The organism is Nocardioides sp. NPDC000445 (assembly GCF_040300245.1).
Classification (GTDB): domain Bacteria; phylum Actinomycetota; class Actinomycetes; order Propionibacteriales; family Nocardioidaceae; genus Nocardioides.
This window is the reverse complement of record NZ_JBEPDH010000024.1, coordinates 1-105,118: the sequence shown is the minus strand read 5'-3', so window position 1 is coordinate 105,118 and position 105,118 is coordinate 1. Positions and strand designations below refer to the sequence as shown.

The 105,118-nt window shown below is 69.6% G+C and carries 89 protein-coding genes and 1 riboswitch; of the genes, 41 read left to right on the top strand and 48 right to left on the bottom strand.

Annotated features, from left to right (window positions below):
- The coding region (locus tag ABT304_RS26505) for an acyl-CoA carboxylase biotin carboxyl carrier protein subunit (protein ID WP_350719802.1) at positions 1 to 183 on the top strand (183 nt) is incomplete at its 5' end.
- A 150-nt stretch (positions 184 to 333) separates the two neighbouring features.
- Here ABT304_RS26505 and ABT304_RS26500 read toward each other — a convergent pair.
- From ABT304_RS26500 to ABT304_RS26490, 3 genes are all read right to left on the bottom strand, one after another.
- On the bottom strand, positions 334 to 708 hold the full coding sequence (locus ABT304_RS26500; protein WP_350719800.1) for a HepT-like ribonuclease domain-containing protein: 375 nt from the start codon (positions 706 to 708) through the stop codon (positions 334 to 336).
- Positions 708 to 1,163 (bottom strand): helix-turn-helix domain-containing protein, encoded by a 456-nt coding sequence (locus ABT304_RS26495; protein ID WP_350719798.1) that lies wholly within the window; start codon positions 1,161 to 1,163, stop codon positions 708 to 710. Before ABT304_RS26495 ends, ABT304_RS26500 begins: the two co-directional genes overlap by 1 nt.
- 85 nt (positions 1,164 to 1,248) lie before the next feature.
- Positions 1,249 to 1,944: a TetR/AcrR family transcriptional regulator gene (locus ABT304_RS26490; RefSeq protein ID WP_350719796.1), complete on the bottom strand. Its 696-nt coding sequence runs from the start codon at positions 1,942 to 1,944 to the stop codon at positions 1,249 to 1,251.
- A 149-nt stretch (positions 1,945 to 2,093) separates the two neighbouring features.
- Here ABT304_RS26490 and ABT304_RS26485 point away from each other — a divergent pair, with 149 nt between their 5' ends.
- Positions 2,094 to 3,023: an NAD-dependent epimerase/dehydratase family protein gene (locus tag ABT304_RS26485; protein ID WP_350719795.1), complete on the top strand. Its 930-nt coding sequence runs from the start codon at positions 2,094 to 2,096 to the stop codon at positions 3,021 to 3,023.
- 11 nt (positions 3,024 to 3,034) lie between these two features.
- Here the strand turns inward: ABT304_RS26485 and ABT304_RS26480 are convergent, their stop codons facing one another.
- Positions 3,035 to 3,823 (bottom strand): 3-hydroxybutyrate dehydrogenase, encoded by a 789-nt coding sequence (locus tag ABT304_RS26480; RefSeq protein WP_350719793.1) that lies wholly within the window; start codon positions 3,821 to 3,823, stop codon positions 3,035 to 3,037.
- Positions 3,820 to 5,202, bottom strand: a complete 1,383-nt coding sequence (locus ABT304_RS26475; RefSeq protein WP_350719792.1) for an MFS transporter — start codon at positions 5,200 to 5,202, stop codon at positions 3,820 to 3,822. Before ABT304_RS26475 ends, ABT304_RS26480 begins: the two co-directional genes overlap by 4 nt.
- A gap of 93 nt (positions 5,203 to 5,295) precedes the next feature.
- Here ABT304_RS26475 and ABT304_RS26470 point away from each other — a divergent pair, with 93 nt between their 5' ends.
- The 3 genes from ABT304_RS26470 to ABT304_RS26460 are packed head-to-tail and all read left to right on the top strand — an operon-like array spanning position 5,296 to position 8,085.
- Entirely contained in the window at positions 5,296 to 6,204 is a 909-nt protein-coding gene (locus ABT304_RS26470) for a LysR family transcriptional regulator (RefSeq protein WP_350719790.1), read from the top strand.
- A gap of 34 nt (positions 6,205 to 6,238) precedes the next feature.
- Positions 6,239 to 7,405 (top strand): sensor histidine kinase, encoded by a 1,167-nt coding sequence (locus tag ABT304_RS26465; RefSeq protein ID WP_350719788.1) that lies wholly within the window; start codon positions 6,239 to 6,241, stop codon positions 7,403 to 7,405.
- On the top strand, positions 7,405 to 8,085 hold the full coding sequence (locus tag ABT304_RS26460) for a response regulator transcription factor (RefSeq protein WP_350719786.1): 681 nt from the start codon (positions 7,405 to 7,407) through the stop codon (positions 8,083 to 8,085). Before ABT304_RS26465 ends, ABT304_RS26460 begins: the two co-directional genes overlap by 1 nt.
- On the opposite strand, the gene ABT304_RS26455 is transcribed toward ABT304_RS26460, so the two are convergent.
- The gene (locus ABT304_RS26455) at positions 8,082 to 9,002 is read right to left on the bottom strand and encodes a hypothetical protein (RefSeq protein WP_350719785.1); all 921 of its coding nucleotides are present in this window, start codon (positions 9,000 to 9,002) and stop codon (positions 8,082 to 8,084) included. The two genes, ABT304_RS26460 and ABT304_RS26455, sit on opposite strands and share 4 nt — an antisense overlap.
- A 138-nt stretch (positions 9,003 to 9,140) precedes the next feature.
- Here ABT304_RS26455 and ABT304_RS26450 point away from each other — a divergent pair, with 138 nt between their 5' ends.
- Positions 9,141 to 12,518: a pyruvate carboxylase gene (locus tag ABT304_RS26450; RefSeq protein WP_350719803.1), complete on the top strand. Its 3,378-nt coding sequence runs from the start codon at positions 9,141 to 9,143 to the stop codon at positions 12,516 to 12,518.
- Positions 12,519 to 12,614: 96 nt separating this feature from the next.
- On the opposite strand, the gene erm is transcribed toward ABT304_RS26450, so the two are convergent.
- The 3 genes from erm to ABT304_RS26435 all read right to left on the bottom strand — a co-directional run bounded on the left by erm (position 12,615) and on the right by ABT304_RS26435 (position 15,610).
- Positions 12,615 to 13,373 (bottom strand): 23S ribosomal RNA methyltransferase Erm, encoded by a 759-nt coding sequence (gene erm / locus ABT304_RS26445; protein WP_350719783.1) that lies wholly within the window; start codon positions 13,371 to 13,373, stop codon positions 12,615 to 12,617.
- Between the two features lie 258 nt (positions 13,374 to 13,631).
- The gene (locus ABT304_RS26440; protein WP_350719781.1) at positions 13,632 to 15,032 is read right to left on the bottom strand and encodes an NAD(P)H-quinone dehydrogenase; all 1,401 of its coding nucleotides are present in this window, start codon (positions 15,030 to 15,032) and stop codon (positions 13,632 to 13,634) included.
- A gap of 35 nt (positions 15,033 to 15,067) precedes the next feature.
- Entirely contained in the window at positions 15,068 to 15,610 is a 543-nt protein-coding gene (locus ABT304_RS26435) for a DinB family protein (RefSeq protein ID WP_160025210.1), read from the bottom strand.
- A gap of 121 nt (positions 15,611 to 15,731) precedes the next feature.
- On the opposite strand from ABT304_RS26435, the gene ABT304_RS26430 reads away from it, so the two are divergent.
- Complete coding sequence (locus ABT304_RS26430) at positions 15,732 to 16,265, top strand: TetR/AcrR family transcriptional regulator (RefSeq protein ID WP_350719779.1); 534 nt, start codon at positions 15,732 to 15,734, stop codon at positions 16,263 to 16,265.
- Positions 16,266 to 16,332: 67 nt separating this feature from the next.
- Here the strand turns inward: ABT304_RS26430 and lpdA are convergent, their stop codons facing one another.
- A complete protein-coding gene (gene lpdA / locus ABT304_RS26425; RefSeq protein WP_350719777.1) occupies positions 16,333 to 17,733 on the bottom strand; it encodes a dihydrolipoyl dehydrogenase in 1,401 nt (466 codons plus the stop codon).
- A gap of 72 nt (positions 17,734 to 17,805) precedes the next feature.
- Here lpdA and ABT304_RS26420 point away from each other — a divergent pair, with 72 nt between their 5' ends.
- From ABT304_RS26420 to ABT304_RS26410, 3 genes are all read left to right on the top strand, one after another.
- Positions 17,806 to 18,258: a gamma-glutamylcyclotransferase gene (locus tag ABT304_RS26420; RefSeq protein ID WP_350719775.1), complete on the top strand. Its 453-nt coding sequence runs from the start codon at positions 17,806 to 17,808 to the stop codon at positions 18,256 to 18,258.
- A gap of 31 nt (positions 18,259 to 18,289) precedes the next feature.
- Positions 18,290 to 19,087 carry a purine-nucleoside phosphorylase gene (locus tag ABT304_RS26415; protein WP_350719773.1) on the top strand — a complete coding sequence of 266 codons (798 nt, stop codon included), beginning with the start codon at positions 18,290 to 18,292 and terminating at the stop codon, positions 19,085 to 19,087.
- 641 nt (positions 19,088 to 19,728) lie between these two features.
- A complete protein-coding gene (locus ABT304_RS26410; protein ID WP_350719771.1) occupies positions 19,729 to 21,378 on the top strand; it encodes a phospho-sugar mutase in 1,650 nt (549 codons plus the stop codon).
- Between the two features lie 139 nt (positions 21,379 to 21,517).
- On the opposite strand, the gene ABT304_RS26405 is transcribed toward ABT304_RS26410, so the two are convergent.
- Positions 21,518 to 22,087, bottom strand: a complete 570-nt coding sequence (locus ABT304_RS26405) for a hypothetical protein (RefSeq protein WP_350719769.1) — start codon at positions 22,085 to 22,087, stop codon at positions 21,518 to 21,520.
- Between the two features lie 45 nt (positions 22,088 to 22,132).
- On the opposite strand from ABT304_RS26405, the gene deoC reads away from it, so the two are divergent.
- Both deoC and ABT304_RS26395 read left to right on the top strand, forming a co-directional pair.
- Complete coding sequence (deoC, locus tag ABT304_RS26400) at positions 22,133 to 22,801, top strand: deoxyribose-phosphate aldolase (protein ID WP_350719767.1); 669 nt, start codon at positions 22,133 to 22,135, stop codon at positions 22,799 to 22,801.
- A gap of 30 nt (positions 22,802 to 22,831) precedes the next feature.
- On the top strand, positions 22,832 to 23,443 hold the full coding sequence (locus tag ABT304_RS26395; protein ID WP_350719765.1) for a uridine kinase family protein: 612 nt from the start codon (positions 22,832 to 22,834) through the stop codon (positions 23,441 to 23,443).
- On the opposite strand, the gene ABT304_RS26390 is transcribed toward ABT304_RS26395, so the two are convergent.
- Entirely contained in the window at positions 23,418 to 24,497 is a 1,080-nt protein-coding gene (locus ABT304_RS26390) for an adenosine deaminase (RefSeq protein ID WP_350719763.1), read from the bottom strand. The two genes, ABT304_RS26395 and ABT304_RS26390, sit on opposite strands and share 26 nt — an antisense overlap.
- Before the next feature lie 35 nt (positions 24,498 to 24,532).
- Here ABT304_RS26390 and ABT304_RS26385 point away from each other — a divergent pair, with 35 nt between their 5' ends.
- Positions 24,533 to 24,988, top strand: coding sequence for a MaoC family dehydratase (locus ABT304_RS26385; RefSeq protein WP_350719761.1), 456 nt, complete (start codon positions 24,533 to 24,535; stop codon positions 24,986 to 24,988).
- Between the two features lie 7 nt (positions 24,989 to 24,995).
- On the opposite strand, the gene ABT304_RS26380 is transcribed toward ABT304_RS26385, so the two are convergent.
- Genes ABT304_RS26380 through ABT304_RS26370 form a run of 3 tightly spaced genes read right to left on the bottom strand, consistent with a single transcriptional unit; the run spans position 24,996 to position 27,850 of the window.
- Positions 24,996 to 26,039 (bottom strand): S66 family peptidase, encoded by a 1,044-nt coding sequence (locus ABT304_RS26380; RefSeq protein WP_350719760.1) that lies wholly within the window; start codon positions 26,037 to 26,039, stop codon positions 24,996 to 24,998.
- 60 nt (positions 26,040 to 26,099) lie between these two features.
- Positions 26,100 to 27,383: a thymidine phosphorylase gene (locus tag ABT304_RS26375; RefSeq protein ID WP_350719758.1), complete on the bottom strand. Its 1,284-nt coding sequence runs from the start codon at positions 27,381 to 27,383 to the stop codon at positions 26,100 to 26,102.
- A 53-nt stretch (positions 27,384 to 27,436) separates the two neighbouring features.
- Entirely contained in the window at positions 27,437 to 27,850 is a 414-nt protein-coding gene (locus ABT304_RS26370) for a cytidine deaminase (RefSeq protein ID WP_350719756.1), read from the bottom strand.
- A 179-nt stretch (positions 27,851 to 28,029) separates the two neighbouring features.
- Between ABT304_RS26370 and ABT304_RS26365 the strand changes: the two genes are divergently transcribed.
- The 4 genes from ABT304_RS26365 (at position 28,030) to ABT304_RS26350 (ending at position 33,304) form a co-directional block, all read left to right on the top strand.
- A complete protein-coding gene (locus ABT304_RS26365; protein WP_350719754.1) occupies positions 28,030 to 29,118 on the top strand; it encodes a BMP family lipoprotein in 1,089 nt (362 codons plus the stop codon).
- 114 nt (positions 29,119 to 29,232) lie between these two features.
- Entirely contained in the window at positions 29,233 to 30,747 is a 1,515-nt protein-coding gene (locus tag ABT304_RS26360) for an ABC transporter ATP-binding protein (RefSeq protein WP_350719752.1), read from the top strand.
- Positions 30,744 to 32,015, top strand: coding sequence for an ABC transporter permease (locus ABT304_RS26355; RefSeq protein WP_350719750.1), 1,272 nt, complete (start codon positions 30,744 to 30,746; stop codon positions 32,013 to 32,015). The genes ABT304_RS26360 and ABT304_RS26355 overlap by 4 nt, the downstream gene beginning before the upstream one ends.
- Positions 32,016 to 32,020: 5 nt before the next feature.
- A complete protein-coding gene (locus tag ABT304_RS26350; protein WP_350719748.1) occupies positions 32,021 to 33,304 on the top strand; it encodes an ABC transporter permease in 1,284 nt (427 codons plus the stop codon).
- Between the two features lie 7 nt (positions 33,305 to 33,311).
- Here ABT304_RS26350 and ABT304_RS26345 read toward each other — a convergent pair whose 3' ends face one another.
- The 5 genes from ABT304_RS26345 to ABT304_RS26325 are packed head-to-tail and all read right to left on the bottom strand — an operon-like array spanning position 33,312 to position 41,230.
- Complete coding sequence (locus ABT304_RS26345) at positions 33,312 to 34,496, bottom strand: amidohydrolase (protein WP_350719746.1); 1,185 nt, start codon at positions 34,494 to 34,496, stop codon at positions 33,312 to 33,314.
- Positions 34,497 to 34,508: 12 nt separating this feature from the next.
- Positions 34,509 to 35,507, bottom strand: a complete 999-nt coding sequence (meaB, locus tag ABT304_RS26340) for a methylmalonyl Co-A mutase-associated GTPase MeaB (RefSeq protein ID WP_457165465.1) — start codon at positions 35,505 to 35,507, stop codon at positions 34,509 to 34,511.
- 12 nt (positions 35,508 to 35,519) lie between these two features.
- Positions 35,520 to 37,205, bottom strand: a complete 1,686-nt coding sequence (locus tag ABT304_RS26335; RefSeq protein WP_350719742.1) for a serine/threonine protein kinase — start codon at positions 37,203 to 37,205, stop codon at positions 35,520 to 35,522.
- Between the two features lie 60 nt (positions 37,206 to 37,265).
- A complete protein-coding gene (scpA, locus tag ABT304_RS26330; RefSeq protein WP_350719740.1) occupies positions 37,266 to 39,443 on the bottom strand; it encodes a methylmalonyl-CoA mutase in 2,178 nt (725 codons plus the stop codon).
- Positions 39,440 to 41,230, bottom strand: coding sequence for a methylmalonyl-CoA mutase family protein (locus ABT304_RS26325; protein ID WP_350719738.1), 1,791 nt, complete (start codon positions 41,228 to 41,230; stop codon positions 39,440 to 39,442). Before ABT304_RS26325 ends, scpA begins: the two co-directional genes overlap by 4 nt.
- Before the next feature lie 89 nt (positions 41,231 to 41,319).
- Between ABT304_RS26325 and ABT304_RS26320 the strand changes: the two genes are divergently transcribed.
- Entirely contained in the window at positions 41,320 to 41,763 is a 444-nt protein-coding gene (locus tag ABT304_RS26320) for a hypothetical protein (protein ID WP_350719736.1), read from the top strand.
- Here ABT304_RS26320 and ABT304_RS26315 read toward each other — a convergent pair.
- The 6 genes from ABT304_RS26315 to ABT304_RS26290 form a co-directional block, all read right to left on the bottom strand.
- Positions 41,760 to 42,098, bottom strand: a complete 339-nt coding sequence (locus ABT304_RS26315) for a DUF1707 SHOCT-like domain-containing protein (RefSeq protein ID WP_350719734.1) — start codon at positions 42,096 to 42,098, stop codon at positions 41,760 to 41,762. The two genes, ABT304_RS26320 and ABT304_RS26315, sit on opposite strands and share 4 nt — an antisense overlap.
- Complete coding sequence (locus ABT304_RS26310) at positions 42,095 to 43,639, bottom strand: sulfatase-like hydrolase/transferase (RefSeq protein WP_350719732.1); 1,545 nt, start codon at positions 43,637 to 43,639, stop codon at positions 42,095 to 42,097. The genes ABT304_RS26315 and ABT304_RS26310 overlap by 4 nt, the downstream gene beginning before the upstream one ends.
- Positions 43,640 to 43,669: 30 nt before the next feature.
- Complete coding sequence (locus tag ABT304_RS26305; protein WP_350719730.1) at positions 43,670 to 44,458, bottom strand: GntR family transcriptional regulator; 789 nt, start codon at positions 44,456 to 44,458, stop codon at positions 43,670 to 43,672.
- Positions 44,459 to 44,462: 4 nt separating this feature from the next.
- Positions 44,463 to 45,791, bottom strand: a complete 1,329-nt coding sequence (locus tag ABT304_RS26300) for a HupE/UreJ family protein (protein ID WP_350719728.1) — start codon at positions 45,789 to 45,791, stop codon at positions 44,463 to 44,465.
- A 67-nt stretch (positions 45,792 to 45,858) separates the two neighbouring features.
- Complete coding sequence (locus ABT304_RS26295) at positions 45,859 to 48,204, bottom strand: hypothetical protein (protein ID WP_350719727.1); 2,346 nt, start codon at positions 48,202 to 48,204, stop codon at positions 45,859 to 45,861.
- Positions 48,205 to 48,434: 230 nt separating this feature from the next.
- The gene (locus ABT304_RS26290) at positions 48,435 to 49,952 is read right to left on the bottom strand and encodes a sulfatase-like hydrolase/transferase (RefSeq protein ID WP_350719725.1); all 1,518 of its coding nucleotides are present in this window, start codon (positions 49,950 to 49,952) and stop codon (positions 48,435 to 48,437) included.
- A gap of 170 nt (positions 49,953 to 50,122) precedes the next feature.
- Here ABT304_RS26290 and ABT304_RS26285 point away from each other — a divergent pair, with 170 nt between their 5' ends.
- The 4 genes from ABT304_RS26285 (at position 50,123) to ABT304_RS26270 (ending at position 54,859) form a co-directional block, all read left to right on the top strand.
- A complete protein-coding gene (locus ABT304_RS26285) occupies positions 50,123 to 51,226 on the top strand; it encodes a glycosyltransferase (protein ID WP_350719723.1) in 1,104 nt (367 codons plus the stop codon).
- Positions 51,227 to 51,334: 108 nt separating this feature from the next.
- Positions 51,335 to 52,054, top strand: a complete 720-nt coding sequence (locus ABT304_RS26280) for a succinate dehydrogenase cytochrome b subunit (protein WP_350719721.1) — start codon at positions 51,335 to 51,337, stop codon at positions 52,052 to 52,054.
- 13 nt (positions 52,055 to 52,067) lie between these two features.
- Positions 52,068 to 54,122, top strand: a complete 2,055-nt coding sequence (locus ABT304_RS26275) for a fumarate reductase/succinate dehydrogenase flavoprotein subunit (protein WP_160025236.1) — start codon at positions 52,068 to 52,070, stop codon at positions 54,120 to 54,122.
- Positions 54,119 to 54,859, top strand: coding sequence for a succinate dehydrogenase/fumarate reductase iron-sulfur subunit (locus tag ABT304_RS26270; RefSeq protein ID WP_160025237.1), 741 nt, complete (start codon positions 54,119 to 54,121; stop codon positions 54,857 to 54,859). The genes ABT304_RS26275 and ABT304_RS26270 overlap by 4 nt, the downstream gene beginning before the upstream one ends.
- A gap of 137 nt (positions 54,860 to 54,996) precedes the next feature.
- Here the strand turns inward: ABT304_RS26270 and ABT304_RS26265 are convergent, their stop codons facing one another.
- The gene (locus tag ABT304_RS26265) at positions 54,997 to 55,413 is read right to left on the bottom strand and encodes an organic hydroperoxide resistance protein (protein WP_350719719.1); all 417 of its coding nucleotides are present in this window, start codon (positions 55,411 to 55,413) and stop codon (positions 54,997 to 54,999) included.
- Positions 55,414 to 55,461: 48 nt separating this feature from the next.
- Here ABT304_RS26265 and ABT304_RS26260 point away from each other — a divergent pair, with 48 nt between their 5' ends.
- The gene (locus tag ABT304_RS26260) at positions 55,462 to 55,923 is read left to right on the top strand and encodes a MarR family winged helix-turn-helix transcriptional regulator (protein WP_160025239.1); all 462 of its coding nucleotides are present in this window, start codon (positions 55,462 to 55,464) and stop codon (positions 55,921 to 55,923) included.
- 3 nt (positions 55,924 to 55,926) lie between these two features.
- Here ABT304_RS26260 and ABT304_RS26255 read toward each other — a convergent pair whose 3' ends face one another.
- The 5 genes from ABT304_RS26255 to trpS form a co-directional block, all read right to left on the bottom strand.
- A complete protein-coding gene (locus tag ABT304_RS26255; RefSeq protein WP_091052819.1) occupies positions 55,927 to 56,151 on the bottom strand; it encodes an SCO4848 family membrane protein in 225 nt (74 codons plus the stop codon).
- 125 nt (positions 56,152 to 56,276) lie between these two features.
- A complete protein-coding gene (locus ABT304_RS26250) occupies positions 56,277 to 57,164 on the bottom strand; it encodes a putative endonuclease domain-containing protein (RefSeq protein ID WP_350719717.1) in 888 nt (295 codons plus the stop codon).
- Between the two features lie 269 nt (positions 57,165 to 57,433).
- Positions 57,434 to 58,351 (bottom strand): YihY/virulence factor BrkB family protein, encoded by a 918-nt coding sequence (locus ABT304_RS26245; protein WP_350719715.1) that lies wholly within the window; start codon positions 58,349 to 58,351, stop codon positions 57,434 to 57,436.
- A gap of 44 nt (positions 58,352 to 58,395) precedes the next feature.
- The gene (locus ABT304_RS26240) at positions 58,396 to 58,920 is read right to left on the bottom strand and encodes a 2'-5' RNA ligase family protein (RefSeq protein ID WP_350665729.1); all 525 of its coding nucleotides are present in this window, start codon (positions 58,918 to 58,920) and stop codon (positions 58,396 to 58,398) included.
- Between the two features lie 12 nt (positions 58,921 to 58,932).
- Entirely contained in the window at positions 58,933 to 59,970 is a 1,038-nt protein-coding gene (gene trpS / locus ABT304_RS26235; protein WP_350719713.1) for a tryptophan--tRNA ligase, read from the bottom strand.
- A 440-nt stretch (positions 59,971 to 60,410) separates the two neighbouring features.
- Between trpS and ggpS the strand changes: the two genes are divergently transcribed.
- A complete protein-coding gene (gene ggpS, locus ABT304_RS26230; protein ID WP_350719712.1) occupies positions 60,411 to 62,693 on the top strand; it encodes a glucosylglycerol-phosphate synthase in 2,283 nt (760 codons plus the stop codon).
- Here ggpS and ABT304_RS26225 read toward each other — a convergent pair.
- Positions 62,690 to 63,892, bottom strand: coding sequence for an MFS transporter (locus tag ABT304_RS26225; RefSeq protein ID WP_350719710.1), 1,203 nt, complete (start codon positions 63,890 to 63,892; stop codon positions 62,690 to 62,692). The genes ggpS and ABT304_RS26225 overlap by 4 nt on opposite strands.
- Before the next feature lie 122 nt (positions 63,893 to 64,014).
- On the opposite strand from ABT304_RS26225, the gene ABT304_RS26220 reads away from it, so the two are divergent.
- Positions 64,015 to 64,227 (top strand): helix-turn-helix domain-containing protein, encoded by a 213-nt coding sequence (locus ABT304_RS26220; protein WP_141802873.1) that lies wholly within the window; start codon positions 64,015 to 64,017, stop codon positions 64,225 to 64,227.
- Positions 64,227 to 64,766 carry a Clp protease N-terminal domain-containing protein gene (locus ABT304_RS30880; protein WP_502890438.1) on the top strand — a complete coding sequence of 180 codons (540 nt, stop codon included), beginning with the start codon at positions 64,227 to 64,229 and terminating at the stop codon, positions 64,764 to 64,766. The genes ABT304_RS26220 and ABT304_RS30880 overlap by 1 nt, the downstream gene beginning before the upstream one ends.
- A gap of 99 nt (positions 64,767 to 64,865) precedes the next feature.
- Here ABT304_RS30880 and ABT304_RS26205 read toward each other — a convergent pair whose 3' ends face one another.
- Positions 64,866 to 68,399: an ATP-binding cassette domain-containing protein gene (locus ABT304_RS26205; RefSeq protein ID WP_350719708.1), complete on the bottom strand. Its 3,534-nt coding sequence runs from the start codon at positions 68,397 to 68,399 to the stop codon at positions 64,866 to 64,868.
- 225 nt (positions 68,400 to 68,624) lie between these two features.
- Entirely contained in the window at positions 68,625 to 70,817 is a 2,193-nt protein-coding gene (locus tag ABT304_RS26200; protein ID WP_350719706.1) for an NADP-dependent isocitrate dehydrogenase, read from the bottom strand.
- Positions 70,818 to 71,071: 254 nt separating this feature from the next.
- Here ABT304_RS26200 and ABT304_RS26195 point away from each other — a divergent pair, with 254 nt between their 5' ends.
- The gene (locus ABT304_RS26195; protein WP_350719704.1) at positions 71,072 to 72,148 is read left to right on the top strand and encodes an MIP/aquaporin family protein; all 1,077 of its coding nucleotides are present in this window, start codon (positions 71,072 to 71,074) and stop codon (positions 72,146 to 72,148) included.
- 57 nt (positions 72,149 to 72,205) lie between these two features.
- Here ABT304_RS26195 and ABT304_RS26190 read toward each other — a convergent pair whose 3' ends face one another.
- The 5 genes from ABT304_RS26190 to ABT304_RS26170 form a co-directional block, all read right to left on the bottom strand.
- Entirely contained in the window at positions 72,206 to 72,568 is a 363-nt protein-coding gene (locus ABT304_RS26190) for a DUF3017 domain-containing protein (RefSeq protein WP_350719702.1), read from the bottom strand.
- A 5-nt stretch (positions 72,569 to 72,573) separates the two neighbouring features.
- On the bottom strand, positions 72,574 to 73,425 hold the full coding sequence (locus ABT304_RS26185) for a bifunctional methylenetetrahydrofolate dehydrogenase/methenyltetrahydrofolate cyclohydrolase (protein ID WP_160025248.1): 852 nt from the start codon (positions 73,423 to 73,425) through the stop codon (positions 72,574 to 72,576).
- A 231-nt stretch (positions 73,426 to 73,656) separates the two neighbouring features.
- Positions 73,657 to 75,249, bottom strand: a complete 1,593-nt coding sequence (gene purH, locus ABT304_RS26180; RefSeq protein ID WP_350719700.1) for a bifunctional phosphoribosylaminoimidazolecarboxamide formyltransferase/IMP cyclohydrolase — start codon at positions 75,247 to 75,249, stop codon at positions 73,657 to 73,659.
- Between the two features lie 17 nt (positions 75,250 to 75,266).
- Positions 75,267 to 75,344, bottom strand: a riboswitch (ZMP/ZTP riboswitch).
- A 10-nt stretch (positions 75,345 to 75,354) separates the two neighbouring features.
- Positions 75,355 to 75,996, bottom strand: coding sequence for a phosphoribosylglycinamide formyltransferase (gene purN / locus ABT304_RS26175; RefSeq protein ID WP_350719698.1), 642 nt, complete (start codon positions 75,994 to 75,996; stop codon positions 75,355 to 75,357).
- Between the two features lie 10 nt (positions 75,997 to 76,006).
- Entirely contained in the window at positions 76,007 to 77,269 is a 1,263-nt protein-coding gene (locus ABT304_RS26170) for a cell division protein PerM (RefSeq protein WP_350719696.1), read from the bottom strand.
- Between the two features lie 150 nt (positions 77,270 to 77,419).
- Here ABT304_RS26170 and ABT304_RS26165 point away from each other — a divergent pair, with 150 nt between their 5' ends.
- The 6 genes from ABT304_RS26165 (at position 77,420) to ABT304_RS26140 (ending at position 85,037) form a co-directional block, all read left to right on the top strand.
- The gene (locus tag ABT304_RS26165) at positions 77,420 to 79,258 is read left to right on the top strand and encodes a SigE family RNA polymerase sigma factor (RefSeq protein ID WP_350719695.1); all 1,839 of its coding nucleotides are present in this window, start codon (positions 77,420 to 77,422) and stop codon (positions 79,256 to 79,258) included.
- Positions 79,259 to 79,391: 133 nt separating this feature from the next.
- Positions 79,392 to 79,895 carry a SigE family RNA polymerase sigma factor gene (locus tag ABT304_RS26160; protein ID WP_350719693.1) on the top strand — a complete coding sequence of 168 codons (504 nt, stop codon included), beginning with the start codon at positions 79,392 to 79,394 and terminating at the stop codon, positions 79,893 to 79,895.
- A gap of 1 nt (position 79,896) precedes the next feature.
- On the top strand, positions 79,897 to 81,435 hold the full coding sequence (locus tag ABT304_RS26155) for a hypothetical protein (protein ID WP_350719691.1): 1,539 nt from the start codon (positions 79,897 to 79,899) through the stop codon (positions 81,433 to 81,435).
- Positions 81,436 to 81,532: 97 nt separating this feature from the next.
- Positions 81,533 to 82,036, top strand: coding sequence for a SigE family RNA polymerase sigma factor (locus ABT304_RS26150; protein ID WP_350719689.1), 504 nt, complete (start codon positions 81,533 to 81,535; stop codon positions 82,034 to 82,036).
- A 1-nt stretch (position 82,037) separates the two neighbouring features.
- Complete coding sequence (locus ABT304_RS26145; protein ID WP_350719688.1) at positions 82,038 to 83,540, top strand: hypothetical protein; 1,503 nt, start codon at positions 82,038 to 82,040, stop codon at positions 83,538 to 83,540.
- 114 nt (positions 83,541 to 83,654) lie between these two features.
- Positions 83,655 to 85,037, top strand: a complete 1,383-nt coding sequence (locus tag ABT304_RS26140; RefSeq protein ID WP_350719686.1) for a dicarboxylate/amino acid:cation symporter — start codon at positions 83,655 to 83,657, stop codon at positions 85,035 to 85,037.
- A 4-nt stretch (positions 85,038 to 85,041) separates the two neighbouring features.
- On the opposite strand, the gene ABT304_RS26135 is transcribed toward ABT304_RS26140, so the two are convergent.
- Positions 85,042 to 85,638 (bottom strand): NADPH-dependent FMN reductase, encoded by a 597-nt coding sequence (locus ABT304_RS26135; RefSeq protein ID WP_350719684.1) that lies wholly within the window; start codon positions 85,636 to 85,638, stop codon positions 85,042 to 85,044.
- Between the two features lie 102 nt (positions 85,639 to 85,740).
- Here ABT304_RS26135 and ABT304_RS26130 point away from each other — a divergent pair, with 102 nt between their 5' ends.
- The 3 genes from ABT304_RS26130 (at position 85,741) to ABT304_RS26120 (ending at position 88,066) form a co-directional block, all read left to right on the top strand.
- The gene (locus ABT304_RS26130; protein WP_350719682.1) at positions 85,741 to 86,577 is read left to right on the top strand and encodes a helix-turn-helix domain-containing protein; all 837 of its coding nucleotides are present in this window, start codon (positions 85,741 to 85,743) and stop codon (positions 86,575 to 86,577) included.
- An 84-nt stretch (positions 86,578 to 86,661) separates the two neighbouring features.
- Positions 86,662 to 87,171: a SigE family RNA polymerase sigma factor gene (locus ABT304_RS26125; RefSeq protein WP_350719680.1), complete on the top strand. Its 510-nt coding sequence runs from the start codon at positions 86,662 to 86,664 to the stop codon at positions 87,169 to 87,171.
- Positions 87,164 to 88,066 carry a hypothetical protein gene (locus ABT304_RS26120; RefSeq protein WP_350719678.1) on the top strand — a complete coding sequence of 301 codons (903 nt, stop codon included), beginning with the start codon at positions 87,164 to 87,166 and terminating at the stop codon, positions 88,064 to 88,066. The genes ABT304_RS26125 and ABT304_RS26120 overlap by 8 nt, the downstream gene beginning before the upstream one ends.
- 50 nt (positions 88,067 to 88,116) lie before the next feature.
- Here the strand turns inward: ABT304_RS26120 and ABT304_RS26115 are convergent, their stop codons facing one another.
- The 3 genes from ABT304_RS26115 to sucC all read right to left on the bottom strand — a co-directional run bounded on the left by ABT304_RS26115 (position 88,117) and on the right by sucC (position 91,111).
- Positions 88,117 to 88,878 carry a LysM peptidoglycan-binding domain-containing protein gene (locus ABT304_RS26115; RefSeq protein WP_350719676.1) on the bottom strand — a complete coding sequence of 254 codons (762 nt, stop codon included), beginning with the start codon at positions 88,876 to 88,878 and terminating at the stop codon, positions 88,117 to 88,119.
- Between the two features lie 155 nt (positions 88,879 to 89,033).
- Positions 89,034 to 89,930, bottom strand: coding sequence for a succinate--CoA ligase subunit alpha (sucD, locus tag ABT304_RS26110; RefSeq protein ID WP_008364062.1), 897 nt, complete (start codon positions 89,928 to 89,930; stop codon positions 89,034 to 89,036).
- A gap of 17 nt (positions 89,931 to 89,947) precedes the next feature.
- Positions 89,948 to 91,111: an ADP-forming succinate--CoA ligase subunit beta gene (gene sucC, locus ABT304_RS26105; RefSeq protein WP_091052902.1), complete on the bottom strand. Its 1,164-nt coding sequence runs from the start codon at positions 91,109 to 91,111 to the stop codon at positions 89,948 to 89,950.
- 511 nt (positions 91,112 to 91,622) lie between these two features.
- Between sucC and ABT304_RS26100 the strand changes: the two genes are divergently transcribed.
- The gene (locus ABT304_RS26100) at positions 91,623 to 93,647 is read left to right on the top strand and encodes a M23 family metallopeptidase (RefSeq protein WP_350719674.1); all 2,025 of its coding nucleotides are present in this window, start codon (positions 91,623 to 91,625) and stop codon (positions 93,645 to 93,647) included.
- A gap of 217 nt (positions 93,648 to 93,864) precedes the next feature.
- On the opposite strand, the gene pcrA is transcribed toward ABT304_RS26100, so the two are convergent.
- Together pcrA and ABT304_RS26090 are read right to left on the bottom strand one after the other, a co-directional pair.
- On the bottom strand, positions 93,865 to 96,324 hold the full coding sequence (gene pcrA / locus ABT304_RS26095) for a DNA helicase PcrA (RefSeq protein WP_350719672.1): 2,460 nt from the start codon (positions 96,322 to 96,324) through the stop codon (positions 93,865 to 93,867).
- A gap of 62 nt (positions 96,325 to 96,386) precedes the next feature.
- Positions 96,387 to 96,749, bottom strand: a complete 363-nt coding sequence (locus ABT304_RS26090; RefSeq protein ID WP_350719670.1) for a hypothetical protein — start codon at positions 96,747 to 96,749, stop codon at positions 96,387 to 96,389.
- A 170-nt stretch (positions 96,750 to 96,919) separates the two neighbouring features.
- Here ABT304_RS26090 and ABT304_RS26085 point away from each other — a divergent pair, with 170 nt between their 5' ends.
- On the top strand, positions 96,920 to 99,190 hold the full coding sequence (locus ABT304_RS26085) for a SulP family inorganic anion transporter (RefSeq protein WP_350719668.1): 2,271 nt from the start codon (positions 96,920 to 96,922) through the stop codon (positions 99,188 to 99,190).
- A 2-nt stretch (positions 99,191 to 99,192) separates the two neighbouring features.
- On the opposite strand, the gene ABT304_RS26080 is transcribed toward ABT304_RS26085, so the two are convergent.
- Both ABT304_RS26080 and ABT304_RS26075 read right to left on the bottom strand, forming a co-directional pair.
- On the bottom strand, positions 99,193 to 99,840 hold the full coding sequence (locus ABT304_RS26080) for a LuxR C-terminal-related transcriptional regulator (RefSeq protein ID WP_350719667.1): 648 nt from the start codon (positions 99,838 to 99,840) through the stop codon (positions 99,193 to 99,195).
- A complete protein-coding gene (locus tag ABT304_RS26075; protein ID WP_350719665.1) occupies positions 99,833 to 101,158 on the bottom strand; it encodes a PspC domain-containing protein in 1,326 nt (441 codons plus the stop codon). Before ABT304_RS26075 ends, ABT304_RS26080 begins: the two co-directional genes overlap by 8 nt.
- A gap of 124 nt (positions 101,159 to 101,282) precedes the next feature.
- On the opposite strand from ABT304_RS26075, the gene ABT304_RS26070 reads away from it, so the two are divergent.
- From ABT304_RS26070 to ABT304_RS26060, 3 genes are all read left to right on the top strand, one after another.
- Complete coding sequence (locus ABT304_RS26070; protein WP_350719663.1) at positions 101,283 to 102,581, top strand: PspC domain-containing protein; 1,299 nt, start codon at positions 101,283 to 101,285, stop codon at positions 102,579 to 102,581.
- Entirely contained in the window at positions 102,578 to 102,832 is a 255-nt protein-coding gene (locus ABT304_RS26065; RefSeq protein WP_160025267.1) for a hypothetical protein, read from the top strand. Before ABT304_RS26070 ends, ABT304_RS26065 begins: the two co-directional genes overlap by 4 nt.
- A gap of 407 nt (positions 102,833 to 103,239) precedes the next feature.
- A complete protein-coding gene (locus ABT304_RS26060) occupies positions 103,240 to 104,514 on the top strand; it encodes an HNH endonuclease signature motif containing protein (protein ID WP_350719661.1) in 1,275 nt (424 codons plus the stop codon).
- Positions 104,515 to 105,118: the final 604 nt, after the last annotated feature.

Sequence of the window (105,118 nt, the reverse complement as noted above, 5' to 3'; positions counted from 1 at the left end):
ACCATCGTCAAGATCGCCGTCGAAGAAGGCCAAGAGGTCGCCGAAGGCGACGTCGTCATCGTCATCGAAGCCATGAAGATGGAACAACCCCTCAAAGCCCACAAGACCGGCACCATCACCGGCCTCAACGCCACCATCGGCGAGACCGTCACCAACGGCGCCGTCATCGCCGAGATCAAGTAGCTGGGCTGTTCCTTCGTCAAGGTATGCAGCCGAAGGCGCGCATCCCTCGTGGAGCTCCGCGAGGGATGCGCGCCTTTTCCTGCATACCTTGCTGAAGGGTCACCGAGGCGATGTCCTGAGCTTGCCGAGGGGTCTCGGTGAACGGCCGCGTCAACCGCCGAGAAGCTCCTCGGCGATGAACCGGCGGAACCGTGGAACGTCGCGGATCATGTCCTGCCAGATCCGGCGGGGGTCGACGCGGTGGTAGTGGTGCGCAAGAAATACCCGCCAGTCGACCCACTCGGACCAGGCGTCCACACCGAGATGGTCCTTCTGCAGTTGCACCGGAATCTTGTTGCGGATCGTGTCGCCGATCCGATTCGCCGAGCCCTCGACCGCTCGCTGGAGCAGTACGTCGTCGGCATAGGCCTCCCAGCCGCGCTGGATCACCAGCTCGATCTCATCGAGAGTACGCAGCAGAAACTCGATCTCGTCGACAACCCGATCCCCATAGAGCTCGGTGAGCCGCTCCCGCCCGACCGCCATCACAGCCCGACCGCGTCGGCAAGGACCATACGGTCGCGCTGACTGTGCTCAGCATCCAGCGCATCCCTGTCGACGAGGTCGACCGCGGTGCCGAGCAGCCGCTCGAGGTCTCGTTGCATCCGGACCAGGTCGAGGACTCCCGCCTCGTCATCGAGCGTGATGAGCAGGTCGATGTCAGAGTCCCAACGGTCATCACCGCGGGCCGCGGATCCGAAGACCTCTACCGAGACACCGTGGTGCCGCAGAACGATCGCCCTGATCTCATCGGCGTTCGCCGCGACGATCTCCGACGGACGACGCCGGCAGGCAGCACGGATCCGTTCGAGAGTCTCTGGTGACGGCGTACGCCTCCCGGACTCATAAGCCGAGAGGTTCGGCCGGGCGATTCCCGTGCGCGCACACACCTCGGTCTGGGTCAGGCCGGCCTCAACTCGTAGCCGCTTGGTCTCGGTCACACCCCCAGTGTATACACGCATACGATGCTCGACCGACACTTCTTCGAGCGCCGCCGGCGACCACGACGGAATCCGGCGGATGGCGTCACAGTCCGAGCTCATCGGCCAGCGTGGCCAGATGGAGCTCGAAGAGCGCGGCGGGGTCGCCGAAGGCGTCGGGGCCGAACTGGCCGAAGACCTCGAAGCTGACGCGGCCGAAGAGGCTCGTCCAGACGAGTACGCCGCGGGTGAGGCAGGCGTCGGGCAGGTCGAGGCCGAGCTGGTCACGGATGCCCTGGAGCCCCGTGGCGAGGGCGGGTGAGATCTCCCCCGGCTCCTCGGGCACGCTCAGTCGACCGGCTGCCATAGCGCCGGCGGTCAGGCGCAGCATCGCGGTCGGGACGCGGGTGCCGGGCACGCTGGTGCGCTCGTCCGGCGCGGCGTAGCCGGGGACGGGCGACCCGAAGAGCAGGGCGTACGTCGCCGGCTCGGCGAGCGCCCAGGTCCTGACCGCGCGGCCGAGCGCCACGAACTGGGCGCGATAGTCGTCCTCAGGGGCTGCAGCGACGGCGGCGTCGGCAGCGTCGCCCAGCTCGTCGTACCCGGAGACGAGGAGCAGGGTCAGCAGCTCGTCGCGGTTCTTCACGTAGCGGTAGACCGCCGAGGAGACCACCCCGAGATCGCGGGCGACCGCGCGCAGCGACAGCGCGGCGGCACCGTGGATCGCCAGGTGCTCGCGGCCGATCCGGACGATCTCGTCCATGGTCTGCGCCCGCGCCCGTTCGCGTGGAGTGCCTGTCATGACGTCATCGTGCCCGTCTCCAGAGAGCGATGTCAACAAAAGTGAGCACTGCTCTTGCTTTCTGAGCAACAGCACGCCACACTCATTCCGAGAGCAGTGCTCTCCTTTCTGAGTCAACCGGCTCGCCCACCGAATCAACGGAGACAGTCATGAACAACACCTACCTCGTCATCGGCGCCGGCCCCGTCGGCGCGACCATCGCCCAGCAGCTCGCCGCCCGCGGGGATCGCGTACGCCTCCTCACCCGCTCCGGCAGCGGCCCGGTGCACGCGAGCATCGAGCGGCTCCGCGGCGACGCCACGGATCTCGACACCGTCACCCAGGCGGCCGCGGGCGTGAGCGCCGTCTTCCACTGCATGCACGGCAGCGCGTACGCCGCCGACACCTGGCGCGCCGAGCTCCCGCGAGCCGAGAAGGTCGTGCTCAAGGCCGCCGGACGGGCCGGTGCCGTGGTCGTCTTCCCGGAGAGCCTCTACGCCTACGGCCACGTCACCGGGCCGATGACCGAGCAGACGCCGAGGAACGCCGACTTCGGCAAGCCCGCGGTGCGGGTCGAGCTGCTCCGGGCCCGGGACGCCTCACCGACACCGACGGTCAGCGTCGCGGCCTCGGACTTCTACGGTCCGCTGGTGCGTACCGCCCACGCCGGCGAGCGGATGGTGCCGACGGTCCTCGCCGGCCGCACCATGCGCGTCCTCGGCGACCCGGACGCGCCCCACTCCTGGACGTACGTTCCGGACCTGGGCGCCGCGATGATCCGGGCGGCCGACGAGGAGAGCCTGTGGAACTCCTTCCTGCACGCGCCCACCGCACCTGCCATCTCCCAGCGTGCGCTCGTCCGGCTCTATGCCGACGTGGCCGGGGTCGCCGCGCCCCGCGTCGGCCGCATCCCCACCTGGACGATGAAGGCGATCGGCACGCTGCACGCCGGCACCCGGGAGCTGGCCGAGATGGTCTACCAGTTCGACAAGCCGTTCGTGCTCGACTCCTCGGCCAGCGAGGCCCTGCTCGGCCTGGCCCCCACCCCGCTCGAGACCGGGGCCAAGGCGACGGTGGACTGGTGGCGTACCCAGGCCTGAGCGGGGTGGGGCTACCGGGCGCTCCAGCCGCCGTCGATGGCCCAGGAGGCGCCGGAGACCATCGAGGCGTCCGGGCCGGTGAGCCAGCCGACCAGCGAGCCGACCTCGTCCGGCTCGACCAGCCGCTTCACCGCCGCGTCCTGCAGAAGCACCTGCTCGACCACCTCGGAGGCCGGGATGCCGTGCACCTCGGCCTGGTCGGCGATCTGCTTCTCCACCAGCGGCGTACGCACGTAGCCCGGGTTGATGCAGACGCTGGTCACCCCGTGCGGGCCGCCTTCGAGGGCGGTCACCTTCGAGAGTCCCTCCAAGCCGTGCTTGGCCGAGACGTAGGCGCTCTTGAAGGGGGAGGCGACCAGGCCGTGCACGGAGGAGATGTTGACGATGCGACCCCAGCCGTTGGCGTACATGTGCGGCAAAGCGGCCCTGACCAGCAGGAACGGAGCCACGAGCATGATCGCGTGGATCCTGCGGAAGTCGTCGGGGTCGAACTTCTCGATCGGGCTGACCCGCTGGATGCCGGCGTTGTTGACCAGGATGTCGACCTCCAGGGTGAGGTCGTCCAGCTCCTCGGTGGCGGTCAGGTCCACCACCCACGCCTCGCCGCCGATCTCCTCAGCGAGGGCACGGGCGGCGTCGCCGGCCACGTCGGCGACGACGACCCGCGCACCACGGGCGGCGAGCTCGCGGGCCACCGCCGCACCGATCCCCGAGGCGCCGCCGGTGACCAGCGCGCGGCGGCCCCGCAGCGTACGTCCGGAATCGACCGACGCAGACGGGGCCGTCGTCGCTGAGCTCACGCCGGGCTCACCTCGCGCTCAGCACGCTCGGCGTCGGCACGGTCCAGGGCCCGCAGCGAGGCGCCCTTGGTCTCCTTGAGGGTGAGCACGACCAGGCCGGTGATGATGCCGGCCACGGCGAGGTAGATCGCGGTGTTGGTCCAGGTGCCGGTGTCCTTGAGCCAGGCAATGGCCAGCAGCGGCGCGAGCGAACCGGCGAAGATCGAGGTCACCTGGTAGGAGATCGAGATGCCGGAGTAGCGCATCCGGGTCGGGAACATCTCGGCCATGATCGCGGGCTGCGTGGAGTACATCAGCGCGTGGATGGCCAGGCCGGCGATCAGCGCCGCCACGATCGCGAGGTTGTCCTTGGTGTCGAGCATCGGGAACGCCCAGAAGCCCCACGTCGCGCCGAGCACCGCACCCACCAGGTAGACCGGCTTGCGGCCCACGCCGTCGGCGATCCGGCCGACGGCGAGGATGAAGAAGAAGTGGCAGGCGTGCGCGACCGCGATCAGGCCGAGCAGCGCGCCCTGGTCCATCTTCTGGTCCTCGACCAGGTAGACGATCGAGAAGGACACCACCAGGTAGTACATGATGTTCTCCGCGAATCGCAGGCCCATGCCCTTCAGCACGCCCAGCGGGTAGCGGCGGAGCACCTCGAAGACGCCGTAGCCGGTCGAGGCGGACTCGGTCTGCTCCGCCTTCGCCTCCTCGAAGATCGGCGAGTCGGTCACCGAGCGGCGGATGAAGTAGCCGACGACGACCACCACGGCCGAGAGCCAGAACGCGACTCGCCAGCCCCACGCCAGGAAGGCGGCGTCGGAGAGCGCGAGGGTCATCACGGTGAGCACCAGCGTGGCGAGCAGGTTGCCCACCGGCACCGCGGCCTGCGGCCAGGCTGCCCAGGTCGCGCGCCTGTCGTCGGGGGCGTGCTCGGCGACCAGCAGGACGGCACCGCCCCACTCACCGCCCAGGGCGAGCCCCTGCACGAACCGCAGCATCACCAGCGCGATCGGCGCGGCGAGGCCGATCTGGTTGTACGTCGGCAGGCAGCCCATCAGCACGGTGGCGACACCGATCAGCATGATGGTGAGCTGCAGGGTGTACTTGCGGCCGAGGCGGTCGCCGATGTGGCCGAAGACGACGCCGCCCAGCGGGCGGGCGACGAACCCGATGGCGTACGTCACGAAGGCGGCGATGATCGCGTCGTAGGCGTTGCCGGTGGCCGGCATGATCACCTTGGCGAAGACCAGCGCCGAGGCGGTGGCGTAGAGGAAGAAGTCGTACCACTCCACGACCGTGCCGGCCATGGAGGCCGCCACGGTCCTGCGGAGCAGGCTCTGCTCGTCGACTGGGTCGTTGGGGGCGGCGGTGGCGCCCGGCTGTGTCGAGGTCATGGTTGGGAGTGTGACAGCGGTCATAATGTGCTTGCAACGCGCATGTTGGCACACGGTGTGAACGAAAATGCACATCGTCGGTAGTCTGGCCCGATGGCCACCTCCCCATCGACACCGCCGTCCGCCGACCAGCTGCTGGTGCTGCTGGAGGTGGCTCGCAGCGGCCGTTTCACCACCGCCGCCCGCTCGCTGGGCCTGACTCACACGACGGTCAGCCGCAACATCTCCGCCCTCGAGCGTGCCCTCGGCGGCCGGGTCCTGGTGCGCGGCTCCGACGGCTGGGCGCTGACCGCTCTCGGTGAGCGCGCGGCGCGTGCCGCCGAGGGGGTCGCCGAGTCGCTGGCCCGGCTGGCCGCCGACGAGCCGGCCGACCCGGTGGCCGGCGTGGTGCGGATGTCGACGACCGACGGGTTCGCTGCGTACATCGCCTCGCCGGCGGTCGCCGCGCTGCGGCAGGACCATCCCGAGCTCTCGGTCGAGATCGTCACCGTGACCCGGCAGGCGGCGCAGCACCGCTCCGGTGTCGACATCGAGGTGGTGGTCGGCGAGCCGGCGGTGAACCGCGGCCGGGCGATGCACCTGGGTGAGTACGAGCTCGGCCTCTACGCCTCTCCCGGCTATCTGGAGCGTCACGGTGCTCCCGCCACGATCGAGGAGGCCGTACGCCACCGCCTGGTCTACTTCGTCGACTCGATGCTCCAGGTCGATGACCTCGACCTCCCCCGGCGCCTGCTGCCCGGTATCCGCGACGCGGTCACCTCGACGAACGTCTTCGTGCACGTCGAGGCGACCCGGGCCGGGGCCGGTCTGGGCCTGCTGCCCTGCTTCATGGCCGACCGGCACCCCGACCTCGTCCGGATGCTGCACGAGGACATCCACCAGCGGCTGCCCTACTGGGCGGTCGTGCATCCCGAGTCCTGGCGGCGGCCCGCCGTGGCCGCCGTCGTGGGGGGCCTGCGGGACCAGATGGCCGAACAGCGAGACGCGCTGATCGGCCGGTGACGCCCGCGGATCGACCATCAGCGACAATTCACGGGTGCCACACTCGACTCGGGCAGCCGCCGTGCGTCTGGTGGCTTTCTTCGTGGCCGGGATGCGACTGGCGACCCTCGCGCAGATGGCGCCGTCGCTGCTCGCGGCGATGCCCGCGCTGTCCCGTGCCGACCACCCCTGGTTGACCGGCGCGAGCTGGATCCTCGCGGCCGTCATGCTCGTCGGCATCGCCGCAGTCACGCTGGTGACGCGGAGACCGCCGGGAGTGCCGTACGCCGTGCTCGACGTCGCCGTGGCCGTGGCGCTGCTGATCGTGGGGCTGTGGACGGTCCCGGTGGAGCTGCGTACGGGCACCTGGGTGGGGTTCCAGCTGGGCTATGCGCTGTGCGTGTCCTGCGGGCTCTCGGCCGTACGTTCGCGGTGGCTGTGGATGTTCCTGCTCGCCTCGCTGGCGGTGGCCGAGGTCGTCTACATCGCGCCGACCGTGAACGGGCCGGCCGACCTCACCCTCGCGGTGAGCACCTGCCTGACGCTGCTGGTGCTCGGGCCGCTGGCCTGGTTCGGCTGTCAGACGATCGTGCGGATCGGGACGGAGGCCGATGAGGCGCGGCGCTATGCCGCCGAGGCCGCCAAGGCCGAGGAGGAGCGTCGTGCCCGGCTCGCCATCCACAACGGCACCGCGATGATGCGGCTGCTCGTGGAGACCGACACCGCCGACGGCAACGGCGCGCTGCGGTCGCAGGCCGAGGTCGAGCTCAACCGGATGCGGGCCTATCTGAGCGGCCAGACCCCGCCGCCGGTGAGCGAGGCGACCAACCTGGCCGCGTTGGTCACCGCCGTCGGCGCGGAGTTCGACGACCTCCCGATCACGGTGGTCGCCGACCTCGCCCAGGACGTCGCGCTCCCGCGCAGTCTCGCCGACGACCTGGCCGCGGCGCTGCGCAGCCTGCTCCTCAACGTACGTCAGCACGCTCGGGCGGGCCGGGTCGTCCTGCACGCCGCCGAGGACGAGGACGGCGCCGGCTGGGAGGTCACGCTGCACGACGACGGCATCGGCTTCGACACCGCCGCGACCGACTACGGGGTCGGGCTGCGGGAGGTGGTCGTCGAGCAGCTCGCGCGCTCGAGCGTCGACGTCCAGATCAGCAGCATCCGCGACCTCGGCACCACGGTCACGCTGGCGCAGACGACCGCCGCGGAGGTGCCGTGATGTCTGCCGTGACCTCCGGGCCGCGCTTCAGCCACGTGGACGACGCGACGGCGATGCGCGCCTCGCTGAGTCTGCTCCTGCCCGATCTCACCTTCGTGTCCAGCCACGGATCCGTCGAGGACCTGCTGACGACGATGCCGGAGGCCGACGTGGTGATCCTCGACCTCCACCTCGCCAACACCGGCCAGCCCGACGCCTCGCAGGGCACCGCGGCCATCCGGCGCATCGTCGAGGCCGGCTACCGGGTCTGCGTCTACTCCCAGGAAGAGCGCCGGTTCGTGCTCGCTGCCTGCCTCGCCGCCGGTGCGACCGGCGTGGTCTCGAAGGCGGCCTCGCTGGCCGAGGCGGAGGCGGCGTTCCGCGCGGTCGCCGCCGATGAGCCGGTGATCCCCCCGGATATCACCGGACTCATCGAGGTCCTCGTCCGCCGCCGCAGCATCACCGTCCTCACGCCGAGGCAACGCGAGGTCCTCGCCCACCGCGCCCGCGGGCTGACGTACGCCGAGATGAGCCGGTCGATGTACCTGTCCGAGTCGACCTTGCGCGGCTACTGGATGGAGCTGGCCCAGCTGGTCTCGCAGTATCTGCGCGAGACCTCGCCCGGCGACATCGAGCACGCCCTCGGGCTGCGCCCGGGGGACCTGCTCGACCTCTGGCCGGGACGAGGGCCCATCAGCTAGCTGCTGATCCCGCTCCACTTCCACGAGCCGTCGGTGCCGACCCGGGTCGCGGCCGAGAAGGTCGTGCTGTGCCCGATCCCGCTGCTCTGACGGATGCGCACCGCGTTGCCGGTCGTCGGGTTGATCAGGACGATGTCCTTGGCCGCGACCGCGCCGTCGGCGTCGTAGCAGTTGTGCACCGACAGGTAGCGCCAGCCGGTGCCGAGGCTGCGGACGACGTACTTCTTCGCCTCCGCCGGGCGGTCGGGACGTACGACGATCTGCTCGAGCTTGTTGGTGCTCGGGTTGATCGAGTAGAGGAGGTTGTACATCACCCCGTTGTGGCTCGTCCACACGCCTGCGACGGTCGTCGTGCTCGGCAGGGTGACCGGCAGGTTCGTGACCGTGCCGAGGCGGGTGCCTGCGCTGGAGTACGAGAGCGCGGTCTGCTGAACGACACCGGAGGTGGTGACGCTGTAGACCGCGGTAGTCGGGCCGTTCACGACCTTCTTGGGGCTCCAGCCGGTCACCGCGGAGCCATTGGTGCGGTAGAGCTGCGCGGACTTCGTCTCGGTCAGCACGGACTGCCCGATGGTCCCACCGATGGTCACGGTCCGGCCGGTGCCGTCGGTGCCGGGCACGATGTAGCTGGTCTTCCAGGTGGTCTCGTCACCGGCGCCGCCGATCTCGATCCAGGCCCGCGGCGACCAGGTGACGGTGCCCGCGCTGCGGTAGTCCCCGGTCACCGTGCTGTTCTTGATGGAGCGCTTGCGGATGTAGCCACCGGCCTTGCCGTTGATCGAGCCGGAGCAGTTCACGGTGCCGGCCGCGGCGGCCGGCGAGCTCGCCGCGCCGAGCGCGGTGAGCGATCCGGCCAGCAGGGCTGAGCCCGCGAGGGCGACGAGAGCTGAGCGACGCCGACGAATCATGGTTTTCATTCCGCCGACGGTATCGACGCGAGCCGTCGCACGGTCCCAACGAATCCGCACACTTCCCGCGGGCCCCGATGTCCACCAACTGAAAGGAAACGTCCCATAACCTGGGACGACCCGCTTCGGATGGGTAGCGTGACCGCCATGTTCAAGAAGGTGTTGGTTGCCAACCGCGGCGAGATCGCGATCCGAGCTTTCCGTGCGGGCTTCGAGCTCGGGGCGAAAACAGTCGCCGTATTCCCCTACGAGGACCGGGGCTCAGAGCACCGGCTGAAGGCCGACGAGGCCTACCAGATCGGAGAGCTCGGTCACCCGATCCGGGCCTATCTCGATCCAGACGCGATCGTCGAGGTCGCCAAGCAGAGCGGCGCGGACGCGATCTACCCCGGCTACGGGTTCCTCTCCGAGAACCCGGCGCTGGCCGAGGCCTGCGCCCGGGCGGGGATCACGTTCATCGGGCCCTCGGCGGAGGTCCTCACGCTCACCGGCAACAAGGCCACCGCCATCGCGGCGGCCAAGGCTGCCGGCGTACCGACCCTGCAGTCGGTCGAGCCGTCCACCGATGTCGACGCGCTCGTCTCCGCCGCCTCCGCTCTTCCCTACCCGCTCTTCGTGAAGGCGGTCGCCGGTGGTGGCGGCCGCGGGATGCGGCGGGTCGACGACCCCGACAAGCTGCGCGAGGCGGTCGAGACCTGCATGCGCGAGGGCGAGGCGGCCTTCGGCGACCCGACCGTCTTCATCGAGCAGGCCGTGGTCGAGCCGCGACACATCGAGGTGCAGATCCTCGCCGACGGCGAGGGCAACGTCATCCACCTCTTCGAGCGTGACTGCTCGGTGCAGCGCCGCCACCAGAAGGTCGTGGAGATCGCTCCCGCCCCCAATCTCGACCCTGAGCTGCGCGAACGCATCTGCGCGGACGCGGTGCGGTTCGCCAAGGAGATCGGCTACTCCTGTGCCGGCACCGTCGAGTTCCTGCTCGACCCCGCGGGCAACTACGTCTTCATCGAGATGAACCCGCGAATCCAGGTCGAGCACACCGTGACCGAGGAGGTCACCGACGTCGACCTGGTCCGCTCGCAGATGCGGATCGCTTCCGGCGAGACGCTGGCCGACCTGGGGCTGACCCAGGACTCCGTACAGCTGCGCGGCGCGGCGATGCAGTGCCGGATCACCACCGAGGACCCCGCCAACAACTTCCGTCCCGACACGGGCATGATCACCACCTACCGCTCCCCCGGCGGTGCCGGGATCCGGGTCGACGGCGGCACGACGTACGCCGGGGCCGAGGTCTCGCCCCACTTCGACTCGATGCTCGCCAAGCTCACCTGTCGCGGGCGCACCTTCTCCGACGCTGTGACGCGGGCCCGCCGGGCGGTGGCGGAGTTCCGCATCCGCGGGGTGGCGACGAACATCCCGTTCCTGCAGGCGCTGCTCGACGACCCCGACTTCATCTCGGGCTCGATCACGACCTCGTTCATCGAGACCCACCCGCAGCTGCTGACCGCGCGGGCCTCCGGTGACCGTGGGACCAAGCTGCTCACCTACCTGGCCGACGTGACGGTCAACCAGCCGCACGGCGCCGCACCGGTCTCGCTCCACCCGGTCGAGAAGCTGCCGAAGCTCGATCTGTCGGTGGCTCCGCCGGCGGGCTCTCGCGACCTGCTTCGCGAGCTCGGGCCGGAGGGCTTCGCCGCCGCGCTGCGCTCCCAGGAGCCGGTCGCGGTCACCGACACCACCTTCCGCGACGCCCACCAGTCGCTGCTGGCGACCCGGGTCCGCACCACCGACCTCCTCGGCGTCGCCGGTCACGTCGCCCGGCTGACACCGCAGCTGTGGTCGATGGAGGCCTGGGGCGGGGCGACGTACGACGTGGCTCTCCGCTTCCTCTCCGAGGACCCGTGGGAGCGGCTGGCGCGGCTGCGCGAGGCGATCCCGAACATCAACCTGCAGATGCTGCTGCGCGGTCGGAACACCGTGGGCTACACGCCCTACCCGACCGAGGTCACCGACGCGTTCGTCTCGGAGGCGGCCTCGACGGGGATCGATGTGTTCCGGATCTTCGACGCGCTCAACGACGTGTCCCAGATGCGGCCGGCGATCGAGGCGGTGCGCGCGACCGAGACCTCCGTCGCCGAGGTGGCGCTCTGCTACACCGGTGACCTCTCCTCGCCCGACGAGAAGCTCTACACGCTCGACTACTACCTGCGGCTGGCCGAGGAGATCGTCTCGGCCGGGGCGCACGTACTGGCGATCAAGGACATGGCCGGGCTACTGCGAGCACCCGCCGCGCGCACCCTGGTCACCGCGCTCCGCGAGCGGTTCGACCTGCCGGTGCACCTGCACACCCACGACACCGCGGGTGGCCAGCTGGCCACGCTGACCGCCGCGATCGAGGCCGGGGTCGACGCCGTCGACGCCGCGACCGCGTCGATGGCCGGCACCACCTCCCAGCCGCCGCTCTCCTCGCTGGTGGCGGCGACCGACCACACCCCGCGTGCCACCGGCCTGTCGCTGGCGGCGGTCAACTCGCTCGAGCCCTACTGGGAGGCCGTACGCCGCGTCTACGCGCCCTTCGAGTCCGGGCTGCCCGCGCCCACCGGCCGGGTCTACCGCCACGAGATCCCGGGCGGCCAGCTCTCCAACCTGCGCCAGCAGGCGATCGCGCTCGGGCTGGGCGAGAAGTTCGAGCAGATCGAGGACATGTACGCCGCGGCCAACCAGATCCTCGGTCGCGTCCCCAAGGTCACGCCTTCGTCCAAGGTCATCGGCGACCTGGCGCTGTCGCTGGTCGCCGCTGGTGCCGACCCGGCTGCGTTCGAGGCCGACCCGGCTGCGTACGACATCCCGGCCTCGGTCATCGGGTTCCTCAACGGAGAGCTCGGTGACCCGCCGGGCGGCTGGCCCGAGCCGTTCCGCAGCAAGGCGACCGCGGGACGCACCTGGCAGGCGCCGTCGCCGACGCTGTCTGCCGAGGACGCCGCCGGGCTCGCCTCCGACCGCCGCGGGACGCTCAACCGCCTGCTCTTCCCCGGACCGACGAAGGACTTCACCGAGGCCCGCTCGAAGTGGGGCGACGTGTCGGTGATCTCGACGCTCGACTACCTCTACGGCCTGCGCGAGGGCGAGGAGCACATCGTCGAGCTCTCCGAGGGCAAGACGGTCATCTTCGGGCTCACCGCCGTCTCCGAACCCGACGAGCGCGGCATCCGCACCGTGATGGCCACGATCAACGGCCACCTGCGTCCGATCGGCGTACGTGACCGTTCCGTCGCCGCCGAGGTCGCCGCCGCCGAGAAGGCCGACCCCGCCGTTCCCGGTCAGGTCGCAGCGCCGTTCCAGGGCGTCGTCACCATCTCGGTCGCGGCCGGTGAGTCGGTCAAGGCCGGCGACACCGTCGCCACCATCGAGGCCATGAAGATGGAGGCCGCCATCACCGCCCCCGTCGACGGCACCGTCTCCCGTCTCGCCTTCTCCGGCACCCAGGCCGTCGACGGCGGCGACCTGGTGCTCGTCCTCGGCTGAGCCGAGACGTCAGCCCCGTCGGCCGAAGCGTCGCTGCGGAAGGCCGAGATGGCACCTAGGTGCCATCTCGGCCTGCGGGAGTGACGTCTCGGCAGGTCAGACCGCTGCGTACGCCTCGACCCAGTCCTCCGCACGCAGGTCCCGCGGCAGCACTGGGGCCTGAGAGCGTCGGCGTCGCTGAGCGATCTGATTCGCGAGACGAGCCGGGACGCCGTTGCGGCGCAGGATCTCGGCGACCCCGCGGCCTCGGCTGCTGAAGACCTTCGCCACCCACGACTGGAAGTCGCGGACGTCCGTGTCGGGGAGCAGCGGCTTGGGGCGGCGGTCGATGAGCAGCAGGCCGCCGTCGACGTTCGGCCGCGGACGGAACGCGGTCGACGGGACGCGGCGGTCGAGAGTGAAGGTGAACCACGGCCACCACTGTGCGGTGAGCTGGGTCGTACCGCCGACGCCCGCGCGCTTGCGGGCGACCTCCCACTGGGTGAGGAGTACGGCATGGCGCCACGTCGTCGAGGCGAGCAGGTGGCGCAGGATCGGTGTGGTCAGGTGGAACGGGACGTTGGAGACGACGACCGCGTCCTGCGGTGGCGCATGCCGCAGGATGTCGCCCTCGGCGATGCACACGTGCGGGCCGATCCGTCGTCGCAGCTCGGCCGCTCGGCGGGAGTCGATCTCGACCCCCTCCAGCGGACGACCCAGCTCGGCCAGCGCCAGGGTGACGGCACCGTTGCCGGTGCCCCACTCCACCAGCGGACCCTGCCGCTGCGAGACGAGATGGACGATGCGGTCGAGTACCGACCTGTCGGTGAGAAAGTTCTGGCCGAGCTCGTGCCGGCCAGGGCGTACGTCGGGCATGGATGCTCCTCGAGACAGAAGGAGCCGGGCGGCCTGCGGGTAGCACTCGGAGCCGCCCGGCAGGGTTGCCAGGTGGCGGCGCGAATGCGACGAGTGCTTCGGTGGGATCCGCGCCGTCAGCGGCGGCGGATCCGGACGAACATCGTCATGCAGCAGTTACCCATGGCGCTCACGCTAGCGAAGCCGTGGCGCTGCTCGCACACCGTTTTCGGGTGCCTTCTCGGCCGACGCAAGTGACGTCTCGGCCGACGTAAGTGACTACTCGACGTGGTGGAGGCGGCGGGCGACCTCGGCGGTGGAGCCGGAGATCGAGGGGTAGACGGTGAAGGTGTTCGCGATCTGGTCGACGGTGAGCCCGGTGGAGACGGCGAGCGCGATGGGGTGGATGAGCTCCGAGGCGCGCGGGCCGACGACGACGCCGCCGATGACGACGCCGGTGCCGGGGCGGGAGATGAGCTTGACGAAGCCGTCGGAGATGCCCTGCATCTTGGCGCGCGCGTTGCCCTTGAGGTCGAGGCGCAGGGTGTCGGCGACGACCTCGCCCGAGTCGACCTGGGCCTGCGAGTAGCCGACCGTGGCGATCTCCGGGGAGGTGAAGACGTTGGCCGCGACCTCCTTGAGGTCCATCGGGATGACCGCGTCGCCGAGGAAGTGGCGCATCGCGATCCGGCCGGCCATCGCGGCCGTCGAGGCGAGCATGAAGCCGCCGGTGCAGTCGCCGGCTGCGTACACGCCGTAGGCGGAGGTACGCGACACCTTGTCGGTGCGGATGAACCCGCCTTCGTCGAGCTCGATGCCGGCCTCCTCCAGGCCGAGGTCCTCGGTGTTGGGGATCGATCCCAGCGCGAGGATGCAGTGGCTGCCGGTGACCTCGCGGCCGTCGGTCAGCTTGACCGTGACGACGTCGCCGGAGCGGGTCACCGACTCCATCCGCGACTTGCTGAGGATGTTCATCCCCTGCCGCTCGAGTACGTCCTGTAGGACCGTCGCCGCATCCGCGTCCTCACCCGGGAGAACCCGATCGCGCGAGGAGACCAGGGTGACCTGGGAGCCGAGGTTGAGGTAGGCGTTGGCGAACTCCACACCCGTGACACCCGAGCCGACGACGATCATGTGCGACGGCAGGTCGTCCAGGTCGTAGACCTGCTCCCAGGTCAGGATCCGCTCGCCGTCGGGCTGGGCGGTGGGCAGCACCCGCGGCCGGGCGCCGGTGGCGATGAGGACCGCGTCGTTCTCGATCGCCTCCTCGGTTCCGTCCTCGGCCCGGGTCGCGACCACCTGACGCTTGTCGGCGTCGATGCGCCCGGTGCCCTTGACGATCCGGATCCCGCGGCGGGTCAGCCGGCTCTCGATGTCGCCCGACTGCGCGAGCGCGAGCGACTTGACCCGCTTGTTGACCAGCTCGAGGTCGGCGTAGAGCTCGGTGGCCGGGTCGCCGTGGTGGTCGCGGAAGTTGATGCCGAGGTCGCGGGCGAGCGTCATGTCCGACATCAGCTCGGAGGTGGCGATCAGGGTCTTGCTCGGCACGCAGTCGGTGAGCACCGCGCTGCCGCCGAGGCCGTCACGGTCGACGACCGTGACCTCCGCCCCGAGCTGCTGCGCGACCAGCGCCGCCTCGTATCCGCCTGGACCCCCACCAATGATCGTCACCCGCGCCATGGGCCGCATTCTTCCACGCGCCCGGAGCGGCAGAGTCAGCCCATCGTCTTCTGACCGTCGATGGTCTCCCGGATGATGTCGGCGTGCCCGGCGTGCTGGGCGGTCTCGGCCAGGATGTGGGTGAGGACGCGACGGTTGGACCAGCGGCCACCCGGCTCGAACCACGGCGCCTCGGGAAGCGCGTGGTCCGCGTCCAGATCGACCGTGCGGATCAGCTCGTCGGTGGCCGCGGCCACGTCCTCGTACGCCTCGAGCACGCCAGCCAGCGTCTCGTGCTCGGCGAGCACGAAGTCGGCGGCGAACTCGGCGTACTTCTCCGGGGTGAGCTCCTGCGCCACCGCGCCACGGACGATGAAGTCGGCCCAGCCCCGCTCACAGGCTGACACGTGCTTGACCAGGCCGCCGAGGCTGAGCGCGGAGGCGGTCGGGGTGAGCCGGGCCTGCTCGTCGGTCAGGTTGCGGACGGCGTAGCGCAGGAAGCCGCGGTGCTTGGCCAGGGTCTCCAGCAGGTCGGTCCGCTCACGGGACAGGGTGGCGGTGGCGCTGGTCTTCACGGCGCTGGCGGCGGTGGCGGTCATGACATGGACTCCTTGGTGGTGTTTCCCTCTGACACCAGCAACGCTATGAGGCGTTCAGGTCAGTTTCTGTCCGCATTGGTCGGAGGGCCGAAAAAGACCCTCCGGCCATTACCCTGCTGGGATGACAAGCCCTGCCAGCCCGACCCGAAGCGACGCGGTCCGCAACCGGGACCTCCTGGTCGCCGCCGCCCGCGAGGTGCTCGCCGAGCAGGGTCTGGACGCGCCGATGTCGGCGGTCGCCAAGCGCGCCGGCGTCGGCCAGGGCACCCTCTACCGGCACTTCCCCGACCGGCTCACCTTGGCGACCGCGGTGCTGGAGGAGAACGTACGCGACATCGAGCAGGTCGCCGCCCGCCCCGATGCGACGCTGGCCGACGTGCTCGGCGTGGTCACCTGGCAGATGATCCGCTCGACTGCGTTCGTCGGCATCATCCGGCTCACCGACGAGGAGAGCTCCCGCTTCCTGGCCGACCGGGTACGCACCGCCATCGACGGGCTCCCGAGGGAGACCTACAGCACCGACGACCTGATGCTCGCCGTCGCGATGGTCTCTGGCGGGGTGCACGGGCCGACTCCGGAGGCACGCGAGACCGCCGCCCGCCGGGCGTGGGACCTGCTCGGCATCGAGATCGGCCCGGTCACGGCGGGCGTGTAGAGGGCACCGCAGACGCGACGAGGCCCGGATCCGCGGATCCGGGCCTCGATGCGAGAGATCGGTCTGATCAGAGGTTGATCATGTGACCGGCGATGCCTTCGATGGCTTCCTTCATCGCCTCCGAGAGCGTCGGGTGGGCGAAGACGTTGCGGGCGACCTCGTCGGCGGTCAGGTCCCACTGCTGGGCGAGCGTCAGCGCGGGCAGCAGCTCGGTGACCTCGGGGCCGATCATGTGGGCGCCGAGGATCTCGTTGTGCTCGGCGTCGGCGACGATCTTCACGAAGCCGACACCCTCGGCCATGCCACGAGCCTTGCCGTTGGCGGAGAACGGGAAGGACGAGGTCTTGACGTCGTAGCCCTTCTCCTTGGCCTGGGCCTCGGAGTAGCCGAACGAGGCGATCTGCGGCTGGCAGAACGTCGCGCGCGGGATCATGTCGAAGTTGATCTCCATGGTCTCGGCGTCGGCGATGGTCTCGGCGGCGACGACACCCATGGCCTCGGCGGTGTGGGCGAGCATCAGCTTGCCGGTGCAGTCACCAATGGCGTAGATGCCCTCGACGTTGGTGCGGCCACGGGCGTCGACCGCGATCGCGCCCCGGTCGGTGAGCTCGACGCCGGCGTTCTCGAGGCCGAAGCCCTCGACCCGCGGCGCGAACCCGAAGGCCGCCAGGAACTTGTCGGCCTCGAGGATCTGCTCCTCGCCACCGGCGGCCGGAGCCACGGTGACCTTCACGCCCGAGCCCGTGTCCTCGGCGCCCTTGACGGCGGTCGAGAGCAGCACGTTGACGCCGAGCTTCTTGTACTGGCGCAGCAGCTCCTTGGACACGTCGGCGTCCTCGGTCGGCACCATCCGGTCGAGGAACTCCACGATCGTGACGTCCACGCCGAAGTTCTTCAGCACGTAGGCGAACTCGACGCCGATCGCGCCCGAGCCGCCGATGATGATCGAGCTCGGCAGCTCCTCGGTGAGGATGTGCTCCTCGTAGGTCACGATGTTGCGCCCGTTGGGCACTACGCCCGGGACCGAGCGGACGGTCGCACCGGTGCCGATGATGAGGTTGTCGAAGGTGTAGGAGCTCTTCGCGCCGTCGTTGCCCTCGACGTCGATCGCCTTCGGGCCGGTGAGGGTGCCCCAGCCGTCGATCTCGGTGATCTTGTTCTTCTTCATCAGGTAGTGCACGCCCTTGGCGCTCGCGTCGGCCACACTGCGGCTGCGCTTCCACGTCGCGCCGAAGTCCATGGTCGCGTCCCCCGAGATCCCGAAGGTCTTCTTCTCGTGGGTGATGATGTGCGCGATCTCAGCGTTGCGGAGCAGCGCCTTGGAGGGGATGCAGCCGACGTTGAGGCAGACACCACCCCAGTACTGCTTCTCGACGACGGCGACGGACTTGCCGAGCTGAGCGGCACGGATGGCGGCGACGTAGCCACCGGGGCCAGCGCCGAGGACGAGAACATCAAAGTGGGTCACGTACCCAAGGGTAGACCGCCAATAACAGATAGATCCCAAGCGGGTGAGGACTGGGCGGTAACCTCGTGACCCGTGACTCTCTATGCGGCCTATGGCGTCAATCTCGACCCGGCGCTGATGAGTGAGCGGTGCCCGCATTCGCCGTTGCGCACGACCGGGTGGCTGGGTGGCTGGCGGCTCACCTTCGGGGGCGAGGACAACGTGCTCGGCGACGGGCCGACGGCCACGATCGTCCAGGACCCGTTCGAGCAGGTCTTCGTCGCGGTCTACGACGTCGTGGACCAGGACATGGAAGCCCTGGAGAAATGGGAGCTGGCCGACATCGGCCTCTACTTCAAGACCAAGGTGCGGATCTCGGCACTCGCCGAGGACCTGCTCTGCGAGACCTATGTCCTGGACACCTACGAGGGTGGCATCCCCTACGCCCGGCACCTGGGCGCGCTGGCCGATGCCGCCGAGGCGGGCGGGGCACCGGCCGACTACGTGCACGCGCTGCGTACGCGCCCGTGCCGGTCCAACGACTGAGTCGGTCTGGGCGCGGGTCTAAACTCGGCGAGTGACCACGCCTTACGAACTCGCCAAGGAAGCCGCCTCCGCGCTCGCGGAGAAGACCGGCATCGAGAAGCACGACATCGCGTTGGTGCTGGGCTCGGGCTGGCTGCCCGCCGTCGACGCGCTCGGCGAGGACTACACCGAGATCGCCACCACCGAGCTGCCCGGCTTCAGCGCCGCCGCGGTCCAGGGGCACAGCGGCAAGATCCGCTCCATCCGGTCGGCGAGCGGTCGCAACCTGCTGGTCTTCCTCAGCCGCACCCACTACTACGAAGGCAAGGGCGTCGACGCGGTCGTGCACCCGGTACGCACCGCCGCGGCCGCGGGCTGCTCGACGATCGTGCTCACCAACGGCTGCGGCGGACTCAACCCCTCCTGGTCCCCCGGCACCCCGGTGCTGATCAAGGACCACATCAACCTCACCGCCACCTCTCCGCTGGTCGGCGCCAACTTCGTCGACCTCACCGACCTCTACTCCTCGCGCCTGCGCAGGCTGGCGAAGCAGGTCGACCCCTCGCTCGACGAGGGTGTGTACGTCCAGTTCCCCGGCCCCCACTACGAGACCCCGGCCGAGGTGAAGATGGCCGGCATCATCGGTGGTGACCTGGTCGGCATGTCGACCACCCTCGAGGCGATCGCGGCTCGCGAGGCGGGCATGGAGATCCTCGGGATCTCGCTGGTCACCAACCTCGCCGCCGGCATCTCCGACCAGCCGCTCGACCATGCCGAGGTTCTCGAGGCTGGGCGCAATGCGGCTGCTCGGATGGGCGGGCTACTTGGGGATCTGTTGCCGAAGGTCTGAGGTCGTCATCCTGGTCCGCTTGTCACGGATCGTTCTTCGGGGTTGGGCTGGGCCGCCGACCCGTTCTTTGAGGGTGTTCTCGACCTGGCCCGGAGTCAAGGACGGCCTGCGGCCGCCGGCTGCGCCGGCCGCTTTCGCGGTCCTTGACACCGGACCATGTCGAGAAAAAACATGGCTGGCTATCGGGGCGGCGGCCCTGGTGTGGCCACGGCACACGCACCCACGGCAGGTGACCGCTCCACGCCTAGACCAGACATGGGGTCTTCGCGTGGAAGAAAATTTTCTTCCACCCGCCACCCCCACCCCAGACAGGCGGTCTCTGAGGCGAACGAAAATTCGTTCGCCTCACCGGAAGGAAAATTCCTTCCGGCAGTCGGTCGGCCCACCCCAGCTCCCAAGCCCCTACCCAACCCAAACCGCTGCGCCACACCCCTGCCGCCGACCCGATAGCCAGCCAAAATTCTCAGCGACGGCCGGTGTCAAGGACCGCGAAGCGGCCGGCGGCAGCCGGCGGCCGAAGGCCGTCCTTTACTCCGGACGCCGCTGAGAACACCCTCCAAGAACGGGTCGGCGGCAAACCCAGCCACAAAACGACAGAAGCCCTTCCATCTTCCGCCACCCGATGACCTAGGGTCAGATCCATGGTCCCCACAGATCAATCTGCGCTCGTCGTCCAAGCCCGGGAATGGCTTGCCGATGACCCAGATGCACAGACCCGAGCAGAGCTCGAGAGCCTCCTCACGTCCACCGCCCCGGGCGCCGCGGCCGAGCTGGCCGACAGGTTCTCGGGCATGCTGCAGTTCGGCACCGCTGGGCTGCGGGGCGCGCTCGGGGCCGGGCCCAACCGGATGAACCGGGTTGTCGTGATCAAGGCCGCCGCGGGGCTGGCCCGCTACCTGCTCGCGACCGGCGCGCAGGGGCCGGTGGTGATCGGCTACGACGCGCGGCACAACTCCGACGTCTTCGCCCAGGACACTGCCGAGGTGATGACCGGAGCGGGCCTCCACGCGCTGGTGATGCCGCGCTCGCTGCCGACGCCGGTGCTGGCGTACGCCGTCAAGGCCCTGGGCGCGAGCGCCGGGGTGATGGTGACGGCCAGCCACAACCCGCCGCAGGACAACGGCTACAAGGTCTACCTCGGTGACGGTTCGCAGATCGTGCCGCCGGCCGACATCGAGATCGCGAAGCGGATCGCGGCGGTCGACAAGGTGAGCTCGGTCCCGCAGGGGCCGGCCGGCCAGGTGATCAGCGAGGACCTGGTCGACAGCTATCTCGACACCGTTGTTGGGCTCCTCACCGAAGGTGGCCCGCGTGACCTCAAGACGGTCTACACGCCGCTGCACGGCGTCGGCGGCGATCTGGTGAACCTGGCGATGAAGTTCGCCGGCTTCCCCGAGCCGCTCGTGGTCAAGGAGCAGGAGCGGCCCGACCCCGACTTCCCGACCGTCGCCTTCCCCAACCCCGAGGAGCCCGGGGCGATGGATCGGGCGATGGCGCTGGCGAGCAAGAAGGGCGCCGACCTGGTCATCGCCAACGACCCCGACGCCGACCGCTGCGCCGCGGCTATCCCCGTCGGCAAGAAGTGGCGGATGCTGACCGGCGACGAGGTCGGCGCGCTGCTGGCGACCCACCTGATCCGCAAGGGCGTGACCGGGACGTACGCGGCCTCGATCGTCTCCTCCTCGCTGCTCGGCAAGATCGCCGCGGCCGCCGGCCAGGCCTACGCCGAGACGCTGACCGGCTTCAAGTGGATCTCGCGCGCGCCGGGGCTCGCCTTCGGCTACGAGGAGGCGCTGGGCTACTGCGTCGACCCCGAGCACGTACGCGACAAGGACGGCATCTCGGCGCTGCTGCTCCTGTGCGAGCTGGCTGCGTCGTTGAAGGCGGAGGGTCGCGGCCTGGCCGACCTGCTCGACGAGCTCGCGGTCGAGCACGGCCTGCACGCCACCACCCAGCTCTCCGTCCGGCTCGAGGACCCGGCCCAGATCGCGGCCGCGATGCAGCGCCTCCGCGACCGACCGGTGACCGCGTTGGCCGGGGCCACCGTGCAGCAGCTCGACGACCTCACCACCGGAATCGGTGGCCTGCCGCCGACCGACGGGATCCGTTACCAGCTGGCCGGCGGGTCACGGGTGATCGTGCGGCCCAGCGGCACCGAGCCCAAGATCAAGTGCTACCTCGAGGTCGTCGAGCCGGTCGACTCACCGGAGGCTCTGGCACAGGCCCGCACGGACGCCGAGATCGCTCTCGGCGCGCTCAAGGTCGACATCCGCGCCGCCCTCGGCGTCTAGCATCCCGCTGGTCGAGCCGGGAGGCCGCCTGCGGCCGAGCGTGTCGAGACCAACACAGTCCCTTCGGCGCTCGATCTGACCGTGTTGGTCTCGACACACCTCCGCCTAGCGGCTCCGGCGGCTCGACCGGCGGGGCGGCTCAGACGACGAGCAGGACCACGAAGACGACCGCCACGACCCCGGTGGCGGCGATCAGCGGCCAGTCCCAGCTGCGGCGTACGTCCTCGGCGAGGGCGAACTGCTCGTCGGAGTCGCGCTTGATCCGGCGCCGGTCGCGGGCGTCCTGGGCGAGCGCGTTGAGCCGGTCCTCGATGAAGTCGGCGTGGTTGCTCAGCGGCTTGTGGTCGCGCTTGGCGCCCTTGATCGCCTCCCGCATCGGACGCCCGACGGCACCGCTGACGTAGGTGCGTCCGCCGGCGTAGGCGCCGAGGGTGCGGCCGACCGAGACGCTCTCCAGGGCGGCCATCGGGAAGCGCACCGTCGAGTAGAGGTGATGGAGCACGAAATCACCCTCGCTGACGCCGACCTTGGTGCGGACGAACGCGGCGTACGCGACCAGCGCGAAGAGCACCCCACCGGCTGTCGTCTCGGGGTGCCAGCCGGTGACCGCGTCGATCACCACGACCGCGATCGCGGCCCCTGCCGAGAGGAATCCCCACGTGGTGCTGCTGGAGTTGCGGAACCACTCCTCGGGCTGATCGTCATTCACGGCGCAAACCTTAGCCCTCCGGGCGTAGATGCATATGCTGAGCCCGTGCCTACCCCCGCTGACATCGCGAAGCTGATCGACCACACCCTTCTCAAGCCCGAGGCGACCCACGCCGACGTCGAGGCGCTGATCCTCGAGGCCGCCGAGCTCGGCACCTACTCGGTGTGCGTCTCTCCCTCGATGCTCCCGGTCAACGCGCCGGCCGAGCTGAAGATCGCGGTCGTGTGCGGATTCCCGAGTGGCAAGCACCTCTCCTCGATCAAGGCCGCCGAGGCCAGCGCCGCGGTCGACGCCGGTGCGGACGAGGTCGACATGGTCATCGACGTCGGCGCCGCGAAGGAGAAGCGGTACGCCGACGTGGAGGCCGACATCGCCGCCGTCCGTGCGGCCGTCCCCGCTCCCACCGTGCTGAAGGTGATCATCGAGTCCGCGGCGCTCGAGGACGACGAGATCGTCGGCGTGTGCCAGGCGGCCGTCCGTGCCGGCGCGGACTTCGTGAAAACCTCCACCGGCTTCCACCCCGCCGGCGGCGCCAGCGTCCACGCCGTGAAGCTGATGCGCCAGACCGTCGGCCCCGACCTCGGCGTCAAGGCCTCGGGCGGCGTACGGACCATGGAGCAGGCCGAGCAGATGATCGCCGCAGGGGCGACCAGGCTCGGGGTCTCGGGCTCGCGCGCGCTGCTGGCGGGATCGGCTCCCGGCGCCGGCTACTGACTTCGGCCTGCCACAGGCGAGAATGCTCCGGTGCGCGCTCAGGTCATCGTCCTCGCCGGCCCCTCGGGCGCCGGCAAGTCCCGCCTCGCCGAGCGGCTCGGGCTGCCGGTCCTGAGGCTGGACGACTTCTACAAGGACGGCTCCGACCCCTCGCTCCCCCGGATCACCGAGGGCCCCAACGCGGGCCTGGTCGACTGGGATCACCCCGACTCCTGGCATCCCGTTGACGCGGTGAGGGCGATCACGGCGCTCTGCGAGACGGGCACCGCCGACGTACCCGTCTACGACATCGCCCACGACGGCCGCACCGGCTGGCAGTCATTGACCCTCGGCGACGAGCCGTTCTTCGTCGCCGAGGGGATCTTCGCCCAGGACATCGTCGCCGAGTGCCGCGACGCGGGGCTGCTGGCCGCCGCCTACTGCGTCACCCACTCACCGACGGTGACCTTCTGGCGCCGGCTCACCCGCGATCTCCGCGAGCGCCGCAAACCACCGTTCGTGCTGGTCAAGCGGGGCCTGGCGCTGATGCGCGCGCAGCCGCAGGTCGTCGCCGACGCGGTCACGAAGGGCTGCACGGCGGTCTACCCGAAGCACGGCTTCATCGCCATCCAGCGACTCACAGGGCCGCGTACGCGTCCTTGATCTCGTGGATCAGGTCGACCCGCTCGTCGTAGGGCAGGAACGCGGACTTCATCGCGTTGGTCGTGAGCCGCTGGAGCTCGGGCAGTCCCCAGCCGAAGGCTTCCACGATGCCGGCCATCTCCGCCGACATCGAGGTGCGTGACATCAGCCGGTTGTCGGTGTTGATCGTGACCCGGAAACCCAGGTCGTAGAGCAGCCCGATCGGGTGCTCGGCGATCGACTTCGCCGCGCCGGTCTGCACGTTGGAGCGCGGGCAGAGCTCGAGGGGGATCCGCCGGTCCCGGACGTACGCAGCGAGCCGGCCGAGCCGCGGCGCCTCGCCCTCCTCGAGGGTGATGTCGTCGACGATGCGTACGCCGTGACCGAGCCGGTCGCAGCCGCAGGGGTGCACCGCCTCCCAGATCGAGGGCAGCCCGAAGCCCTCGCCGGCGTGGATGGTGAAGCGCATGTTCTCGGCGGCGAGGTGCTCGAACGCCGCCAGGAACCGGCTCGGCGGGAAGCCCTTCTCCGGACCGGCGATGTCGAACCCGGCGACGCCGCGGTCGCGCCAGGTCACCGCGAGCTCGGCGATCTCGGCGGCGCGAGCGGCCTGCCGCATGGCGGTGAGCAGCTGGCGTACGACGATCTTCCGGCCGGTCGCCGCAACGGCCGCCATACCCTCGTCGAACCCGGTCTGGACGGCCGCGACGACCTCGTCCAGCTCGAGACCGTTGGCCAGGTGGAGCTCCGGCGCCCAGCGGACCTCGGCGTAGACGACGCCGTCTTCGGCCAGGTCTTCGACGCACTCCCGAGCCACCCTGGTCAGCGCGGGCAGCGTCTGCATGACCGCCAGCGTGTGCGCGAAGGTGTCGAGGTAGCGCTCCAGTGACCCCGAGTCCGCGCTGGTCACGAACCACTCCTCCAGCGCGACCGGATCGTCCTGAGTCCCCTCCGGCAGCTGGTGACCCACTTCAGCGGCGAGCTCGACGAGGGTCGAGGGACGTACGCCACCGTCGAGGTGGTCGTGGAGCAGCACCTTCGGGGCGGCCTTGATCTGCATGTCGGACGGTTCCATGGGCCCATCATTCCGTATGCCGCTAGATTCCGGGGGTGCGCACATTCACCACTCTCCAAGAAGTCTCCGACGCCGCAGGCACTGAGATCGGCACCGGCGAATGGCTCGAGGTCGACCAGGACCGCGTCAACGCCTTCGCTGACGCCACTGGCGACCACCAGTGGATCCACGTCGACGAGGAGCGGGCCAAGGAGGGTCCCTTCGGGGGCACCATCGCCCACGGCTACTTGACGCTGTCGCTGATCCCCTACCTCGGCATGAGCGTCTACTCGCTGGAGACCCCCGGCGCGAAGCTCAACTACGGCCTCAACAAGGTCCGGTTCCCGATGCCGGTCCTGGTCGGCTCCCGCATCCGCCCGGTCATCACCTTCGGCGAGATCACCGAGCTCCCCACCGGCCTCCAGCTCGTCGTGAGGACGACGGTCGAGATCGAGGGCTCCGCCAAGCCCGCATGCGTCGCGGAGTCGGTCGTCCTGCTCCTGGCGGACTGAGCCCCGCTCAGGAGTAGTCGGCCCACAGACGCTGGGTCGTGCCGTCGACGGTCATCTCGCCGCCGTAGGGCACGATCCACTGCGGCCGGGTGTGCCCGAACGGCGGGCCGACGACGACCACCGCGTCGGGGTTGTAGCGGGCGACGGTCTCGATCGCCGCGTCGCGCTGCTCGGCGCGCTTCGCGGCACGCTCCTCGGCGCTGGGCCGCCGCTCGAAGTCGGAGGTCGGTGGGCGGGCGACGACCACCGCGTCGATCGCCTCGAGCAGCCCGCGCTCTCCCAGCGAGCGCGCGATCCAGCCGAACTCCTGCGCCGGGATGAGCTCCTCGGAGGTCTCCAGGAGGAGTACGCCGCCCGCCAGCACCCCCGGGTCGGCCGGGAAGCGTCCGGCGGTCAACGCCCACTGGAGGATCTCGATGCAGCCTCCCCAGGTGCGGCCGGTGACCTTCCGTTCGGGCCCCGTCCACGTCCAGGGCTCGGTCGCCTCCCGCTCGCCGTACTCGGTCAGCGCGCGTGGGTCGTTCCAGTCGCGGCCGATGTCCTCGGACTCGCCTGGCTCGGTGATCTCGAGGGTCTCGCCCGTGAGGAGCGCGGCCTTGAGCGAAGCCTCGTGGATCGGATCGACTCCCGGTCCCGGACCGAGGTGGACCTGGGTCGACCCACCGTGAAATGCGGCCACGCCGTTGGTCCACAGCCAGTTGAGCAGGTTGGTGTTGTCGCTGTAGCCGAGGAACGGCTTGGGGTCGGCCCGCACCAGCTCGGCGTCGAGGTGCGGGATCACGGTGATCTGGTCCTCGCCCCCGATGGTTGCCAGCACCGCCCGGATCTCCGGATCGCCGAACGCGGCGTTCAGGTCGGCCGCCCGCTGCTGCGGCGTCGCACCGACCTTCCTCGTCGTCGGATACTCCACCGGCACCAGCCCGGTCACCTCAGTCAGCCGCCTCAGCGCCTGCTCGTGGATCGCCGGAGCCACCCCGGGTGCCGCGAACGAGGGTGACAGCACGGCGACCTTGTCGCCCGCGACGGCCTTGGGTGGCTTGACGATCTCCATGGATGAAGTCTGGCGGTACGCCGACCGGTGAAGCGAACGGTTATCGCCGCGCTGGTCGAGTCAGCCGATCCGGTCGAGGATCAGCGGGGTCGCCTCGTACGCAGCCCCATCCTCGATCTCGTAGCCACCCTCCAGCGCGGCCAACGCACGTTCGAAGCGCTCAGGCGTGTCGGTGTGGAGGGTGAACAGCGGCGCACCGGCAGCGACGGAGTCGCCCGGGCGAGCGTGCCAGGTGACCCCGGCCCCGGCCTGGACGGCGTCCTCCTTCCGCTCCCGCCCGGCGCCGAGGCGCCAGGCGGCGAGCCCGACGGCCATCGCGTCGAGCCGGGTGAGGACACCGGACGCCGGCGCGGTGACCACGTGGGTCTCGCGGGCGACCGGCAACGGCGCCGACGGATCGCCGCCCTGGGCCGAGATCATCGCGCGCCAGGCGTCCATGGCCTTGCCGGAGGCGAGTACGTCGGCGGGGTCCGGGCCGGACACACCGGCAGCGGCCAGCATCTCCCGGGCCAGCGCGACGGTGAGCTCGACGACGTCGGCGGGTCCACCGCCGGCCAGGACCTCGACGGACTCGGTGACCTCGATGGCGTTGCCGGCGGTCAGGCCGAGCGGGGTGGCCATGTCGGTCACGAGCGCGACCGTGTTGACGCCCGCGTCGGTGCCGAGGTCGACCATGGTGCGCGCCAGCTCCTGCGCGGAGGCGAGCGTCTTCATGAACGCCCCGGCACCGACCTTGACGTCGAGGACCAGCGCCCCAGTGCCCTCGGCGATCTTCTTGGACATGATCGAGGAGGCGATCAACGGAATCGACTCGACGGTGCCGGTGACGTCGCGCAGCGCGTACAGCTTGCGGTCGGCCGGAGCCAGCCCCTCACCGGCCGCGCAGATCACCGCACCGACCGACCCGAGCTGGGCCAGCATCTCCTCGTTGGAGAGCGACGCACGCCACCCGGGGATCGACTCGAGCTTGTCGAGCGTGCCGCCGGTGTGGCCGAGCCCGCGCCCGGACAGCTGCGGCACCGCCACCCCGCACGCGGCGACGAGCGGCGCCAGCGGCAGCGTGATCTTGTCGCCCACGCCTCCGGTGGAGTGCTTGTCGGCGGTCGGCCTGTCGAGGGAGGAGAACGACATCCGCTCTCCCGAGGCGATCATCGCCGCCGTCCACCTCGCGATCTCACGCCGCGACATCCCGTTGAGCAGGATCGCCATGTTGAGCGCCGACATCTGCTCCTCGGCCACCACCCCACGGGTGTACGCCGCGATCATCCAGTCGATCTGGGAGTCGCTCAGCTCGCCACCGTCGCGCTTGGCGAGGATCACCTCGACCGCATCATGTTCCGCCATGCGGACAGCGTAAGGCGCGATCGCCGCAGGTCCGCTACCGGCCGGAACGAGGCCTACCCGAGATTCTCCGGACCGAAGGCGTCCGGAAGGACCTCGGACATCGGCCGCACGCCCGAGACGGTCATCAGCAGCAGCTCCGGGCCGCCGTTCTCCCAGAGCAGCTGACGGCAGCGGCCGCAGGGCATGATGACCTCGCCGGAGCCGTCGACGCAGACGACGTGGGTGAGGCGGCCGCCGCCGGTCATGTGCAGCGAGGAGACGAGCCCGCACTCGGCACACAGGGTCACGCCGTAGGCGGCGTTCTCCACGTTGCACCCGTGGAGGAGGCGTCCGTCGTCTGCGTATCCGGCCACTCCGACGGGGTAGTTGGAGTAGGGCGCGTACGCATGTTTTGCGGCTTCAACCGCCTGTGCACGCAGGCCTTCCCAGTCAAAGCCCTCTGCGGCGTACGTCTGCTTCTCGGTCATGGTTCGACCTTAAAGCCTGTCCGGACAACCAAGCACAAGGTACGAGGCTTAGGCTTCGTCGAGATCAAAAGTTGGTAACCGTTCGCGTAATCCCTGGCAATGCTCGGTCTTTGGGGAGAACGTTCGGACATGAATGTCCTTTGCGCCGCGCTTCGCGGAGCAACGACCTGGAGGCACCAGTGAAGAACAACATCAAGAAGGCCGCCGCCGGCGGCTTCGCCGCGGTCCTGACCGCTGCCGCGCTCGCCGCGTGTGGAGAGGCGCCGGCCGAGCGCGCTGGGGAGGGGAACAGCGACTACCTTCCCTGCATCGTCTCCGACGAGGGCGGGTTCGACGACAAGTCGTTCAACCAGCTCAGCTACGAGGGTGTGAAGGAAGCCGCCGACGAGCTCGGTGCGAAGTTCAAGGACGTCGAGTCCAACAGCCCCAACGACTACACCTCCAACCTGGAGAGCCTGGTCGGGCAGGGCTGCGACACCATCGTGACCGTCGGCTTCGCCCTCTCGGCCGCGACCATCGAGTCCGCCAAGGCCAACCCCGAGACCGAGTACGTCCTGATCGACGACGCGGCCGACGCCGACTTCGACGGCAAGACCGACGCGGAGAACATCAAGCCGATCCTCTACGACACCGCCCAGGCCGCGTTCCTGGCCGGCTACGTCGCCGCCGACTACACCAAGACCGGCGTCGTCGGCACCTACGGCGGCCAGCCGTTCCCGACCGTGACGATCTTCATGGACGGGTTCAAGCAGGGCGTCGAGTACTACGCCAAGACCAAGAACAAGGACGTCAAGGTCGTCGGCTACGAGGGTGGCGAGAAGGGCTCCTTCACCGGTGAGTTCGTCGCCAACGAGAAGGCCACCAACACCGCCCGCCAGATCATCGACCAGAACGCCGACGTGATCCTGCCGGTCGGCGGCCCGATCTACCAGGGTGCGCTCACCGCGATCGACGACTCCGGCAAGGATGTCGCCCTGATCGGTGTCGACGCCGACTTCTACGAGACCGACCCGAACACCCAGGACGTCGTGCTCACCTCCATCCTGAAGAACATGAAGACCTCCACCACGGATGTCATCCTCGCCGCGGGTGAGGACGAGTTCGACGCGACTCCGTACGTCGGCACGCTCGAGAACGACGGGGTCGGCCTGGCGCCGTTCCACAACTTCGAGTCCAAGGTCTCCGAGACCCTCCCCGACGAGATCGAGGAAGTCACCGCGGGCATCAAGGACGGCTCGATCAAGGTCAACTCCTATCTGGCGAAGTGACCTAGGTGGTGGTCCCGCTCGTCGCGACCACCACGACGAGGGGGCCGGACACACCCGGCCCCCTCACCACGTACTTCCGGAATTTCTCCACCCCTGCAAGGAATGATCCGTGCCATGAGACTCGCGCTTCGCGACATCACCAAGCGCTTCGGCTCCCTGGTCGCCAACGACCACATCTCCCTGACCGTCGAGCCGGGTGAGATCCACTGCCTGCTCGGTGAGAACGGCGCGGGCAAGTCCACGCTGATGAACGTCCTCTACGGCCTCTACCAGGCCGACGAGGGCGAGATCGTCATCGACGACGTGCCGCAGCGCTTCAAGGGTCCCGGCGATGCGATGGCCGCCGGCATCGGCATGGTGCACCAGCACTTCATGCTCATCCCCGTCTTCACCGTCGCCGAGAACGTCATGCTCGGCCACGAGGCCACCGGGTTCGCCGGCAGTCTCGACCTCGACGCCGCCCGCAAGCGCGTCCGGGAGATCTCCGAGCGCTTCGGCTTCCAGGTGGACCCCGACGCGCTTGTCGAGGATCTCCCCGTCGGTGTGCAGCAGCGGGTCGAGATCATCAAGGCTCTCTCGCGTGACGCCGAGGTGCTCGTCTTCGACGAGCCGACCGCTGTGCTGACGCCGCAGGAGACCGACGAGCTGATGGCGATCATGCGCCAGCTCAAGGAGTCGGGCACGGGCATCGTGTTCATCACCCACAAGCTGCGCGAGGTGCGCGAGGTGGCCGACCGGATCACGGTCATCCGCCGCGGCGCCGTGGTCGGCGAGGCCTCCCCGGAGGCCTCCAACGCCGAGCTCGCGGCCCTGATGGTCGGGCGACCGGTCGAGCTCAAGGTGCACAAGGACCCGGCGCAGCCGGGCGAGCGCGCGCTCGTCGTCTCCGACCTCACCGTGGCCGACGAGGACGGCCGTGTCCACGTCGACTCGATCAGCTTCCACATCGACGCCGGTGAGATCCTCGCCGTCGCCGGGGTCCAGGGCAACGGCCAGACCGAGCTCACCGAGGCCATGGTGGGCCTGGCTCCGCACGTCGAGGGCTCGATCATGCTCGACGGCCGCGAGATCGTGGGCCGCTCGGTGCGCAAGGCGCTCGAGGCCGGGATCGGGTTCATCCCCGAGGACCGCCAGGTCGACGGTCTCGTCAGCAACTTCACCATCGCCGAGAACCTCATGCTCAACCGCAGTTACGACGAGCCCTTCGTCTCGCGCGGCTCGCTGAACCTGAAGAAGCTCGACACCTTCGCCAAGGAGAAGCTGGCCGAGTACGACGTACGCGCCCCCGGGGTCTCGACCCTGGCCGGGCAGCTGTCGGGCGGCAACCAGCAGAAGGTCGTCGTCGCCCGTGAACTCTCCCGTGACCTGCGACTTCTCGTCGCGGCACAGCCGACGCGCGGCGTCGATGTCGGGTCGATCGAGTTCATCCACCAGCAGATCGTGGCCGCGCGCGACTCCGGTGTACCGGTGCTCGTGGTCTCCACCGAGCTCGACGAGATCGCCGCCCTCGCCGACCGGATCATGGTCCTCTACCGCGGGCGGGTCGTGGGCATCGTGCCCGCCGACACCTCCCGCGACACCCTCGGCCTGATGATGGCCGGCGAGTCTCCTGAAGGGAGCGATTCGTGAGCGAGAAGGGGCCGGAGAACCAGCCGGCCGAGACGACAGAGCCCACCGAGCCGACTGAGCCGGCTGAGCCGGTGAAGGCGTCCGCCGACACCGACCGGGTGCCCGAGGCGAGCCGTTGGCACGTGGCGATGCGCGAGATCACCACGGGCAACGCGCTGGTCGCGGTGCTCTCGGTGGTGCTCGCGATGTTCTTCGGGTCGCTGATGATCCTCTTCACCGACGAGGACGTCCGCTACGGGCTCTCCTACTTCTTCGCCCGCCCCTCCGACACGTTCTTCTACGCGTGGGAGGCCATCTCTGGGGCGTACGTCTCGCTGTGGCGGGGCTCGGTCTACAACGATCTGGGCGGCACGTTCGCCCAGCAGATCAAGCCGATCACCGAGACGATGAAGTTCGCCGCGCCGCTGACGCTGGCCGGGCTCGGCATCGGCCTGACCTTCCGCGCCGGGCTCTTCAACATCGGCGGTCGCGGGCAGATGCTGCTCGGTGGCGCCGCGGCCGCGTTCGTGGCGGTCAGGCTCGACCTGCCGATGATCGTGCACCTGCCGCTGGCCATCCTCGTCGGAGCGCTGGCCGCCGCCCTGTGGGGCGGGATCGCCGGCCTCCTCAAGGCGCTCACCGGCGCCCACGAGGTGATCGTGACGATCATGCTCAACTACATCGGCTACTACCTGGTCTTCTACGCCCTGACCCGCAAGTCGCTGCTCCAGGCGCCCGGGTCGGGCAACCCGAAGTCCTCGCCGATGCCGGAGTCGGCGATCCTGCCCGACCTGCTCGGGCCGCAGTTCAACCTGCACGCCGGGTTCCTGCTCGCGGTGCTGGCGACGTTCCTGGTCTGGTGGATCCTCAACCGCTCCTCCCTCGGCTACCGGTTCCGGGCGGTCGGCGAGAACCCCTCGGCCGCGAAGGCTGCCGGCATCAACGTCGGGGTCGCCTACCTGAGCGCGTTCCTGATCTCCGGCGCGCTGGTCGGCCTGGCCGGTGTCAACCAGGTGCTCGGCTCGGTGACCGACGGCGCGACCAGCGGTCTCGACGCCGGGATCGGCTTCGACGCGATCACCGTCGCGCTGCTGGGACGGTCGCGTCCGTTCGGCATCCTGGCCGCCGGGATCCTGTTCGGCGCGTTCAAGTCCGGCGGCTTCTTCATGCAGGCCTCCGAAGGCATCCCGGTCGACATCGTGCTGGTCATCCAGTCCCTGATCGTGCTGTTCCTCGCCGCGCCACCTCTGGTGAAGGCGATCTTCCGACTCCCCACGAAGGAGGCCTGAGGACCGTGTCTGTTGTCGATCTTCCGGTCAACTCCGACGAACCAGTCGTCGCCGAGCGCATCCCGGGCCTGTGGAAGACGCCCATCGTCATGGCGGTGTTCACCGTGCTGGTGGCGCTGCTCGTCATCCTGGCTCCGCGCACCGGCGACTCCACCTTCAGGTGGAGCCGTGACGGTGACTGGTTCGCCATCCCCGACATCACGCTGCCGGCCAACGCCATCGTCTGGACGGCCGTGGTGCTGTGCCTGCTGTGCACGGCGTACGCCGCCTGGAACGCTCGCGCCGGCCGCAAGACTCCCCTGGTGCTGGTCGCGGCGTTCGCCGTGATCGCCGTGTCCGGGTTCCTGGCCTGGGCGGTCGCGGGCAAGACGCTGCCCGTGGTCGGTCTGCTCGCCGGCGCCCTGGCGCTGGCGGTGCCGCTGGTGTTCGGTGCGCTCGGCGGCGTACTCGGTGAGCGGGCGGGCGTCGTCAACATCGCCATCGACGGCCAGCTGCTCTTCGGCGCCTTCGGCGCCGCGATCGTCGCCTCCCTCACCGGCAGCCCGTGGGCCGGCCTGGTGTCGGCGATGGTCGCGGGGATGCTGGTCGCGCTGCTCCTGGGCCTGTTCGCGATCACCTACTGGGTCGAGCAGGTCATCGTCGGTGTCGTCCTCAACGTGCTCGTGATCGGCTTCACCAGCTTCATGTTCTCCCAGGTCCTCTCGGAGAACGCCGGGGCACTGAACAACCCGCCGCACTTCCCGCGCTTGGAGATCCCGCTGCTGTCCGGCATCCCGGTGGTCGGCCCGATCTTCTTCCGCCAGACGGTGCTGGTCTACATCATGTACGCCGCCGTCTTCCTCGTCGCATGGGCCCTCTACCGGTCCAAGTGGGGCCTGCGCGTGCGCGCGGTCGGCGAGCACCCGAAGGCGGCCGACACCGTCGGCATCAACGTGATCGCGACCCGCTACCGCACCATCGTGCTGGCCGGCGCGATCGCGGGCATCGGCGGGGCGACGTACACGCTCGTCTCGGTGCCGTCCTTCGGACGCGAGATGACCGGCGGCGCGGGCTACATCGCGCTGGCGGCGGTGATCTTCGGCAAGTGGGATCCGATCAAGGCGACGCTGGCGGCGCTGCTCTTCGGCTTCGCCTCCAACGTCGAGTCCGTGCTCTCGGTGATCGGCTCTCCGGTGCCGTCGCAGTTCATGCTGATGCTGCCGTACGTGGTGACGATCTTCGCCGTCGCCGGTCTCGTCGGGCACTCACGCGCCCCCGCCGCCGACGGCATCCCGTACCGAAAGGGCTAGCCCCGAGCTAGACCAGCGCGCGGTGGGCGGCGGCGGCCAGAACCTTGGCGCCGACGCCCACTGCGCGTTCGTCGATGCGCAGGTCGCCCTGGTGGAGGTCGTAGGTGGGGCCGCCGGGGGTGCGTACGCCGAGCCGGAACATCGAGCCGGCGACCTGCTCCTGGTACCAGCCGAAGTCCTCGCCACCGAGGCTCTGCGCGGAGACGACGGCACCCCGCTCCCCCAGAACCTCGCGGACGCTCTCCACGAGGATCTGGTGGGACTCCTCGTCGTTGCTCACCGGAGGGACACCGCGGGTGTAGTCGACGGCGGCGGTCACGCCGTAGGGGGCGATGATCTCGGCGACGACCTCGCGCACGACGTGCTCGACCTCGCTCCACGCGTCGCTGTCGAGGATCCGTACGGTTCCTCCGACCGAGCCGTGGGCGGGGATCACGTTGTGGATCTGGCCGGCGGTGACCTTGCCCCAGACCACGCTCACGCCGGCCCGGGGGTCCATCCGCCGGCTCAGGATGACCGGCAGCTCGGTGGTCACCTTGGCGAGCGCGAAGACCAGGTCGCCGGTCAGGTGCGGGCGCGAGGTGTGACCGCCGGTGCCGCTGAGGTGTACGTCGATCATGTCGGCCGCGCTGGTCAGCGCGCCGGAGCGGATCCCGACGCGGCCGACGTCCACGGTCGGGTCGCAGTGCAGCGCGAAGATCCGCTCCACGTCGTCGAGCGCGCCCAGGCTCATCAGGTGCAGCGCCCCGCCCGGCATGACCTCCTCGGCGGGCTGGAACAGCAGGCGTACGCCACCGGGCAGCGGTGACTCGCGGTGCAGGTCGGCCAGCGCGAGGCCGGCGCCGAGCAGGGCCGTGGTGTGGACGTCGTGGCCGCAGGCGTGCGCGACCCCGGGAACGGTGCTCGTCCAGATGTCGGTGGTGACGTCGTCGACGGGCAGCGCGTCCATGTCGCCGCGCAGCGCGACGATCCTCGACTCCTTGCCCCCGCCGCCCAGGTCGGCGATCAGACCCGTCGCGGACGGCCGGTCGACCTGCCAGCCCGCCTTCTCCAGTCGTTCGGCGACAAGCTCGGTGGTGCGATGCTCTTGCCAGGAGAGCTCCGGGTGCGCGTGGATGTCCCGGCGCAGGTCGATCAGCTCGGCATCGTAGGCATCGACTCGCTCGGCGAGGAAGGCAGCAGGCTCCAGCATGGTCCTGTCAGACTAATCCTTGTCGTAGGCGGCGAGGATCCTGTCCGCGGCGACGGTCGCCGGCAGCTCGCCCGAGAGCACCTCGGCGCGCACCTCGTCGCGGATCGCCTTGACGCCCGCGGAGTGCTTGAGCCGCTGGTCGAGCTCGTCGCGGACGAGCGCCCAGGTGAAGTCGAGCTGCTGCTCGGCGCGCTTGGTGCGCAGCCCGTCCTCGCCGAGGTGGGCGCGGTGAGCCATCACCTGCTCCCAGACCGAGTCGACCCCGTCGTCGTGGAGCGCCGAGGCGGTGACCACCGGTGGCGCCCACTCCTCGCGGGAGCGCACCAGCCGGAGCGCGCCGGCGAGCTCGCGGGCGGCCGCCCGGGCCTCCTGGGCGCGGTGGGGGTCGTCGGGGTCGGCCTTGTTGACCGCGATCACGTCGGAGATCTCCAGGATGCCCTTCTTGATGCCCTGCAGCTGGTCACCGGTGCGCGCGATGGTGAGGAACAGGAACGTGTCCACCATCCCCGCCACGGTCACCTCGGACTGCCCGACGCCGACGGTCTCGACCAGCACCACGTCGTAGCCGGCCGCCTCGAGCACCGCCATCGCCTGCACGGTCGCCCGGGCGACCCCGCCGAGCGTCCCGGCCGACGGGGACGGCCGGATGAAGGCGTTGGGGTCCACGGAGAGCCGCTGCATGCGCGTCTTGTCGCCCAGGACGGAGCCGCCGGTGCGTACCGACGACGGGTCGACGGCCAGCACTCCCACCTTGAGGCCGTTGGCGGTCAGCCGGCTGCCGAGCGCCTCGATGAAGGTCGACTTGCCGACCCCGGGAACGCCGGAGATCCCGACGCGCACGGTGTCCCCCGCGGGGAGCTTGGTGAGCAGCTCGCGCGCGATGTCGCGGTGCTGGGGCTTGGTCGACTCCACCAAGGTGATCGCTCGTGACACCGCCGCCCGCTTGCCGTCGCTGATGCCGTCGAGAAGGTCTTGTACGTCGGGCCCTGGCATGGCCAGCACCTTAGCCAATCGCGAACCCGGTCAGCGAGCGCGCCGTAGGACGTCGCGCACGACGCCCGGCAGCTGACCCGAACGTACGTCGTCCAGCGGCACCCACGAGACACCCATCTGCACCGCGTACCAGGCTGCGGCGGCGGCGATGATCGCCAGGCCGACGACGGCGACGACCCAGCGCTGTGACGGCGAGGACGCTGCGCGGGCGACCGGTCCGACGGTGTCACGGACCCGTTGCGAGGCGAGCCAGGCCGCGGACATGAAGACCATCGCGGCGACGTAGAGCACCGCGGTCAGCGGCAGGCCGAGGGCGAGGCAGCCGACGGCCACGGCGGCCGCGATCACGCCCGTCAGCGCGGTCAACGCCACCGTGCCGGGGACGGCGCGCACCAGGTCCCACGGTGAGCGGACGAGCGCCCATAGACCGTCGTACCACTTCCGGCCGCGCGCCTCGCGACGCTTCGAGAGATGGTCGGCAGCCAGCGAGACCGCCCGCAGCAGCCAGACTCCGAGGCCGAGCAGGGTGGCGCCCAGGAACGGGTACGCAGCCACGACCCCGGCGAGGATGGCGGCGAGCGCGACCAGGATCAGGAAGTGCATCGGCCCCGGCCAGCGCTTGAGGTTGGCGTGCTTGCTGGGTGGGCTCCAGCCAGGCTCGGGCGAGGGAGCCGGTGGCGGAGCCTGCGGGTCGAACCGGCGCACCACCACGGGCTCGGCCGGCGCGTCGGCCACGGTCACCGCGGTCGGCGGCACCTCCTCCACCTCCGTCACGGCATCGCCGGCCGCGTCCGGGTCCACCAGCGTCGGCTTCAGCCCGGCGTCCGCCGGTGCGGCGGCCAGCGGCATCGTCACCGGCAGCACCTTGGTGACCGCTTCGGCCCCCGACCACGGCACCTCGGGCTCCATCAACCACTCCCGCAGCTCCTCCAGGCCCGGCCGGTCCGCGGGATCCGTCGCCAGCGCCGCGGTCAGGACGTCCCGCATCGACCCCTCGATGCCGTCGAGGTCGTGCTGGCCGCGGCGCACGCGATCCAGGACGGCCATCGACGGACCGGTCCCGAACGGCGGCCGGCCCAGCAGCGCATAGGCCGTGGTGGCCGCCCAGGAGTGCACGTCGCTGGCCGGCGAGGAGGGCGTCCCCTCCAGGATCTCCGGCGCCAGGTATCCCGGGGTGCCGACCAGCCATCCGGTGAGGGTGATCTTGGGATCGTCGGCGACCCGGGCGAGCCCGAAGTCGATGAGCACCGGCGTACGCCCCTCCATCACCACGTTGGAGGGCTTCACGTCACGGTGCAGCACGCCGGCGTCGTGGCAGGCGGCGACGCCGCCGGCCAGGCAGCGCGCCAGCCAGAACCGGTCCTCGCCGACGACGGGTCCGTCGTCCTTGATCCGGTCGTGGAGCGTCGGCCCCGGCACGTAGCGGGTCGCGACGTAGGGAAGGTCCGCGTAGGGGTCGGCGTCGACGATCTCGGCGATCCACGGGCTGCGCACCTGCCGCAGCGACCGCACCTCGCGCTCGAGCCGGGCGCGGGTCTCCTCGTCCCCCACGACATGGGTACGCAGCACCTTCAGCGCCACCCGCTCGCCGGTCTCCTCGTGGCGGGCCAGGTGGACGACACCCATGCCGCCCTCACCGAGCTTGCTGAGGATCTCGTAGGCGCCGACCCTCATCAGCCCGTCCCCGGATGCCCGCCCGGGGCGTAGGTCCGTCACAGCTCTGAGGCTAGACGAGCCCGACGCCCCCGGCGAGGACATACTCGGAGCTACCGCTGGTCAGTGATCGAGCTGCTCCCGCAGACGACCGAGCAGGTCGATGGCGGAGTCGGCGATGACGGTGCCGGGCAGGAAGACCGCGGCGGCGCCCATCTGCTCGAGCGTGGCCACGTCGTCGGGCGGGATGACCCCGCCGATGACGATCATGATGTCCGGGCGCCCCTGCTCCTCCAGCGCCGCCTTCAGCGCGGGGAGCAGTGCGAGGTGACCGGCAGCCAGCGACGAGACCCCGACGATGTGTACGTCGGCGTCGACCGCCTGCTGCGCGACCTCCTCGGGGGTGGAGAACAGCGGGCCTACGTCGACGTCGAAGCCGAGGTCGGCGAAGGCCGAGACCACGACCTTCTGGCCACGGTCGTGGCCGTCCTGGCCCATCTTCGCGACCAGGATCCGCGGGCGGCGACCCTCGGCCTCCTCGAACTCCTTGGTCGCCTCCAGCACCTGGGTGACCTTCGAGTCACCCGACGTCGTCGCCTCGTCCCGATACACACCGGAGATGGTACGGATGACGGCCTGGTGCCGTCCCCAGGCCTTCTCCATCGCGTCGGAGATCTCGCCGACGGTCGCCTTCGCCCGGGCCGCGTCGACGGCCAGCTTGAGCAGGTTGCCGTCCAGGTTGCCGGTGCCGCTGGGCTTGCTCGTCGAGCCGGCCGCGTTGGTGATCGCCTCCAGGGCCCGGCGTACGTCCTCGTCGTTACGCTCCGCGCGCAGCCGCTCGAGCTTGGCGAGCTGCTGCTTGTAGACCTGGTCGTTGTCGACCTTGAGCACGTCGAGCGGGTCCTCGGAGGGGAGCCGGAAGGTGTTGACGCCGATCAGCTTCTGGGCACCGGAGTCGAGGCGCGCCTGGGTTCGGGCGGCCGCCTCCTCGATGCGCATCTTCGGGATGCCCTGCTCGATCGCCTTGGCCATGCCGCCGGCCGCCTCGGCCTCCTGGATGTGTGCCCAGGCGCGCTCGGCGAGGTCGTGGGTGAGCTTCTCGACGTAGTAGGAGCCGCCCCACGGGTCGATGATCTCGGTCGTGCCGCTCTCCTGCTGCAGCAGCAGCTGGGTGTTGCGGGCGATGCGGGCCGAGAAGTCGGTCGGCAGCGCGATCGCCTCGTCCAGCGCGTTCGTGTGCAGCGACTGGGTGTGGCCCTGGGTCGCGGCCATCGCCTCGATCGCGGTGCGGCCGACGTTGTTGAAGACGTCCTGGGCGGTCAGCGACCAGCCGGAGGTCTGCGAGTGGGTCCGCAGCGAGAGCGACTTGGGGTTGGACGGGTCGAACTGCGAGACCAGACGCGACCACAGCGCGCGGGCCGCGCGCATCTTGGCGACCTCCATGAAGAAGTTCATCCCGATCGCCCAGAAGAAGCTGAGCCGCGGCGCGAACGCGTCGACGTCGAGGCCCGCGGCCAGACCGGTCCGCAGGTATTCGACGCCGTCGGCCAGCGTGTAGGCGAGCTCGAGATCGGCCGTCGCCCCGGCCTCCTGCATGTGGTAGCCGGAGATCGAGATCGAGTTGAACCGGGGCATCTTCGCGGCGGTGTAGGAGAAGATGTCGCCGATGATCCGCATCGACGCCGCCGGCGGGTAGATGTAGGTGTTGCGGACCATGAACTCCTTGAGGATGTCGTTCTGGATGGTCCCGGCCAGCTTCTCGGGAGGGACACCCTGCTCCTCAGCGGCCACGATGTAGAGCGCCAGCACCGGCAGCACCGCGCCGTTCATGGTCATCGAGACCGACATCTGGTCCAGCGGGATGCCGTCGAACAGCGTCCTGGTGTCGTAGATGGAGTCGATCGCGACGCCCGCCATGCCGACGTCGCCGCGTACGCGCGGGTGGTCGGAGTCGTAGCCACGGTGGGTGGCCAGGTCGAAGGCGACGGAGAGGCCCTTCTGGCCGGCCGCCAGGTTGCGGCGGTAGAACGCGTTCGACTCCTCCGCGGTCGAGAACCCGGCGTACTGCCGGATCGTCCACGGCTGGGTCGTGTACATCGTCGGGTAGGGCCCGCGCAGGAACGGGCTCAGCCCCGGGAAGGTGTCGAGCGCGTCGAGACCCTCGAGATCCGCGGGCCCGTACGCCGGCTGGATCTCGATGCCCTCAGGGCTCAGCCAGCCCTCACCCGAGGGAGCGTCGGCGGGGTACGGCGGGGTCTCGCCCTTCAGCGGGAGGCCCTTGAAGGAGCTGGGGATGGTCATGCGAGCTTCTCCCTCGTAGCGGTCAGGAAGGCGAGCGCGTCGACGCCCATCGAGGCGGCGTCGTCCACCTCGGCGTCGACGGCGTCGGGCTTCCCGGCGATGATCACGTGTGTGGCACCGGCCTCGCGGAGGGCTGCGATCGCGGCCGCACCCCACTCGGCGTACGCCTTGTCCGAGCCGGCCAGGCAGACGACCGGCGGCGCGCCGGTATGCCCCCGAGAGATTGCGCGGTACTTCCCGGCGAGGTCCTCGGCGTCGCTGGTCGCACCCGCGACCTCGACGCCGATGCCACCGGCGGCGAGGAGGTTGGTCGCGAACGTCGCCCGGGCGGTGTGCTGGGCGACGGTGCCGAGGGTGGCGAGGAAGACCTTGGTGGTGGCGGGAGTGTCGCGCAGGGCCTCGAAGGAGGCGCCGTAGCGCACGACGCGCTCGTTGAGCGGGTCGACCGGCCGCTCCGGGAGCGTCTCGGCGAGGTTGGGGAACTCGGTGAGCCCGGTGATCGGGCGCCTACGCCGAGCGATCGCCTTCTCCCGCTCGGCGGAGACCGCGGCGATCCTGTCGCGGAAGGGCGAGAAGTCGCGTCCCTGCTCCCATTCCTCCTCGATCTGGATGAACGCCTCCCAGCCGGCCGCGGCCATGTCGGCGGTCAGCTGCTCGACGGCGAAGGAGCCACCGGCGGGGTCGGCGACGGCCGCGACGTGGGACTCGTCGATCAGCAGGTGGGACACGTTGCGGGCGATCCGTCGCCCGAACCCGTCCGGCACGCCGTTGGCGGAGTCGAACGGCAGCACGGTCACCGCGTCCGCGCCGCCGACACCGGCGGCGAAGGCCGCGACGGTGCCGCGCAGCATGTTCACGTAGGGGTCGTACTTCGACAGCATCGGTCGCGAGCTCACCGCGTGGATGCGCATCTCCACGCCCTCGGCCCCGGAGAGCTCGAGGACGCGTGCCCACAGCTGACGGGCGGCCCGCAGCTTGGCGATCGTCGGGAACTGCTCGTCGGTGGCCGCGAACCGGAACTCGATGAGGCTCGCCGCCACGGCGGGCGAGAACCCGGCTTCGGTCAGCGCACGCAGGTAGGCGACACCGACCGCGATCGACCAGCCGAGCTCCTGCACGTCGGACGCGCCGAGATCGTGCGCAGCCGTGGCGTCGACGACGATCGCGCGCACCCCGATCCCCTGGGCGAGACGGGCGAGGTCGACCAGCTCGGCGAACGCCTCGTCGGGCGCCAGCGGCAGGTCGCGCAGCAGCGCGCCCATCGGGTCGGCACCCAGGTTGGTCGCGGCGTGCAGGCCGGTGCCGCGCTCGGCGATCAGCGCGAGCAGGTTCTGGGCGACCTTGACCGCACCGATCGGCGCGTCGAGCACGACGGGCGCGAGATCGAGGAGGACCTTGTCGAGCAGCACGTGCAGGTCGGTGGTCTCGTCGGCGGCCACCCACAGTGAGGAGACCCCGCCGTCCAGGTCGACCAGCGCGGCCTCGTTGGCCGCCTTGGCGTCCAGGCCGGAGAGACCGGAGACGAGCGAGCGGATGTCCCAGGCGCCGGCGCGCGAAGGACGGGCCGCGTCGGCGAAGGACCCTCCCGGCAGGCCGAGCGGGGCGATCCGGAGTCCGTCGAGGGAGGTGCGGGTCAGCTTGTCCCAGACGAGCGAGTCGGCGTCGTCGGCGGTCAGCCGACCGCTCTTACGGAGGACGGCAGCAGTCGCCGCCTCCCACTCTGCCTGGGAATGGGCATCCGCCGGCTGGGCAAGGCGCAACGAGTCGTCGCGAGCGGCGTCGTTCATGGATCGAACCTTAGGCCGATGAAGTGGCGGTGACCACAAAGTGTGAGGTTTACAACCGCTAACTGAGACACGCCGTTAGGTTGACCGCCGTGAAGGTACGCACTCCGGGCGGACAGGTCTATCGGATCACCCGACGCTGGGTCCCGTGGCAGCGGAAGTCACGCCGCCTGAGTCTCGACGCATTGGAGATCCCTCTCGGCGCCCCTTCCGGCGACGACCCGATCAGCGCGATCCTCATGGTGCTCTGGCTCGTCATCGCGCTGCCGATCCTCGTCGTGGTCGTCGCGGTGATGCTGCTGACCGGCATCGAGCTCCTCCTCCTGCTCGCGATCCTCCCCTTCGCCGTCGGCGCCCGGGTGGTCTTCGGCCGTCACTGGACCGTCGAGGTGCGCCGCGCCTTCACCCCCATCCACGAGGAGCGCGCCGGCAGCTGGACCGCCAGCGGCGTACGCATCACCGAGCTGGCGCGAGAGATCGAGTCGGGCCGCGTCCCCGCGGACACCCTCGCCAGGCAGTCGGCCAAGCAGTCCTAGTCGCGCCACAGGCGCAGCAGCGGCAGGCCGGTGTAGACGAGCACCCATACCGGCCAGAAGAACCCCCTGCCGACGAGGTGCCAGACCAGGACGGCGATCGCGCCGCAGATCAGGAAGACCAGCAGATCGCGTACGAGACGAGGGCCCGCCCCACCCGCCGGAGCGGGCTCCTCGCCCAGGTCGTCGACCATCGCCGCGAGCTCGCCGGACCGGGCGGCACCCCACACCGCCTCCGCCCGCGCCTCCAGCTCGGGCGCGTCGATCCTCCCCGCGGCGTACGCCTCGACGAGCCGCGCCCGCGCGGCCTCGCGCTCCAGGTCACCGACCCTCGTCACAGCGCCCCCAGATCGAGCGCCCGGCCGGCTGCGTACAGGTCCTTCGGGCAGGTCGAGGCGGCGCACTCGTCGTAGCGAGAAGCCAGCCTGGCGAGCGCCTTCACGGTCTCCGCGACGGCCGGGTCCGCGGCGAGGTTGTGCTGCTCATAGGGGTCCGAGGAGCGGTCGTAGACCTCGACCTGGCCGGTGTGCAGGCGGGCGTAGGTCCAGGAGCCGACCCGGACGCCGGACCACAGCTGCCGGCTCCCGTCGGTCACCCGCCAGCCGCCGATCGGGATCGCGCGTACCTGCTCGGGCGCGCTCAGCCACGGCATGATGTCGATCCCGTCCGGTGCCCGAGGTGGCCGGGCCCCGGCCGCCGCCAGCAGGGTCGCGGCGAGATCCGGGTTGGTGACCGGGGTCCGTACCGTCCGGCCGCGCGGCACCCCGGGGCCGCTCATCAGCACCGGGATCCGGAGCGACTCGTCGTAGTGCCACAGCTTGCCGTTGAGGTTGTGGTAGCCGTTCGAGAAGCCGTTGTCGGAGGTGAACACGACCAGCGTCCGCTTCAGCTCACCGCTCTTCCTCAGCCCACCCAGAAGCGAGGCGATGTTGCGATCCAGGCTGCGGATCGCCTCGAGACGGCGCTGGTAGGCGATCCGGAGGGCGTCCTTCTTCCGCGGGTTGAACTTCCCGCGCCCGGGCGAGCCCTTCGCATAGCCGGAGGTGTCCTCGGGAAAGAGGTTCGGCCGCGCCGGGATCTGGACGTTGTCGTAGAACCCGCGGTCCTGGGCGTCGGGCACGGTCACCGACAGCGCGGCGTCGGTGCCCGGGTAGATCTTCTTCGGATCGTCGGCCCCCGAGGGCCCGCCGTGGTGCGGCGCCACGTAGTTGACCCAGGCGAACCAGGGCTTCCCGCTCGCGCGCTCGGCCGCGATCCCAGCCTTCGCGTGCTCGGTGATGACGGTCGAGGAGTAGCCCTTGGACTTGATGATCTCGCCGTTGACGTTGAACTTCGGCGAGCGGAAGTTGTACGTCGACGGGTCGACGGTCGCGCGCCACTGGTCCCAGCCGGGCGGCACGTCGCCGCGGGTCGCGCCCTCCCCGTAGCCGTTGAGGTACTTCCCCGCCAGCACCGTCGAGTAGCCCGCGTCCTGCAGCGACGTCGCGACCGTCGAGGAGTCGTCGAAGGCCTGATACCCGCCGTACGGCCCCTCGATCGTGCGAGCGCCGTGGTTGTGGGCGTACTGCCCGGTCAGCAGCGAGGCCCGCGCCGGCACGCAGATCGGCGTCGGCGCGATCCCGTCGGAGAAGGAGACGCCGGTCCGCTCGAGCAGCTTCCGCACCCGGGGCAGGTAGTCCATATCGAGTGCGGAGAGGTCGTCGACCGTGACCATCAGCAGGTTCGGCCTCTCGGCGGGCCGCTCCAGAGCAGGCGTACGCGTAGGGCCGGCCGCCACGGCGGCCGGCTCGTGCACCAGGCCGGTCACCGCGAGGGCGCTCATCGCAGCCGTCGCCACAGCAGCGCGCTTGCGACGCGTGAACAGGTTGACGACCGGCATGACCAAACACTCCCAAGTAAGACGAGTTGTTTAGTCTACTTCAACCCCTATCGGCGAAGAGCTGGTGACCAGCGAGAAGGACACCACGCCGGGGAGGTAGCGGTCGTCGCTGAACTCGAAGGTGCGGCCGTCGGCGAACCGCGCGGTGCGGACGACCCGCAGGAGCGGGCTGCCACGCCGTACGCCGAGCAGGCGGCCGTCCATGGCCGAGGCCGCGATCGCCTCGATCCGGTGCTCGGCGTGCCCGAGCGGGACGCCGAGCGCCTCCTCCACGACTTGGACGATCGAGGGAGCATCGGCCGGTAGGGACTCGATGACCCCGGCGAGCCAGCCGGGAAACACCGTGTGCTCGACCATGGCGGGCGACCCGTCGAGCGAGCGGACGCGCACCACCCGCAGCACCGGGCTTCCCGGCCGCTCGCCGAGCTCGCGCGCTTCCACGGTCGTCGCGCGACCACGCGCCACGTCGACGAACCGGCCTCCTGGTCTCAGGCCGGAGGCGACGGCCCACTGGGCGAAGGAGCGCACCCCGAGACTCTGCAGCCGCGTAGCGACGTGCGCGTACCAGCGCTGGCCGTGCAGCGAGACCAGCCGAGTGTCGTTCTCCAGCCGCGCGAGCGCCCGTTCCACGGTGCCGCGGGCGACCCCGAACTCCCGCGCCAGGCAGGAAACCGTCGGAAGCGGCCTGCCGGCCGGGTACTCGCCGGCCCGGATCCGCGCCTCCAGCGTGGCGGCGACGGCCTGGTAGCGACGCGACGACCTCCAAGCCGTGCCGGCGGACCGCTCGGGCACCGGGCCCACCTCCCGCACCTCCAGCATCAGCTCACCCGAGCCCGAGGACTCGCTGGACGAACCAGAAGAGTCCGACGACCACCACCGCTGCGGCAGCGACGATGCCGAGCCACCAGCCGATCCGTGGCTGTCGGCGCCGCAGGACCAGGAGCATCGGGAAGACCAGCGCGATGATCGCCAGCTGCACGGCCTCGATGCCCAGGTTGAAGACGAGCAGCGAGCCCAGCAACCGCCACGAGAACGGCTCGTCGATCCCGAGCGCACCCGCGAAGCCCAGGCCGTGGATCAGGCCGAACCCGAAGACCACGGCGAGCCGAGCCCGCTCCCCCGACATCCGCGACATCCTCGACACCCCCGAAGTCGCCGCCGCAAGCCCGGTGGACGTCTGCACGGGTGTCGCCACCGCGACGGCACCCCCGCCCGCCGGGGCGGCCTGGTCAGGGGAGAGACCGACGCCGCCCACCGGACGGCCGAGCGACGCCGAACCAGAGCCAGGACGTCGATCGCGCCACGAACCCCACACATGCCAAGCCGCGACCGCCGCGATCGACAGCGCGATCACGGGTTCGACGATCGCGGCCGGGACCGAGACGAGGCCGAGGCTCGCGAGGATGAAGGTCACCGAGTGGGCCGCGGTGAACGCGGTCGCGGCGAGCAGGATGTCCCGCGGACGGCGGGAGCCGACGATGAGCGCGACGAGGAAGAGGAGGTGGTCGAGCCCGAAGAGCAGGTGCTCGGCGCCCAGGACGAAGAAGTCGAGCAGGCTGGCCGGCGACGACTCGTCCGTGGAGTAGGTCGGATCCTCGGCGGAGAGGAGCGCGCTGCCCGAGGCGTCCGACAACGAGTAGTCGAGGATCGTCTCGGTGCTGCCCACGAACCCCTCCGACTCGGGGAACAGCTCGCTGGAGATCTCGTACGCGACATCGCCCGAGGCCGGGCAGGTGTAGTCGACCGCCACCACCAGGTGGGGAACCCCGTCGCGCTCGCTCGCGCGGAGCCCGTCGGTCGCAGCGGGCGTGCAGGGCCGGCCCTCGACGGCGATGCCGAACCTGTCACCAAGGTAGCCGAGCACGGCGTCCAGGTGCTCCTCGATCAGCCCGACGTCCGCCCCGGAGGTCCGGAAGGCGGCCTTGGCCCGGCTCTCCAGCTCCGGGTCGGCCTCGGCCTTCGCCACCGACCTGACGAGGAGGACGTACTCCATCTCGAGCTCGGCCCGGACCACGCCGTCGGGACGCTGGGTCAGCTCGGCATGGACCGTGGACGTGAAGCCGTGAGCCGAGGCCGGGACGGCCAGCAGGAGCGGCGCCAGCATCGCGAGCGCCGCGGCGAGGAAGCAGCGGATACGGAAGGAAACGGTCATGAGGATCCTCGATCGAGACGGGAGGGCAGGGCTCGCCCGGCAGGCGCCGGGCGAGCCCTGACCGGGTTCAGCTGATCGGCTCGGTGTCGAGTCGAACGTGGTCGATCGCCCAGTACCAGTCGTTCATCGCGTTGAAGAGCCGGAAGTTGACCTTCATGGAGGTCGCGCCGGCCGGTACGTCGACGGGGAGGTTGACCGTCTTGTTCCCCTGGCTGAGGTCGGGGGTGTTGGCCGGAGTCCAGTGGACCAGCTGCACCTTCTGACCGGTGTCGAACTCGACGGTGACCTCGGCCTCCTGCGGCTCCTCCTCGCGGTAGTGGTTGTCCCACGCGAGGTGGAGACGCGAGGCGCCCGCAGGGATCGGCGCGCTGGGCGTGGTGAGCGTCGAGTCGAAGCGGCCGCGACTCTCCGGGTCGTTGACGTCGTCCCACTCGTCGGGGTCGGCCACGGCCACGACGTTGCGGCCCAGGGTGAAGCCGCTGCGGTCCTGGTCGTCACCGTTCTGCCAGAACGCCTTGGTCATCAGCGACCAGCCGTTCATCTCCTTGGTGCCGGTGGGCATGTCCGCGGCGTTGGTGATCGTCCAGCCCGCCGGTGTCGTCTTGGTCCAGCCGAGGACGTTCGCGTTCGCCGGCATGTTGTGCTCCACGCCGTACTGGAGCTGGCCGGCCACCGACTCGAAGTCCTGGTAGATGAGGTAGTCGGCCGGGTCGACCGGAGGCGGCGGCGGAGCGGTCTTGAAGGTGGTCGAGATCGACCCACCCGCCTTGCCCCAGGTGTTGTACGGGGTCACCCGCACCTCGTACTCCGTGTCGCCCTTCAGCCCCTGGATGGCGTGGCCGCGCGAGGCCGGCAGCGGGAGGATGTAGAAGCCCGACCACTGCTTGAAGTCGGCGACGCTCGCGCCGGTGGCCTTGTCGATGACCTGGTAGCGGTAGAGGTGGACGATGTCCTGTACGTCGTTGGCCGCCGGCTTCGCCTGCGGGAAGGAGACCTGCGCGGTCTCCTCCTTGATGTCCGACACGGTCACGGCCGACCCGGCGGGCCACTTGGGCCCGGCGGTCTTCGCGGCACGGCGGTCGGTGTAGGGGAAGTTGCGCTGCGGGTTCTTGACCGCTTGCTCGACGTCCCACGTCCAGGTCTGGTCGATCCACTCACCGGCCTGCAGGTCGTAGTTCTTCACCTTGACGACGCTGCCTTTGACCTCGACGACCGAGGTCTGTGCGTTGTCGCCCGCGTCGTTCGGAGTCGTGTCGTTGTCGACGCCGCTCTCCATCTCGAAGTAGGCCAGCGGCGGGGCGTTGACGGTCGTGAAGCCGCCGTCCTGCCAGATCGAGGTCGAGATGTTGTTGGGCGTGTGGATGTGCCCGCCCCAGACGACCGCCTGGGGGAAGTTGTCGAAGACCGACTTGAAGGTGTCGCCGCAGCCCTCCGACAGGCCGGCTCCGTACCACTCGTTCGAGACGTAGTGCGTGCACCTGAGGGGGTGGTGCACGAGGACGAACACCGGGCGGTCCGGGTGCTCGGCGGTGTCGGCGGCCAGACGGGTGTGGAGCCAGTCGCGCGCGTAGGCGTAGTTGCCGGTGCTGCCCTGGGTCGGCCGGCCGGTCTCCTCGTCGAGCTCGCCGGCACCGGGCGAGACCGTGATGAAGTGGTAGCCGTTGATCAGATAGTCGGCGTTGGGCCGCTGCCCGCCGGTCGACTGGGTGAAGAGGTCGTAGCCCGTCATGCCCGAGCCGACGTCGTGGTTGCCCAGGGCGGCCACCAGGGAGATGTCGTCCTTGCCGTCAGCGTTCTCGTCGAGGCGACGGTCCAGCACCTCCTTCAGGCCGGCGTACTCGCCTGCGGTGGCGTTGTTCGTCAGGTCGCCGACGAACAGCGTCGCGTCGAGGTTCTCGGCGTGGTAGAGGTCGAACGCCTTGTCCAGGTCACCCCACTCGTTGTGGATGTCGCCGATCGAGCCGAAGGTCACCTGCGGCTGGTTGTCGTTGGCGGTGCGACGCTCAGCGGCAGCGCGGGCCTCCTCGACCTCGTTGGAGTTCCCGGCGACGACCTGGAACTCCTCGAAGTCGACGGTGCCGTTCTCACCGACGGCCGAGTAGCTGATCCGGTAGTCGCCGGCGGTCTGCGGGGTGAACTCGTAGACCGGTTCCTTCGCGGATCCGGTCGGGGAGATCTCCGCGGTGACGCCGTCGGGCGAGGTCACCGACACCACGTAGTCGCCGGTCCGGAACGTGCTGCCCTTCTCGGTCGGGACGGGCTCCGGGATGCGGAAGCTCTCACCGACCGCGGCCTTGGACTCGGGGGCGTCCTGCAGTCGCACCTGCTCCGCGAGCAGCGCGAAGGCGGGGCCATCGGCCTCGGCCCGCTCCTGGGCGACGACGGTGCCGCCGCCCGCGATCGCAACAGTCACGAGGCCGCCGGCAACAAGGCGCGCACCCCACGATCGTCTGATGGGAATCATCGGTCTCCTCGTCTCGGTCACGGTGCTCGGGCACCGGGAACTTGTCTGGACAAGTCCACCGGCACGAGGTGGCGCGAGACTGTCCGGCTGCAGCCCGAAACCACGGCAGACAGATGAAATATCCGTGACGCGATGCGGCAATCCGGCGCGGTTGCCACATCGGGCCGCCGCGGGAGCGGTCAGAGACCGTCGAGGTCGAGCGGGCGGTCGGCGGCGTACATCTTCTTGGGACAGCTGTCGCCGGCGCAGTCGCGGTACTTGTCGGTCAGGTCGGCCAGCTGCGAGACCGTCGTGGCGTGAGCCGGGTCGTCGGCGAGGTTCGTCATCTCGTACGGATCGTTGGTGCGGTCGTAGAGCTCGACCTCACCGGTCGTCAGCTCGACGTAGGTCCACCGCCCCACGCGCACCCCGGACCAGAGCCGCGAGGTGCCGTCGGAGGTCGGCCACGCCTCGATCGGTACGACACGGGTCTGCTCGGGCGCACGCAGCCACGGCAGGATGTCGATGCCGTCGGGCTCGTGCGGATCGCCGGCCCCGGCCGCCGCGAGCAGCGTCGTGGCGATGTCCGGGTTGGTCAGCGTGGTCCCGACCTCGCGCCCCTTCGGTACGCCTGGGCCGCTCATCAGCACGGGGATCCGCAGCGACTCCTCGTAGTACCAGAGCTTGCCGTTGAAGTTGTGGTAGCCGCTCGAGAAGCCGTTGTCGGAGGTGAAGACGACCAGGGTGCGCGCCAGGTCGCCGCTCTTCTTCAGCCCGCCGAGCAGGGAGGCGATGTTGCGGTCCAGGCTGCGCGCCGACTCGATCCGCCGCTGATAGGAGAGCCGGTAGGCGTCCTTCTCGATCTGCGACGGGTTCTTCCGCGACGGCGACCCCTTCGGGAACTTCTTGCGCGCCTCCGGGAACAGGTTGGGCTGCTGCGGGATCGGCTCGTCGGCGTACTTGTCGCGATCCTGCTTGTCCGGCACCGGTACGCCGATCGCGCCCTTGGTGCCCGGGAAACGCTGCTTGGGGTCACCCTTCTCCGTCGGCCCGCCGATGTGCGGGGCCACGTAGTTGACCCACTGGAACCACGGCTTCTCCGCGGCTCCGGCCTTCTTCTTGCCATCCTTCTGCACAGCCGTCAGCGCTGCCCTCGCCTGCTGGGTGATGACAGTGGTCGAGTAGCCCTTGGGCTTCACCAGACGCCCGTTGACGTTGAACTTCGCGCCCAGGTAGTTGTACGTCGATGGGTCGACGGTCGCGCGCCACTCGTCCCAGCCAGGAGGCAGGTCGCGCTCGGTCCCCGCCTCGCCGTACTCGTTGAGGTACTTCCCGGTGAACACCGTCGAGTAGCCCGCCTCCTGCAACGAGGTGGCCAGGGTCGCGGAGTCGTCGAAGGAGGGGTAGCCGCCCTCAGGACCGTGGATGGTGTGGGCACCGTGGTTGTGGGCGTACTGCCCCGACAGCAGCGAGGCGCGGGCCGGCACGCAGATCGGCGTCGGCGCGACCGCGTCGATGAAGGTGACGCCGCTGTCCCCCACGAGCTTCTTCACGCTCGGCAGGTAGTCCATGTCGAGGGCGGAGAGGTCATCGACCGTGATCATCAGCAGGTTGGGCTTCTCGACCGGCATCTCGAAGGCCGGCGTCGCGGTCGAGGGCTGCTCGGAGACGCGCTCGCCCGACGGCTGCTGGGTCGGCGCCTGGCCACAGCCCGACATCCCTACGAGCCCAGCAACCGCTAGTGCTGCTGCCGAAAGCGTCCAGACCCGTCTGGATACCGCCACTGATCGTCCTCATCACGCTGGTCGTCTACTGGTCGTGCCGATGGTTCATCCCAGGTCAACGCACACGTCGCGCTCTCGCCATCCCCGGCCAGGACGCTGGTCCCATGAAGATGGCGCTGGTCACCGAGAGCTTCTTTCCTACCATCGATGGTGTCACAACCACGGTGAAGGCCATCGCCGACCGCATGATCGAGTCGGGCCACGAGGTGCGGTTCATCGCTCCCGGCCCCGGACTCTCGGTCTACCGCAACAGCCGAGTCGTCCGCGTCTCGCCGATCGCCAAGACCGGCCGTCAGGTACGCAACGCCCTGGAGTCCTTCGAGCCGGACGTCGTGGTCACCTTCGACCCGGGCCGCCTGGGCCGCAAGGCTCTGTCGTCGCCGACGGCGGCCGACGCGACCACGCTGGTCGTCCAGCAGTCCCCGCTCTCGCCCAAGGCGGCGCTCACCTGGAGCACCTCGATCGCCGCGTACGCCGATGAGATCTTTGTCACAAGCGAGTACCTGCGCCGCACCCTCGCGGCGATCGACGTCGCCGCCGAGGTGTGGGAGCCGGGGGTCGACACGGCCGCCTTCTCGCCCAGTCTGCGCGACGACTGGCTCCACCGCCGGTGGTCCAAGGCGAAGTCCCGACCCACACCGCTGGTCGTGGTCGGCTACGCGGGCAACCTCGCCAAGAGCCATGGCGTACGCCGCCTCGCCGAGCTCACCGTGGTGCCGGGGGTCCGCCTCGTCATCATCGGCGACGGACCCCAGCGCGGATGGCTCAAGCAGCGGGTCCCGCAGGCGAAGCTGACCGGCCCGCTGGGCACCGGCGACCTGGCCATCGCACTGGCGTCGCTCGACGTTCTCGTCCACCCCGGCGAGGAGGAGGGATGCGGCCACATCCTGCGTGAGGCCGCGGCCAGCGCCCTCCCGGTGGTCGCCCCGCGCGCCGGCGCGGCGGCCGAGATCGTCCAGCACATGGAGACCGGATTGCTCTACAACCCGGCCCGTGCCCGCGAGCTCGCCGACGCGGTCGCCTCGGTGGTCTCCGACCCCCGGCGGCGCCTGCTCGGCGACCGCGGCCGGGAGCTGGTCGCGACGCGTCCGTGGACCGACGCCGTCGACGAGCTGTTGGCTCGCCTGGTGGCACTGAGCGAGGTCCGGTCCTCACGATCTCACGCCATCGCCACGGAGAATGCACACCCTGCTGTTAGGCTTGCCTAACCCATTCCCAAGATACTCGTCAGTAACCCCGCCCGCCCACGCAGCGACGAAAATGTCACATACTCCCTGCGTACAAGTTCGGGTATGAGGGGTAGTAGCGTGCGTGCCGTGGCAACCACGACTCTGATCAAAGGCGCGCGGTCGACGCGCTCGACGATCGCCCTGAAGCTCCTTATGGCGGCCAGCGGCATCGTCTTCATCCTCTTTGTGCTGGCGCACATGTACGGCAACCTCAAAGCCTTCAGCGGCGAGATGGCCTACAACGAGTACGCCGAGCACCTGCGTACGTTCGGGGAGCCGATGCTGCCGTACGGCGGGCTCCTCTGGATCCTGCGGGTAGTGCTCCTGGGCTCACTGATCGCGCACGTCGCTTCGGCGGTGGCGCTCTCCATCCGTGCCCACGCGCAGCGCCCGGTGAAGTACGCGGTGAAGAAGAACAAGGCTTCGTCGCTCTCCTCGCGCACCATGCGCTGGGGCGGCGTGGCCCTGCTCCTCTTCGTCGTCTGGCACCTGCTGCAGTTCACGATCGTGAAGATCAACGTGGGTGCGGGCGGGCAGGCCCCTGAGGTCACCGAGAACCCCTACCGGCTGCTGATCGCCGCGTTCCAGCCGGAGCAGTGGTGGATGGTCATCATCTACCTGCTCGCGATGCTCGCGCTCGCGTTCCACCTGCACCACGGCACCTTCAGCGCCATCCAGACGCTCGGGTTCACCAACACCGCTGAGTCGCGTGCCAGGGCCCGCGTCGCCGGCTGGGTCGTCGCGATCGTGGTCGCCGGCGGCTTCTCGCTGGTCCCCCTGTTCACCGTCTTCGGCGTCATCTCGTAAGGACATCTGACACATGGCTGCTGGAACCCACTACCTGTCCGGCCTCACCCCGACCAACGAGGCACCGGTCCAGAAATCCGACGACGCCGCGGGCTACTACGTGCTCGGCGACAAGCTGGTCGACCCAAAGGCTCCGACCGGCCCGATCGCGGAGCGCTGGACGACCCGCAAGTTCGAGAACCGCCTGGTCAACCCGGCCAACCGCCGCAAGCTGTCGGTCATCATCGTCGGCACCGGCCTGGCCGGTGGCGCCGCTGCCGCCACGCTCGGCGAGGCCGGCTACAACGTGAAGTCGTTCTGCTACCAGGACTCCCCGCGTCGCGCCCACTCGATCGCCGCCCAGGGCGGCATCAACGCCGCCAAGAACTACAAGGGCGACGGCGACTCGGCCTACCGGCTCTTCTACGACACGGTCAAGGGCGGCGACTACCGCGCCCGCGAGTCCAACGTCTACCGCCTCGCCGAGGAGTCGGTGAACATCATCGACCAGTGCGTGGCCCAGGGCGTGCCCTTCGCCCGCGAGTACGGCGGTCTGCTCGACAACCGCTCCTTCGGTGGCGTGCAGGTGTCGCGTACGTTCTACGCCCGCGGCCAGACGGGGCAGCAGCTCCTCATCGGCGCCTACCAGGCCATGGAGCGCCAGGTCGCCGCCGGCACCGTGGAGCAGTTCACGCGTCACGAGATGCTCGAGCTGATCGTCGCCGACGGCAAGGCCCGCGGCATCATCGCCCGCGACATGGTCACCGGCGAGATCGAGACCCACCTGGCCGACGTGGTCGTGCTCGCGACCGGCGGCTACGGCAACGTCTTCTACCTCTCGACCAACGCGATGGGGTCCAACGTCACCGCCACGTGGCGTGCGCACCGCAAGGGCGCCTACATGGCCAACCCCTGCTACACGCAGATCCACCCGACCTGCATCCCGGTGACCGGCGCCCACCAGTCGAAGCTGACCCTGATGTCGGAGTCGCTGCGTAACGACGGCCGCATCTGGGTGCCCAAGAACGCCGAGGACTGCGCCAAGGACCCGCGCGAGATCCCCGAGGAGGACCGCGACTACTTCCTGGAGCGGATCTACCCCGCCTTCGGAAACCTGGTCCCCCGCGACATCGCCTCGCGCGCCGCGAAGTACATGTGCGACGAGGGCCGCGGCGTCGGTCCGGAGGTCGACGAGACCCAGCCCGACGGCACCGTGAAGAAGTTCCGCCGCGGTGTCTACCTCGACCTGGGTGCCGCGATCGAGCGCCTCGGCAAGGCCGCGATCGAGGAGAAGTACGACAACCTCCTCGACATGTACGAGCGGATCACGGGTGAGAACCCCTACGAGCTGCCGATGCGCATCTACCCCGCCGTCCACTACGTCATGGGCGGCCTCTGGGTCGACTACGAGCTCTCGACCAACATCGAGGGTCTCTACTGCACCGGTGAGGCCAACTTCTCCGACCACGGCGCGAACCGCCTCGGTGCCTCGGCGCTGATGCAGGGTCTGGCCGACGGCTACTTCGTGCTCCCGAACACCATCCGCGAGTACCTCGCCGACGGCCCGTTCGACCCGATCTCCGAGGACCACCCGGCGGTCGTCGAGGCGAAGCAGTCGGTCCAGGAGCGGATCGACAAGTTCATGTCGATCAACGGCACCCGCTCGGTCGAGTCGATCCACAAGGAGCTCGGCCTGATCATGTGGGAGTACTGCGGCATGGAGCGGACCGAGGAGGGCCTCAAGAAGGCCATCGGGCTGATCCGCGAGCTCAAGAAGGAGTTCTGGACCAACGTCAAGGTCCTCGGCTCGGCCGACTCCCTCAACCAGGACCTCGAGAAGGCCGGCCGTGTCGCCGACTTCATCGAGCTCGGTGAGCTCATGTGCATCGACGCGCTCAACCGGCGCGAGTCCTGCGGCGGCCACTTCCGCGCCGAGTCGCAGACCGAGGACGGCGAGGCGCTGCGTCACGACGACGAGTTCGCCTACGTCGCGGCCTGGGAGTTCGGTGGCGAGGACGGCGCCCCGATCCTCCACAAGGAGGACCTGATCTACACCGCCATCGAGATGAAGCAGAGGTCGTACAAGTGAAGCTCACCCTCAAGATCTGGCGGCAGGCCAACGCGTCCGAGAAGGGTGCGCTCAAGACGTACGAGCTGGACGGGGTGTCCTCGGACATGTCGTTCCTCGAGATGCTCGACCTGCTCAACGAGCAGCTCCTGCACAACGACGAGGAGCCGATCGCGTTCGACTCCGACTGTCGCGAGGGCATCTGCGGCATGTGTTCGCTGATGATCAACGGCGAGGCGCACGGCCCGGAGGTCACCACGACCTGCCAGCTGCACATGCGCTCCTTCAACGACGGTGACACCATCACCATCGAGCCGTGGCGCGCCGCGTCGTTCCCGATCGTCAAGGACCTGATCGTCGACCGCTCCGCGTTCGACCGGATCATCCAGAACGGCGGCTACATCTCGGCCAACACCGGCTCGGCCCCCGAGGCCAACTCGGTGCCGGCCCCGCGCGACAAGGCCATGCGGGCGTTCAACACGGCCACCTGCATCGGCTGCGGCGCCTGCGTCGCCGCCTGCCCCAACGGCTCCGCCTCGCTGTTCCTCGGCGCGAAGATCACCCACCTCGGTGAGCTGCCGCAGGGCCAGCCGGAGCGCTACTCCCGCGTGCAGTCCATGGTCGGCCAGCACGACGCCGAGGGCTTCGGTGGCTGCACCAACATCGGTGAGTGCGCCTCCGCGTGCCCCAAGGAGATCCCGCTCGACGTGATCTCCCAGCTCAACAAGGACCTGCGCAAGTCGCTGATCCTCGGCTGACCATCCGGTCACCACGTGACAGAAGGGCCGCTCTCCTCGGAGAGCGGCCCTTCTTCTATGCCGAGACGTCAGGTACGTCGGCCGAGACGTCACGGTCGTGCCCACTCGGCCGACGTAGGTGACGCCTCGGCCGGTGGTCAGGCGACGGTGAGCTTGACCTCGACGTTGCCGCGGGTGGCGTTGGAATACGGGCAGACCTGGTGGGCCTGCTCGGCGAGCCGCTGGGCGGTCGTGGCGTCGGCGCCGGGGATGGTCACCTCGAGCTGTACGGCGAGGCCGAAGCCGCCCTGGCCGTTCTCACCGATGCTCACGTCGGCGACGACCTCGGAGTCGGTCATGTCGACCTTGGCCTTGCCGGCCACCAGCTTGAGCGCCGAGTGGAAGCAGGCCGCGTAGCCGGCGGCGAAGAGCTGCTCGGGGTTGGTGGCACCGCCGGCGCCACCCATCTCCTTGGGGATGCGAACGTCGGCGTCGATGAGACCGTCGGAGGACTGGACGTGGCCGTTGCGGGCGTCGCCGGTGCTGACTGCGGTGGCTGTGTAGATCGGTGTCATGTGCACAACTATATTGCGCACAACTTAATAGCGCAAGGAGGTAGACTGATGGATGTGTCCGGCCGTACCTATCCGCAGCTCTCGCTCGACCTTCAGCTCTGCTTCCCGCTGTACGCAGCGACCAGAGCCGTGACGAAGCGCTATGTGACGCTGCTCAAGGGGACCGGGCTGACCTATCCGCAGTATCTGGTGATGCTGGTGCTCTGGGAGAGCGAGGAGCCGCTCTCGGTGACCTCCCTCGGCCAGCGCCTGCGCCTCGACTCGGGCACCCTGACGCCGCTGCTCAAGCGGCTCGAGACCGCCGGGCTGGTGCGGCGCGACCGCGACCCCGGCGACGAGCGCCGGGTGCTGGTCAGCCTGACCGAGGCCGGCCAGGCGCTGGAGGAACAGGTCTCCGGCGTGCCGCAGGAGCTCGGCGCGTCGATGGGGATCACCCGTGACGAGGCCCTCGCGCTGCGCGACCAGCTCACCGAGCTGGTCGACCACCTCGACACGGCCGAGTCCTCCTGAGGGCTATCCCCTGGTCAGCAGCCGCTGTACGCCGAGCTTGATCAGCAGCCCGCCGAGCAGCACGTCGACGACCACGAGCACCGCGTGAGCGATGTAGTAGGGCTTCGGACGGGTCTGCTCCGGGTCCTTGGCGGTCTTGACGAGGTTGCGGCCGAAGTTGGTCCAGATCGCGATCGTCCAGACCCCGATGACCAGGAGGAGCGCGCCGTCAGTCTTCTCGAGCTTCATGAGTACGACTCTCTCATCTGTCATCCACGATCTCTCGTTCGGGCCCGGCCGGGTAGTCCAGGGGGTTTCCGTCGGTTACCTGCTGGTAGAACGACGGAAACTCCCTGGACTACCCCCGCTGCGACTCACGCCGACCGCAGACGAAGGAAGCGCTCACGCTGATCGGCGGTGAGGGCCCTGCGCTGCTCGACCGTCGTCGTCGGCGTCCACCAGGCCGGCGGGGTGATCGTCCATTGCCGCGGGCCGCGAATCTGGAGCGCTCGGCGCCTCGCATCCTGGGTGCGCCGCAAGAAGTCCGACGGGTCCCGACGATCATCAGCGACCATGGTGACGTACTCCAGACCCAGGCGGCGGAGGTCGCCCTCGCGCGTGATGTCCCTGGACCGCTGCCGCCCGGCGAGGTGGAGTGCACCGTCGTACTCCCCGACGACCCCTGCCTCGACGTCCAGCAGGTCCGGCGTACCGATGTGGTTACCGGCCAGGTCGAAGATCGGATGGTTGCAGACGATCGCCTTCAGCCCCAGCTCGATGTCCCACGCCAGCCGCATCTCGGATTCCATCGGCGACCAACTGTTCTCCACGGCATGTTGGATGGCTTCGCGCAGATGCGGGATGCCCGTCCAGCCGTTTAGCGATGCGGCGTACGCAGCAACCTCTGCGATCGAGACAAGATCCGTCGCCATCGCCATATCCAGCGCGACGACGGCGCTGGTCAGATCCGGCGCATAACGGACCTCGAACGCGATCGAACGCGTCGGATCAGTGCCGAGGATCCCGTCAAGCTCGCGACAGTGTCGCTTTGCAAGTCGCTCCTGCGAGATCACGTAGCCGCGCTGCGCCACTCTGCGGTGGCGGTGGAGCACGATCGGGACCGGGACCGGCCGTCCGTCGCGATCGGTGCCGTCGAACCAGCGCGCGCCCGACCAGGCGAAGGTCGCCCAGCCGGTGATGTAGCCGTCGGGAACAGCCGTCGCCGCTTCAAGCACCCGCTGCTGAACGAGGTCGGAATCCACAGCGGCAGGTACATAGAGGCCGCGACTGCTCCGCCGCCAGCGCTTCCCACGGGCCTGGGCTTCGGTCGGACCAGCCTCGCCGGAGGGATCCACTCGAACCGGTCGCACAATCTCCCCCCGCTGCCGCGAGTGCGGCAAGGGCGTGAAGTGTGGCCGGCGCCTGGTCATGCCAGGAGGGTGCGACAGGTCGAGCCGATCCGCATCCGGATATCAGGCTGCCTGTGGATAACTTTTCGGGCGCTCGGGGTAGTCCAGGGAGTTTCCGACCGTTACTCGCGGGTAGACCGACGGGAACTCTCTGGACTATCGGCCTCCGGCTCGGCAGGAGTCGCGCCGACGTGGGCGTAGGAGGCGGCGTACAGGATCACCATCGAGGTGTAGTGGATCCAGACGACCAGGATGAGGGCGATGCCGAAGGCCTGGAAGGCCGGCTGCCCCTGGGTGGCCTTGAGCAGCAGGGTCGAGGCCTGCTTGAGGATCTCGAAGCCGATGGCGCCGAGTACGGCGCCGGCCCACAGGGGGCGCTTGGGTGTGTCGCTCTGGGGAGCCAGGTGGAACATCGCGAAGAAGAGCACCGTGTTGGCCGCGAGGCCGAGCACCAGGGTGAGGAGGACGATGAGCCAGCCGAAGCCTTCGTCGAGTCCGATCCAGTCCAAGACGTTGACCGAGAAGGTGCGTACGAGGCCGGTGAACGCCACCGCGACCAGCAGGATCAGGCCGAGCCCGATGAGTGCGACCAGGTCGCGGGCCTTGGCCGCCAGGAAGCCCGGCTGCTCCTCGTCGGGCACCAGGAAGACCGCCTCGAGGGCCTTGCGAAGTCCGTCGATGAAGCCGAGGCCGGCGTAGAGCAGACCGATGACACCGATGATCCCGACCGCGCCGGCCGCACTCTCGATGTCGGAGATCTTCAGCTGCCCGGCACCGTCGCCGACCAGCCCGGGCAGGACCTGGTCGATCGCCTCGACGAGGTCGCTCTCGGCTCCGGAGTAGACCTTGGCGATCTGGCCGACGGCGAAGAACGCCAGCGCGAGGATCGGGAACGTCGACAGGAAGCCGAAGTAGGTGATCGCACCGGCCTGCTGGGCGGCCCCGACGTCACCGTAGTGCTCCTGCGTGCGAATCACCCGGTCCAGCGCAGGGAAGCGCGCACGCAGCTCGGCGATCTTTGCCTTGACCTTTTCCTTCATCCCGAGGTCCCCATCCGTCGTTCATGGGCGGACCCGAGCCCGCCTCAACCGGTCAGTGCTGCTCTCAGCGCGAACTCCCGCGTCGGGCGCCAGCCATCCGTGTCGTCGTGGACGTAGAGGTGGAACTCCTCGACCGACCACTCGCACTCGAAGTCGGCCAGCTCGCCGAAAGCCTTGTCGAGGCTAGCGTCGGGAAGGTCGTGAGCGATCGTGACATGCGGGTGATAGGGAAACGTGAGCTTCTGGTCGAGCGGTCCCTGCCGGACCGCGTTGGCCAGCTGCTCACAGCCCGAGATGCCCTGTACCACTGCCACGAACACCACCGGCGAGACCGGCCGGAAGGTGCCGGTGCCGCGCAGGTGCACGCTGAAGGGGGCGACCCGCGAAGCCGCCGATTCGAGATGGCTCTCGACGTCGGGCAGCAGGTCGTCGTGGATCTCCGTCGGGGGCACAAGAGTGATGTGCGTCGGGATCATGGTCGCCGTCGCGTCCCCGAGAGACGTCCGGTAGTCCTGGAGCTGGCTTGCCCATGGCTCCGGGATCGCGATGGCAACACCGATGGTGCGCATGCGCCGACCTTACTAGCCGAGAGGCGACGCGGGGGGCACAAAGCCGACCCGCTCGTAGACGTCGGCCAGAGTCTTGCGGGCGACCACGCCTGCCTTCTCCGCACCCTGCTGCAAGATGCCGTCGAGGTACGCCCGGTCCTCGAGAACCTCGAAGGTCTTCTCCCGGAACGGGGTGACGTAGTCGACGACGACCTCGGCGAGATCCTTCTTCAGATCGCCGTAGCCCTTGCCGGCGTACTTCCCGACCAGGGTGTCGATCTCGGAGCCGGTCAGCGCGGAGTAGATCCGGAGCAGGTTGGAGACGCCCGGCTTGGCCTCCTCGTCGAAGCGGATCTCCATCTCCGAGTCGGTGACCGCGGAGCGGATCTTCTTCGCCGAGACCTTCGGGTCGTCGAGCATGTCGATCAACCCGGTCGGCGACGAGGCCGACTTGGACATCTTGATCGTCGGGTCCTGGAGGTCGTAGATCTTCGCGACCTCCTTGAGGATGTAGGGCTCGGGCAGCCGGAACGTCTTCTTGTAGCGGCTGTTGAACCGCTGCGCGAGGTCGCGGGTCAGCTCGAGGTGCTGCCGCTGGTCCTCGCCGACCGGGACGTACGCCGGGCGGTAGAGCAGGATGTCGGCGGCCATCAGCATCGGGTAGGAGAAGAGGCCGACCGAGGCCGCGCCCTCACCACCCTTGGCGGACTTGTCCTTGAACTGGGTCATCCGCCGGGCCTCACCGAACGAGGTGATGCACTGCATCACCCAGCCGAGCTGAGCGTGCTCGGGCAGGTGGGACTGGACGAAGATCGCGGACCGCTCGGGGTCGACGCCGGCGGCCAGCAACTGGGCGGCGGCCCGCCGCGTACGCTCGCGGAGCACCTTCGGGTCCTGCTCGACCGTGATCGCGTGCAGGTCGGCGATGAAGAAGAACGGCTCGTGCTCCTCCTGCAGGTTCACCCACTGCCGGACCGCGCCGAGATAGTTGCCGAGGTGGTAGGAGTCCGCCGTCGGCTGGATGCCGGAGAGGACCCTGGGCCTAGTCGTAGGAGCAGTGCTGCCGGTCATGTGCGCATTCTGTCAGCCACCCGCCGAAAGGCTCGAAATGGTGGAAGGAAGAGGATCGATCAACGATCGGTACGAGCTGTGGACCCTGCCCGCGGCACCGACCTGCGTGCCGGCCATGGGCCTCGGCGCCCCCCGTGATCAACGTCGAGGACCGTGGTCGCCCGCGGTCTTCTTGAAGGCCGCGGGCAGGATCCGCATGACCCATCAACGACCGATTCCCGACTGAGTTATCGAACAGGTGCATCCAATTTCTTACGAGTTTGTGGACCTCCTGAGAGGCTCTGCTCAGCGCAGATTCGATGGCCCGTCAAATGCCCTTTTCCGGCCTGACACATGCCCCTGTTAGCCTGTTTGGTCGACCCGCGGATCCTCCAAGGGGTCCGCAGCCTCGGGCCAGCTGCCGAATCGGCCTCGAGGCCAGGCGACCCTCGAGGAGACTTGTGAACGACACGTCCGCTGCCAACGCACGCATGCTGCTTGCGACCGATCTGGACGGAACCTTCCTAGCCGGCGACCCCGAGGCGAAGGTCAAGCTGTACCAGACGCTGAGCCGCCGCGAGGACGTACTTCTGTCCTTCGTCACCGGTCGTGGGCTGGAGTCGGTGCTGCCGCTGCTCGCCGACCCGACCATCCCGACGCCCGACTTCATCATCTGCGACGTCGGCGCCACCATCGTGACCGGACACGACCTGCTCGCCGTCGAGCCCATCCAGCAGGAGATCGCCGCCAAGTGGCCGGGCGAGCTCACCGTGCTCGAGAAGATCGGCGACCGCCCCGGACTGGTCCGGCAGAACGTGCCCCAGGACCGCCGGGTCTCCTACTTCTGCGACCCCGAGGCCGTCACCGACGACCTCGCCCCGCTGGTCGCGCAGATCGGCTGCGACCTGCTCTACTCCGCCAGCCACTATCTCGACGTGCTGCCCGCCGGGATCAACAAGGGCCACACGGTGACGAAGCTCGTCGAGCACCTCGGCATCCCCAAGGACCGCGTGCTGGTCGCCGGTGACACCCTCAACGACCTGTCGATGTACGACATCGGGTTCCCGGGCGTCTGCGTCGGCGAGGCCGAGGACCTGCTGCTGGACGCGACCCGCGACAAGGACCGTACGTTCCACGCCACCTCCCCCGGCACCGGCGGGATCCTGCAGGCGATCAGGCACTTCAACCTGCTCGACGACGAGCACATCTACGACCCGGAGAACGACGCCGACGACCCTGGGAAGTCCGACCTCGTCATGGTTTACCACCGGCTCCCCTATGACGAGGTGATCGAGGACGGCGAGGTCAAGCGCCGGCGGCCGAAGTCGCCCAACGGCATCATCCCGACGCTGCTCTCGTTCTTCACCGAGCGCACCGGATCCTGGGTCGCCTGGTCCATCGACGACCCCAAACGCGGCAAGTTCGCCACCCACACGGTCGTCGACCCCAAGCTCTACCCGGGCCTGGTGGCCTCCCGGCTGCCGCTGTCGAAGAAGGACGTCGACGTCTTCTACAAACGCTTCTCCAAGGAAGCGTTCTGGCCGCTGCTGCACACCTTCTGGGAACGCGCGAAGTTCAAGGAGGACGATTGGAAGGTCTATTGCCGGGTCAACCGGGCCTTCGCCGAGCAGGCGGCGGCCGAGGCGGCGTATGGCGGCATCGTCTGGATCCACGACTACAACCTGTGGATGGTGCCTGCCTACCTGCGGGAGATGCGGCCGGACGTGAAGATCGCGTTCCTGCACCACACCCACTTCCCCGGCGCTGACGTCTTCAACGTGGTGCCGTGGCGTCGCGAGATCATCGGCTCGCTGCTGCAGTGCGACTACATCTCGTTCCACATCCCCCGCCAGGTCGAGAACTTCGTCGACGTGGCCCGCGGCGTGGCGCCGGTCGAGGTGATCGAGACCGAGGACTCGGCGCCTCGGTTCCGGACGTACGGCTTCGCACTCGGTCTGGACACCATGCCCTCGGTGATCGACGTCGGTGGACGTCGGGTGCACCTGGGCGCGAACCCGGTCAGCGTCGACACGAAGCGGATCGAGCAGACCCTGGCCTCCCCGGCGGTGCAGAGCTCGATCACTCGGGTGAAGGAGGAGTTCGAGGGTCAGCGGATCGCGCTGGCCGTATCCCGCCTCGACTACACCAAGGGCGTGCTGCAGCAGCTCGAGGCCTTCGAGCGGGCGCTGCTGGAGGACCCGTCGTTGATGGGCGAGCTGTCGCTGGTGCTGGTCTGCGTGCCTGCGGCCGGCGAGATGACCGTCTACAAGACGCTGCAGAACCAGATCGAGCAGGCCGTCGGGCGGATCAACGGCCGGTTCTCGCGGATGGGCTGGATGCCGGTCCACTTCTACTTCCGGCCGATCCCGTTCGAGGAGCTGCTGGCCTACTACGCCAACGCCGACGTCATGTGGATCACCCCGCTGCGCGACGGCCTCAACCTGGTCGCGAAGGAGTACGCCGCGGTTCACGGTCTGCTCGGCACGAGCGGCACGCTGGTGCTCTCCGAGTTCGCCGGGGCAGCCGCGGAGCTTCGCGGCGCGGTGCTGACCAACCCCCACGACGTCTCCGACATGGTCCGGGTCTTCCTGCAGGCCGTCGACATGGACGAGGCCGAGGCCAAGGACCGGATGCGCGGGCTGTGGGACACCATCCGCCACCACGACTCCAAGGCCTGGGCCGACGGGTTCCTGGCGGCGGTGGAGGCGGCCACCGCCACGGACGGCAACGAGGAAGCCTTCTAGGCCTTGCGCCGGTGGATGCTGGTGCTCCACAACAGCACCAGCATCCCGGCGGCGGCCAGGCCGGCGCCGACCAACGGCGCCTCGCGCACGCTCCAGACGTCGAGGGCCAGGCCGCCGGCGAAGGCGCCGAGGGCGTTGGCGATGTTGAGGCTCGCGTGGTTCATCGCGGCGCCGAGGGTCACCGCGTCATCGGCGACGTCCATCAGGCGCACCTGCAGGTTGATCACCAGCACCGAGGCGATCGCGGTGGTCAGAAAGGCGACCGGAGCGAGCCACCACCCGGCCGGGGCGACCAGCCAGAAGAGCGTCAGCACCGCCACCATGCCCAGGCTGCTCGCGAGCAGTGAGCCCATCACCGACCACCGGGCCAGCTCTCCCGCGACCCAGGTGCCGACGACCATCCCGGTGCCGAACGCGAAGACGAACCACGGCACCGCTCCCTCGGCCAGGCCGGCGGTGTCGGTGACGATCGGGGAGATGTAGGAGTACGCCGCGAACATGCCGCCGAACCCGATCGCACCCGCGAGCATCGTCAGCCAGACCTGCTTGTTGGTGAAGAACCGGCCGGCCTCGCTGCGGCCGGTCGCGTTCGGGTCACCCGGGAAGTGGGGCACCGAGAGCTGCACCAGGACCACGGTCAGCAGCGCGAGGCCTGCTGCGGCTGCGTACGGTGCCCGCCAGCCGGCGGTCTGACCGAGCCAGGTGGCGAACGGGACGCCGATCACGTTGGCGACCGAGAGCCCGAGCATCACCAGGGCGACCGCTCGTCCGCGGTGCTTGGGCGCGGCCATCGACGTCGCGACGATGCTCGCGACGCCGAAGTAGGCGCCGTGCGGGAGCCCGTCGAGGAATCTCGCGACCAGCAGCATCTGGTAGTCCACGGCGACGGCGCTGAGCAGGTTGAACAGCGCGTACGCCGCCATCAGCGACAGCAGCAGCCCCTTGCGCGGAAGATGGGCGACGAAGAACGAGAGGATCGGTACGCCGACCACCACTCCGACCGCATAGGCGCTGATCAGATGGCCGGCCGTGGAGGTTCCGACGCCGACGCCCTCGGCGATCTCGGGCAGCACGCCCATGGTGACGAACTCGGTCGTACCGATCGCGAACCCACCCGTCGCGAGGGCGAGCATGGCGATCACGAACCGGACGGTGGTGACCGGTCTCGCGGCGGTCTCAGGGCTGGCGATGTCAGTCACTACTGCCTAACCTTCGGCGATTTGCGCGCTATTCCGTGAATCGGTGTGACGCGTGTCCCGGCGGCGGGCCGGTTTCGTCAACCCAGGTTGACACGATGCTGATGTCAACCTATATTGACAGCGTGACGGATGCGAAGGACCTTGCCGAGTCGGCCGCGAGCGCCGACCCGAGCACCGGGTTGCGAGCCGCGCTCGCACTGCGTCGCCTCGCCGACTCCCTGGAGCGGCTGCAGGTGGCGAACGCCCGCCGACAGGGATGGGCCTGGCAGGAGATCGCCGACGCGCTGGAGGTCAGCCGACAGGCGGTCCACAAGAAGTACGCGAAGGAGATGTGATGTTCGAGAGGTTCACCAAGCCGGCCCGCGATGCGGTGACCGCTGCCCAGACGTACGCCGCCGAGCTCGGTCACGAGCGCATCGGCGACGACCACCTGCTACTGGCGATCGGCTCCAGCGCCGGCTCGTCCGCCGCCCGGGCGCTCGCCGAGGCCGGTGTCGATGCCGCTGCGCTGCGGGCGGAGATCGAGCGGGCCCACGGGCGCCTCGGCGACGACGACGCCGACGCGCTGTCCGCGCTCGGGATCGACCTGGACGCGGTGCGCTCCAAGGTGGAGGGGGTGTTCGGTGCCGGCGCCCTGGACAGCGGGAAGCCACGCCGCCGCCTCGGCGGGCACATCCCCTTCACCAAGAACGCGAAGAAGGTCCTCGAGCTCTCGCTGCGCGAGGCGATCCGGCTCAAGGACCGCTCGATCGGCACCGAGCACATCCTGCTCGCCATCCTGCGCGCGGAGGGGGAAGGACATGCTGCCCTACAGGCCCTCGACGTGGATGCTGCTGCGCTGCGCCGCGCACTCGAGCACGGCGAGGCCGCCTGAGGCCGAGGCGTCACCCCCGTCGGCCGAGGCGTCACGCCCGTCGGCCGAGTGGGCACCGCAGTGCCCAGTCGAACGACCGGAGTGACGCCTCGGCGGGGGTCAGCCGGCCAGGTGGGACCAGGAAGGTGCCAGCTCGGTCCAGGGACCTACCGCGGCGATCTCACCGTCGACCATGACGACGACCCGGTCGGCCTGAGCGAGAGCGGCTCGCTTCGAGGTGGCGCCGATGACCGTCGTGTGCCGGTCACGCAGCGCCCGCCAGAGCTCGATCTCGGTGGCCGCGTCGAGCGCGCTGGAGACGTCGTCGGCCAGGAGCAGCTCGGTGTCGGCGGCCAGCGCTCGCGCCAGGGCGAGGCGCTGGACCTGTCCCCCGGAGAGGCGTACGCCACGGTGACCGACGATCGCGTCCGCGCCGCCCGCCTCCTTGACGTCGAGCTCGAGCCGCGCGTCGGCGACCGGGCTGTCGAACGGCCGGTCGTGGCCCAGGCGGATGTTGTCGGCGAAGGTGCCGGAGAGCACCCGCGGCACCTGGGCGACGTACGCCACCTGCCCCGGCCTCAGGAAGGCCTGCGGGTCCTGGACCAACTCGTCGTTCCAACGGATCGTGCCGGTGTGCTCGATCAGGCCGGCAAGCGACGCCAGCAGCGACGACTTGCCGGAGCCGACCTGCCCCACGAGCAGGACCAGCTCGCCGCGCGAGATCGTGAGCGAGACGTCGGAGACGCCGATCGTGCCGTCGTCGTGGACCGCGGACAGGGCCGAGAGCTCGAGGGACTCGAGCGGCACCTGCTCGACCGGGCCCGGATCCGGCGCCTCACCGGTGACCAGGTCGACGCCCGGCGGCAGATCCATCAGGTCGCGACCACCGGCGAACCGGCTGGTCTCCTTCTGCCACGCGCGGGTGCCGGGAGCCTCGGTGACGACCATGCCGGCCACCCGGCCGAACCAGTCGAAGCCCGAGACCGCGTTGGCGACCAGCAGCGCGGTGGCCAGACCCCAGCCGCCGCCGAAGTAGATCCCCCAGGCAGCCACGACACCGCACTGCACCATGAGCGCGGGGACGCCGTCGAGGAACGCCTGCACCCGGTGTTCCTTCACCGCTGCCTCGACCCTCCCTGCGTCGACGTGCTGCAGGTGGGCGTGGACCTGCGGGGTGGCCGCGGCCAGCTTCACGGTGCGTACGGACTCCAGCGCAGAGACCACCGCACGGCCGAACCGCGCGCGAGCGGCGGAGGAGGCCGCTGCCGAGCGGCCGGCGATCGGCCGGCCGACCGCGGAGGCCAGCGCCGAGGCGATCATGACGACCAGGAGCACAGCGCCCGCGAGCGCGGTGCCGGCGAGCAGAGCGGTGATCGTCGCGATCACGAGACCGTTGACGAAGTCGACCCAGCGGTCGGCGTAGCGGGCGTACCGGTCCGCGTCCATCGAGCGGGCGACGACCTCGCCCGGCGGCGTACGCGTCAGGCGGTGCTGGCGGGTCTGGCCGTAGAGCACGGCCATCCGGGCACGCAGCATGACCTCGATCCACCAGCGCGGGTAGCGGTAGAAGGCGTCGGCGAGCATCAGCGGCGCGGCCAGCAGACTGACCACGAGCAGCACCGACATCACCGTCAGCCTGCCACCGTCCTGCAGCGACTCGACGATCCGGCCCCACAGCAGGCCGGTGAAGGCACCCTGCGCACCGGTCATCGAGGCGAACAGGAAGAGCAGCGCACCCGCGACGCCCCACTCGGGGCGCAGGAACAGGACGTGCAGCATCCCACGGGCCAGTGACGGCCCGGTGCCGACCTCGGGGACGTCCGGCGGAGCGCCCGAGCGGCGCTTGCCGCCCACGTTGCCCTCGGCGACGTGGTCGAGGGTGGAGTGGTCGACGGGCTTCTCCGCCGGCGAGGGTGAGTCGTGGTGATCGGTGCGGCTGGCCTCGAGCAGGTCATGGAACGGCCCCGGCGTGGTCGCCAGCGAGGCCCGCAGGCCGTGCTGGATCACCCGGCCGTGGTCGAGCACGGCCACGTGCGGCGCCCGCTCGATGGTGGAGAGCCGGTGGGCGATCAGGATGCCGGTCCGCCCGGTCAGCAGCCGGTCGGCAGCAGCGACCACCCGGCGCTCGGTGAGCGGATCCATCCGCGCCGTCGCCTCGTCGAGGACGACCACCCGTACGTCACGCACCAGCAACCGGGCGAAGGCGACCAGCTGCTCCTCCCCCGCCGACAGCGAGGTGCCGCCAGGACCGAGCAGGGTGTCGAGCCCGTCGGGCAGACCGGCGACCCACTCCGAGAGCCCGAGCCGGGCCACCGCCCGCTCGATGTCCTCGCGGGGGCGCGCGTCGTCGAAGAGCGAGATGTTCTCCGCGAGCGTGCCGGCCAGGATCTCGGTGCGCTGCGTCACCACGCCTACGGAGGCGCGCAGCTGCTGCAGGTCGAGGTCGCGTACGTCCACGCCACCCAGGAACACCGAGCCGCGCGGGGGCTCGACGGCCCGGGAGAGCAGCGACGCGAGCGTCGACTTGCCGGAGCCGGTCCGGCCGACCAGGGCGATCGTGTCGCCGGCCGGCACCGTGAGCGAGATGCCCTGGAGGGCGAAGGTGCCCTCGGCGTAGGAGAAGGTCAGGTCGCGCAGGTCGACCTCGAGGGCACCCCCGCCGGGGACGGGCTCGCCGCCTTCGGGCTCCGGCTCGGAACCCATCATCTGGCGCAGCCGGATGACCGCGCCCAGGCCCGCCTGGATGTCGGGCAGGTGGTTGGCGAGCATCGCGATCTGGCCCACGAACGTGCTCGTCACCAGGAACAGCGTCACCAGCGCGCTGATCCCGAGGCGGTCGTTCGCGGCGAGCGCCACTCCGGCCAGACCGATGCCGGCCAGCAGGGAGTGCAGGAGCACGCCTGCCCGGCGGCCGACCTTCGCCTCGACCGTGACGACCGCACGGAACTTCTCGTGGACGATCGCCGACAGCCTGGCCACCCGGGCGACCACGTGGTCCTGGCCCAGGCTCGTACGCAGGTCGTCACGGCCCGCGATGCCCTCCTCGAGCACAGCGGCGTGGTCGGTCCAGGAGGCCTCCTCGACGACCTTGAGCTCGGAGATCTTGCCCAGCAGCCGGCGGATGACGAACCAGGTCACCGCGGCGAGCAGCGGGAACAGGATCGCCGCCGGCCACCAGGTGAAGCTGGCCACGATCCACATCGGCAGCGCCGCGAAGACGGAGCGGAACAGCATCCACAGCTGCCAGCGCAGCAAGTTGCCGACCTCGTGGGAGTCGTCGTCGACCCGGTCGAGGATCTCGCCGACGGCCTGCTCGCTCAGCTCGGAGAGCGGCTGCCGCATGGCCGCCTGGAGCACGTCCTCGCGCAGCTTGCCCTCGACGCGGTCCGAGACCCCGACCCAGGCGATCTTCGCCGTCGAGTCGATCAGCGAGGCGCCGATCACGCAGAGCGCCAGCCAGCCGACCAGGCTCGCGGTCGGGTTCTCCGCCAGCCGTCCGGCCACGACGGTGCCGATCGACTGGGCCACCATGGCCACTGCCAGCGCGATCAGCGCGGCGAGCGTCACCGGCCCCTTCAGGCGTCGCCAGTCGACCTGCCGGCTCGGGTCGGCAGGGTCAGCGGAGACTCCGAGAGCCTTGCCTGAGGTGGGCACGGGCGGAGTCGAGAGCGTCGCAGTCATCAGAAGATCACGGTATGCGCGACCACCGACACCCGCCTAAAGGTTTTCCGCCCTCAACCGGCAACAAACACCACGCTGACCTGCATCTATAGGAATCAGAAGAAAGATCTGGAGAGCAAGGTCACGTACGTCGGGAAGGTGTCCCGACGAAGGACGACGGCCCGGCACGGAGTCCGTGCCGGGCCGCCGTGAGGTGACTCAGAGAGAGTCGATCGCCTCGTTGAGCGTCGCAGAAGGACGCATCACAGCGGTGACCTTCTCGGGGTCGGGCAGGTAGTAGCCGCCGATGTCGGCGGGCTTGCCCTGGACCGCGAGGAGCTCCTCGACGATCTTGGCCTCGTTGGCGGCGAGGGTCTCGGCGAGGCCCTTGAACGCGGCGGCGAGCTCGGTGTCCTCGGTCTGCGCGGCGAGCTCCTGGGCCCAGTAGAGACCCAGGTAGAAGTGCGAGCCGCGGTTGTCGGTGGTGCCGAGCTTGCGACCCGGGGAGCGGTCGTTCTCGAGGAAGGTCGCGGTCGCGCGGTCGAGCGCACCGGCGAGCACCTTCGCGGCCGGGGCGGACGCCTGCTCGGCGTACTTCTCGAACGCGGGCACCAGCGCGAAGAACTCACCCAGCGAGTCCCAGCGGAGGTAGTCCTGCTCGACCAGCTGCTGCACGTGCTTCGGCGCCGAGCCGCCCGCACCGGTCTCGAACAGACCGCCACCGGCGATCAGCGGGACGATGGAGAGCATCTTCGCCGACGTACCGACCTCGAGGATCGGGAACAGGTCGGTGTTGTAGTCACGCAGCACGTTGCCGGTGACCGAGATGGTGTCCTCACCGTTGCGCAGGCGCTCGAGGGAGTACGCCGTGGCGAGCTCGGGCGAGAGGATCTTGATCTCGAGACCCTCGGTGTCGTGCTCGGTCAGGTAGGTCGCGACCTTCTTGATCAGCTCGGCGTCGTGGGCGCGCGACTCGTCGAGCCAGAAGATGGCCGGGGTCTTCGAGTCACGGGCACGCGAGACGGCGAGCTTGACCCAGTCGCGGACCGGGATGTCCTTGGTCTGGCAGGCACGCCAGATGTCGCCGGCCTCGACGTCGTGCTCGATGAGCACGTCGCCGGCCTTGTTGAGGATCCGCACGGTGCCGGCGGCCTCGATCTGGAAGGTCTTGTCGTGGGAGCCGTACTCCTCGGCCTTCTGCGCCATCAGACCCACGTTGGGGACGGTGCCGATCGTGGCTGGGTCGAGCGGGCCGTTCTTCTTCACGTCGTCGATGACGGTCTGGTAGACGCCGGCGTAGGAGGAGTCCGGGATCACCGCGAGGGTGTCGTCCTCGCCTCCGTCGGCACCCCAGAGCTTGCCGCCGTTGCGGACCAGGGCCGGGATCGAGGCGTCGATGATGACGTCCGAGGGGACGTGCAGGTTGGTGATGCCCTTGTCGGAGTTGACGTAGGACAGGCGCGGGCCGGCCTCGATGGCGGCCTTGAAGGCGGCCTCGATCTCGGCGCCCTTCTCCAGGCCGGAAAGACCGGACAGGATCGCGCCCAGGCCGTCGTTGGCGGAGAGGCCGGCGGCCTCGAGGTCCGCGCCGTACTTCTCGAAGACGTCGGTGAAGTAGGCCTTCACGACGTGGCCGAAGATGATCGGGTCGGAGACCTTCATCATCGTGGCCTTCAGGTGCAGCGAGAAGAGCACGTCGTCGGCCTTGGCCTTGGCGAGCGCGTTCTCGAGGAAGGCGTGCAGGTTGGCCACGGACATGTACGTCGCGTCGACGATCTCGCCCTCGAGCACCGGCAGCTCGGCGAGCAGCGTCACCGTCTCGCCGTCGGCCTTCTCGAGCACGATCGAGAGCGTGTCGTCGGCCGGGAGCGTCACCGACTTCTCGTTGGACTTGAAGTCGTGCGAACCCATCGTCGCGACGGTCGTCTTGGAGTCGTCGGAGAACGGCTTGTTGGTGTGCGGGTGAGCCTTGGCGTACGCCTTGACCGAGCCCGGCGCGCGGCGGTCCGAGTTGCCCTCACGCAGGACCGGGTTCACCGCGGAGCCCTTGACCTTGTCGTACTTGGCCCGGATCTCCTCCTCCTCGGGCGTGCTGGGCGCCTCGGGGTAGTCGGGGATCTGGTAGCCCTGGGTCTGCAGCTCCTTGATCGCGGCCTTCAGCTGCGGGATGGAGGCGGAGATGTTGGGCAGCTTGACGATGTTGGCTTCCGGCGTCTTCGCCAGGTCACCGAGCTCGCCGAGCGCGTCGTCGGCCAGGCCGAACTGGGCCAGGATGCGCGAGGCCACGGAGATGTCACGCGTCTCGACCTCGACCCCCGCCTTGGCCGCGTAGGCCGAGACGATCGGAAGGAAGGAGTACGTCGCCAGCAGCGGCGCCTCGTCGGTGTGGGTGTAGATGATTCGTGCGGCCATTGCTGTGGCTACTCCTGACAAGTTGCGATCTGCGTAGATCCGGACCCGGGACGATAGAAAGTGTCTTGACATCAAGATAACAGAAAGGGTGATGAGACACCGCCCCGCCCCACCTAAGCACCACGATGTGCCGTCGCAAAAGAGTTACTGTGTGTCAACACCTCATGTTGTTCAGGTGACTGCTGATACCTGAGTGCTTCTCGGGTGTCGATGGGTCTGACCGACGTCAACAGACATTGAAGGGTTAAGGGGACATGACTGAGGAATCACTGTCGGCGGCTGAGCCGACCTTCATCCAGAAACTCGCAGCCGAGGTCATCGGGACATTCATCCTCGTGTTCATCGGGTGCGGCTCGGTCGTCGCCGTCGTCGCCGGCGCCACCCACGCCGGGCAGCCGACCTGGGGGCTCGAGGTCGCCGCCGTCGGCCTGGCATTCGGTATCGCCGTCGTGGTCGGCGCCTACACCTTCGGCCGCATCTCCGGCGGCCACTTCAACCCGGCGGTGACGCTCGGCGTGGCCACTGCCGGCCGGATCAGCTGGAAGGACGCCGGCGCCTACATCGGCGCACAGTTCGTCGGCGCCACCCTCGGCGCGATCGTGCTGTTCCTCATCGCGCTCTCCTCGGACTACAACTCGTGGAACGACGGCGGCCTCGGCGCCAACCGCTTCGGCGACGGAGCCGGCACCGGCCTCATCGGCGCGATCCTGGTCGAGCTGGTCCTCACCTTCATCTTCGTCTTCATCATCCTCGGTGTCACCGACGTTCGGGCAGGCACCAACGCCACCGCTGCGCCGCTCGCCATCGGCCTCGCGCTGGCCGCGATCCACTTCGTCGGCATCCCGCTGACCGGCACCTCGGTCAACCCCGCCCGTTCGTTCGGCCCCGCTCTCTTCTCGGGCACCGACGCACTGGCCAACCTCCCGGTCTTCCTGATCGTCCCGGCTCTCGGCGGCGCCGTCGCCGGTTTCGTCTACCCGCTGCTCCTCGGCAAGGACGGCTCCGAGATCGTGGGCGCCGGCCTCGCCTTCGGCGGCGACAACCTGAGCCAGGCTCAGAGCGTCCCGGCCTGGGACTCCCAGGCTGTCGCTCCGGCGGCACCCGCCGCTCCGGCGGCACCAGCGGCTGCGGCTCCGGCGGCACCGGCCACTCCTGCCGCCGAGCCGACACCTCCGGCTCCCGACACCGGCGACCGCACGGTCGTCTCCGGTGGCAGCCAGCCGGCCTGGCAGCAGCCGACCCCGGCCGCCGAGGGCGACCTCCCGGTCTACGAGCAGGACGGCTGGCGCTGGGACTACGCCAAGCAGGAATGGGTCCCGATCGAGCAGTAGTCTCGAGAAGCACGAAGGCCGCCCCTCGGGGCGGCCTTCGTTCTGTCTGTACGTCTTCTATTCGCCTGGAACGGTCACCGCGAGGATCCACAGCGCGCCCGCGGTCAGCGCCAGCAGGGCCACGTCGAACCAGCGGTTGCGCACCGCGAGCATCCCGGCGTCCTTCGTACGCAGCACCGCACGCCCCAGCGAAGCGGCCCCCACCCCGGCGGCGAGGACGATGATCCCCACCCGCCAGTGGCCGAAGCCGACCAGCCCGAGACCGACGATCGCCGCGGTCAGCACCCCGAGGTAGACGAACCCACCGATGGTCGAGGGGAAGCCGCGTACGTCCTGGAGGTCCGTCTTCTCGTGCTCAGGCGCCACCACCACCGGTGCGGGAGCCTCCGGAGTGGGGGTGAGCGGCGGGTGAACGGACACGATTTTCAGAGCCTTTCGAGAGCCTTCTCGGCGCTGAGGACGATATTGGAGAGCAGCATCGCGCGTGTCATCGGACCCACCCCACCGGGGTTCGGCGACACCCAGCCAGCCACGTCCCATACGTCCTCGGCCAAGTCTCCTGCGATCTTACCGTCGACCCGGGAGACACCGACGTCGAGCAGGGCCGCGCCGGGCTTGACCATGTCCTTGGTGATGATCCCGGGCACGCCCGCGGCAGCCACCACGATGTCGGCGTTGCGGGTGTGGGCGGCCAGATCGCGGGTGCCGGTGTGGCACAGCGTGACCGTCGCGTTCTCGCTACGGCGGGTGAGCAGCAGGCCCAGCGGGCGCCCGACGGTCAGCCCACGGCCGACCACGACCACCTCGGCGCCGTTGATCTCGACCCCGTGACGCCGCAGCAGCTCGATGCAGCCCACCGGGGTGCACGGCAGCGGCCCGTCCTCACCGAGGACCAGCTTGCCGAGGTTGTAGGGGTGCAGCCCGTCGACGTCCTTCTCCGGAGCGACCCGGGAGAGCAGCGCGAACTCGTCCAGACCGGTCGGCTGCTGGATGAGGTAGCCGGTGACGGCAGGATCCGCGTTGAGCTCGTCGATGACCTTCTCGACCTCCGCCTGGGTCGCGGTGGCGGGCAGGTCGACACGGGTCGAGGCGACGCCGATCTCGGCGGCGTCCTTGTGCTTGGCGTTGACGTACCAGTGCGAGCCCGGGTCGTCACCGACCAGCACGGTCCCGATGCCCGGGGTGATCCCCTGGGCCTTCAACTTCTCGACCCGCTCTGCGAGCTCGGCCTTGATCGCCTTCAGCGTCGCGGTGCCGTCCAGTTTCTGCGCTGTCACGATGTCAATCCTGTCACTCGGTCTTCAAAGAATTTCGTACGCTGCGGGGTGGCGCGCCGTCGGGGTTGCTTCGCGCTGGCTTCCGCGCCGGTTTGTCCGGCAGTCCGGCTTGCTCCGGGCTTCGCCGACGCGGCGCAAAGGTCCCTCCCCCGCTTCGCTCCTCCGGGACATTTGCGCCGAGTCGGCGCTTGTGCACACGGCGCCCACGCCTTCGGCGCGGGCTTGTGTGCATCAGTGTGCGAAGTGCCTGGTGCCGGTGAAGTACATCGTCACCCCGGCCGCCTCGCACGCCTTGATGGTGAGCTCGTCGCGGATGGAACCGCCGGGCTGGACGATGGCCTTGACGCCGGCGTCGATCAGGATCTGCGGGCCGTCCTCGAAGGGGAAGAAGGCGTCGGAGGCGGCGACGGCGCCCCGGGCACGCTCGGAGCCGTCGGCGAGGGTGTTGGCGCGCTCGACCGCGAGTCGGCAGGAGTCGACGCGGTTGACCTGGCCCATGCCGATGCCGACCGAGGCACCGTCGGAGGCCAGCAGGATCGCGTTGGACTTGGCCGAGCGGCAGGCCTTCCAGGCGAAGGCCAGGTCGGCGAGGGTGGCCTCGTCGGCGGCCTCGCCCGTGGCCAACGTCCACGCAGCCGGGTCGTCGCCCTCGGCGTCGACGTGGTCGACCTGCTGCATCAGCAGGCCACCGGAGATCGGGCGGGTCTCGACCGCGGAGCGCTCGTCGGCGGCGGCGACCAGGATCCGGATGTTCTTCTTGCCCTGCAGGATCTCGACGGCACCGTCTTCGTAGCCCGGAGCCACGATGACCTCGGTGAACACCTCGGCGACCTGCTCGGCCATCTCGACCGAGACCGGCCGGTTCGAGGCGATCACGCCACCGAATGCGGAGACCGGGTCGCAGGCGTGCGCCCGGCGGTGCGCCTCGGCGATGTCGGCGCCGACGGCCAGGCCGCACGGGTTGGCGTGCTTGATGATCGCGACCGCCGGCTCGGCGAAGCCGTTGGCGGCCCGACGCGCGGCGTCGGTGTCGACGTAGTTGTTGTAGGACATCTCCTTGCCGTGCAGCTGCTCGGCGCGGGCGAGCCCGGCGGGTCCGAACCCGTTGAGGTAGAGCGCGGCCTTCTGGTGCGGGTTCTCGCCGTAGCGCAGGACGTTGGCCTTCTCGTACGTCCCGCCGACCCACGCCGGGAAACCGGTGCCCTCGGAGGTGTCGGTGAGCACGGAGCCCATCCAGGAGGCGACGGCCACGTCGTACGTCGCGGTGTGGACGAACGCGGCCGCGGCGAGGGCCTTGCGCTGGTCGTAGGTGAACCCTCCGGCCTGCACCGCGGCGAGGGTGTCGGCGTACTGCTCCGGGGAGGTCACGATCGCGACGGAGGGGTGGTTCTTGGCGGCGGCGCGGACCATCGAGGGGCCGCCGATGTCGATCTGCTCGACGACCTCGTCCGGGCCGGCGCCGGAGGCGACGGTCTGCACGAACGGGTAGAGGTTGGAGACGACCAGGTCGAACGGCTCGACCTCGAGCTCCTTGAGCTGCTCGACGTGGGACTCGAGGCGGCGGTCGGCGAGGATGCCGGCGTGCACGCGCGGGTGCAGCGTCTTCACGCGGCCGTCGAGGCACTCGGGGAAGCCGGTCAGGTCCTCGACCTTGGTCACCGGCAGGCCCAGCTTCTCGATCAGTGCCGCCGAGCCGCCGGTCGAGACGAGCTCGACGCCGGCGTCATGGAGCCCGCGGACCAGGTCCGCGAGACCGGTCTTGTCGTAGACGGACACCAGGGCCCACTTGATGGCGATCTGGTCCTGCACAGTCACACTCCTCATCGGTCGATGAATTCGATGAGGGGCACCCAGGCGGTCGATGCCGTCTCTTTACACTCCCCGGTGGTCCCCCACCTGCGCCAGTCGTGTGCTCGTCACTCTAACCGTTCAGGCGCGCCCGAACCGAACCCGCCGACCGTCCACCGTGTAGCCCTCACGGGCGATCCGCCCAACGCTCTCGACGAGCATCGACCGCTCGACGACCTTGATCCGCTCGTGGAGCGTCTCCTCGGTGTCGTCGTCCTCCACCGGCACCGTCACCTGCGCCATGATCATCCCGGTGTCGACCCCGGCGTCGACGATGAAGAGCGTCGCACCGGTGACCTTCACGCCGTACTCCAGCGCGTCCCGCGCCCCGTGCATCCCCGGGAACGACGGCAGCAGTGCCGGGTGAGTGTTGAGCGTCTTGCCTCCGAACCGGTCGAGGAACGCCTCCCCCACCAGCTTCATGAAGCCCGCCGAGACCACGAGATCGGGCTCGTACGCAGCCACCGACTCGGCCAGGGCCGCATCCCACTCCTCACGCGAGCCGAAGTCCTTGACCCGGTGCACGAAGGTCGGGATCCCGGCGTCGGTCGCCCGGGTCAGCCCCTGGATCCCGTCACGGTCGGCCCCGACCGCGACGACCTCCGCCCCGAACTCCGGGGAGGCACAGGCGTCCAGCAGGGCCTGGAGGTTGGTGCCCGAGCCGGACACGAGGACGACGATCCGCAGTCGAAGCGGAGCTCGAGACGATCGGTTGAGCGACATGCTGCGAACTCTAGGCGGCCGGCTCGGTCGGGAGGGAACGCCGGTGCCACCAGGTCATGGTCAGCCCGGCGAGCAGACCGGCGAGACCGAAGAAGGCGATGGCGTTGACGAGCACCTGCCCGGCGTACGGCCCGACGTCGAGCATCCGGCCGGGGCCGACCGCGCCGCCGGCGATGCCGGAGGCGATGGCGACGAGGAGGCCTGCGACGACGCCGGCGCTGACGCCACGGAGGGCGCCCTCCGACCAGCGCAGGGTCGGCCGGACCCGGCTGACCCGGCAGACGGCCCAGAAGGCGGTGAGCGGGCCGAGCGCCATCACCGCGGCGACCCAGGCGGGCGGGGCGCCGTTGTCGGGAAGCGCGGCGAGCATCGGGAACATCGGCAGCGGCCCGAGGGTGACAGCGGTCGGGGTCACCGTGGTGCCGACGCCGACGGTGAACCCCGGCCCGAGGGCGTACGCACTGGAGAACAGCACGGCGTTGGGCAGCACCAGGACGGCGAGCAGGGAGTAGAGGATGATCCCGCCGAGGTCGAGGTGGAGCTGGGAGACGACGTTGATCGAGGTGGTGAAGTCGGCGAAGAGGGCCGCGAAGAACACCAGCGTGCTGACCGCGATCCACCAGAGCAGGATCGACCTGACCATCACCAGTACGTCCACGGCGGCGCGTGGCAGCAGGGTGATCCACAGCGCCGCGCGGCCGGAGCCGACAGCGATCGCGGGCAGGGCCACGACAACGCAGAGTCCGACCGACCAGGCGAAGACGCCGACGATGCTCGGCGCGGTGGCCGGAGTGCCGGCGATGATCGCGGTGGTCAGCGCGGTTCCGGTGTAGCCGAGCGTGAAGAGGCCGGCGACGACAGGGACGGTCAGGTCACGCTCGCCGTCGGCGAGGGCGTTGACGTCCGGGCCGTGCAGCGAGACCGAGTCACCGACCCGGACGGCGACCTGCCACATCGCCCCGGCGAGGACCAGCGTCAGCCCGAGCGGGACGACGGTGATCGCGACGCCGGAGACGAGGACGCCCGACCCGTGGCCGAGCAGCCACCCCAGCGCAGCGACGCGCAGGGCGTCCGAGGGCTCGCCGTGAGCTCCCATGTCGCTGAGGAACCAGCCGAGGATGCCGATCGCCAGGCACACGACCAGCGTTGCGGCGGCCGTGCCGATACCGCCCAGCAGGGCGACCGCGACCAGCGGGCGGCGGTGGCGGAGATCGTGGAGATCATCCGCGACTCGCCCGCAGTCAGGGGTACGTGGAGGCAGCAGCGAGGACATCGCGTCTCATCCTCGCAACCCGCGTCGTCTCGATCTCGGCGACGCGCCGCCTCAGGCGTTCACCGGGTTGGTCACAGCGGTTGATACCCGCCTGTGCATCTGCGGCTATTGCCGTTCATTCGACCGAATCACCTACAGTTGACCGCTGACATGGGCATGACCACGGCAGACCACGAGACCTTCGAGGCGTTCTATCAGGACGTCCGTGGACGCCTCCTTCTCCAAACCTGGTCGCTGACCGGGGATCTGGAGGCCGCGAAGGCCGCCGTGCGCGGTGCACTGGTCATCACCTGGCACCACTGGCGCAAGGTGAAGCCGATGGACGACTTCGAGCGCGAGGACTGGGTCCGCCCGATCGCCTGGTCCAAGGCGATCCGCAACCACTCGGTGCCGCTGCTCCACCGCGACCAGACGATCGCGCCGGAGGCCCGCCACACGCTCTCCGCGCTACGCGGCCTGCCGCTCCACGACCGCAAGGTCTTCCTGCTCGGCCACCTCACCAGCGTCGACCTGGCCCAACTGGCCCGCGAGGTCGGCACCCCGATCAGCCGCACCGAGACCGATCTGCAGGGCGCCAACGCCGCCATCTGCGCCGAGCTCGGGATCGCCCCGGAGCAGCTGCAGTCCATCTTCGACCCGCTCGTCGACGTGCTCACCGAGCAGCCCTGGCCGAAGACCTCGACGATCACCACGGCCGGTGCCGTACGCCGCCGGGTGCACACCGCCATCGGCGCGGCCGCGGCCATCGCCGCCCTGGTCGGCACCGGCTTCTTCGTCACCCAGGACGCCGAGAGCGAGCCGCGGCTCAACACCCTCTCGATGCAGTCGGCGGCCGAGGAGTTCGAGGTCGAGCCGAGCCAGATCCCCGGCAAGAAGCTGACCGCCAAGGACCTGATGACCGAGGAGGAGGTCGCGAAGATCTACGGCGGCTCCTGGGCCGTCGACATCTCCTCCGACAACCTCGAGGGCACCGGCCTCACCATCCCCTGCCAGGCCGACACCTCGGCCGACAAGCGGCCGGTGGCGAGCCTGGCGCGCACCTTCGTCGCCAAGGCAAAGGCGACCACCGCCGGCACCACGATCGAGTCCTCGGTCGACGCGAAGGCGGCGGCTGGGGCGTACAAGAAGATGCAGGGGTGGTACGCAGCGTGTGCCGAGCCCCGCTACCAGCTGATCTTCACCGAGTCGGTCGATGGCATCGGCGACCAGGCGACGCTCTTCACCTACCGCGACTGGGAGAACAACCGGGCGGTCACCTACGGCGTCGCTCGGACCGGCCGGCACACCGCCGCGGTCACCGTGAAGACGGAGGGCAAGTCGAGCACGACCGCGGCCAAGACCTCGACCATGCTCGGCACTGCCGTCCACAACCTCTGCTCCATGCCCGGTGCGGGCGCGTGCGTCGAGACGAAGCGACCGCGGACGACGGTGGTCCCGATCGCCACCGGCAAGGCGCCCGGGCTGATCAACGAGACCGATCTGCCCCCGGTCGGCACGATCGGTGACCCGTGGGAGGGCACCGAGGCGAAGCCGGCCAAGTCCAACCCCGCCCAGACCCGCTGCGACGAGACGCAGTTCAACGCCAAGGGCATGACCGGTGCCCAGACGCGCTCCTTCGTGATCCCCGAGACGAAGAAGAAGCTCGCGCCGATCTTCGGGCTCACCGAGACGGTCGGCAAGTTCGGCTCCGCCAAGGAGGCGCAGGCGTTCAACGTCGCGATCAAGGGCCGGCTGGACAAGTGCAGCGACAAGCAGCTCGGCAGCCACGTCACCCAGGTCGCGACCGAGTCCATCAAGGACGGCGCGATCACGGTGTGGTACATCCGGGTTGAGCTCGAGAACACCTCGATCTACTACCGGATGGCTGCGATCCGACGCGGCGCCACCGTCGCCCAGATGAGCTTCGTTCCCGACGGCGACGCCGACATCAGCAACTCCGACTTCGTCACCCTCGCCAAGCGCGCCGCCTACCGGCTCGACTATCTCTGAGCCAGAGTCTCTGAGCCCAGAAATCTGAGCCCGGTTTCCTCCCGGATGCAACCGGACCTGCCTCCCAGGCATCTGACCCTCTGAGGCTGGCGCAGCGCCAGATCAAGGTCCGGCCAGTCTGGGGAGGCAAGCGATGGACGAGGACGAGTTCGACGCGTTCTACAACGCGTCCTTTCGTCGCGTGTGCGCTCAGGTGTACGCCATGATCGGCGACTCCGACGAGGCCGCCGAATGCGTCCAGGAGGCCTTCGCCCGAGCCTGGGCACACCGGCGCAAGCTGTCCTCGGTCGACTACCCCGAAGCCTGGGTCCGCACCACCGCCTACCGCCTCGCGGTGGGCCGCTGGCGCCGGAAGAAGTACGCCGGCCGCGTCACCGACCGAGCTGTCGGCGTCCGCACGGAGATGCCCGCCGTCGACGAGACCCATGTCGCCCTCGTGGCGGCGCTGAGGAAGCTCCCCGAGGCGCAGCGCCAGGCCATCGTCCTGCACCACATCGCCGACCTGCCCGTCCACCAGGTGGCCGCAGAGGTCGGCGCCCCCACCGGCACCATCAAAGCCCGCCTGGCCCGAGGACGAGCCACCCTGGCCGAGCTGCTCGCCGACGAACAACCCGGCGCCGTCTGGAAGGAGGCCTGAGATGAGTGACCCGATCTCGCGTCTGGACCAGTTCCGCGCCGACACCCCTGGAGCACCGATGAAGTCCGCAGCCGAGGTACGCCAACGGGGTGACCAGATCCGCCGCCGCCGGCGCACCCTCGTCGCCGCCGGCGCGGTCGCCGTGGCCGCGGTCGTCGCCGGACCGATCATCTTCCTCTCCGCCGGGTTCGGCGAACGCGCCATCGAACCGCAGCCCGCACCGGCGCCGACGCCGAGTCAGACCCCGAGCACGGTGGCGCCGAGCCCGTCAGGCTCGGCCGCCGCGTCGGACCTCACCCGCGCCAACCTGCCGACGGAGGACGACCTGGTCGCCGAAGATCCCTATCCGCAGTGGGTCCTGGAGCAGACCTACGACGGCGAGGGCCGGGGCGACCACAACGAGTGCCTGCCGGCATTGGCAGACGCGGGCGCGTTGGCGACCTTCCGCCGCGATTTCATCCCCGAGGCCGGGCAGGAGTTCGCCGACTCGGCCGGGACGCTGAAGGCGGTCGTCGCCGAGTTCGGCTCGGCCGACGAGGCCGAGAAGGCGCGCGCGGAGCTCTCCGACGCCGCGAGCTCCTGCACTGCCGTCGACGGCGCGGAGGTGGCCGGCTCGCTCCCGGTCGAGGGCGGCGTCGTCACCCGTGGTGACATCGTCGTGGTGACGTACCTGCCCGAGGGGACCGACACGAACGCCCGCCGGGAGGTCGCGACCGCTGTCGTCGCCGTCAAGGACCGGTTGGTGGTGATCACGCGGCGGCGCGGCGTACAGGACTACGTCTCGCCGACCGCCGTGCAGACCTCTGCGGTCAACGCCGCCTACCGTCTGGTCGGTTCGTCGCCGCCACCCGCGTCGACGTCGAGCTCAGCGTCACCGAGCTCGTCATCATCCTCATCCGCGTCCGCACCGGCGGCGGTCCTCAGCGACGCGCATCTCGTTGTGGCCGGGTCACTGCCGGGGCTGCCGATGGAGGGTGAGTCGTCTGCGGTCTGGCAGCAGGTCGCGCCGCAGCCGACCCCGACGCTGTACTGCCAGGGCGCCTGGCTCTCGTCGCTGAAGGCCGCCGAGTCGGTCAGCCGGGAGTTCCGCCTCGAGAACGGCGGCAGCCAGATCGGCAAGGTGAACGTGACGGTGCTGGAGTTCGCCGAGCAGGAGGGCGCCGACGCCGCCTTCGACACGGTCCACGGCTGGCTCGACGCCTGTCCGGCGTCGATGTCCGACGCGAAGCTCTTCACCGCCAGGCCGGTCGAGGCCATCGAGATCGGCACCACCCCCGAGATCGACCGAGCCGCGCAGACGCTCGCCCAGTACGCCGCCGACTGCGGTGGCGAGGGCTGCGATGCGACCTGGTACGACCACCAGACCGTCGCCCAGCTCGGGACCCGGCTGGTGCTGGTCACCCACGCCGAGGCCGGTGGCCCCTGCCCGCCGACCAGAGCCTGCCCGCCGGAAGAGGCCTCCGACTACACCGAATGGGACAACCGGGTCGCCCAGACGGTCGAGGCCACGGTGGACCGCGCCTTCCAGGACCTGGCCTGATGAGGACGCAGTGCAATTGACCTTTACGCTCGCACAGGCCACCGCAGACACTGGCGCACGGGCAACAGTCAGGGAAAGCCAGCCGGGGAGGCGAACGATGGACGAGGACGAGTTCGACGCGCTCTACAACGCGTCGTACCGCCGCTTGTGTGCTCAGCTGTATGCCATGATCGGCGACTTCGACGAGGCTGCGGAGTGCGTCCAGGAGGCGTTCGCCCGTGCCTGGGCGCACCGGCGCAAGATGTCCTCGGTCGACTACCCCGAAGCCTGGGTCCGCACCACCGCCTACCGTCTCGCGGTCGGCCGCTGGCGCCGGAAGAAGTACGCCGGGAGGGCCGCCGACAGAGCCGTCGGAGCCCGCACGGAGATGCCGGCGGTCGACGAGTCCCACGTGGCTCTCGTCGCGGCCCTCAAGAAGCTCCCCGAGGCGCAGCGCCAGGCCATCGTCCTGCACCACATCGCCGATCTGCCGGTCCATCAGGTGGCCGCCGAGGTCGGCGCGCCCACCGGGACCATCAAAGCCCGCCTGGCTCGAGGACGAGCCGCTCTCGCGGAGCTGCTCGCCGAGGACAATCCCGGCGCCGTCTGGAAGGAGGCCTGAGATGAGTGACCCGATCTCGCGTCTGGACCAGTTCCGCGCCGATGCCCCCGGGGCCCCGATGAGCTCCGCAGCCGAGGCACGGAGGCGAGGCGACCAGATCCGGCGCCGCCGTCGTGCCGTCGTGACCGCGAGCGCGGTCGCCGTGGCCGCGGTCGTCGCAGGGCCGATCATCTTCCTCTCCACCGGACTCGGCGACAAGGGCATCGACCCCGCCCCGGCACCGAGCGACAGCGCGGCCGCACCCAGCGCGTCCGCCTCTGCATCGGCGTCCGATCTCAGCCGAGCCAACCTGCCGATCGCGGACGACCTCGTCGCCGACGACCCCTATCCGGCCTGGGTCCAGGAGCAGACCTACGACGGCGAGGGCACCGACGCCTACAACGACTGCCTGACCGAGTCGCTGGGCGACGCGGGTGCCCAGGCGACGTTCCGCCGCGACTTCGTCGCGAAGCCCGGGGAGGAGATGGCTGACGCCGCCGGCACGCTGAAGGCCGTCGTCGCCGAGTTCGACTCGGCCGCCGAGGCCGACAAGGTGAGCGTCGACCTCTCCGACGCCGCGATCTCCTGCACCGGCGTGGACGGGGCGGAGCTCGCCGGCACGCTGCCGGTCGAGGGCGGCGTCGTCTCGAGCGGCAGCATCGACGTGGTGACGTACCAGCCCGAGGACCCCGAGATGAACGCGGTCTGGGAGACCGCGACGGCCGTCCTCTCCGCCGAGGACCGGGTGCTGGTGATGACCCGGAAGCGGGGCGTGCAGGATTACGTCTCACCGACCACCCTGCAGACCTCCGCCGTCAACGCCGCCTACCGGATGGTCGGCGCCACGCCCCCGAGCGGGCCGTCCGAGGAGCCGACGGAGACCGAATCGCCGGCTGCGGACGGTCTCAGCGCCGCCAACCTGGTCGACGGCAGCACCCTCCCCGCTCTCGACCGCTTCGAGAGCCCGCTCGGCTGGAACCAGTACACGCCCACCCCCGACGTACCGACCCTCGCCTGCCAGAAGGAATGGCTCTCCTCGCTCGGTGCCTCGGCGAAGGTTGCCTCCGACTACCGCTGGGACACCGACAGCGCCATGGTCGGGCAGGTCCACGTCGCCGTGCTGGAGTTCGCCGACGCGAACGCCGCCGGCGCTGCGTACAACGAGGTCATGGAGTGGATGGAGGTCTGCCCGGCCAACAAGCTCGGGGTCGACCCGGACGTCACCGCGCTGCCCATGGACGTCAGCGCCGACCTCGATGCCGGGCCGAAGCGCGCGGCACGCTCACAGGCGACCTACCCGGGCCTGGATGGCGGCGACAGCATCTGGTTCGAGACCGAGCTGGTCGCGGAGTACGAGACCCGGCTCGTCCTGGTCGGCTACGCCGAGCTCGCCGGCCCCTGCCCGCCGAGCACCGGCGACAAGGACGACCCGTGCTATCAGCCCGACCAGCCCGACTCGTGGCCCGGCCGGATCCTCGCGATCGAGAAGGCGGCGGTCACGGCCGGGATCAGCGACCTGCGCTGACAGCGGGTCGGGAGACTCCTGTCACAACGCGCGCACAGAGGGAAGACACGTACGGGCCCAGGCGTTCGGGCAGTTCAGAGCCCCGAACCGCGTCGACCTTGGAGTAGCCCTCTCGTGTCCACCGCCCCCACTGCACCCGCCAGGCGGCGGTTGCGCCTTCCGTCCTTCTCGGTCCAGATCATCCTGGGCCTCGTCCTCGGCGTCGCCCTCGGCGCGGTCGCGCGAGCGATCGGCCCCGGGGCGGGCGACGAGGCCAACTGGCTGACGACGACGCTGGCCACGATCGGCGACTCGTTCGTCTCACTGCTCAAGGCCGTCGTCGTACCGCTGATCTTCACCGCCATCATCGCCTCGATCGCCAACCTGCGTACGGTCAGCAACGCGGCTCGGCTCGCGGGCCAGACGCTGCTGTGGTTCGCCATCACCGCGGCGATCTCGGTCGCCATCGGCATCGGCCTGGGGCTGCTCTTCCGGCCCGGCAGCAACACCGCGGTCAGCACCTCCGACGCGGCCGAGGCCGGCGCATCCGCCTCGTGGCTCGACTTCCTCCAGGGCCTGATTCCCGGCAACTTCCTCGGCCTCCAGGCATCGACCAGCGTCGAGCAGGTCGGCGGGAGCCCGCTCGCGGAGACCGCGCTGAGCTTCAACGTCCTCCAGGTCCTGGTGGTCGCCCTCGCGATCGGCATCGCGGCACTCAAGACCGGCGAGAAGGCCGAGCCGTTCCTCGCCCTCAACCGCTCCTTCCTCGCCATCGTGCAGAAGGTGCTGTGGTGGATCATCCGGCTGGCACCGATCGGCACCCTCGGCCTGATCGGCAACGCGGTCGCGTCCTACGGCTGGGACTCGCTGAGCTCCCTGGCCTGGTTCGCGGTGGCCGTCTACGTCGGCCTGGCACTGGTCCTGTTCGTCGTCTACCCGGTGCTGCTGCGGGTCAACGGCCTCAACCCGCTGGCGTACTTCCGCGGTGCCTGGCCGGCGATCCAGCTCGCCTTCGTCTCGCGCTCCTCGGTGGGCACCATGCCCGTGACCGAGCAGGTGACGGTCAAGAACCTCGGCGTCCCGCAGGAGTACGCCTCGTTCGCCGTCCCGCTGGGCTCGACCACGAAGATGGACGGCTGCGCGTCGATCTACCCGGCCATCTCGGCGATCTTCGTCGCCCAGATCTTCGGGATCGACCTCGGCATCACCGACTACCTGCTGATCGCGTTCGTCTCGGTCGTCGGCTCGGCCGCCACCGCGGGCCTCACCGGCGCCGTCGTGATGCTGACGCTCACGCTCTCGACCCTCGGCCTGCCGCTGGCCGGCGTCGGCCTGCTGCTCGCGATCGACCCGATCCTCGACATGGGACGTACCGCCGTCAACGTTGCCGGGCAGGCGCTCGTGCCGACCATCGTGGCCAAGCGCGAGGGCATCCTCGACGTCGACCGCTACCGCTCCGCCTCCGCGAAGGGGCTGCTGACGGACGACGAGCCCGTCAAGGAGACGGTCGCCGCCTGACGTCTCACCCGGGATAGGGCGCGTCGCCACGCGCGGCCCGCAGGGCCTCGGCCCACCAGGTGAGCTGGGCGAGCATGCCCTTGGCGTAGACGGCCGAGTCCGGGTCGTTGGGGCGACCGTTCTCGTCGAGGCGCTCCCAGTAGCGCGGGAAGGCGAGGCGCGCCTGGAGCGGGTGGGCGTGCAGCTCCGTGAGCACGTTCTCCAGGTGGAGGGCGGCGTGGCGACCGCCGCTGTCGCCACCGTAGGAGACGAGAGCGACCGGCTTGGCCTGCCACTGGGTGAAGTGCCAGTCCAGCGCCGACTTCAGCGAGGCCGGATAGCTGTGGTTGTACTCCGGAGTGACGATGACGAAGCCCGCGGCCGCGGCGAGGGCGTCGGTCAGGTCGGCCTGGCCCTCCGGTCGCGGGTAGTCGTCGCCGGCCGCCTTCGGTGACTCGGCGGGCAGGGACAGCGGGATCTCATGGTCGGCCAGGTCGATCAGCTCGACGTCGAGACCGCCGTACGCCTCGGCCTGCTCGGCCATCCAGGAGCCGAAGATCGGACCGCCGCGGCCTTCTCGGACGCTGGCGGTGATGACTGCAATACGTAGTGGTTGGGTCATGCCGTCCAGGTTCACGCCGATCGGCGAGCGTCGGGAGACCGAGCCGAGGCTGGCCCCAGCAGGGCCACCCTGACCGCCCGTCCGGCCCGTAGGCTTGACGGCATGCCAGCCAACGCGGGAGCCCTCGGCTCGTTCATCCGGGACCGCCGCGACCAGACCACCCCGGAGAGCGTCGGCCTCCCGGAAGGCGTACGTCGCCGGGCCCCCGGTCTGCGGCGCTCCGAGCTGGCCACGCTGGCCGGGATCAGCGTCGAGTACCTGGTCCGGATCGAGCAGGGCCGCGACCGTCACCCCTCCCCGCAGGTCCTGCGGGCGATCGGTGACGCGCTCCGCTTCGACGCCGCCGCCCACGAGCACCTGCGCACCCTCGCGATGGCCTCCAGCGGCCAGTGCGTCGGACCGTTCTCCTCCGGCCGTGACGTACGCCCCGGCGCACGCGCCCTGGTGGAGCAGTTCGAGCCGGGCGTCGCCGTGCTCACCAACCGGCTCGGCGATCTGCTCGCCCACACCTCCACGTTCGACCTGCTCGCCCGGCCCCTCGGGATGCTCGATCACGCGGAGCCCAACCTGACGGCGTACGCCTTCCTCCACCCGCGCGCCCGCGAGGCGTTCCCCGACTGGGCGCGGGTGGCCGACGACCTGGTCGCCAACCTCTACCGCGGCCCCAATCCGGTCGCCGCGCGGATGATGGTCGAGGCGATGTCGGAGCAGGCGGGGCCGGAGTTCACCGACCGGCTGACCCGCCACGACCCGCCCCACGGCGGCGTGTGGCGCTGGCTGCATCCCGACGCCGGCGAGCTGCGGTTCGACGTCGAGGAGCTCGAGCTCCCGGCCGCCGACAACCAGCAGATCCAGGTGCTGATGCCGGCCGACGACGCCACCGCCGAGGCCCTCGGCGCGATGCGGCGCCGCCGCTCGGGCGCCCTGCGCGCAGTCTGAGATTTCCCCTCGAGGGAGGCAACCTCCCCAGCCTCGAAGGCGTATCCCCTGCGAATGTAGAAGACATCCAGGACGGGGGCGGTTATGGACGAGCAGGAGTTCGACGACTTCTACGTCGCCGGCTTCGCCAGGCTCACCGGTCAGATCTACGCAATGATCGGGGACCGGGACGAAGCCGAGGAGTGCGTCCAGGAAGCCTTCATCCGGGCCTGGTCGAACCGGCGGCAGCTCGAGCTGGCCAGCCATCCCGAGGCCTGGGTGCGCACCACCGCGTACCGGCTGGCCGTAAGCCGTTGGCGCCGGTTCAAGCGGGGGCGGCGACCGGCCGACAGAGCGCTGTCTCCGGCGGTCTCGGCTCCGCCACCTGACGAGAACCGGGTGGCGTTGATCAGAGCACTCAACGAGCTGCCTGATGCCCAGCGCCGCGCGCTGGTGCTGCACCACATCTGTGATCTGCCGGTGCAGCAGATAGCCGAGGAGACGGGCGTGCCCGCAGGGACCGTCAAGGCCCGGCTCTCCCGGGGACGAGTCGCCCTGGCCGCCCTGCTCGATTCCAGCACCGACGACATCCCGGGAGGAGCAACCCATGCGTGACCCGATCGAGGACCTGGAGTCCTTCACCCCCGACGAGCCTGGCGTGCGTCCGCTGCCACCTGCCGAGGTACGCCGGCTCGGCATCCGGATGCGACGTCGTCGCCGTGCGCTCCTGGCCGTCACCTCGGTGGTCGCGGTGATAGCGATCGCGGCGCCGTTCGCGGTCGCCGCACTGGACCGCGACTCCGCCGAACCCTTGCCGACCGGACCGTCGCCGTCGACGACCACACCGAGCCGGGGGCAGGACCCCGATGCGACTGGCGAGACCAGGTGGCGTACCGAGATCCCCGATGACTTCAAGCTTCTCGCCGGGATCGTGAACGACCCCGACGGATCGTCGCCGACGATCTCCAGGAGCCAGGACGGAGTCAGCGTCGAGCTGTGCGGCGAGACCCCGTGGCCCGCGCAGTCGATCGATCGCCTGGCCGGTGAGGATCCCGCGCCCGACTACCACTACCGGCGCGAGCTTCTGCTCTTCGACACCGACACCGAGGCCAAGCAGGCAATGGCCCAGGTGCGGAACGCGCTTGAGGGTTGCCCCACCGACGTCACCACCGAGGGTCCCCTCCCGGACACGGAGATGGCGACCGAGAACAAGCCCTACCCCGACGAGTCTCCGGGCGCCGGCGAGACGGTCACCTGGACCAACACCTTCGCCGACGCCAGCATCGGGGCCGACGTCTTCCAGCTCGTACGGGTGGGCAACGCGGTCGCCGCGACCCGTGAGAGCAGCGAGTCGAACAAGGACGCGGTCGCTCAGCATGTTCCGATGGTGTCCGAGGCATCGGTCCAGCTGGTCGAGCAGATGTGCATCTTCGCTGCCGACTCGTGCAGCGCCGCTCCGCCTACCCGCCAGACCACCGGCTCGGACGCCGGCTCGGGTACGTCACCATGAGCTCGTCGACGGGACCAACTGGCGAACGTACGACGGGGTCTTGGCGATGATCAGCTCGGCGGGATGTAGAGCTTGAAGCCGGGAGGCAGCTTGTCCGGTGCCCGGTGGCCGTTGTAGATCCGCAGCTCCTCCTCGGTGATGCGGAACTTCTTGGCAACGCTCGCGTAGGTGTCTCCCGCGACGGTCGTGTAGACCGTCTCCCCGGTGCCGGGCTGGGGTTTCGGCTCGGGCTTGGGCTTCTCGGCCTTGACCGGGATCTCGATCGTCGTGCCGGCGAGCAGCTTGGTGGCGTCCTGGTAGCCGTTGTGCGCCATCAGCTCGTCGGCAGTGACGCCGAACTTCTTGCCGATGCTGAAGAACGTGTCACCTGCGACGACCTTGTACTTCTTCGGCTTCGGCTTCGCCGTCGGGATCTTGATCTCGCTCCCCGCCAGCAGCTTGGTGGGATCCTCGTAGCCGTTGTAGGCCATCAGCTCGCCGACCTCGACGCCGAACTTCGCGGCGATGCCGGAGAAGGTGTCACCGGGCGCCACGGTGTACGTCTTCCCGGCCGGCTTCGCGGGCGGGCTCACCACGAGCTTGGCCCCCGCTCGGATCTTGGCGGGGTCGGCGATCTTGTTCCAGGTCACGAGGTCGCTGACCTTGACGCCGTACTTCCCGGCGATGCCGGAGAGGGTCTCCCCCGGCTGGACGGTGTGGGTCTTCCGCTCCGTCTTTGCCTGATCCACGCTCTGGTGCGCGCTCCGGGTCGATGCCGCCACGGCCGGGGCCAACCCGGCGATCGACGAGCCGACCGAGGCCGAAACAGCCATGACGACCGCACCCGAGATCAAACGCCTCATTCTCTTGGCCATAGCCGTCACAGTAATCCGTTCGGACGCTCACCCGCGCCCAATCGAACCAATCCCCGAAAACACGACCGCCCCGCGACCTTGACGGTCGCGGGGCGGTCAGGAACTGACGTACGTCAGAGGGACTGCAGGATCTCGCGAGCGAGAGCAGCGGTCTCCGACGGGGTCTTGCCGACCTTGACGCCGGCGGCCTCGAGGGCCTCCTTCTTCGCCTGCGCGGTGCCGGCGGAGCCGGACACGATCGCACCGGCGTGACCCATGGTCTTACCCTCCGGCGCGGTGAAGCCGGCGACGTAGCCGACGACAGGCTTGGAGATGTTCTCCTTGATGTAGGCCGCGGCCCGCTCCTCGGCGTCGCCACCGATCTCACCGATCATGACGATGAGCTTGGTCTCGTCGTCCTTCTCGAACGCCTCGAGGGCGTCGATGTGGGTGGTGCCGATGATCGGGTCACCGCCGATGCCGATGGCGGTGGAGAAGCCGAAGTCCTTCAGCTCGTACATCATCTGGTAGGTCAGCGTGCCCGACTTGGAGACGAGACCGACAGGGCCCTTGCCGGTGATGGTGTGCGGGGTGATGCCGGCCAGCGACTCGCCCGGCGTGATGATGCCGGGGCAGTTCGGGCCGATCATCCGGGTGGCCTTGCCCTGCAGGTAGGACCACACCTCGGCGGTGTCCTGGACCGGGACGCCCTCGGTGATGACCACGATCAGCGGCATCTCGGCGTCGATGGCCTCGATCGCGGCGTCCTTGGTGAACGCCGGCGGCACGAAGAGCACCGACACGTTGGCGCCGGTCTCCTTCATCGCCTCCGCGACCGTGCCGAACACCGGGAGCTCCACGTCGGCGCCCTGGGCGTCCTTGTGGGTGACCGTGGTGCCGGCCTTGCGAGCGTTGACGCCACCGACGATCTGAGCGCCCGAGTCCAGCATCAGGGCGGTGTGCTTCGCACCCATGCCGCCGGTGATGCCCTGGACGATGACCTTGCTGTCCTTGTTGAGGTAGATGCTCATGTTTCTCTCTCCTGACCTCAGGCGTTGGCCAGCTCGGCGGCCTTGTCGGCGCCGCCGTCCATGGTGTCGACGATGGTGACCAGCGGGTGGTTGGCCTCACTGAGGATCTGGCGACCCAGGTCCACGTTGTTGCCGTCCAGACGCACGACGAGCGGCTTGGTGGCCTCGTTGCCGAGGATGTCCAGCGCGCCGACGATGCCCTTGGCGACCTCGTCACACGCGGTGATGCCACCGAAGACGTTCACGAACACGGACTTGACCTGCTCGTCGTTCAGGATGACGTCGAGACCGTCGGCCATGACCTGCGCGTTGGCGCCGCCACCGATGTCGAGGAAGTTGGCGGGCTTGACGCCGCCGTGAGCCTCACCGGCGTACGCGACGACGTCGAGGGTCGACATGACCAGACCCGCGCCGTTGCCGATGATGCCGACCTGGCCGTCGAGCTTGACGTAGTTGAGGCCCTTGTCCTTGGCCTTGGCCTCGAGCGGGTCCTCCTCGTCACGGATGACGAACTGCTCGTGGTCCTCGTGGCGGATCTCGGAGGCGTTGTCGTCCAGCGACACCTTGCCGTCGAGAGCCTCCAGCTTGTCGCCCTCCAGGCGAGCCAGCGGGTTGACCTCGACGAGCGTCGCGTCCTCCTCGGTGAACACCGTGTAGAGGCTCTGGATCATCGCGACGGCCTGCTCGAAGACGGGCTCCGGGAAGCCGCACTCGGTCGCGATCTCGCGCGCCTTGGCCTCGTCGACACCCTTGCCGGGGTCGATGCCGATCTGCTTCACGGCGTCGGGGTTGGTCTTGGCGACCTCCTCGATCTCCACACCACCCTCGACGGACGCGATGCAGAGGTACTGCCGGTTCGACCGGTCCAGCAGGAAGGAGAAGTAGTACTCCTCCACCGGCGGGGTCGCCGGCGTGATCAGCACCCGGTTGACCCTCAGGCCCTTGATCTCCATACCGAGGATGTTCGAGGCGTGCTCGAACGCCTCGTCCGCGGTCTTGGCCAGCTTCACGCCGCCGGCCTTGCCTCGGCCACCGGCCTTGACCTGCGCCTTGACGACGCAGAAGCCGATCTCCTCGGCGGCCTTCCTGGCTTCCTCAGCCGTCTCGACGACGACACCTTCGGTCACGGCGACGCCGTGCTTGGCGAAGAGCTTCTTCGCCTGGTACTCCATGAGATCCACTGATCCACCTGGTCTGTGTGTTGCGGTACGGGGCGGCGTACCGCATGGATCAGCGGTCGACGCCCTCGTCTTCAGATGTGTCCGTCCAGCACCATAGACCCCGCCGAGCCGGTCTTACGAGCCCAGGGCACACGACGTGACGTATGCCACTAGCGAGGCGTGGGACCGGACACACCGGACATATACCAACAAATCGGCAACCTTGGGTAACAGACCGTAGCCGCACGTAGTGACCCCCGTTTGACCCCGTACGACGCGGTCCGAGACCCGGGGACCGGACGGTTTTGACACCGTATCGAGGCTCAAATGGACCGAAGACACGCGTTTCGGGTGACATGAATATGCCGCAATCGAGTTCCGAATCTGGCGGAAATACGCAGATCAGCGACTGATTCGGCCGTCGCCGAAGGTGAAATCAGCGAAACGGGCGTGCCACATTTCTTGACCGCGCCCTCCGGTCCGTTACAGTCATGGCTCGCCGTCTGACCCCGAACAGCGGAGATATGAACTGATGGGCAACCACCGAGCCGACGTCACAAGTGACAGTCCGCGTTCGGTCACCCCTTCCCCCGGAGCAACCACGAGCAGCAGCAGCTACGTCGGGAAGCGGCGCGCAGCGCCGGCGACCGACAGCCCTGCCTCCAGGCCTGCCCCGCGAGCGACCGGATCGACCTCCTACGTCGGGAAGCGGCGCGCCGCGCCGTCCCCCGCCGTTGGGACCGCGAAGCCATCCCCCGCCCCTGAGATTCCTGAAGAGCCGGTCGCCAAGGCCCGGCCCAACCGCGTGGTCCTCGACCAGACCGGCAAGCTGCCGGTCGTCGGATCCCCGCGTGCTGACGAGACCCGCGACGGCCGCATCTCGACGGGTGAGCTGCGTGCTCTTGTCGAGGGCGACGGCCCTTCCTTCCCGGCCTCGTTCCCGACGCCGCCTCCTGCGGCGACCCCGATCGTGCCCGTGCAGCGCCGGGCGGCCCAGATCGACCCGGTCCTGGCCGACCTGCTCTCCTCGATGGGCATCGACCCGGACAAGGTGACCCCCGAGGTGCTCGAAGACCTCGGCGTCGGAGGCATGACGACCTCCGAGCTCACCATGTTCCTGACCCAGCCGACCAAGCCCGCGCCGACCAAGGCGACGTCGAGCAGGTCGGTCTCGACCAAGACGCCGCCGCGCGGCGTTCCGGCGGTTCCCGCAGCTCCGGTTGTTCCCGCGCCGGTGCTTCCCGAGCCGGTGGCGCCCGTCGCCCCGGTCGCTCCCGTCGCTCCTGAGCCGACCTTCCAGGCGCCCGAGCCGACGCACACCCCGAAGCCGCTGCGGATGGCCAACACGTTCGCGCCGCTGACCGGCAAGATCCGCGCCGTGCGCGAGGCCCGCCAGATCCCGGCCCCGCCGGTGGCCCCGGCTGCTCCGGCCTACGAGCCGGAGATCCAGGAGCCCCGCGGGTTCCAGGAGGCTTTCGACGCGCCGCCGACGTCGTTCAAGATCGACACGACCTCGTTCCCGGCCCCGCCGGTGTCGCTGCCGCAGCAGATCGACTTCGATTCGATGGCGATCGACCTGCCGGCCGAGACCTACACCGTCGACGCGCCCTACTACGAGGCGCCGCAGCCGCACGAGGCGTACTACCAGGACGACTACGCCGACGGCTACCACAGCGACCCGCAGCAGGCCGAGACCTACTTCCGCGCCGACACGGGCAGCATCGACCTGCCGAGCATCAGCGAGATCGCGACCTACCGGCCCGAGCTGCACGACCTCCCGGCGGTCGAGACCACCGGCACGATGGTCGGCATCGGCGGCCCCACCCGTCCCCGCACCCGGCGCGCCGCCGCTGCTGCGGCCGGTGGCCGCCCGACGGTCCCGCTGACCGCCGGCGCCGCGGCTCTCGCCGCCGCCATCGGCGGCATCGCGCTGACCGGTGGTCCGACGATGGTCGCCGCCGATGACGTACGCCTCGTCGGCGCCACCGCGCTCGGTGGCGACAGCGACATGGTCGTCGTCGGTGACCGCTCCGCGACCGTCACCCGTAACGACGAGCGCTCCGAGGCCGACACCGCGGCGAGCGACCGCGAGAAGGCGCTCCAAGGCGTCGACGTCCAGGCCGACAAGCAGGACAAGTTCCTCAAGTCCAACATGTGGGAGCTGCCGATCCCGGCGGGCGTCTACCGCATCACCGGCACCTTCGGCTCCTCGGGCTCCAACTGGTCCAGCACCCACACGGGTCTCGACTTCGCGGCCCCCTATGGCACGCCGATCCACGCGATCGCCCGCGGCACGGTCACCGAGACCGCCTGGGGCGGGGCGTACGGAAACCGGACGATCATCACCCTCGAGGACGGCACCGAGATCTGGTACTGCCACCAGAGCGACTACGGCGTCTCCGTCGGCCAGACGGTCTCCCCCGGCGAGGTCATCGGCTACGTCGGCTCGACCGGTAACTCCACCGGCAACCACCTCCACGTGGAGGTCCGCCCCGGTGGTGGTGACGCCGTCGACCCCGACGCCGCCCTCAACGAGCACGGGGTCGACCCGAGCTGACGCGCGCAGCGCGTCCTGTGTGTAGTCGAGTCGGCGCAACTGCACGCCTTGGAGCGACCTGACGCGCACAGCGCGTCCCAGTGTGTAGCCGAGTCGGCGCAACTGCACGCCTTGGAGCGAAGCGAAGCGAGCGAGGCGTGCGGTTGCGCCGACTCGGCGCGTAGTCATCTACAGTCACCCCCGAGTCGGCCCGTCAGAACGAGCCGACTCGGCGTGACTAGAGCTTCTCGACCGGCGCGTAGCGCAGCAGCAGCCGCTTCACCCCCGTGTCCCCGAAGTCGATGCTCGCGACCTGCTTGTCGCCCGAGCCCTCGATGGTGACGACGGTGCCGAGGCCGAAGGAGTCGTGGGTGACCCGGTCGCCCGGGTCGAGCGAGGGCACCTCACGGGCCGGCTTCGACTTGGCCGCGACATCGGCGCGCAGCGCGGCCGAGGAGAAGTTGCGGCGGCCGGCGGCGGTGGGTTGGCCGAGACGCTGGCCACCGCCCCAGCTGTCGTTGGCGAAGTTCGGCCGGCCCCACGAGGACATCTCCTTCTCCGTACGCCGCCAGTCGACCAGGTCGACCGGGAGCTCGTCGAGGAAGCGGCTGCCGGGGTTGTGCGAGGGCGCGCCCCAGGCGGACCGGACGACGGCGCGGGAGATGAAGAGCCGCTTCTCGGCGCGGGTGATGCCGACGTAGGCCAGGCGGCGCTCCTCCTCGAGCTCGGTGCCGTCACCGAGGGCGCGGGAGTGCGGAAAGACGCCGTCCTCCATGCCGGTGAGGAAGACCGCGGGGAACTCCAGGCCCTTGGCGGTGTGGAGCGTCATCAGGGTGACCACGCCGTCCTCGTCGTCGGGGATCTGGTCGGTGTCGGCGACCAGGGCGACCCGCTCCAGGAAGTCGCGGAGCCCGGGTTCGACCGTGCCAGCGTCGACGTCGGCCGGGTCGGCGCTCGGGGCCGCGACCGGATCGTCGGAGAACTCACGGGCCACGGCGACGAGCTCGGCGAGGTTCTCCACGCGGGTCTCGTCCTGCGGGTCATCGGACTCCTCGAGCGAGGCGAGGTAGCCCGATCGGTCGAGCACCGTCTCCAGGATGACATCGGCCCGCTCGCCGGCGGCGACCATCTGCAGCAGCTCTTCGACCATCGCGACGAAGGCCTTGATGTTGGTCAGGCTGCGGGTGGCCAGGCCGGGGGCGTCCTCGGCCTTCTGCAGCGCGTCCCAGAAGGTCAGGCCGTCGCGCTCGGCGAGCGCGTTGACGCAGGCCACGGCGCGATCGCCGATGCCCCGCTTGGGGGTGTTGAGGATCCTTCGGAGCGAGACCTGGTCGTCGGGGTTGGCCAGGGTGCGCAGGTAGGCCAGGGCGTCGCGTACTTCCTTGCGCTCGTAGAAGCGCACACCACCGACGACCTTGTAGGGCTGGCCGGTGCGGATGAACACCTCCTCGAAGACACGCGACTGGGCGTTGGTGCGGTAGAAAACGGCGACGTCGGCGGCCTTGAGCCCACCGTCGACCAGCTTGTCGATCTCGTCGGAGACGAACCGGGCCTCGTCGCGCTCGTCGTCGGCGACGTAGCCGACGATGCGATCACCGTTGCCGGCGTCGCTCCACAGCGCCTTCTCCTTGCGACCCTTGTTGTGCTTGATGACCGCGTTGGCTGCGGTGAGGATCGTCTGCGTGGAGCGGTAGTTCTGCTCCAGCAGGATGGTGGTCGCGTTGGGGAAGTCCTGCTCGAAGTCGAGGATGTTGCGGATGTTGGCGCCGCGGAAGGCGTAGATCGACTGGTCGGCGTCGCCGACCACCATCAGCTCGGCCGGCTCGGCCCGCGGAGTCTCCTCGGCGTAGGTGTCGGTCAGCGCGGTGTCGTCCATCCGGTCGGCGCAGAGCTCGTGGACCAGGGCGTACTGAGCGTGGTTGGTGTCCTGGTACTCGTCGACCAGCACATGCCGGAAGCGGCGCCGGTAGACCTCGCGCACCTCCGGGTAGGTCCGGAAGAGCTCGACCGTCGACATGATCAGGTCGTCGAAGTCGAGGGCGTTCGCCTGGCGCAGACGCTTCTGGTACTCCTTGTAGGCCGCCACATAGGTCTGCTCGAGGTGGTTGCGCGCGTCCTTCTCGGCCGCCTCGACGTCGCGCAGCTCGTTCTTCTGGTCGCTGACCCAGTTGAGCACCTGGCCGGGCTGGTAGTGACGCGGGTCGAGGTCGAGGTCGCTGAGCACCAGCTGCATCAGCCGCTTCTGGTCCTGGGCGTCGTAGATGGAGAAGTTGGACTTCAGTCCGACCTTGTCGATCTCCTTGCGGAGGATCCGCACGCAGGCGCTGTGGAACGTGGAGACCCACATGATCCGGGCGCGCTTGCCGACCAGGGCCTCGACGCGCTCCTTCATCTCGGCCGCGGCCTTGTTGGTGAAGGTGATCGCCAGGATGCTGCCGGGGTGCGCGCCGCGCTGCGAGATCAGCCACGCGATCCGCCGGGTCAGCACCCGGGTCTTGCCCGACCCCGCTCCCGCCACGACCAGGAGGGGCGCACCCTCGTGCTGCACGGCGGCCTTCTGGGGCTCGTTGAGCCCGTCGAGGAGCTCTTCCGTGCTCGGGCCACGTCGTTTCGTACGCGGCTCGTCGGCCGGCTGCGCCGAGGCGAAGGCCTCGAGGCCGGGGATGGTTGCGACAGGGGTCTGGTCAGGCGTACTCATGCTGCCTCCAGCCTAGGGGCTGGCACCGACAACGGGCGGGTCGGCGGGCCCTGTGGGAATCGTCAGGCAGCGACGTGCGCGGACGACCAGAAGACCGCGACGCAGACGTTGATGATCGTCAGCCCGAAGATCGTCCAGTAGAGCCCGTCGGAGATCTTCGGCTTGCGCAGCTGCGACATCACCAGGCCGAGGATGACCAGGCCGATCACGAGCTTCACGCCGACCTTGGCGTGGTCGACCGGACCGTCGCCCATCTCGAGGACTCCGACGAGCAGCAGCCCGGCGAGGAACGCGGTGCCGGAGCCGTCGCGCATGAGGCCGTTGGCGACCTTGTCAGGGGTCTTGATCTGCACCAGCAGGCCGCCGAAGAGGGCCGCGAAGCCGAGCAGGTGAATGACGAGCAGGATGTGCCGCACGATCTCCATGCGCAAAGACTAGAGCCACCGCTCCGGAGCCCACCACGCGGTACCGCTTCGGCACGTTTTCGAACGATCACACGATTTTGGTCACATTCGCCTTGGGGAATTCGGCGGTGTCTGCCTACTCTCACCGTGACCGCCACCATCGCTCTCGGCTCCGCAAGGAGGATTCTGACGTGTCATCACCTCGCCCGACCCTGCCCACCGGCGGGTCCAGACCGCTCGACCAGCTCCGCCAGTCCATCCGCTTCGACGTACCGGCCTCGCTGGTCGTCTTCCTCGTCGCCGTCCCGCTCTCGCTCGGCATCGCCGTCGCCTCCGGTGCTCCTGTCGCCGCGGGCCTGATCGCCGCCGCGGCAGGCGGCATCGTCGCCGGCCTGTTCGGCGGCTCCCCGCTGCAGGTCAGCGGCCCTGCTGCCGGCATGACCGTCGTCGTGGCCGAGACGGTCGCCGAGTTCGGATGGGAGGCGACCTGTGCCATCACCGTGATGGCCGGGGTTCTCCAGGTCCTGCTCGGTGCCACCCGGCTGGGACGCTACGCGCTGGCCATCTCTCCGACCGTGGTCAGCGCGATGCTGGCCGCGATCGGGATCTCGATCGTCCTCGGTCAGCTCAACGTCGCCCTCGGCGGCCGGTCGCAGTCCAGCGCGTTCGAGAACGTCCAGCACATCATCGGCAACGCTCAGGAACCCAACATCCACGCCGTCCTGGCCGGGCTCGGGGTGATCGCCATCCTGCTCGCCTGGCCTCGGCTCCCGCAGCGGATCCGCGCGGTGCCCGGCCAGCTGGTGGCCGTCGTCGCGCTCACCCTTCTCGCGGCTGCGTGGCTGCCGGGTGCCGAGCGGGTCGAGCTCGGCGGTGACCTGCTCGACGAGATCGGCTCGGTCGCACTGCCGGAGGGCACTCCGCTCGCCGTGGCCGGCGCGGTGCTCACCGTCGCGCTGGTCGCGAGCGTCGAGAGCCTGCTCTCGGCGGTCGCCGTCGACAAGCTGCACGGCGGCCCGCGTAGCAACCTCAACCGCGAGCTCGTCGGCCAGGGTCTGGCCAACTCCGCATCCGGCGCCCTGGGCGGCCTCCCGGTCACCGGCGTCATCGTGCGAAGCTCGACCAACGTCGCCGCCGGAGCCCGCACCCGGGTGTCCGCGATCCTGCACGGCGTCTGGGTGCTCCTCTTCGCCCTCGTCCTGGTCGGGCTCGTCGAGCAGATCCCGCTCGCCGCTCTGGCCGGGCTGCTGATCATGATGGGCACCGGCCTGGTCCGGCCCGCCGACATCTCCCAGGCGCACGCCCGTGGCGAGCTGTGGATCTATGGCCTCACCATCGCGGGAGTGCTCGCGCTCAACCTCATCGAAGGTGTCATGATCGGCCTCGTGGCCGCGCTGGTCCTGGTGCTGTGGCGCCTGGTCCACGTGCGGATCGACGTACGGATGGCCGGCCAGGCCGCCGACGGCCGCGAGAAGTGGCTGGTCGAGGTGCACGGCAGCCTCTCGTTCCTGGCGACGCCGACACTGGTGAGCAGGCTCGATGAGATCCCGGAGGGCCAGGTCGTCGAGCTCGACCTCCTGGTCGACTACCTCGACCCGGCCGGCCGTGACCAGCTCGACCACTGGCGCGCCCGCTACGAGGAAGCCGGTGGCACCGTGCTCGTGGAGCACTCCGGACCGCACGGCGAGGAGGCACCCCGCCGGGAGCGCGCGCTGAAGGCGCCGCCGATCAGCCCCCGCGGCCTGCTGCCGTGGAGCGCCTGGCAGGACGTACGTGCCGACCGCACCGATCGTCACCACCCCCTCGCCCTCGGCGTGCGGGAGTACCACCGCCGCCACGCGGCACCGCTGCGCCCGGTCTACGAGGGGCTGGCCGACGGCCAGGAGCCGCACGCGGTCTTCCTGACCTGCGTCGACTCCCGGGTGGTGCCGAACCTGATCACGTCGAGCGGCCCGGGCGACCTGCTGACCGTGCGCACCATGGGCAACCTGGTGCCCGAGCCAGGTAGCCCGGACAGCTCGGTCGCGGCGCCGATGCTCTTCGGCGTGGACGACCTCGGCATCAACACCGTCGTCGTCTGCGGCCACTCCCGCTGCGGGGCGATCACCTCCGCGCTGGAGAGCACCCGTGCCGGGGACGTGCCCGCCGGGCCGGTCGGCGACTGGCTGCGCCATGCCGCTCCGGCCATCCACGAGTGGCAGGCCGGGCATCCGGTCGGCGCCGCAGCCGCCGCGGCCGGCCGGAGCGAGGTCGACCAGGTCTCCCAGGTCAACGTCGCGGTGATGATCGACCGCCTCGGGGAGCTCCTGGCAGGCCGGGACGTACGTCTCGTGGGGCTGTTCCTGGACATCTCCGACGGGACGCTGCAGATCCTGCGCGGCGAGGGCTTCACGACGCTCACCGACGCGGAGACCGATGAGCTCGCCCACCTGATGGAGGCTCGCCCACCGGAGCCGGCCTAGGACTAGAGCAGGCGGCGGTCGTTGGCCCAGCGAGTGAGCTCGTGACGGCTCGACAGCTGCAGCTTGCGCAGAACGTTGGACATGTGGGTCTCGACCGTCTTGATCGAGATGAACAGCTCGCCGGCGACCTCCTTGTAGGAGTAGCCACGGGCGATGAGGCGCATCACCTCGCGCTCTCGTTCGGTCAGACGGTCGAGGTCCTCGTCGATGTCGGCGATGGCGATGGTGCCGGCGAAGGCGTCGAGCACGAAGCCGGCCAGACGCGGTGAGAAGACCGCGTCTCCGCCGGAGACCCGCTGGATCGCGGCGACCAGCTCGGCGCCGGTGATGGTCTTGGTGACGTAGCCACGTGCGCCGCCGCGGATGGTGCCGATGACGTCCTCGGCCGCGTCGGAGACGGACAGCGCGAGGTAGCGCGGCGAGCCGTCGACGGCTGGCGCCTTGCGCATCACCTCGACACCGCCCCCGCCGGGAAGATGTACGTCGAGCAGCACCACGTCGGGCTTGCCCTCGGCGATCGCCTTGACCGCGGAGTCGACATCCTCCGCCTCCCCGACGATCCGGATCACCGGCGACCGGCTCAGCTCGGCGCGTACGCCGGTGCGGAACATCGCATGGTCGTCGACGATGACGACCTTGACCTCACTCATGGTTGCTCTCCATCCGCGGCTGCTTCAGCCGCACCTCGGTGCCCTCTCCCGGAGACGATCTCACCACAGCGCTGCCGCCGTGGCGCGACATCCGGTCGATGATGCTGTCGCGTACGCCGTGCCGGTCGGCGGAGACCTCGTCGACGACGAAGCCCGCTCCACGGTCGCGGACGAAGACCTCGAAGGCCTCCTCGGTCGCCTCGGCGTAGACGTCGACCCGGCCGGTGCCGGCGTGCTTGGCGGCGTTGGTGACCGCCTCACGGGTGGCAGCGACGATGGGGCGCACCGTCTCGTCGAAGGGGCCGTCGCCGACGACCACCACGTCGACGGTCACGCCGTGGGCGTCCTCCACCTCTGCTGCGGCCGCCTTCAGGGCGGCCGCGAACGTCTCGTCGGCCTCGGCCGGGGTCGAGAAGAGCCACTCCCGCAGGTCGCGCTCCTGGGCGCGGGCCAGCTTCTGCACCATCGCGGGATCGCCGGAGTTGCGCTGGATCAGGGCGAGGGTCTGAAGGACGGAGTCGTGCAGGTGAGCGGCCATGTCGGCACGCTCCTGGCTCCGGATCCGCTCCTCGCGCTCGCTGCCCAGGTCGCTGGCGAGCTGGTGCATCCACGGCCCGACGACGAGGAAGCCCGCGCCGAGCACGATCAGCCCGGCGATGATCAGTGCGGTGGCGTTGCCGAAGTCGAGCTGGCCGCCGGCGAGGATCACCGCGAAGAGCATCAGGCCGACGCCGACGCCGACCCGGACGTACGCCCGCCAACCGCCCTTCCCGAACACCATCCGCACCAGGTCGAGGCGTCCGGTGCCGTCGATCCAGCGCTCCCGCTGGGCGGCGTCGGCCTGGCGCCACAGCAGCGCGACACCGGCGACGCCGAGCATCGCCGGCCAGATCAGCGCACCGGCACCGAGCACGGTGTCGAAGAGCACCACGGCGCCGAACCCGAGAGCGAGCAGCGCGATCGCCGGGCCCTTGTCGACACCGCCCGAACGCGCGGCGGGGCGGCGGCCGCCGCGGGTCGCGCTCTCACCGCCCGGTGTGGACTGCTCGAGGAGAGGCGCGGCCGGGATGAAGATCCACAGGGCGGCGTAGAGCAGCACGCCGAAGCCGCTGAACACGGCGGTCACCACGAAGAACGCACGCACGGCGAGCACCGGGAGGCCGAGGTGTTCGGCCAGACCCGCGGCCACGCCGCCGATCACCGACGCGTCGGTGTCGCGGTAGGCGCGGCGTACCGCTGGAGCGGAGCCCGAAGCCGTAGGGCCTGTGCGCTCCGGGGGCGGTTCCGGTAGCTCCGCGGTGGCGTGGGTTGTCGTCATGATGACATCCATCGTCACACCAACCAGGGGTGTGTGCCATGAGGATTCACCCTGATCCTTGCTCGTCGAGAACTCAGGGCCGTCCCTGATGGTCTGCGGGGTGCCGAGGAGTCAGAGTAGGGGTGTGACGATCCCGCCCGAGGCGCCGCCGCCTCCCAACCCGGAGCCGCCACCGCCTGTCTCCGAGGCGCGCGCCCGGCCCAGTGTCGAGCAGCTGCGCAACCTCAGTGGCCTGCGGCGTACGACCCATGCCTCCCCGGAGGGACGGCACATCGCCGGCGTCGCGGGTGGGATCGCACGCCACTTCGACGTCGACCCGCTGCTGGTGCGGGTGCTGCTGGTCGTGGCGGTGTTCTTCGGGGGCGCCGGCGGGATCGTGTACGTCGCGGCCTGGGTGCTGGTGCCCGAGGAGGGTGCCGAGGACGGGATGATCCCCGTCGGACCACCTGCCCGCAACCTCCTGCTCTGGATCGCCGGCGGGATCGCGGCGATCTCGCTGCTCGGCGACGCGTTCGGCGACACCAGCGTGCCGTGGTTCTGGCTCGCGGTGCTCGGGGTGGTCGCGCTCTGGTACGCCAACCGCGGCAAGTGGGGCCGCAAGCGCGGCGGACCTCCCCCGTCCCCCGCCTCGTCTCCGTCCACCACGAGCATGCACGTTCCCGCAGCCCCGACGCGTACTCTTCCGGCGCCGTGGCCGCCCGGGTCCTACGATCCCAGCGCGCCCGTCACCGTGGCCGGTCGGCGGCGCCCGCCGTTGCTGCTCGGCCGCGCCATCGCGGTCGCCGCACTGGTGGTCGGTGTCCTCGGGCTCGTCGACGTCGCCGACTGGGCGCCGGTCCCGACCAGCGCCTACCCGGCCGCGCTCCTGGCCGTCTTCGGTGGCTTCCTCGTGCTCGGCGCCTTCTGGGGCCGGGCCGGCGGGCTGATCTTCCTCGGGCTGCTGGCGCTCGCCGCGCTGCCGCTCACCATGATCGACCCCTCCAACATCGACACCGGCAGCAGCATCGAGTCCCATCCGCGGAGCGTCGCGATGCTGGAGTCGTCGTACCAGGTCGACGCCGGGGAGATCACGCTGGACATGAGCGCCATCGATGCGAAGACGCTCGACGGCCGCGAGCTCGACATCGACAGCTCCTTCGGCGAGATCACCGTGATCGTCCCCGACGACGCCACCGTCGCCGTCGACGCCTCCGTCGGCACCCTCGGGGAGGCGCAGATCTTCGACGAGACCCGCAGCGACGTCGGCGGGTTCAACCTGGCCCGCACCCATGTCGCCGGGAAGGAAGGCAGCGAACCCGGTCTCGCCGACGACGCCGACCTCCATCTGACCACCACAGCTGACGTCGGCGCGATCAAGGTCTTCGAGGAGAGCGACCCCCGAGCCGCCGCCTTCGTCGGAACGGCCGAGAGGAGCAACCCGTGAGCTACGACTACGCCCCGCCGCCGCGTTTCGAGGACCAGGCGCAGCCGCCGAAGCCCACCGGCCGGCACCCGGTCAACATCGGCCATCTGGTCATGGGTCTCGCCTTTCTCGTCTTCGTCGTCGTCTGGGCTCTGATCGTCAGCGGGACCGTCGTCATCCACAGCGTCGAGGACCTTCGCTGGCTTCTTCCGCTTCCCTGGATCGTCGGCGGCTCTATCGGGCTTCTTGCTGCGCTTCTTCGGAAGAACTGACTTTTTTCGCGGGGGCGCGTTTGTCTTCTCTGCGGGATCGTTCTTCTTGGTTGGGGTGGGCCGCCGACCCTTGCTTTGAGGGTCTTCTCGCCGAACCCCGGAGTCAAGGACGGCCTGCGGCCGCCGGCTTCGCCGGCCGCTTCGCGGTCCTTGACACCGGCGCCCGTCGAGAAAAACTTGGCTGGCTATCGGGGCGGCGGCCCGGGTGTGGCGCAGCGGAATCTTGCCTCGGACAGGTGAGATTGATGGGGTGGAAGGGTGGCCCTTCGGGCCACTTACCATCCACAGAAACGAAGTCGTTCGCTCACCGCGAAAACAGTGTTTGATCAGGGAAAATAGGTGGCCAGACAGAGGCGGTGAGCGTAGAATCAGACCCATCACGGCACACCTCCGAGGAGAGGGCAGCGATGAGTCTCGGCCGCTCGATCGACCCCTGGGGCACCAACCCCGGCGACGCGATCGACGCTGCCTTGGCCGCCATCGAGACCGCCCTCCAAGAGCTCCTTTCCAGCGACCCCGCCTACTGGCGCACAGGCCAGAAGAAAGACCTGCTCGAGCGACTGGAGAAGCTCCAGGCCCAACAAGCCGCACTGAAACTGCGAGTCCTCGCCACGGCTGGCGATATCGCCGAGGAGACCGGCGCCAAGGACGCCTCCGCCTGGATGCGGACCGACCTCTTGGTCGACAAGGGCGTGGCTCGCTCCCAGGTGAAACTCGCGACCAGTGTCGCGAAGTACGACCTCGTGGCCACCGGCCTCGCCGAAGGTGTGGTGTCCCAGGACAAGGCACGGGTGATCACCCAGGCGCTCGACAAGATCGAGACCAACCCCATCGCCAGCAGCGAAGACCTGGTCCTCGCCGAGAAACTGCTCGTTGACTACGCCACCCGGTTGACCGCCAACGAACTCCGCATCATCGGGAGACGGATCCTGCGCGAGATCGACCCCGCCCGGTTCGACGACGCCGAAGCCAAAGCACTCCTCGCCGAAGAGGAACGTGCCCAGCAGAAGACCGCCCTACGGGTCTGGGACAACCACGACGGCACCATCGGCTTCGACGGCGTCCTGCCGGTCTCGATGGGGATGCGGTTCAAGCGGCTGGTCGAGGCCTGGGCCCAGCCCCGTAAGCAACAGTTGGTCGGCAAGGGTGCTCCGTTGCCGCCGTGGGAACGGCTGATGGGTCAGGGGTTCTCGCGGCTGTTGGAGACCATCGACCCGGCCGCCCTGCCCCGTCACGGTGGCGACGCCACCGTGGTCAACGTGGTGATCAGCCTTGAGGAGCTCCGCAAGGACCTCGGCATCGCTACGTTGGGTTATGACGAGACCAACGGGGCCACGATCTCCGCGGCCGAGGCACGTCGGATGGCGTGCAACGCCACCATCATCCCCTGGGTCCTCGGCGGCGACAGCGAGGTCCTCGACGCCGGCCGTGGCAGCAGGTTCTTCCAACCGATCCAACGCAAGGCGATGCGGATCCAGCACAAGTGCTGCCAAGCCGAAGGCTGCGACATGCCACCGGAATGGTGCGACGCCCACCACCTCGAACCCTGGGCCGCCGGCGGCAAGACCGATCTGAAAGATGGGGCGTTGTTGTGTCCGCATCATCATCGCCTGGCGCACAACGCGGCCTACGTTCATGAGCGTCTACCCGACGGCACCATCAGGTTCACCCGTCGCCCCTAACCGGCTGGGCGAGGAACCACACCACCGGGCCTGCCCCTCGGCCCGACGACTCCAACATCAACCCGTCGTCAGCTCTCGCTGAAGCGCCCGACCCAGTGCCCGCATGAGCGTTCCGGTCAGCTTCCTGGACCCCACGCTCGCCGCCTCCGCACTCGCGGGGACACATCCCCACCGCCGCAAGGTTCCCCACCCTCCGGAGAGTGGGGAACCTCCACGCCCGTGGAGAACTCTCCCGATCAGTGGGAACCTCGCGACCCGACCGGCACCAAACCCAACCCGGTCAAACAACGGCCCTCTTGTGAACGATTCACAAGTTCGCGCCCACTGCCAAAGGCACCCACGAAGCACGACCCGCCCGCACACGACCAGTCCACGGCCCCCAAGCCCGTGCCCAACTGAATCCGCTGCGCCATACCCTCGCCGCCGACCCGATACAGGCCAAATCTTCTCGATCGCGCACCGGGTCAAGGATCGCCGCAGGCGACCGGCGAAGCCGGCGGGCGAAGCCCGTCCCGTAGTGCCTCATGTCAAGATGCCCGCGAAAGGTGGTCGGTGCCTCAGTTAGGAATGCCCGCGAGGATCTAGCCGACGGCATCGACGCCCT

Excerpts from the sequence above, each read along its gene's own strand:
- ABT304_RS26500 (WP_350719800.1), bottom strand. The coding sequence starts at position 708 with ATGGCGGTCGGGCGGGAGCGGCTCACCGAGCTCTATGGGGATCGGGTT.
- ABT304_RS26490 (WP_350719796.1), bottom strand. The coding sequence starts at position 1,944 with ATGACAGGCACTCCACGCGAACGGGCGCGGGCGCAGACCATGGACGAG.
- ABT304_RS26485 (WP_350719795.1), top strand. The coding sequence starts at position 2,094 with ATGAACAACACCTACCTCGTCATCGGCGCCGGCCCCGTCGGCGCGACC.
- ABT304_RS26475 (WP_350719792.1), bottom strand. The coding sequence starts at position 5,202 with ATGACCTCGACACAGCCGGGCGCCACCGCCGCCCCCAACGACCCAGTC.
- ABT304_RS26470 (WP_350719790.1), top strand. The coding sequence starts at position 5,296 with ATGGCCACCTCCCCATCGACACCGCCGTCCGCCGACCAGCTGCTGGTG.
- ABT304_RS26460 (WP_350719786.1), top strand. The coding sequence starts at position 7,405 with ATGTCTGCCGTGACCTCCGGGCCGCGCTTCAGCCACGTGGACGACGCG.
- ABT304_RS26455 (WP_350719785.1), bottom strand. The coding sequence starts at position 9,002 with ATGAAAACCATGATTCGTCGGCGTCGCTCAGCTCTCGTCGCCCTCGCG.
- ABT304_RS26450 (WP_350719803.1), top strand. The coding sequence starts at position 9,141 with ATGTTCAAGAAGGTGTTGGTTGCCAACCGCGGCGAGATCGCGATCCGA.
- erm (WP_350719783.1), bottom strand. The coding sequence starts at position 13,373 with ATGCCCGACGTACGCCCTGGCCGGCACGAGCTCGGCCAGAACTTTCTC.
- ABT304_RS26440 (WP_350719781.1), bottom strand. The coding sequence starts at position 15,032 with ATGGCGCGGGTGACGATCATTGGTGGGGGTCCAGGCGGATACGAGGCG.
- ABT304_RS26435 (WP_160025210.1), bottom strand. The coding sequence starts at position 15,610 with ATGACCGCCACCGCCGCCAGCGCCGTGAAGACCAGCGCCACCGCCACC.
- ABT304_RS26430 (WP_350719779.1), top strand. The coding sequence starts at position 15,732 with ATGACAAGCCCTGCCAGCCCGACCCGAAGCGACGCGGTCCGCAACCGG.
- ABT304_RS26410 (WP_350719771.1), top strand. The coding sequence starts at position 19,729 with ATGGTCCCCACAGATCAATCTGCGCTCGTCGTCCAAGCCCGGGAATGG.
- ABT304_RS26390 (WP_350719763.1), bottom strand. The coding sequence starts at position 24,497 with ATGGAACCGTCCGACATGCAGATCAAGGCCGCCCCGAAGGTGCTGCTC.
- ABT304_RS26380 (WP_350719760.1), bottom strand. The coding sequence starts at position 26,039 with ATGGAGATCGTCAAGCCACCCAAGGCCGTCGCGGGCGACAAGGTCGCC.
- ABT304_RS26375 (WP_350719758.1), bottom strand. The coding sequence starts at position 27,383 with ATGGCGGAACATGATGCGGTCGAGGTGATCCTCGCCAAGCGCGACGGT.
- ABT304_RS26370 (WP_350719756.1), bottom strand. The coding sequence starts at position 27,850 with ATGACCGAGAAGCAGACGTACGCCGCAGAGGGCTTTGACTGGGAAGGC.
- ABT304_RS26360 (WP_350719752.1), top strand. The coding sequence starts at position 29,233 with ATGAGACTCGCGCTTCGCGACATCACCAAGCGCTTCGGCTCCCTGGTC.
- ABT304_RS26345 (WP_350719746.1), bottom strand. The coding sequence starts at position 34,496 with ATGCTGGAGCCTGCTGCCTTCCTCGCCGAGCGAGTCGATGCCTACGAT.
- scpA (WP_350719740.1), bottom strand. The coding sequence starts at position 39,443 with ATGACCATCCCCAGCTCCTTCAAGGGCCTCCCGCTGAAGGGCGAGACC.
- ABT304_RS26325 (WP_350719738.1), bottom strand. The coding sequence starts at position 41,230 with ATGAACGACGCCGCTCGCGACGACTCGTTGCGCCTTGCCCAGCCGGCG.
- ABT304_RS26310 (WP_350719732.1), bottom strand. The coding sequence starts at position 43,639 with ATGCCGGTCGTCAACCTGTTCACGCGTCGCAAGCGCGCTGCTGTGGCG.
- ABT304_RS26305 (WP_350719730.1), bottom strand. The coding sequence starts at position 44,458 with ATGCTGGAGGTGCGGGAGGTGGGCCCGGTGCCCGAGCGGTCCGCCGGC.
- ABT304_RS26300 (WP_350719728.1), bottom strand. The coding sequence starts at position 45,791 with ATGACCGTTTCCTTCCGTATCCGCTGCTTCCTCGCCGCGGCGCTCGCG.
- ABT304_RS26290 (WP_350719725.1), bottom strand. The coding sequence starts at position 49,952 with ATGTCGGGCTGTGGCCAGGCGCCGACCCAGCAGCCGTCGGGCGAGCGC.
- ABT304_RS26285 (WP_350719723.1), top strand. The coding sequence starts at position 50,123 with ATGAAGATGGCGCTGGTCACCGAGAGCTTCTTTCCTACCATCGATGGT.
- ABT304_RS26275 (WP_160025236.1), top strand. The coding sequence starts at position 52,068 with ATGGCTGCTGGAACCCACTACCTGTCCGGCCTCACCCCGACCAACGAG.
- ABT304_RS26265 (WP_350719719.1), bottom strand. The coding sequence starts at position 55,413 with ATGACACCGATCTACACAGCCACCGCAGTCAGCACCGGCGACGCCCGC.
- ABT304_RS26260 (WP_160025239.1), top strand. The coding sequence starts at position 55,462 with ATGGATGTGTCCGGCCGTACCTATCCGCAGCTCTCGCTCGACCTTCAG.
- ABT304_RS26255 (WP_091052819.1), bottom strand. The coding sequence starts at position 56,151 with ATGAAGCTCGAGAAGACTGACGGCGCGCTCCTCCTGGTCATCGGGGTC.
- ABT304_RS26245 (WP_350719715.1), bottom strand. The coding sequence starts at position 58,351 with ATGAAGGAAAAGGTCAAGGCAAAGATCGCCGAGCTGCGTGCGCGCTTC.
- ABT304_RS26240 (WP_350665729.1), bottom strand. The coding sequence starts at position 58,920 with ATGCGCACCATCGGTGTTGCCATCGCGATCCCGGAGCCATGGGCAAGC.
- trpS (WP_350719713.1), bottom strand. The coding sequence starts at position 59,970 with ATGACCGGCAGCACTGCTCCTACGACTAGGCCCAGGGTCCTCTCCGGC.
- ABT304_RS30880 (WP_502890438.1), top strand. The coding sequence starts at position 64,227 with ATGTTCGAGAGGTTCACCAAGCCGGCCCGCGATGCGGTGACCGCTGCC.
- ABT304_RS26200 (WP_350719706.1), bottom strand. The coding sequence starts at position 70,817 with ATGGCCGCACGAATCATCTACACCCACACCGACGAGGCGCCGCTGCTG.
- ABT304_RS26195 (WP_350719704.1), top strand. The coding sequence starts at position 71,072 with ATGACTGAGGAATCACTGTCGGCGGCTGAGCCGACCTTCATCCAGAAA.
- purH (WP_350719700.1), bottom strand. The coding sequence starts at position 75,249 with ATGAGGAGTGTGACTGTGCAGGACCAGATCGCCATCAAGTGGGCCCTG.
- purN (WP_350719698.1), bottom strand. The coding sequence starts at position 75,996 with ATGTCGCTCAACCGATCGTCTCGAGCTCCGCTTCGACTGCGGATCGTC.
- ABT304_RS26170 (WP_350719696.1), bottom strand. The coding sequence starts at position 77,269 with ATGTCCTCGCTGCTGCCTCCACGTACCCCTGACTGCGGGCGAGTCGCG.
- ABT304_RS26165 (WP_350719695.1), top strand. The coding sequence starts at position 77,420 with ATGGGCATGACCACGGCAGACCACGAGACCTTCGAGGCGTTCTATCAG.
- ABT304_RS26160 (WP_350719693.1), top strand. The coding sequence starts at position 79,392 with ATGGACGAGGACGAGTTCGACGCGTTCTACAACGCGTCCTTTCGTCGC.
- ABT304_RS26155 (WP_350719691.1), top strand. The coding sequence starts at position 79,897 with ATGAGTGACCCGATCTCGCGTCTGGACCAGTTCCGCGCCGACACCCCT.
- ABT304_RS26150 (WP_350719689.1), top strand. The coding sequence starts at position 81,533 with ATGGACGAGGACGAGTTCGACGCGCTCTACAACGCGTCGTACCGCCGC.
- ABT304_RS26145 (WP_350719688.1), top strand. The coding sequence starts at position 82,038 with ATGAGTGACCCGATCTCGCGTCTGGACCAGTTCCGCGCCGATGCCCCC.
- ABT304_RS26135 (WP_350719684.1), bottom strand. The coding sequence starts at position 85,638 with ATGACCCAACCACTACGTATTGCAGTCATCACCGCCAGCGTCCGAGAA.
- ABT304_RS26130 (WP_350719682.1), top strand. The coding sequence starts at position 85,741 with ATGCCAGCCAACGCGGGAGCCCTCGGCTCGTTCATCCGGGACCGCCGC.
- ABT304_RS26125 (WP_350719680.1), top strand. The coding sequence starts at position 86,662 with ATGGACGAGCAGGAGTTCGACGACTTCTACGTCGCCGGCTTCGCCAGG.
- ABT304_RS26120 (WP_350719678.1), top strand. The coding sequence starts at position 87,164 with ATGCGTGACCCGATCGAGGACCTGGAGTCCTTCACCCCCGACGAGCCT.
- ABT304_RS26115 (WP_350719676.1), bottom strand. The coding sequence starts at position 88,878 with ATGGCTGTTTCGGCCTCGGTCGGCTCGTCGATCGCCGGGTTGGCCCCG.
- sucD (WP_008364062.1), bottom strand. The coding sequence starts at position 89,930 with ATGAGCATCTACCTCAACAAGGACAGCAAGGTCATCGTCCAGGGCATC.
- ABT304_RS26100 (WP_350719674.1), top strand. The coding sequence starts at position 91,623 with ATGGGCAACCACCGAGCCGACGTCACAAGTGACAGTCCGCGTTCGGTC.
- pcrA (WP_350719672.1), bottom strand. The coding sequence starts at position 96,324 with ATGAGTACGCCTGACCAGACCCCTGTCGCAACCATCCCCGGCCTCGAG.
- ABT304_RS26090 (WP_350719670.1), bottom strand. The coding sequence starts at position 96,749 with ATGGAGATCGTGCGGCACATCCTGCTCGTCATTCACCTGCTCGGCTTC.
- ABT304_RS26080 (WP_350719667.1), bottom strand. The coding sequence starts at position 99,840 with ATGAGTGAGGTCAAGGTCGTCATCGTCGACGACCATGCGATGTTCCGC.
- ABT304_RS26075 (WP_350719665.1), bottom strand. The coding sequence starts at position 101,158 with ATGACGACAACCCACGCCACCGCGGAGCTACCGGAACCGCCCCCGGAG.
- ABT304_RS26060 (WP_350719661.1), top strand. The coding sequence starts at position 103,240 with ATGAGTCTCGGCCGCTCGATCGACCCCTGGGGCACCAACCCCGGCGAC.